This window comes from Sphaerisporangium sp. B11E5, assembly GCF_039871875.1.
Lineage (GTDB): Bacteria > Actinomycetota > Actinomycetes > Streptosporangiales > Streptosporangiaceae > Sphaerisporangium.
In genome coordinates this window covers 1-111,976 of the sequence record NZ_JBDPMD010000026.1, presented here as the reverse complement: position 1 = coordinate 111,976, position 111,976 = coordinate 1, and the positions used below count along the sequence as shown (strand labels likewise).

Annotated in this window: 100 protein-coding genes; 39 read left to right on the top strand and 61 right to left on the bottom strand. The window is 71.8% G+C overall.

Features of this window, described 5'->3' with window-relative positions:
- The 5 genes from ABGB17_RS22935 to ABGB17_RS22915 form a co-directional block, all read right to left on the bottom strand.
- Positions 1–241 (bottom strand): hypothetical protein (locus ABGB17_RS22935; protein ID WP_347632805.1); only part of this gene is annotated, 241 nt, incomplete at its 3' end.
- A gap of 56 nt (positions 242–297) precedes the next feature.
- Entirely contained in the window at positions 298–756 is a 459-nt protein-coding gene (locus ABGB17_RS22930; RefSeq protein ID WP_347632791.1) for a peroxiredoxin, read from the bottom strand.
- A 108-nt stretch (positions 757–864) separates the two neighbouring features.
- Complete coding sequence (locus tag ABGB17_RS22925) at positions 865–1,293, bottom strand: DUF3052 domain-containing protein (protein WP_347632788.1); 429 nt, start codon at positions 1,291–1,293, stop codon at positions 865–867.
- Positions 1,294–1,427: 134 nt separating this feature from the next.
- Positions 1,428–1,835 carry a secondary thiamine-phosphate synthase enzyme YjbQ gene (locus tag ABGB17_RS22920; RefSeq protein WP_347632786.1) on the bottom strand — a complete coding sequence of 136 codons (408 nt, stop codon included), beginning with the start codon at positions 1,833–1,835 and terminating at the stop codon, positions 1,428–1,430.
- Positions 1,836–1,845: 10 nt separating this feature from the next.
- Entirely contained in the window at positions 1,846–2,040 is a 195-nt protein-coding gene (locus ABGB17_RS22915; protein ID WP_347632785.1) for a DUF1918 domain-containing protein, read from the bottom strand.
- A gap of 111 nt (positions 2,041–2,151) precedes the next feature.
- Here ABGB17_RS22915 and ABGB17_RS22910 point away from each other — a divergent pair, with 111 nt between their 5' ends.
- Positions 2,152–3,696 carry a sensor histidine kinase gene (locus ABGB17_RS22910; RefSeq protein ID WP_347632783.1) on the top strand — a complete coding sequence of 515 codons (1,545 nt, stop codon included), beginning with the start codon at positions 2,152–2,154 and terminating at the stop codon, positions 3,694–3,696.
- Positions 3,693–4,346 carry a response regulator transcription factor gene (locus ABGB17_RS22905; RefSeq protein WP_347632781.1) on the top strand — a complete coding sequence of 218 codons (654 nt, stop codon included), beginning with the start codon at positions 3,693–3,695 and terminating at the stop codon, positions 4,344–4,346. The genes ABGB17_RS22910 and ABGB17_RS22905 overlap by 4 nt, the downstream gene beginning before the upstream one ends.
- 65 nt (positions 4,347–4,411) lie before the next feature.
- On the opposite strand, the gene ABGB17_RS22900 is transcribed toward ABGB17_RS22905, so the two are convergent.
- The 4 genes from ABGB17_RS22900 to ABGB17_RS22885 are packed head-to-tail and all read right to left on the bottom strand — an operon-like array spanning position 4,412 to position 7,890.
- Positions 4,412–5,605 carry an ABC transporter permease gene (locus ABGB17_RS22900; protein ID WP_347632779.1) on the bottom strand — a complete coding sequence of 398 codons (1,194 nt, stop codon included), beginning with the start codon at positions 5,603–5,605 and terminating at the stop codon, positions 4,412–4,414.
- Complete coding sequence (locus tag ABGB17_RS22895; protein WP_347632776.1) at positions 5,602–6,312, bottom strand: ABC transporter ATP-binding protein; 711 nt, start codon at positions 6,310–6,312, stop codon at positions 5,602–5,604. The genes ABGB17_RS22900 and ABGB17_RS22895 overlap by 4 nt, the downstream gene beginning before the upstream one ends.
- Positions 6,309–7,358: a peptidoglycan-binding protein gene (locus ABGB17_RS22890; RefSeq protein ID WP_347632774.1), complete on the bottom strand. Its 1,050-nt coding sequence runs from the start codon at positions 7,356–7,358 to the stop codon at positions 6,309–6,311. The genes ABGB17_RS22895 and ABGB17_RS22890 overlap by 4 nt, the downstream gene beginning before the upstream one ends.
- A gap of 7 nt (positions 7,359–7,365) precedes the next feature.
- A complete protein-coding gene (locus tag ABGB17_RS22885; RefSeq protein WP_347632772.1) occupies positions 7,366–7,890 on the bottom strand; it encodes a hypothetical protein in 525 nt (174 codons plus the stop codon).
- Positions 7,891–8,258: 368 nt separating this feature from the next.
- On the opposite strand from ABGB17_RS22885, the gene aceE reads away from it, so the two are divergent.
- Positions 8,259–11,015, top strand: coding sequence for a pyruvate dehydrogenase (acetyl-transferring), homodimeric type (aceE, locus tag ABGB17_RS22880; protein ID WP_347632770.1), 2,757 nt, complete (start codon positions 8,259–8,261; stop codon positions 11,013–11,015).
- Between the two features lie 294 nt (positions 11,016–11,309).
- Here the strand turns inward: aceE and ABGB17_RS22875 are convergent, their stop codons facing one another.
- The 27 genes from ABGB17_RS22875 to ABGB17_RS22745 all read right to left on the bottom strand — a co-directional run bounded on the left by ABGB17_RS22875 (position 11,310) and on the right by ABGB17_RS22745 (position 36,552).
- The gene (locus ABGB17_RS22875) at positions 11,310–11,993 is read right to left on the bottom strand and encodes a WYL domain-containing protein (protein WP_347632768.1); all 684 of its coding nucleotides are present in this window, start codon (positions 11,991–11,993) and stop codon (positions 11,310–11,312) included.
- A 100-nt stretch (positions 11,994–12,093) separates the two neighbouring features.
- The gene (locus tag ABGB17_RS22870) at positions 12,094–13,116 is read right to left on the bottom strand and encodes a PHP domain-containing protein (protein WP_347632766.1); all 1,023 of its coding nucleotides are present in this window, start codon (positions 13,114–13,116) and stop codon (positions 12,094–12,096) included.
- Between the two features lie 203 nt (positions 13,117–13,319).
- Positions 13,320–13,571 carry a hypothetical protein gene (locus ABGB17_RS22865; RefSeq protein ID WP_347632764.1) on the bottom strand — a complete coding sequence of 84 codons (252 nt, stop codon included), beginning with the start codon at positions 13,569–13,571 and terminating at the stop codon, positions 13,320–13,322.
- A 91-nt stretch (positions 13,572–13,662) separates the two neighbouring features.
- The gene (locus ABGB17_RS22860; protein ID WP_347632762.1) at positions 13,663–14,886 is read right to left on the bottom strand and encodes a beta-ketoacyl synthase N-terminal-like domain-containing protein; all 1,224 of its coding nucleotides are present in this window, start codon (positions 14,884–14,886) and stop codon (positions 13,663–13,665) included.
- Complete coding sequence (locus tag ABGB17_RS22855) at positions 14,883–16,142, bottom strand: beta-ketoacyl-[acyl-carrier-protein] synthase family protein (protein WP_347632760.1); 1,260 nt, start codon at positions 16,140–16,142, stop codon at positions 14,883–14,885. Before ABGB17_RS22855 ends, ABGB17_RS22860 begins: the two co-directional genes overlap by 4 nt.
- The gene (locus ABGB17_RS22850) at positions 16,139–16,960 is read right to left on the bottom strand and encodes a cupin domain-containing protein (protein WP_347632758.1); all 822 of its coding nucleotides are present in this window, start codon (positions 16,958–16,960) and stop codon (positions 16,139–16,141) included. Before ABGB17_RS22850 ends, ABGB17_RS22855 begins: the two co-directional genes overlap by 4 nt.
- Positions 16,957–17,199 carry an acyl carrier protein gene (locus ABGB17_RS22845; protein WP_347632756.1) on the bottom strand — a complete coding sequence of 81 codons (243 nt, stop codon included), beginning with the start codon at positions 17,197–17,199 and terminating at the stop codon, positions 16,957–16,959. Before ABGB17_RS22845 ends, ABGB17_RS22850 begins: the two co-directional genes overlap by 4 nt.
- Before the next feature lie 104 nt (positions 17,200–17,303).
- Positions 17,304–18,479, bottom strand: a complete 1,176-nt coding sequence (locus ABGB17_RS22840) for an ABC transporter permease (RefSeq protein ID WP_347632754.1) — start codon at positions 18,477–18,479, stop codon at positions 17,304–17,306.
- A complete protein-coding gene (locus tag ABGB17_RS22835; RefSeq protein WP_347632803.1) occupies positions 18,476–19,147 on the bottom strand; it encodes an ABC transporter ATP-binding protein in 672 nt (223 codons plus the stop codon). The genes ABGB17_RS22840 and ABGB17_RS22835 overlap by 4 nt, the downstream gene beginning before the upstream one ends.
- Positions 19,148–19,152: 5 nt before the next feature.
- Positions 19,153–20,205: a peptidoglycan-binding protein gene (locus ABGB17_RS22830; protein ID WP_347632752.1), complete on the bottom strand. Its 1,053-nt coding sequence runs from the start codon at positions 20,203–20,205 to the stop codon at positions 19,153–19,155.
- Positions 20,202–20,729 carry a hypothetical protein gene (locus ABGB17_RS22825; protein WP_347632750.1) on the bottom strand — a complete coding sequence of 176 codons (528 nt, stop codon included), beginning with the start codon at positions 20,727–20,729 and terminating at the stop codon, positions 20,202–20,204. Before ABGB17_RS22825 ends, ABGB17_RS22830 begins: the two co-directional genes overlap by 4 nt.
- A gap of 80 nt (positions 20,730–20,809) precedes the next feature.
- Positions 20,810–22,717 carry a multicopper oxidase domain-containing protein gene (locus ABGB17_RS22820; protein WP_347632748.1) on the bottom strand — a complete coding sequence of 636 codons (1,908 nt, stop codon included), beginning with the start codon at positions 22,715–22,717 and terminating at the stop codon, positions 20,810–20,812.
- Positions 22,718–22,985: 268 nt separating this feature from the next.
- On the bottom strand, positions 22,986–24,326 hold the full coding sequence (locus tag ABGB17_RS22815) for a HAMP domain-containing sensor histidine kinase (protein ID WP_347632745.1): 1,341 nt from the start codon (positions 24,324–24,326) through the stop codon (positions 22,986–22,988).
- Entirely contained in the window at positions 24,323–25,030 is a 708-nt protein-coding gene (locus ABGB17_RS22810; protein ID WP_347632743.1) for a response regulator transcription factor, read from the bottom strand. The genes ABGB17_RS22815 and ABGB17_RS22810 overlap by 4 nt, the downstream gene beginning before the upstream one ends.
- Before the next feature lie 82 nt (positions 25,031–25,112).
- A complete protein-coding gene (locus ABGB17_RS22805) occupies positions 25,113–26,480 on the bottom strand; it encodes an acetyl-CoA carboxylase biotin carboxylase subunit (protein ID WP_347632741.1) in 1,368 nt (455 codons plus the stop codon).
- A complete protein-coding gene (locus ABGB17_RS22800; RefSeq protein ID WP_347632739.1) occupies positions 26,477–26,947 on the bottom strand; it encodes a biotin/lipoyl-containing protein in 471 nt (156 codons plus the stop codon). Before ABGB17_RS22800 ends, ABGB17_RS22805 begins: the two co-directional genes overlap by 4 nt.
- Positions 26,940–28,592, bottom strand: coding sequence for an acetyl-CoA carboxylase carboxyltransferase subunit alpha (locus tag ABGB17_RS22795; protein WP_347632737.1), 1,653 nt, complete (start codon positions 28,590–28,592; stop codon positions 26,940–26,942). The genes ABGB17_RS22800 and ABGB17_RS22795 overlap by 8 nt, the downstream gene beginning before the upstream one ends.
- Positions 28,589–28,915: a TcmI family type II polyketide cyclase gene (locus ABGB17_RS22790; RefSeq protein ID WP_347632735.1), complete on the bottom strand. Its 327-nt coding sequence runs from the start codon at positions 28,913–28,915 to the stop codon at positions 28,589–28,591. The genes ABGB17_RS22795 and ABGB17_RS22790 overlap by 4 nt, the downstream gene beginning before the upstream one ends.
- Positions 28,916–29,010: 95 nt before the next feature.
- Positions 29,011–29,697 carry a response regulator transcription factor gene (locus ABGB17_RS22785; RefSeq protein WP_347632733.1) on the bottom strand — a complete coding sequence of 229 codons (687 nt, stop codon included), beginning with the start codon at positions 29,695–29,697 and terminating at the stop codon, positions 29,011–29,013.
- Between the two features lie 136 nt (positions 29,698–29,833).
- Positions 29,834–30,514 (bottom strand): sulfotransferase family protein, encoded by a 681-nt coding sequence (locus ABGB17_RS22780; RefSeq protein ID WP_347632731.1) that lies wholly within the window; start codon positions 30,512–30,514, stop codon positions 29,834–29,836.
- Positions 30,514–32,436: a multicopper oxidase domain-containing protein gene (locus ABGB17_RS22775; RefSeq protein ID WP_347632729.1), complete on the bottom strand. Its 1,923-nt coding sequence runs from the start codon at positions 32,434–32,436 to the stop codon at positions 30,514–30,516. Before ABGB17_RS22775 ends, ABGB17_RS22780 begins: the two co-directional genes overlap by 1 nt.
- 120 nt (positions 32,437–32,556) lie before the next feature.
- Positions 32,557–33,246, bottom strand: coding sequence for a response regulator transcription factor (locus ABGB17_RS22770; RefSeq protein WP_347632727.1), 690 nt, complete (start codon positions 33,244–33,246; stop codon positions 32,557–32,559).
- On the bottom strand, positions 33,233–34,051 hold the full coding sequence (locus ABGB17_RS22765; RefSeq protein ID WP_347632725.1) for a histidine kinase: 819 nt from the start codon (positions 34,049–34,051) through the stop codon (positions 33,233–33,235). Before ABGB17_RS22765 ends, ABGB17_RS22770 begins: the two co-directional genes overlap by 14 nt.
- Positions 34,052–34,225: 174 nt before the next feature.
- On the bottom strand, positions 34,226–34,516 hold the full coding sequence (locus ABGB17_RS22760; RefSeq protein WP_347632724.1) for an antibiotic biosynthesis monooxygenase family protein: 291 nt from the start codon (positions 34,514–34,516) through the stop codon (positions 34,226–34,228).
- Positions 34,513–35,433, bottom strand: coding sequence for an amidohydrolase family protein (locus tag ABGB17_RS22755; protein ID WP_347632722.1), 921 nt, complete (start codon positions 35,431–35,433; stop codon positions 34,513–34,515). Before ABGB17_RS22755 ends, ABGB17_RS22760 begins: the two co-directional genes overlap by 4 nt.
- A gap of 1 nt (position 35,434) precedes the next feature.
- Positions 35,435–36,187, bottom strand: coding sequence for an SDR family oxidoreductase (locus ABGB17_RS22750; RefSeq protein ID WP_347632720.1), 753 nt, complete (start codon positions 36,185–36,187; stop codon positions 35,435–35,437).
- Positions 36,184–36,552 carry a SchA/CurD-like domain-containing protein gene (locus ABGB17_RS22745; protein ID WP_347632718.1) on the bottom strand — a complete coding sequence of 123 codons (369 nt, stop codon included), beginning with the start codon at positions 36,550–36,552 and terminating at the stop codon, positions 36,184–36,186. The genes ABGB17_RS22750 and ABGB17_RS22745 overlap by 4 nt, the downstream gene beginning before the upstream one ends.
- Positions 36,553–36,699: 147 nt before the next feature.
- Between ABGB17_RS22745 and ABGB17_RS22740 the strand changes: the two genes are divergently transcribed.
- The 16 genes from ABGB17_RS22740 to ABGB17_RS22665 all read left to right on the top strand — a co-directional run bounded on the left by ABGB17_RS22740 (position 36,700) and on the right by ABGB17_RS22665 (position 49,508).
- On the top strand, positions 36,700–37,428 hold the full coding sequence (locus ABGB17_RS22740; RefSeq protein WP_347632716.1) for a 3-oxoacyl-ACP reductase family protein: 729 nt from the start codon (positions 36,700–36,702) through the stop codon (positions 37,426–37,428).
- On the top strand, positions 37,397–37,756 hold the full coding sequence (locus tag ABGB17_RS22735; RefSeq protein WP_347632714.1) for an antibiotic biosynthesis monooxygenase family protein: 360 nt from the start codon (positions 37,397–37,399) through the stop codon (positions 37,754–37,756). The genes ABGB17_RS22740 and ABGB17_RS22735 overlap by 32 nt, the downstream gene beginning before the upstream one ends.
- On the top strand, positions 37,753–38,058 hold the full coding sequence (locus tag ABGB17_RS22730) for an antibiotic biosynthesis monooxygenase family protein (RefSeq protein WP_347632712.1): 306 nt from the start codon (positions 37,753–37,755) through the stop codon (positions 38,056–38,058). The genes ABGB17_RS22735 and ABGB17_RS22730 overlap by 4 nt, the downstream gene beginning before the upstream one ends.
- Positions 38,055–38,969, top strand: a complete 915-nt coding sequence (gene cysD, locus ABGB17_RS22725; protein ID WP_347632710.1) for a sulfate adenylyltransferase subunit CysD — start codon at positions 38,055–38,057, stop codon at positions 38,967–38,969. The genes ABGB17_RS22730 and cysD overlap by 4 nt, the downstream gene beginning before the upstream one ends.
- 67 nt (positions 38,970–39,036) lie before the next feature.
- Entirely contained in the window at positions 39,037–40,311 is a 1,275-nt protein-coding gene (gene cysN, locus ABGB17_RS22720; RefSeq protein WP_347632708.1) for a sulfate adenylyltransferase subunit CysN, read from the top strand.
- Positions 40,308–40,847 (top strand): TetR family transcriptional regulator, encoded by a 540-nt coding sequence (locus ABGB17_RS22715; RefSeq protein WP_347632706.1) that lies wholly within the window; start codon positions 40,308–40,310, stop codon positions 40,845–40,847. Before cysN ends, ABGB17_RS22715 begins: the two co-directional genes overlap by 4 nt.
- Positions 40,831–41,115 (top strand): YciI family protein, encoded by a 285-nt coding sequence (locus ABGB17_RS22710; RefSeq protein ID WP_347632704.1) that lies wholly within the window; start codon positions 40,831–40,833, stop codon positions 41,113–41,115. Before ABGB17_RS22715 ends, ABGB17_RS22710 begins: the two co-directional genes overlap by 17 nt.
- 191 nt (positions 41,116–41,306) lie before the next feature.
- Positions 41,307–41,684 carry a DUF6596 domain-containing protein gene (locus tag ABGB17_RS22705; RefSeq protein WP_347632702.1) on the top strand — a complete coding sequence of 126 codons (378 nt, stop codon included), beginning with the start codon at positions 41,307–41,309 and terminating at the stop codon, positions 41,682–41,684.
- On the top strand, positions 41,645–42,211 hold the full coding sequence (locus ABGB17_RS22700) for a DUF6596 domain-containing protein (protein WP_347632700.1): 567 nt from the start codon (positions 41,645–41,647) through the stop codon (positions 42,209–42,211). The genes ABGB17_RS22705 and ABGB17_RS22700 overlap by 40 nt, the downstream gene beginning before the upstream one ends.
- Positions 42,212–42,224: 13 nt before the next feature.
- Entirely contained in the window at positions 42,225–42,413 is a 189-nt protein-coding gene (locus tag ABGB17_RS22695) for a hypothetical protein (RefSeq protein WP_347632698.1), read from the top strand.
- A 907-nt stretch (positions 42,414–43,320) separates the two neighbouring features.
- Entirely contained in the window at positions 43,321–44,430 is a 1,110-nt protein-coding gene (locus ABGB17_RS22690) for a helix-turn-helix domain-containing protein (protein WP_347632801.1), read from the top strand.
- Between the two features lie 117 nt (positions 44,431–44,547).
- Positions 44,548–45,471: an ACP S-malonyltransferase gene (locus ABGB17_RS22685; protein WP_347632799.1), complete on the top strand. Its 924-nt coding sequence runs from the start codon at positions 44,548–44,550 to the stop codon at positions 45,469–45,471.
- On the top strand, positions 45,468–46,424 hold the full coding sequence (locus ABGB17_RS22680; protein WP_347632696.1) for a beta-ketoacyl-ACP synthase III: 957 nt from the start codon (positions 45,468–45,470) through the stop codon (positions 46,422–46,424). Before ABGB17_RS22685 ends, ABGB17_RS22680 begins: the two co-directional genes overlap by 4 nt.
- A gap of 73 nt (positions 46,425–46,497) precedes the next feature.
- Positions 46,498–46,737, top strand: coding sequence for an acyl carrier protein (locus ABGB17_RS22675; protein ID WP_347632694.1), 240 nt, complete (start codon positions 46,498–46,500; stop codon positions 46,735–46,737).
- Positions 46,738–46,830: 93 nt separating this feature from the next.
- Positions 46,831–48,063 carry a beta-ketoacyl-ACP synthase II gene (gene fabF, locus ABGB17_RS22670; protein ID WP_347632692.1) on the top strand — a complete coding sequence of 411 codons (1,233 nt, stop codon included), beginning with the start codon at positions 46,831–46,833 and terminating at the stop codon, positions 48,061–48,063.
- Between the two features lie 14 nt (positions 48,064–48,077).
- Positions 48,078–49,508, top strand: coding sequence for a carboxyl transferase domain-containing protein (locus tag ABGB17_RS22665; RefSeq protein ID WP_347632690.1), 1,431 nt, complete (start codon positions 48,078–48,080; stop codon positions 49,506–49,508).
- A 226-nt stretch (positions 49,509–49,734) separates the two neighbouring features.
- On the opposite strand, the gene ABGB17_RS22660 is transcribed toward ABGB17_RS22665, so the two are convergent.
- The gene (locus ABGB17_RS22660; protein ID WP_347632688.1) at positions 49,735–50,229 is read right to left on the bottom strand and encodes a DUF3145 domain-containing protein; all 495 of its coding nucleotides are present in this window, start codon (positions 50,227–50,229) and stop codon (positions 49,735–49,737) included.
- A gap of 191 nt (positions 50,230–50,420) precedes the next feature.
- Here ABGB17_RS22660 and ABGB17_RS22655 point away from each other — a divergent pair, with 191 nt between their 5' ends.
- The 4 genes from ABGB17_RS22655 (at position 50,421) to ABGB17_RS22640 (ending at position 55,312) form a co-directional block, all read left to right on the top strand.
- Positions 50,421–51,455, top strand: a complete 1,035-nt coding sequence (locus tag ABGB17_RS22655) for a S8/S53 family peptidase (RefSeq protein WP_347632686.1) — start codon at positions 50,421–50,423, stop codon at positions 51,453–51,455.
- 52 nt (positions 51,456–51,507) lie between these two features.
- Positions 51,508–52,032, top strand: coding sequence for a sigma-70 family RNA polymerase sigma factor (locus ABGB17_RS22650; RefSeq protein ID WP_347632684.1), 525 nt, complete (start codon positions 51,508–51,510; stop codon positions 52,030–52,032).
- A gap of 107 nt (positions 52,033–52,139) precedes the next feature.
- Complete coding sequence (locus ABGB17_RS22645) at positions 52,140–52,625, top strand: hypothetical protein (protein ID WP_347632682.1); 486 nt, start codon at positions 52,140–52,142, stop codon at positions 52,623–52,625.
- Complete coding sequence (locus ABGB17_RS22640) at positions 52,622–55,312, top strand: CHAT domain-containing protein (protein ID WP_347632680.1); 2,691 nt, start codon at positions 52,622–52,624, stop codon at positions 55,310–55,312. The genes ABGB17_RS22645 and ABGB17_RS22640 overlap by 4 nt, the downstream gene beginning before the upstream one ends.
- A 57-nt stretch (positions 55,313–55,369) precedes the next feature.
- Here the strand turns inward: ABGB17_RS22640 and ABGB17_RS22635 are convergent, their stop codons facing one another.
- From ABGB17_RS22635 to ABGB17_RS22625, 3 genes are all read right to left on the bottom strand, one after another.
- On the bottom strand, positions 55,370–56,230 hold the full coding sequence (locus tag ABGB17_RS22635; protein ID WP_347632678.1) for a sulfurtransferase: 861 nt from the start codon (positions 56,228–56,230) through the stop codon (positions 55,370–55,372).
- Positions 56,217–56,807: a DUF5998 family protein gene (locus ABGB17_RS22630; RefSeq protein ID WP_347632676.1), complete on the bottom strand. Its 591-nt coding sequence runs from the start codon at positions 56,805–56,807 to the stop codon at positions 56,217–56,219. The genes ABGB17_RS22635 and ABGB17_RS22630 overlap by 14 nt, the downstream gene beginning before the upstream one ends.
- A 204-nt stretch (positions 56,808–57,011) precedes the next feature.
- On the bottom strand, positions 57,012–59,645 hold the full coding sequence (locus ABGB17_RS22625) for a GNAT family N-acetyltransferase (protein ID WP_347632674.1): 2,634 nt from the start codon (positions 59,643–59,645) through the stop codon (positions 57,012–57,014).
- A gap of 153 nt (positions 59,646–59,798) precedes the next feature.
- On the opposite strand from ABGB17_RS22625, the gene ABGB17_RS22620 reads away from it, so the two are divergent.
- Positions 59,799–60,692, top strand: a complete 894-nt coding sequence (locus ABGB17_RS22620; protein ID WP_347632672.1) for a sugar kinase — start codon at positions 59,799–59,801, stop codon at positions 60,690–60,692.
- 369 nt (positions 60,693–61,061) lie between these two features.
- On the top strand, positions 61,062–61,622 hold the full coding sequence (locus tag ABGB17_RS22615; protein ID WP_347632670.1) for an SgcJ/EcaC family oxidoreductase: 561 nt from the start codon (positions 61,062–61,064) through the stop codon (positions 61,620–61,622).
- Between the two features lie 97 nt (positions 61,623–61,719).
- Here the strand turns inward: ABGB17_RS22615 and ABGB17_RS22610 are convergent, their stop codons facing one another.
- Positions 61,720–63,948 (bottom strand): DEAD/DEAH box helicase, encoded by a 2,229-nt coding sequence (locus tag ABGB17_RS22610; protein WP_347632668.1) that lies wholly within the window; start codon positions 63,946–63,948, stop codon positions 61,720–61,722.
- A gap of 161 nt (positions 63,949–64,109) precedes the next feature.
- Between ABGB17_RS22610 and ABGB17_RS22605 the strand changes: the two genes are divergently transcribed.
- Positions 64,110–66,611, top strand: coding sequence for a DNA topoisomerase IV subunit A (locus tag ABGB17_RS22605; RefSeq protein WP_347632666.1), 2,502 nt, complete (start codon positions 64,110–64,112; stop codon positions 66,609–66,611).
- Between the two features lie 87 nt (positions 66,612–66,698).
- On the opposite strand, the gene ABGB17_RS22600 is transcribed toward ABGB17_RS22605, so the two are convergent.
- On the bottom strand, positions 66,699–67,067 hold the full coding sequence (locus tag ABGB17_RS22600; RefSeq protein WP_347632664.1) for a VOC family protein: 369 nt from the start codon (positions 67,065–67,067) through the stop codon (positions 66,699–66,701).
- Positions 67,068–67,178: 111 nt separating this feature from the next.
- Here ABGB17_RS22600 and ABGB17_RS22595 point away from each other — a divergent pair, with 111 nt between their 5' ends.
- Positions 67,179–67,760, top strand: a complete 582-nt coding sequence (locus ABGB17_RS22595) for a thioredoxin family protein (protein WP_347632662.1) — start codon at positions 67,179–67,181, stop codon at positions 67,758–67,760.
- Here the strand turns inward: ABGB17_RS22595 and ABGB17_RS22590 are convergent, their stop codons facing one another.
- Positions 67,761–68,108 (bottom strand): hypothetical protein, encoded by a 348-nt coding sequence (locus tag ABGB17_RS22590; RefSeq protein WP_347632660.1) that lies wholly within the window; start codon positions 68,106–68,108, stop codon positions 67,761–67,763.
- Positions 68,109–68,232: 124 nt separating this feature from the next.
- On the opposite strand from ABGB17_RS22590, the gene ABGB17_RS22585 reads away from it, so the two are divergent.
- Complete coding sequence (locus ABGB17_RS22585) at positions 68,233–68,733, top strand: carbonic anhydrase (RefSeq protein ID WP_347632658.1); 501 nt, start codon at positions 68,233–68,235, stop codon at positions 68,731–68,733.
- 33 nt (positions 68,734–68,766) lie between these two features.
- Here ABGB17_RS22585 and ABGB17_RS22580 read toward each other — a convergent pair whose 3' ends face one another.
- The gene (locus ABGB17_RS22580) at positions 68,767–70,839 is read right to left on the bottom strand and encodes a DNA topoisomerase IV subunit B (protein WP_347632656.1); all 2,073 of its coding nucleotides are present in this window, start codon (positions 70,837–70,839) and stop codon (positions 68,767–68,769) included.
- Positions 70,840–71,082: 243 nt separating this feature from the next.
- Here ABGB17_RS22580 and ABGB17_RS22575 point away from each other — a divergent pair, with 243 nt between their 5' ends.
- Positions 71,083–71,313: a hypothetical protein gene (locus ABGB17_RS22575; RefSeq protein WP_347632653.1), complete on the top strand. Its 231-nt coding sequence runs from the start codon at positions 71,083–71,085 to the stop codon at positions 71,311–71,313.
- Between the two features lie 185 nt (positions 71,314–71,498).
- A complete protein-coding gene (gene yaaA / locus ABGB17_RS22570; RefSeq protein ID WP_347632651.1) occupies positions 71,499–72,263 on the top strand; it encodes a peroxide stress protein YaaA in 765 nt (254 codons plus the stop codon).
- On the opposite strand, the gene ABGB17_RS22565 is transcribed toward yaaA, so the two are convergent.
- From ABGB17_RS22565 to ABGB17_RS22555, 3 genes are all read right to left on the bottom strand, one after another.
- Complete coding sequence (locus tag ABGB17_RS22565) at positions 72,253–73,146, bottom strand: hypothetical protein (protein ID WP_347632649.1); 894 nt, start codon at positions 73,144–73,146, stop codon at positions 72,253–72,255. The genes yaaA and ABGB17_RS22565 overlap by 11 nt on opposite strands.
- A 445-nt stretch (positions 73,147–73,591) precedes the next feature.
- Complete coding sequence (locus ABGB17_RS22560) at positions 73,592–75,346, bottom strand: RNA polymerase sigma factor (RefSeq protein WP_347632647.1); 1,755 nt, start codon at positions 75,344–75,346, stop codon at positions 73,592–73,594.
- 238 nt (positions 75,347–75,584) lie between these two features.
- Entirely contained in the window at positions 75,585–77,684 is a 2,100-nt protein-coding gene (locus ABGB17_RS22555) for a SpoIIE family protein phosphatase (RefSeq protein ID WP_347632645.1), read from the bottom strand.
- A 480-nt stretch (positions 77,685–78,164) separates the two neighbouring features.
- Between ABGB17_RS22555 and ABGB17_RS22550 the strand changes: the two genes are divergently transcribed.
- Positions 78,165–78,431: a hypothetical protein gene (locus tag ABGB17_RS22550; RefSeq protein WP_347632643.1), complete on the top strand. Its 267-nt coding sequence runs from the start codon at positions 78,165–78,167 to the stop codon at positions 78,429–78,431.
- Between the two features lie 283 nt (positions 78,432–78,714).
- Entirely contained in the window at positions 78,715–80,358 is a 1,644-nt protein-coding gene (locus ABGB17_RS22545; RefSeq protein ID WP_347632797.1) for a hypothetical protein, read from the top strand.
- A gap of 50 nt (positions 80,359–80,408) precedes the next feature.
- Here ABGB17_RS22545 and ABGB17_RS22540 read toward each other — a convergent pair whose 3' ends face one another.
- From ABGB17_RS22540 to ABGB17_RS22515, 6 genes are all read right to left on the bottom strand, one after another.
- Positions 80,409–82,151 carry an ABC transporter family substrate-binding protein gene (locus ABGB17_RS22540; RefSeq protein WP_347632641.1) on the bottom strand — a complete coding sequence of 581 codons (1,743 nt, stop codon included), beginning with the start codon at positions 82,149–82,151 and terminating at the stop codon, positions 80,409–80,411.
- Between the two features lie 13 nt (positions 82,152–82,164).
- Positions 82,165–84,318 carry an ABC transporter ATP-binding protein gene (locus ABGB17_RS22535; RefSeq protein ID WP_347632795.1) on the bottom strand — a complete coding sequence of 718 codons (2,154 nt, stop codon included), beginning with the start codon at positions 84,316–84,318 and terminating at the stop codon, positions 82,165–82,167.
- Positions 84,319–84,344: 26 nt separating this feature from the next.
- Complete coding sequence (locus ABGB17_RS22530; RefSeq protein WP_347632793.1) at positions 84,345–85,250, bottom strand: ABC transporter permease; 906 nt, start codon at positions 85,248–85,250, stop codon at positions 84,345–84,347.
- A 4-nt stretch (positions 85,251–85,254) separates the two neighbouring features.
- The gene (locus ABGB17_RS22525) at positions 85,255–86,238 is read right to left on the bottom strand and encodes an ABC transporter permease (protein WP_347632639.1); all 984 of its coding nucleotides are present in this window, start codon (positions 86,236–86,238) and stop codon (positions 85,255–85,257) included.
- A 574-nt stretch (positions 86,239–86,812) separates the two neighbouring features.
- Entirely contained in the window at positions 86,813–89,158 is a 2,346-nt protein-coding gene (locus ABGB17_RS22520; RefSeq protein ID WP_347632637.1) for an AAA family ATPase, read from the bottom strand.
- A gap of 229 nt (positions 89,159–89,387) precedes the next feature.
- Positions 89,388–91,241: a hypothetical protein gene (locus ABGB17_RS22515; protein WP_347632635.1), complete on the bottom strand. Its 1,854-nt coding sequence runs from the start codon at positions 91,239–91,241 to the stop codon at positions 89,388–89,390.
- 247 nt (positions 91,242–91,488) lie between these two features.
- Between ABGB17_RS22515 and ABGB17_RS22510 the strand changes: the two genes are divergently transcribed.
- Both ABGB17_RS22510 and ABGB17_RS22505 read left to right on the top strand, forming a co-directional pair.
- Positions 91,489–93,090 carry an MFS transporter gene (locus ABGB17_RS22510; protein WP_347632633.1) on the top strand — a complete coding sequence of 534 codons (1,602 nt, stop codon included), beginning with the start codon at positions 91,489–91,491 and terminating at the stop codon, positions 93,088–93,090.
- Complete coding sequence (locus ABGB17_RS22505; RefSeq protein WP_347632631.1) at positions 93,087–93,845, top strand: DoxX family membrane protein; 759 nt, start codon at positions 93,087–93,089, stop codon at positions 93,843–93,845. The genes ABGB17_RS22510 and ABGB17_RS22505 overlap by 4 nt, the downstream gene beginning before the upstream one ends.
- A gap of 67 nt (positions 93,846–93,912) precedes the next feature.
- Here ABGB17_RS22505 and ABGB17_RS22500 read toward each other — a convergent pair whose 3' ends face one another.
- The 7 genes from ABGB17_RS22500 to ABGB17_RS22470 form a co-directional block, all read right to left on the bottom strand.
- Positions 93,913–94,248: a hypothetical protein gene (locus ABGB17_RS22500; protein WP_347632629.1), complete on the bottom strand. Its 336-nt coding sequence runs from the start codon at positions 94,246–94,248 to the stop codon at positions 93,913–93,915.
- 87 nt (positions 94,249–94,335) lie between these two features.
- Positions 94,336–94,737: a hypothetical protein gene (locus ABGB17_RS22495; RefSeq protein ID WP_347632627.1), complete on the bottom strand. Its 402-nt coding sequence runs from the start codon at positions 94,735–94,737 to the stop codon at positions 94,336–94,338.
- Positions 94,738–95,203: 466 nt separating this feature from the next.
- Positions 95,204–96,553, bottom strand: a complete 1,350-nt coding sequence (locus ABGB17_RS22490; protein ID WP_347632625.1) for a PHB depolymerase family esterase — start codon at positions 96,551–96,553, stop codon at positions 95,204–95,206.
- A 193-nt stretch (positions 96,554–96,746) separates the two neighbouring features.
- Positions 96,747–97,763 carry a LacI family DNA-binding transcriptional regulator gene (locus ABGB17_RS22485; RefSeq protein ID WP_347632623.1) on the bottom strand — a complete coding sequence of 339 codons (1,017 nt, stop codon included), beginning with the start codon at positions 97,761–97,763 and terminating at the stop codon, positions 96,747–96,749.
- Positions 97,760–98,797, bottom strand: coding sequence for a LacI family DNA-binding transcriptional regulator (locus ABGB17_RS22480; protein WP_347632621.1), 1,038 nt, complete (start codon positions 98,795–98,797; stop codon positions 97,760–97,762). The genes ABGB17_RS22485 and ABGB17_RS22480 overlap by 4 nt, the downstream gene beginning before the upstream one ends.
- A complete protein-coding gene (locus ABGB17_RS22475; protein ID WP_347632619.1) occupies positions 98,794–101,769 on the bottom strand; it encodes a glycoside hydrolase family 3 C-terminal domain-containing protein in 2,976 nt (991 codons plus the stop codon). The genes ABGB17_RS22480 and ABGB17_RS22475 overlap by 4 nt, the downstream gene beginning before the upstream one ends.
- A gap of 224 nt (positions 101,770–101,993) precedes the next feature.
- Positions 101,994–103,205 (bottom strand): ROK family transcriptional regulator, encoded by a 1,212-nt coding sequence (locus tag ABGB17_RS22470; protein WP_347632617.1) that lies wholly within the window; start codon positions 103,203–103,205, stop codon positions 101,994–101,996.
- A gap of 243 nt (positions 103,206–103,448) precedes the next feature.
- Between ABGB17_RS22470 and ABGB17_RS22465 the strand changes: the two genes are divergently transcribed.
- The 3 genes from ABGB17_RS22465 (at position 103,449) to ABGB17_RS22455 (ending at position 107,164) form a co-directional block, all read left to right on the top strand.
- Entirely contained in the window at positions 103,449–105,155 is a 1,707-nt protein-coding gene (locus ABGB17_RS22465; protein ID WP_347632615.1) for an extracellular solute-binding protein, read from the top strand.
- Positions 105,156–105,314: 159 nt separating this feature from the next.
- The gene (locus ABGB17_RS22460) at positions 105,315–106,247 is read left to right on the top strand and encodes an ABC transporter permease subunit (RefSeq protein WP_347632613.1); all 933 of its coding nucleotides are present in this window, start codon (positions 105,315–105,317) and stop codon (positions 106,245–106,247) included.
- Positions 106,248–106,258: 11 nt separating this feature from the next.
- A complete protein-coding gene (locus tag ABGB17_RS22455; protein WP_347632611.1) occupies positions 106,259–107,164 on the top strand; it encodes a carbohydrate ABC transporter permease in 906 nt (301 codons plus the stop codon).
- Positions 107,165–107,167: 3 nt separating this feature from the next.
- Here ABGB17_RS22455 and ABGB17_RS22450 read toward each other — a convergent pair whose 3' ends face one another.
- On the bottom strand, positions 107,168–107,416 hold the full coding sequence (locus ABGB17_RS22450) for a hypothetical protein (protein ID WP_347632609.1): 249 nt from the start codon (positions 107,414–107,416) through the stop codon (positions 107,168–107,170).
- Positions 107,417–107,539: 123 nt separating this feature from the next.
- Here ABGB17_RS22450 and ABGB17_RS22445 point away from each other — a divergent pair, with 123 nt between their 5' ends.
- Together ABGB17_RS22445 and ABGB17_RS22440 are read left to right on the top strand one after the other, a co-directional pair.
- Entirely contained in the window at positions 107,540–109,642 is a 2,103-nt protein-coding gene (locus ABGB17_RS22445) for a serine/threonine-protein kinase (RefSeq protein WP_347632607.1), read from the top strand.
- Positions 109,643–109,649: 7 nt separating this feature from the next.
- On the top strand, positions 109,650–111,749 hold the full coding sequence (locus ABGB17_RS22440) for a protein kinase (RefSeq protein WP_347632604.1): 2,100 nt from the start codon (positions 109,650–109,652) through the stop codon (positions 111,747–111,749).
- Positions 111,750–111,976: the final 227 nt, after the last annotated feature.

The window sequence follows — 111,976 nt, the reverse complement described above, 5'->3', positions numbered from 1 at the left end:
GGGTGGGAGGGGGGGTGGTGCCGGTGGGGCGGGTGGTGCCGCAGGTGCGGCATTCTATTTCTCCTAGGCGGCAGAGCAGGGTGGTGGAGCCGCACTCGGTGCAGCGGTCCAGGTCGAGGTCGTGATCGCCTTGGCAGTCCGGGCAGATCAGGACCTGGGAGTCGTGGCGCACGGCGCGGCGCCAGGGGCTCGCGCCTCGGATCGGGTCCGTCTGGCGGATCCCGCATCGGTAGCAGGGCATCGTCGCCACCGCCTTCGTCCTCGCCTGGGCCGCCGGCTGTGAGTCGGCGGCCCGCACTACGAGATTTCGTCGAGCACCTGGAGGTACTCGGAGATGTCGCGCGGCGTGGCGACGGGGTTCACCGCTTTCCAGCGGACCACGCCCTCGCCGTCGATGACGAAGGTGCCCCGCACAGCGAAGCCCTTGTCCACATCGAAGACACCGTATGCCTGCGCCACCGCGCCGTGCGGCCAGAAGTCGGACAGCAGGGGGAAGGTGAACTTCTCCCGGTCCGCCCAGGCCCGGTGGCTGAACATGGAATCGACGGAGACCGTCAGCACCTGGACGTCGGGGGGCGCGGCGACCAGGAAGTCGTCGCGGATGGCGCACAGCTCTCCGTGACATCCCCCGCTGAAGGCCAGCGGGTAGAACATGAGCACGACACGCTTACCCCGGAAGTCGGCGAGCCTGACCGGCGCGCCGTGCTGGTCTCTCAGCGCGAAGTCCGGGGCCATGTCGCCCACGTCGACCGCCATGCCGGTACTCTCCCCACACACGATGAACATTGGACCACCCGGGCACATCCGTCTGCCGTACGGCCCAGGTCAGCCGTACGGCAGGGATGGCGGCGGAGGAGGAAGTCTCTAGCGGCGTCCCTTGGGCGCGACGAGACGCGTCCCCGACCAGTCCCGGGCCGCGCTGACACTGCTGGTCTGCGAGAGGCCCGCCGTGGCGGCGTCCTCCCCTATGTCGCTGGGCTCGACGTGGCCGTCCCGGCCCACCTTGGGCGTGAGAAGCCAGATCTGCCCTCCGTCCGCCAGCCCGGTCATGGCGTCGCTCAGGGCGTCGAACAGGTCCCCGTCGCCGTCACGCCACCACATGAGCACCACGTCGACGACGTCTTCGGCGTCCTCATCGACAAGCTCGTTGCCGGTGAGCTCCTCTATCGACTGCCGGAGCTCCTCGTCGGCGTCCTCGTCCCAGCCGATCTCCTGCACCACCTGACCCGGCTTCAGACCGAGTCGCTCGGCCAGGCCGCGCTCGCCCTGCGCCTGACCCGCGGTCGCGCTCACGTTTGTCCCTCCTGCTTGGATGGCCCGCACGTATGCGGCTCACCGGCCTCCGCGAGGCCGCTTCGGCACAGTCCACACGCTGTGACCCATCGTCGTCAACGGTCGCCACGGCCGGTGACCCGCACCGTTATCTGTTAGTTCGACAAAAACGACAAACGAACACGTCGTTCCGGGTTGTCGATATTAAGGTCCACGATCGCGACAGACTGCCACGTGCCGAGCGCCAGCCGCCCGTCGATGACCGGAACGGTGGCGTACGGCGGGATCAGCGCCGGCATGACGTGTGATCTGCCGTGGCCGCGCGAGCCGTGGGCGTGCCGCCACCGGTCGTCGGCCGGCAGCAGGTCCCGCAGCGCGGCGAGGAGGTCGTCGTCGCTGCCGGACCCGAGCTCCAGCACCGCCACGCCCGCCGTCGCGTGCGGGACGAAGATGTGCAGCAGCCCGTCTCCCCCGCAGGACCGGGCGAACTCCTCGCACCTCCGGGTGATGTCGTGCACCCTTTCCGTGCTTCCGGTATTCACCTCGAACGTCTGAGATCTCACCTGACGGATCTTATGATCCCCGCTGAGCTGGGACGACAATCGCGTCCGGCCCGGGGAACACCAATCCGACGTGCCCGTCGTCGAAACGTACGACGTAGGGCGGGCATCCGTCCGGCCCGCGAACCTCGATGATCAGTCCCGGCCGGTCCGGGTGCCCCACCGTCGTCCCATGCACGACGAGACGATCCCCTATGGTCGCGTACACCTTCTTCCTCCTCCCTCAAGACTCGTACGACCTCATGCCCGGCGGGAAGAGGAGGGGACCCTCCCCCGGCAGAGGGAGGGGAAATAAGTACTGAAACGTTACTCTGCGAGGATGTGGCGGTTCGGGCTCCGGGCGCGGACGGCGGCGTCCTACGTGCTGGTCACCGCGGCGGCGGTGCTGATCGTGGAGAGCGTCCTGCTCGGGCTGGTGATCACTTCGGAATCCGGGTCGGACCTGGTACGCCGGGTGCAGTACCAGGCCGGCAAGGACGCGAAAGTCATCGGCGCGACGCTCGGCAAGGTGAACGCTTTCTCGCCGGGCCTCGACCAGTGGAATGCGCTGCTCGTGGCGATGAAGACCTCGGCGGCGGAGACCGGCTTCGGCGCCGATGACCCGAAGGCGCGTGAGCTGCCCTTCAGCGGAACGTCCGGGGCGGTGGAGGTGCTGACCGACTCCACCGGGCGCGTCGTGGGCAGCACGGCGGCCGAGGTGTACGCGCCGGGGTCGGTGCTGGCCGCCACGCAGGGGCAGATGCCGGAAGGTTTGGGCGGGAAGGGCGAGACGCCGCTCGGCACCGCCGTGTGGTGGGTGAGCCCGGTCCTCGCCGCGTCCGGCTCCGTGCTGATCGACGCGAAGCCGGGCGCGGCGGAGCAGGCGCCGGCCGACGGCAAGACGAGCATCGGCCCGGACAAGCCGATCAAGAACCTCAAGACCGTCGGCTTCGTCTACGTCCAGGCGCCGGTGGATCTGCGGGTGCTCCCGATCATGGACGCGATCGCCCCTCTGCTCGCGCCGGGCGTTCTCGTGCTCGCGCTGGTGGTGCCGGTGGGCGTGGTGTTCGGCATGCTCAGCACCCGCGGCCTGATCTCCCGCATCACCCGGCTGGCCGCGGTCACGACGGCGGTGGCCGGGGGGGACTTCACCCCCAGGGTCGCCGTGCGGGGCGACGACGAGGTGAGCCGGCTCGAGGACGGCTTCAACCGGATGGCCGAACGCCTCGGCGCCGCCGTGGAGGCCGAGCGGCACACGGCGCGGGTGGACGCCCGCCAGGCCGAGCGGGCCCGGATCGCCCGCGAGCTGCACGACTCCATCTCGCAGGACCTGTTCTCGCTGAGCCTGCTCGCCGCGGGCATGCGCAGGGCCGCCCCGGCGGAGCTCGGCCGCGAGTCCGAGGCCATGGAGCGGACGGCGGCGCGCACCCTGCGCGAGATGCAGGCCCTGCTGCTGGAGCTGCGCCCGGTGGCCCTGGAGGACGCCGGGCTCATCCCCGCGCTTGAGGAACTGTGCCGGGCGTACGAGTCCCGGCTCGGCATCACCGTCCGCACCGCGCTTGAGGAGGTCGTCCTGCCGCCCGCCGCCGAGCACGCGCTGCTGCGCCTCACCCAGGAGGCCCTCGGCAACGCGGTCAAGCACGGGTCCCCCGGCGCCGTCGAGGTGCGGCTGAGCGGCGCGGACGACGAGGTGCGGCTGCGGATCGCCGACGACGGCCGGGGGTTCGACCCGGCTCCGCCGTCGCCGAGCCACGGGATGGGCCTGAAGCTCATGCGGGAGCGGGTGGAGGAACTCGGGGGGACGTTCACGGTGACCAGCGGGCCGGGTGCGGGCACCGTCGTGACGGCGTCGGTGCCGCTGCCGGTCCCGGTGGAGGTCCCGTGATCCGGGTGCTGATCGTGGACGACCACGAGGTGGTGCGTCAGGGGCTGCGTTTCGTGCTGGACCAGGAGGACGGCGTCGAGGTGGCCGGCGAGTGCGCCAACGGCGAGCAGGCCCTGGCGCTGACGCGTGCGCTGCGCCCGTCGGTGATGCTGCTCGACCTGGTGATGCCCGGCATGGACGGCCTGGACGTGCTGCGCCGTCTCGGGGACGACCGGCCCGCGGTGATCGTGCTGACCTCCTTCCACGAGGACGAGCGGATCCTGGAAGCCATCCGCCTCGGCGCGTTGTCGTACCTGCCGAAGACCACCGCGGTGGACCGGGTGGTGGAGGCCGTGCGGGCCGCCGCGCACGGCGGCAGCGTGCTCGAGCCCCGCATCGCGGGCCTGCTGGTGCGCCGCATGCGCGGCGAGCGGCCGGACCCGCTCTCCGTCCTCACCCCCCGCGAGCGCGAGGTGCTGACCGCCCTCGCGCGGGGCCGCTCCAACGTCGAGATCGCCCGTTCCCTGTCCCTGGGCCGGGAGACCGTGAAGACCCACGTGTCGAGCATCCTCGCCAAACTCGGCGTCACCGACCGCACCCAGGCCGCCATCGTGGGCCTCCAGCAGGGCCTCGTCCCCCTGGACGAGGCCCTGCTGGACCCCGACGGCTGACCGGGGGAAGCACACGGGACACCCACCGGCCTGGCCGGTGGGTGTCCCGTGGGTGCGCAGGCCGGCTACAGGGAGCGCAGGGCCTCGGTGGGCTGGAGGTGGGCGGCGCGGAGGGCCGGGTACAGGCCGGCCAGGGCGCCTGCCGCCAGGGCCACGCCCAGGCCGCCCCACAGGGCCTCGGGGGGGATGAGGACGGCCCAGCCTCGCTGACGGGCCACGCCGGCCGTCACCAGGGAACCCGCCAGGACCCCGGCGGCGCCGCCCAGGGCCGACAACAGGAAGGACTCGGCCAGGAACTGCGCGGCCACGTGCCGGCGGGCGGCGCCCAGCGCGCGGCGCAGGCCGATCTCGCCGCGGCGCTCCAGGACGGAGATCACCATGATGTTCCCGACCCCGATGCCGCCCACGAGCAGCGCGATGGCCCCGAGGCCGAGGAACAGCGCGGCGCCGGCCTCCGCGACCGACAGGCGGACGGTGAGCGCGTCCGAGGGGCGGCTCACGTCCACCCGTTCGGGGAACGCGGGGTTGGTCGTGGGGGCAAGCAACCCGGCCACGGCCTCCACGCGGTCCTGGGCGGTCCGCACGTACAGCCGGCTCGGGTAGCCGTCGTACCCGAGCAGCCGCTCGGCCACGGGGAACCCGACCAGCGCGGCCCGGTCGATCTCCGGCGCCAGCGTCAGCGGCTCCAGGACGCCGGTGACGGCGAACCAGTGGCCGCCGAGCCGCACCCGGGTCGTCGCGTCCACCCGGGTGATGCCGAGCACGCGGGCGGCCTCGTGGCCGAGCACCGCCACCGGGTACGCGGCGCTCGCGGCGTCCAGGAACCGCCCCTTCGCCACCCGCCCGTCCAGCGTGGGCAGGAGGGCCGCGTCGCAGGCCCGCACGTCCAGCCCGCCGGTCTGCCCCACGGGGATCATGTCGTTGCGGTAGACGCCGGGCCCGTTCAGCCGGGTGGTGGGGGCGACGTGGTCCACCCCGGGCAGCCGCCGGATCATCCTGCCGGCGTCCGCCGGCAGGGTGGCCTCGGCCCCGCCCATCTCCCTGCCGTTGGCCACGGTGAGCAGGTTGGTGCCGAGCCGGTCGATCTGCTCCAGCAGGGCCGCCTGGCTGGACCGCGTCACCCCGAGCACCGCGACGATCGACGCGACGCCGATCGCGATGCCGAGCGCGGACAGCACGGCCCGCAGCGGCCGCGACCGCAGCCCGAGCGTGCCGGCCGCCAGCAGGTCGGCCCCCCGCATCCTGCTGACCTCGCTCATGCGCCCACCTCCCCGGAGTCGCCGACGACGACGCCGTCGCGCAGTTCCACCCGGCGCGGGCAGGCGTCGGCGACCTTGGTGTCGTGCGTGACGACCACCAGGGTGGCGCCGTGACCGTTCAGCTCGCGCAGCAGCGCGATGATCCCGGCCCCGGAGGCGGAGTCGAGGTTGCCGGTGGGCTCGTCGGCCAGCACGACGGCCGGGCGGCCGACCAGGGCGCGGGCGATGGCGACCCGCTGCCGCTCCCCGCCGGACAGCTTGGACGCGCGGTGCCCGGCACGGTGGGCGAGCCCCACCCCGGTGAGCGCCCCCGCGGCGAGGCGCCGCCGCTCGGCCCGGGAGACGCCGCGGTACAGCAGCCCGGTCGCCACGTTCTCCAGCGCGGTGAGGCCTTCGAGCAGGAAGAACCGCTGGAAGACCACGCCCACGTGGTAGGCCCGCAGCCCGGCGAGCCGCCGGTCGCGGTACGCGCCGACGTCGTGCCCTGCGAGGCGCACCGACCCGGAGGTGGGGCGGTCCAGGGCGGCCATGAGGTGGAGCAGGGTGGACTTGCCCGAGCCGGACGGCCCGAGCAGCGCCAGCATCTCGCCGGGCCGCACGGTCAGCGACACGCCGCGCACCGACTCCACGGGCGGCTCACCGGGGTACACCTTCCAGACCTCCGACAGCCGCAGGACCGCGTGGTCTGTGACATCCGTCACGCTCATCCGGCCGGCACCTCCACCATGGTGCCCTCGGTGACCCCGGTGACCTCGACGGTCCCGGCGACCTCGTCGAACAGGCCCACCTCGACGGGCACGGCCGCCCGCCGCCCGCCGGTCACCGTCACGACGGCGTACTTGCCGCCCGGCTGGGCGAGCAGGGCGACCACGGGCACGGTGAGGACGTTCTCGCGTTCCTCGGTGGTGATGTCCACCTGGACCAGCGCCTGGTCCAGCATCCGGAACCGCTTGCCCGACAGCCGGACGGTGACCGGGATGGTGGACGACGCCTCCCCCACGTCCTGGTCCGGCTGCACCGTCTGCGCGACCCCGCTGATCCGCGTCACGCGCCCCGGGCGGGTGTCGCCGTCGGGCAGGGTGACGCGCACCCGGTCGCCCCGGCGCAGGGACGGCGACACGGCGGGGTCGAGGTCCATGGTCACCACGGGCGCCGCGCCGGTGCCGTGCAGGACCTGCCCGGACGCGGGCTGCCCCGTCTTCACGTCGTGGCCGGTGACCCGGACGGCCCCGGGGAGGAAGGCCACCTGCCCGAGGGGAACGGCCCCGGTGACCGGCAGGCGCGCGGCGCGCTGCCACCGGCGCACCGCCCAGTAGGTGCCGAGGTCGTAGTGGCGGTCCACGGTGAGACCGGTGTGGCCGAGGGCCCGCAGGTTGCGCTCCAGCTGCAGCACGTCCACCCCGTTGGTCATGCCGAGTCGCAGGGCCCGCCAGGCGGGGCGGGCGCCGTACAGCAGGGGCACCCGGCGGCCGTCCACCTCGTACAGGGCGCGGCCTCGCCTGACCGTGGCCCCGATCGCGGGCAGCCGGGTGACGGTGCCCCCGTGGCCGGTGACCGTGTACGCGCCGTCGTAGGTGAGGGTGCCGTTGACCTGCTGCCGCTGCACCACGTTGCCGACCGTGACGGGGACGGTGCCGCCCGCGGGCGGCGCGGCGGTGGCGGCGGGGGGCGGTTCACGCAGCAGGACCCAGCCGCCACCCGCGACGGCCAGGACCACGATGCCGGCCAGGGAGACGCCGACGACCTTGGGCATCGACGGCTCACCCTTCCGTCACGTGGAGGCCCTTGCCGGGCAGGATGCCCCGGCATTTCTTGAGCTGGTCGACGAACCCCCGCTTGCCGAGGTCGTACAGCCGTTTGGGCAGCGGGAAGGCGCCTTCGGTGGTGGGGTCGGGCCAGTCGCGCAGGCCGTTGTCCCGCATGCACTTGGAGAACTCGCGCATCTTCGCCAGCTCGGCGGGCGGCACCGTCTCGCCCTTCATCCCGGGGATCTTGCGCAGGATGGACTTGCATGCCTCCGTCGCCCTGTTGGACGGCAGCTTGCCGCGGCCTTCCGGGACCGGGAAGCTGATCCTGCCGTCGGCCTGGCGCACCGGGTCGGGGAAGCCGGGCATGCCGTTGGCGCGCACGCACTTGGCGAATTCCTTGAGGGTGGCGAACTCGTCGACCGACGCCGTCGGGGTCGGGCTCGCGCCGGCGTTCGCCCCGCCGGCGGGGGACGCGCAGCCGGCCGCGCCCGCCGCCAGCACGGCCGCCGCCGTTAAGATCAGGGTTGTACGTTTCATCAGTGGAGCCTCCGGTCTGGACGGCCCCCGGGGAGCCGTACCATCAAGGCTCGTGCCGACGACCCCGCAGCACATCGCGCGGCAGCGGGGTTGGGAGTCCCTCCGGCGGGGGAGGCAGAAGGGTGCGGGGCACCCGGAGGCGACCCCTGCGCCGGGTGGGCGAAGCCCCGTGCTTAGATGCGATTTGTCATTGTGTGGGGAAAACGTCCTACCATCGGTGGTCTAGGCCACACCTGGCCTGCTGCCAGCAGGGACATCTTGGTTACCGGACGGTAGAGATGCACTTTCCGGAGTAACCGGCCAGGATGGAAGGCGACCTAGACAACGATGCAGAGGCTTACCAGTCCATCCTCGGAAGGCGAGACCCAGTGGCTTCCGGACGCCAGCGTTTCTCGATCATCAGCGACGGTCTACCCAGCCAGCTCCCTGATGTCGACCCCAGCGAGACCCAGGAATGGCTTGAGTCGCTAGACACCGTCGTCAAGACGGAGGGTCGGAGCCGAGCCCGTTACCTGATGCTGCGCCTGCTCGAACGGGCGCGCGAGCATCAGGTCGGCGTGCCCGGACTGCGCAGCACCGACTACATCAACACCATCCCCCCGGAGCGTGAGCCATGGTTCCCCGGCGACGAGTACGTCGAGCGCCGGATCCGGGCCTACATCCGGTGGAACGCCGCGGTCATGGTGACCCGGGCCAACGCCCGCACCAACGTGGGAGGCCACATCGCCACCTACGCCTCGGCGGCGTCGCTGTACGAAGTGGGCTTCAACCACTTCTTCCGCGGCAAGGACCACGGTGAGTCGGGTGACCAGGTGTTCATCCAGGGCCACGCCGCGCCGGGCATCTACGCCCGGGCGTTCCTGGAGGGCCGCCTGAACGAGGCGCAGCTCGACGCCTTCCGTCAGGAGCTGTCGCAGGGCTTCAAGGGCCTGCCGTCCTATCCGCACCCGCGCCTGATGCCCGACTTCTGGGAGTTCCCCACGGTGTCGATGGGCCTCGGGGCGATCGGCGCGATCTACCAGGCGCGGTTCAACCGCTATCTGCTCAGCCGCAAGATCAAGGACACCAGCCGCAGCCACGTGTGGTGCTTCCTCGGCGACGGTGAGATGGACGAGCCGGAGTCGCTCGGCGCCATCGGCCTCGCCTCGCGCGAGGAGCTGGACAACCTCACGTTCGTGATCAACTGCAACCTGCAGCGCCTGGACGGCCCGGTCCGCGGCAACGGCAAGATCATCCAGGAGCTGGAGTCGTACTTCCGCGGCGCCGGCTGGAACGTCATCAAGGTCGTGTGGGGCCGCGACTGGGACCAGCTTCTCGCCGCCGACGTCGACGGCGTGCTGGTCAACAAGATGAACACCACGCCGGACGGCCAGTTCCAGACGTACTCGGTGGAGTCGGGCGAGTACATCCGCGAGCACTTCTTCGGCGACGACCCGCGGCTGCGCAAGATGGTCGAGCACCTGTCCGACGACGACATCCGCAAGCTGTCGCGCGGCGGCCACGACTACCGCAAGGTCTACGCGGCGTTCAAGTCGGCCCGCGAGCACGTCGGCCAGCCCACGGTCATCCTCGCCCAGACCATCAAGGGGTGGACCCTCGGCAAGGACTTCGAGGCCCGCAACGCCACCCACCAGATGAAGAAGATGACCAAGGCCGAGCTCAAGGAGTTCCGCGACCGGCTGTACCTCCCGATCCCCGACAAGGACCTCGAGGGCGACCTGCCGCCGTACTTCCACCCCGGCGAGAACGACGACGAGATCGCCTACATGCGCGAGCGCCGCGCCGCTCTCGGCGGGTACCTGCCGAAGCGCGTGGTACGGGCCAAGCCGCTCAAGCTGCCCGGCGACAAGCTCTACGCCGACCTGAAGAAGGGCTCGGGCAAGCAGAACGTCGCCACCACCATGGCGTTCGTCCGCCTGCTGAAGGACCTCATGCGGGACAAGGAGATCGGCGCCCGGTTCGTGCCGATCATCCCGGACGAGGCCCGCACCTTCGGCCTCGACGCGATGTTCCCGACCGCCAAGATCTACTCCCCGCACGGCCAGACCTACGACGCGGTGGACCGCAACCTGCTGCTGTCGTACAAGGAGTCGCTCGAGGGCCAGATCCTGCACGAGGGCATCAGCGAGGCCGGGTCCATGGGCTCGACCATCGCGGCGGGCACGTCGTACGCCACGCACGGCGAGCACATGATCCCAATCTACATCTTCTACTCGATGTTCGGGTTCCAGCGCACCGCCGACCAGATGTGGGCGTTCGGCGACCAGATGGGCCGGGGGTTCCTGCTCGGCGCCACCGCCGGCCGCACCACGCTGAACGGCGAGGGCCTGCAGCACGAGGACGGCCACTCGCTGCTGATCGCCTCCACCAACCCGGCGGCGGTCTCCTACGACCCGGCGTGGGCGTTCGAGATCGCGCACATCGTGCGGGACGGCCTGCGGCGCATGTACGGCGAGAAGCCCGAGGAGATCTTCTACTACCTCACGGTCTACAACGAGCCGTACCCGCAGCCGGCCGAGCCGGAGAACCTCGACGTCGAGGGCGTGCTGAAGGGCCTGTACCGCTTCGCCGCCGCCCCGCGGGTCGAGGGGCCGCGGGCCAACATCCTCGCCTCTGGTGTCGCGGGCCGCTGGGCCCTGGAGGCGCAGCGCCTGCTGGCCGAGGAGTGGGGCGTGGCGGCCGAGGTGTGGTCGGCGCCGTCGTGGTCGGAGCTGCGCCGCGACGCGCTCGACGCCGAGGAGCACAACCTGCTCAACCCCGAGGCCGAGCAGCGCGTGCCGTACGTCACGCGGGTGCTGACCGACGTGCCGGGGCCGTTCGTCGGCGTCAGCGACTACATGCGGGCGGTGCCCGACCAGATCTCCCGGTGGGTGCCCGGCGACTGGTCCTCGCTCGGCACCGACGGCTTCGGCCTGTCCGACACCCGCTCGGCGCTGCGCCGCCACTTCCACGTGGACGCCGCGTCGATCACCCTCGCGGTGCTGACGCAGCTCGCGCGGCGCGGCGAGGTCAAGCAGGAGGTGCTGCGGGAGGCCATCTCGCGCTACCACCTGAAGAACGGCGTCACCGAGGTCGCGGCGCACCCGACCCGCGAGAGCAACGAGACGCAGTCCATGGGGGTCTGACCACCCCCGCGCCCGGCCCCCGCGCACACCGCGCGGGGGCCGTCGCGTTTCTCGATCCCCCTCGCGCGCCTCTCACCTGGCGCGGGGCGAGCCGTCACCTCGCGGACGTCCCGAGGCACCACGGCACACGGCCGGCCACGCCGGCCGGGATCATCGGCCCGGTGCGCACCGCGCAGCCGCTGCTTGAGGCCATAAGCCGATCTTCCGCGCGTGACGAGCGCGCACTGTGGTGAGTCATACGCGCAGCGTGACGATCTCAGGATGCGGCGCGCCGCCGTGACGCCGCCGGAGCGGTCAGTCCAGGACGCGGTCCCTGGCGACGATGTCCGGGATGTCGGGGACGTACTCCTCCAACTGCTTGCGTGGCCAGGCCTGCTCGCCGGTGGTGGCCGCGCTGCCGATGCGGTCCAGGCGGAACACCCGGACGTCCTCGCGTAATCGGCACCAGGCGACGAGGTACCACAGGCCGCCGCGCCCGCCGATGAACACCCCGGGCTCGACCTCGCGCTCGGTGGAGTTGCCCGCGCGGTCGTCGTAGGTGATGCGCAGCACCTGGATGCGCAGCAGCGCGTCGGAGATGACCCGGGCGATGGCCGCCCGGCGTGTGGACAGGACCTCACCGGGCAGCGCGTCCGCGGGGGGCACGGGTGTGGCGGCCACCAGCTTGCGCAGCGCGCTGTGGGCGTGCGCCGCGAACGGCCGCTTGCCGGCGCGGCTCAGCGCGACGGCCACGGCCACCGCCTCGGCGGGGGTGAGGTCGATCGGGGGCGGCGCGGGGGCGTCCGCGATGGTGTAGCCGCCGCGGCGGCCGGGCTCGGCGCGGATGGGCACGCCGGCGCGCTGGAGGGCGGCGATGTCACGTTCGACGGTGCGGACGCTCACCCCGAAGCCCTCGCTGAGCTGTCGTGCGGACCGCCATCCGGGGGAGATCGCGCGCAGCTCCTCGACCAGAGCGTAGAGACGATCAGTACGGTTCACATCCCGAAACTACGCCGCGCGACCGACATTCGTCTCACATCCCGATATGACATTGCACGATCGGCGTGCCCGTCGTGGCCGCCGTGTGCGGCACGGCGCCCTACGAGGCGGTCCACTCCAGCAGGCGCTCCAGGGGCCAGGTGCCGACCACCCGGTCCGCCGGCACACCGCACAGGACGGCCCGCTCGCAGCCGAACACCTGCCAGTCGAGCTGCCCGGGGGCGTGCGCGTCGGAGTCGATCGAGAACAGGCAGCCCATCTCGTACGCCAGCCGCAGCAGGCGTTTCGGCGGGTCCAGGCGGTCGGGCCTGGAGTTGATCTCGACGGCCACGCCGAAGCGGCGGCAGGCCTCGAAGACGATCTCGGCGTCGAACTCCGACTCCGGCCGCAGGCCCCCGCGCCTGCCCCCGGCGCGGACGATCCGGCCGGTGCAGTGGCCGAGCACGTCCACCCGGGGGTTCGCGATCGCGGTGACCATGCGGCGGGTCATGTCCTCGGCGTCCATGCGCAGCTTGGAGTGCACGCTCGCCACCACGACGTCCAGGCGGTCCAGCAGCGCGGGGTCCTGGTCGAGCGAGCCGTCCGGCAGGATGTCCACCTCGATGCCGGTCAGCACGCGGAACGGCGCCAGCCGCTCGTTCAGCGCCTCGACGACGCCGAGCTGCTCGCGCAGCCGCTCCGGGGACAGGCCGTTCGCCACCGTCAGGCGGGGCGAGTGGTCGGTCATCGCCAGGTAGTCGTGCCCGAGCCCCCGGGCCGCGGCGGCCATCTCCTCGATGGGGGAGCCGCCGTCCGACCAGTCGGAATGGGCGTGCAGGTCGCCTCTGAGCGCCGCGCGCAGGGCGGCGGCGGTCTCGTCGAGGTCCCGGCCCGCGGTGTCCTCCAGGCGGCGCAGGTACGTGGGGACGGCGCCGTCCAGCGCCTCGGTGATGGCGAGCGCGGTCACCTTGCCGACACCCTTCAGGCCGGTCAGCTCCCCCGAGGCCGCCAGCCTGGCCAGCTCCGGGCGGGGCAGGGCCTCGACCACGGCGGCGGCGCCGCGGAAGGCGCGCACGCGGAAGGTGGGCTCGCCCGCGCGCTCCAGCAGGAACGCGATCCTCTTGAGCGCCTCGGCCGGTTCCACATCCCCCGGTCTACCGTACGGAGGGCCGGTTTGTCGCCCCGGCGTGAGGCCTCCACGGGGCACACAGAACAAGGGAAGCATCTTCGGACGCCGACCCTCCTTGCCTGGGACCGCTTCGCCCAGCCCAACCACAACTCCACGATCATCGCCGGCAGTGGCGCCGGAAAGTCGTACCTGGCCACGCTGGAGGCCCTGCGATCGCTCTACCGGGGTGTCGAGGTGACGGCGGGCTCCGGCCTGATCGCACTGCGCTCCCTTTCGAGCTGGCGGTCGAACAGCACGCCGCCGAACAGCCCGGTGACCACCACGCCCGTGACCAGCCCCACGACCACCCCGGCGAGCGGGCCGGGGCGGCGGGGCGCAGGCGGGTCCGGTCGCTGTACCTGCCAGGTGCCCTGGCCGGGGTAGTACGTGTAGACAATGCCGCCGTCGCGACCGTGCTCGTCAGTGGACATGATGCCTCCCTGGCATGGCTCGTACTGTCACCCTGGGACCGCTTCCTGCCGTTTCGCTGACGTCTGGCTGACCAGTTTCTGACACACGGCCTCACTCGTAGACAGGAGCGCGCAGAACCGCCGCGGCGTTGAATCCGCCCGAGCCGCGCGCCACGACGAGGACGGTACGCAGACCAGGCATTTCCCGCGGCTGGATGACCAGGTCCAGATCGTGGCCGGGCGCGTCCACGTTGACGGTGGGTGGCAGCAGGCCGTGGCGCAGCGCCAGAGCCGCCCAGGCGACGTCGAGTGCGCCGCCGCCGGAGTTGAGCCGCCCGGTCATGGTCTTGGGCACGGTCACGGGCACCTTCCTGCCGCAGAACACCTGCGTGATCGCCCCCGCCTCCGCGCCGTCACCCGCCGGGTCGCCGGCGCCGTCGGCGAAGACCGCGTCCACATCGTCGGCATCGCAGCCGGCCCTGGCCAGCGCCTCGCGCATGGCCCGGGCGAGTTGGGCGCCGTCGGCGGGCGACGCCGCATGATGGCGCGCGTCGTGCGTGGAGGCGGTGCCCGCGATCTCGGCGTACACGGTGGTGGACGGGCGCAGGTGCGCGCGGCGCCACTCCTCGACCACGAGCATGGCCCCGCCCTCGCCGGGCACGAAGCCCTCGGCGTCGGACGCGAACGGACGGTAGGCCCGATCGGGGTCCGCCTCGCGGCTAAGCGTCTCCTGCCCGGCCTGGCAGACCAGCGCGTACGGCGAGAGCGGCGCCTCGGTCCCGCCGACGAGCACCGCCTGACCGCCTCGCCGAATGAGCCGCCCTGCCTGGGCGAGCGCGTCTATGCCGCCGGCCCCGTCCGACACGAGCACCCCGCAGGCGCCCTTGATCCGGTGGCGGATGGAGATCTGGCCACTGCTGGCGGCGTAGAACCAGCCGATCGACTGGTAGGCGCTGACGGCACGTGGCCCGGACTTGTACAGCGCCTCGATCTCCCGCTGGCCGAACGCGTTGCCGCCCGAGGAACTGGCGGTGACCACGGACAGGTGGAACGGGAACTCGCCCATCGGGTCGAGCGCGGCGTCGGCCAGCGCCAACTGGGTCGCCGCCAGCGCCATCCACGTCCACCGGTCGGTCTGCACCAGCAGCCGGTGCTCGACGTGCTCGGTCTCGTCGAACCCCGGCACCTGACCGGCCACCTTCACCGGCAGCTTCGCGGAGTCGGCCAGTGGCCTGATCCCCGAGCGGCCCGCCAGACCGTTCGCCCAGTGCTCGGCCGCCCCGATCCCGGTGGGTGCCACCGTGCCGATCCCGGTGATGACAGCCCGGCGGTTCACGCCGCCTCCGGATGGGAGAAGACCATCGCGGACTGGAAGCCGCCGAACCCGCTCCCGGCCGACAGCGCGTGGCGCACGGTGGTCTCGCGGGCCGAGCCCGGCGTGTAGTCCAGGTCGCACTCGGGGTCGGGGGTGGTGAGGTTGGCCGTGGGCGGGACCACGCCGCGCTCGATGGCCAGCGCGCACGCGGCCATCTCGATGGAGCCGATGGCGCCGAGCGAGTGCCCGATGACCGACTTGATGGAGCTGATCGGGACGTCGTACGCGGCCGGGCCGAGCGCCCGCTTGTAGGCAGCGGTCTCGTGCCGGTCGTTCTGCTTGGTGCCGGAGCCGTGCGCGCTGATGTATCCGAGTTCGCCGGGCGACAGCCGGGCCTGGTCCATGGCATCCATGATCGCTTCGCCCAGCTCGAACCCGTCCGGCCGCAGACCGGTCATGTGGAAGGCGTTGGCGCGCGCCGCGAAACCGGTGATCTCGCAGTAGATCCTGGCCTCGCGCGCCAGGGCGTGCTCCAGCTCCTCCACGATGAGCACCGCGGCCCCCTCTCCGAGCACGAAGCCCTGCCTGTCGGCGTCGAAGGGGCGGGAAGCCTGCTCGGGGTCGGTGTTCCTGGGGGTGGTCGCCTTGATCGCGTCGAAGCAGGCCACCGTGATCGGGGAGACGGGCGCGTCGGACGCCCCGGCGATGACCACGTCGGCCTCGCCCTCCTGGATCAGGGTGTGCGCGTGGCCGATGGCGTCGATGCCCGAGGTGCAGCCGGTGGAGACGACCGCGGCGGGGCCCTGCGCGTGGAAGCGCACGGCCAGTTCGGTGGCCGCGCTCGACGGCACCAACGCCTGGTAGAGGAAGGGTCTGACGTGTGTCGGGTCGGTGACCCAGTGGCGGCCGCCGTCGCTGGCGACCACGTACTCTTCCTCCAGGCGGATGGTCGCGCCGACCGCCGAGCCGAGTGAGACACCCATCCGCTCGAGGTCCACCCCTTCCAGGCCGCTGTCGGCGTACGCCTCGTCGGCGCAGGCCATGGCCATGAGCACAAACCTGTCCAGCCGCCTGATCTCCTGCGGTGTCAGCCCGTAGGCGGACGGCTCGAAGTCGCATTCAGCCGCGATCTGCGAACGGAACGGCTCCGGGTCGAAGGTGCTGATCCGCCGGATCGCGGGCTTGCCACTGGTGATGCGCTGCCAGAACTCCTCGCGGTTGCCGCCGCCCGGCGCGATCACGCCGATGCCGGTGACCACGCTGCGCCGCGCGCTCACGGGGCCTCCTCGGTGTCCACGTGGCCCAGCTCGGGGCGGGGCGCGAGCGGGCTGAGCTGGAAGACCGCCAGCGCCTCCGTCTGTCCCACGTTGGTCAGCCGGTGCCGTACGTTCCTGGGAACCAGCAGAGAGTGCTCGGCCGAGAGTGAGACGGGCTCGCCGTCGAGGTCCACGCGGAGCTCGCCGGAGGCAAGGAAGATGAACTCCTCCGAGTAGGGGTGGTAGTGCTCGGCGACCTTCTCCCCGGGGGCGATCCGCACCGCGCCGAGGAACCCGGAGGAGGAGCCCACAGTGGCCGGTGAGACCAGCGTGCGCAGGTCGCCGCCGCGCCGGGTGTTGGACGGCACGTCGGTGAAGCCGATGACGGCGCGGCGGCGCTGCTCGATCTTCTCCTTGATGATGTCCATCTGGACGCGGGTGTTGCCGTTGATGCGGTCGGTCATGGCCGCGGTGTCGACGGGCGCGCCGGGCTTCATATGGAAGTCCTGCACCCACCGCATGCGGGTGCGGTCGGCCGACAGCTCCTCGTAGGTCCACGCGATGTTCATGAACTCGAAGGGGCCCGTCTCCACGCGGCGGGCGCGTACGGTCCAGGTGCCACGGTCCCAGCTCCGCTCGGACACCCACGACCACTCCGTGCCCTGCTCGTCGGGGTGCATGGTGAGCCGGAAGATCACGCGGTCGTCGGCCTCCTCCAGCACCTCTACCTTGGCGTACTCGGTGAACAGGTCCGGCCAGGTGCGTACGTCGTTGGTCTGGGCCCAGACGAAGCCGATGGGCGCGTCGATCTCGACGGTGTTGTCGGTGTGCCCGATCATGACGTGGCTCCGGACAGGTGGGCGTTGACGAGTTCGGCCACCTGCGCGGGGCTGTGCTCGGCGTCGATCTCCAGCTGGAGGCCGGTGCGGTCCTCGATCCTGGTGGAGATCTCGGTTCTGGCGAGCGAGTCGAGGCCGAGCTGTTCGAAGGTCTGCGAGTAGTCGTCCTGCGCGGGCGCCAGGCCCACGGCAAGCAGCAAGGCCTTCAGGTCTGCGTCAGTGAACGTGTTGGCTGGCATGCCGCTCACAGTAAGTTCCGGCGTTCCTGCCGGTCTTCCGCCACCGTGATGAGAAGTCGGGCGCGCCTCCGGGGGGAGGAGAACCCCCTCCCGGAGGAGGGGGTTCAGGCGGTGAGCGCGACCGTCGGGGAGAGCCGGGCCGCCCGTACGGCGGGATACAGGCCGGCGGCCGAACCGATGACGACGACCGCGCCCAGCCCGCCGCCGATCGCCCAGAGCGGCACCAGGGTGGGGAAGCCGTTCGACAGCGCGTACCCGACCGTCACCAGCACGCCGAGCGCCAGCCCGACCACACCGCCGAGCCCCGACAGCAGCAGCGACTCGGTGAGGAACTGGACGCGGATGTGCCCCCTGGTCGCGCCGAGTGCGCGCCGCAGCCCGATCTCCCTGCGCCGCTCCAGGACGGACACGACCATGGTGTTGGCCACGCCCACGCCTCCGACCAGGAGGGCGACGGCGCCCAGGCCGAGCAGCAGGTTGGTGAAGGCGCCCGCCGTGGCCGCGCGGGCGGCCAGCGCGTCGGAGGGGCGGCTGACCGTCACCTCCTCCGGGTACTCCGGGTTCACGGTGCGCGGCAGCACGGCCCGGACCGCCTCCACCTCTTCGGGCGTGGAGCGTTCGTAGATCGTGGTGGGATGGCCGTCGAAACCGAGCAGCTGCCGCGCCGCCGGCCAGCCGACCAGCGCGGCCCTGTCGATGCCCGGTGCCAGCGGCACCGGGTCCAGGACGCCGAGCACGGTGAACCAGCGCCCGCCCAGCCACACCTGCGCGCCGGGCGAGGTCACGCCCAGCCGGCGCGCGGCGATGCTGCCGAGGACGACCGTGGGGTAGCGTTCGGTCGCCGCCGTGAACCAGCCGCCGCCGCGCACGTTGCCCTGCACGGTCTGCAGCAGGCCGAGCGTGGCCGCCCTGACGGAGATGCCCCCGGTCTGGTCGGCGGGCATCCGGTCGGTACGGTAAACGCTCGCCTCCACGTCGCCGGTGGCGGCCACGGCGAAGACGGCGGGAATCCTGCTCACCATGACCACGGACTTCTCCGGCAGCTTGGCGTCCTCCCCCTGCAGGGTCTGCCCTGCCTTGACGGTCAGCATGTTGGTGCCGAGCTCGTCGAGCTGCCTGAGCAGGTCCGCTTGGCTGGAGGTGGAGATTCCGACGACCGCGACCATCGTGGCGATGCCGATGGCGATGCCCAGCGAGGCCAGCACCACCCGGCCCGGGCGGACGCGCAGGCCCGCCAGCCCGACCCTGATCAGGTCGCGGGCGCTCAGACGGGAGGTCACGTGCCCCTCCTGACGTCTGTGACCACGCGGCCGTCGCGGATCCCGACCTGGCGCTCGGCGGCGTCGGCCACCTCGTGGTCGTGTGTGATGATCGCGACGGTGGTGCCGTCGCGGTGGAGGGTTCTCAGCACGTCCAGCACCTCGGAGCCCGAGGCGCTGTCGAGATTGCCGGTGGGCTCGTCGGCATACAGGACCGTGGGCTCCTTGACGACCGCCCTGGCCACGGCGACACGCTGCTGCTCGCCGCCCGACAGCTCGTGCGGCCGGTGGGACAGCCGGTCACCCAGTCCCACCCGCTCCAGCGCCAACACCGCCCGCCGGCGCCGCTCGGACAGCGGCACCCCGGAATACAGCATCCCGTCGGCCACATTGTCCAGCGCGGACACGCCGGCCGCCAGGTGGAACTGCTGGAACACGAAGCCGATCAGCGAGGCCCGCAGCCGGGACAGCTCGCGATCCGGGAGCTGGGCGACGTCCTGCCCGGCGAGGGTCACCCGCCCGGAGGTGGGCCGGTCGAGCAGGCCGATGATGTGCAGGAGCGTGGACTTGCCGGACCCGGAGGGGCCGACGATGGCGAGCAGCTCCCCGGTGACGATCTTGAGGTCCACGCCGTGTAGCGCGGTCGTGCCGTTGCCGTAGGTCTTCACGACGTTCTCCAGGTGGATGATGGGGCTCACGTGGCCGGCACCCCCACCCGCATGCCCTCGGTCAACCCGCTGCCGGACACCTCGACCCGCCCGTTGGCGAAGATCCCGGCGGTCACGGGCACGACGCGGACGTTCGCCCCCTCCACGACCTCGACGCCGTAGCCGCCCTGCCGGAGCGCCAGCAGCGCTTCGACGGGCACGGACAGCACGTCGCGGCGGATCTCGCTCTGCAGTTCCACGCTGACCGGAACCTGGTCCAGCTTGCCGGCCTTGCCGGGGTCGTCCGGCCGGATCCGCACGTCTACGGTTGTGTCGCCGTCCTCGCCCGCCTGCTTCGCCACAGTGCCGACCTCGCTGATCTTCCCCTTCAGCTCCAGCTCGCCGGGGAGCTCCACCTGCACCGGGGCGCCCTTGCGGGCCAGGGACTGGCGGCCTGCGTCGAGCTGCACGGTCACCAGACGCTCCACTCCCGTGACGGTGAGCAGGGTCTGGCCTGCGCGCACCGACGTACCCACCGGGGCTCCCAGCGCCTGGACGCGTACCTCGCCGGGCAGGACCACCACCTCGGCCTTGCTCACCGAGCCGGTCACCGGCAGCCCTACCTTGGCCTGCCACTTCCTGACGGCCGCCCGGGTGCTCAGGCCGAAGTGGTTGTCGACCTCCACCTCGTAGCCGAGCTCGCTGAGGTTCCTCTCCAGATGCCGCACGTCGGCGCCGTCGGGCACGCCGAGTTCGAGCGTGCGGTGCATGGGCTTGGGCCCGTACATGAGGAGCACCGGGTCGCGGTTCACCTCGTACAGCTCCTCGCCGCGGCTGATCACCTCGCCCTCCTCCGGCAGCTCGGTGAGCGTGCCGCCGGCGGCGTTGACCACCGGCTGTTCGGGGCCGTAGCCGAGCGTGCCGCTGACGGTCAGCGTGTCGATCAGGTCGCCCCGCTCCACGGCGGCGGTGGCCGGAGGCAGCGTGGCCGTCTGCTCTCCCGCTGCAGCGCCGCCGGACCGCGCGATCAGCGCCGCGGCCGCCGCGGCCGCGAGCAGCAGCACCAGCGTGGCGGCCCCGACGATGCCTCGCCTGCTCACCGTGCCCCGCCGGGGCCGCCGCCGGGAAGCTTGCTCTGACAGGCTTTCTGCGCCTTCACGTACTGAGGCGAGTCGGTGGCGGTCTTGGACTCCATCACGATCTCACCGTTGGCGTCGGCCTTCGGATCGGGCATGTCGACGCCGTTCTCGCGCATGCAGGCGGCGTAGGCCAGGTATTTGTCCATCACGCTCGGGTCGTTGGCGTTGGGGCGGTCGCCCGCGGCGGACTGGACGTACTGACGGCAGGCTTCCTGGGCTTTCTCCAGCACCTCCTGGCTGACTCCGGTGTCGGCGGCGCTGAGCCGCCCGCTCTCTCTCGGGTCCTCCACCGGCACGCCGTTCTGCCGCATGCAGGTCATCCAGCGAGCGAGGCTGTCCTCGGTGCCGCTGGACGCGGACGCCGTGGCCTGGCCCTCCGGGCTGGACTGACCTGCGGGCGGCGCCGCCGTCTGACCGCCGCCCGCGCAGGACGCGAGCGAGAGGGCGGCGGCGCACATAAGGATCAGGGACCATCGTGGTCTCATCGTCGATCACCTCCAGCGCTCACCCTCGCGTCCGAAGCTGACCGAGCCCTGCCCGTCTGGCAGAAAAGACGCTGACTGTTTCAGTGGCCTCCGTGCCCGCCCGGAGGGTGAAGCTTGAGCACTTCGGGAGGCATGACGACGAAGGGCCGCATCATGTGCATCTCGTGTTCGAGGATGTGGCAGTGATAGACGTAGCGGCCGATCTGGTCGAACTGTCCCGCGACCGTGGCCAGCTCGATCCCCTGCACCCGCACGACGTCCTTCCAGCCCTGCTCGTGCCCTTCGAGCGGACCCTGGCGGAGGAACTTGATCGGCGTGGTGGTGCCGCGCACCTCCTCGCTCCAGCCGCTGCGGTCGTAGACGTCCCTGCTCAGCGTCTGGAAGCGGACCACGTGCAGGTGCATCGGGTGCGGCTGGCGGGTGAGGATCAGGAATTTCCACGTCTCCCATCCGCCGCGCGGGATGATGAAGTCGCTCTTGTCGACGTACTCGCCGGCCACGCGTTTGAGCGTCGTGACCTTGCCGTCGGGCCCCTGCACCTGGATGATCCCCGCGCTCGGGATCGTCACCGTGCTCGGATCGACTTCGATCATCTCCCACATGCCCAGTTCGTTGGGCTGGTCGGTGAACGTGGCCGCGGGCGGCACGACGATCCACCGGTGCCCGTGGTCCGCGGGCAGGTCGCCGTGGGTGAGGCGGTTGAAGGACGGTGCGAGCCTGGCCGGCAGGGTGAACCGGTCGCCGGTGCCCAGCGCCGCCACCCTGATCTGCATGATGTCCGGCTCCGGAATGCCGTTGCGCGGGTTCGGCTCTCCAGGCGTGATGCCAGGGTAGGTGTCCACCAGCGTCAGGGTCTGCCCGGCCAGCGCCGAGAAGTCCACCAGCACGTCGGCCCGCTCGGCGGGCGACAGCGTGAGCGCGCCCGTCACCGGAGCAGGGGCGCCCAGCAGGCCGCTGTCCGAGCCGATCACCTGCAGCGCGCCGGACACCGGCTTCCTGTCCGGGCCGAGCACCATGAGCCGGTAGGTACGCGCGTTCGACGCGTTCAGCAGCCGGAACCGGTACCAGCGCGGCTCCACCTCCAGGTACGGCCACACCTTCCCGTTGACCAGGTTGTACGGCCCCAGGAAGAACCCGGGAGACGGCGGCTCCGTCCGTTCCAGGATGACCTTGTGCAGGAGGCGTCCGTCCGGCTTGCCGTTAGCGTCCAGGTCGAAGTTGCGGTCGCAGAGCACGAGCGGGATCTCGTACGGGCCCTTGGGCAGGCCGAGCGTGGCCTCCTCCTTGTCCCGGACGAGGTACATGCCGACCAGCCCGGCGAAGACGGTGAACCGGGTCAGGTGCATGGCGTGGTCGTGGTACCAGAGCGTGGAGGCGGGCTGGTCGTTCGGGTACTCCGAGAGCTGGGCGTCGCCGGGGAGCACGGCGTTCTCCGCCCATCCGTCGTTGCCGCCGCCTGTACGCGCGCCGTGCAGGTGCACTGCGGCCCACGCGGGCAGTGCGGCGACCTCCGGGAGCGGGTCCACGCCGTCCTTGCCCGGGTAGTTCGCCGGGGGCTTGTCCGGCGGCAGTCCTTCGTCGGACACCTGCGCGGCGGCGACCGGGATGGGGGCGGCGAGCTGGTTGGCCCAGGTCACCCTGACCCGCTGCCCGCGCTGGACCTCGATGGTGGGTCCCGGGAAGCCTCCCTCGTAGGTCCACAGCCGGGTGGGCGGCATCTCGGCGTGTAACCGGCGCTCCGCCACCCGCAGCCGGATCGTCATCTCCCAGTGCGGGCCGCGCCACTGGGGCTTGACCACGGGTGGGATCGGCAGCTTGTCCACGAACTTGTTCAGCACCAATGCCGGGTCTCTGGGCGGCACCCCGGCGGCCGCCCTCGCCGGCTGCTTCCACGCGCCGATCAGCGCCACTCCGGCCGCCGCGCCCGTCAACGCCTGACGCCGCGTCGGCCCCTGCCGGTAAACACCCATCTCTTCCACGTCGGTCACGCTAGGCACCCCTGTCGAACAGGTCTTCCACCACGGGGATGAGAACGGATCTCATCCTTCGGACGAGACCTCATCGAAGCGGTCGCCCCTGACCGCCACCTGACCGCAAGCCGACCGCTTCACCTTCCCTCCGACCGACGCCGCCCAGGCCCCTCCCCTGCCAGGACCAAGCACACGCCCGCGCGACACCGGACGGGCGCATCATCGCAGCGCCCGGCACACGCCGCGCGGCAGCCGGCAGGCGTGTCGTGGCGGTGCCGGGGGTGCGTCAGTCGGCGGCGGGGAGGCGGACGCGGAAGGTGGCTCCGGCGCCGGGAGCGGTGTCGATCTCCGCGCTGCCGCCGTGGGCCTGTGCGAGCGCGGCGACGATGGCCAGGCCGAGCCCGGTGCCGCCTTCCTGGCGGGAACGGGACCTGTCGGCGCGGTAGAACCGCTCGAAAACCCGCTCCGCCTGCCGGGGCTCCAGGCCGGGTCCCTGGTCGGCGACCTCCAGCACGACGGCGGGGCCGCCGCCGTCGAGCCTGCCCTCCAGCAGCCGCACCTCGACGGCCGTGCCCGGGGGCGTGTGGCGTACGGCGTTGCTCAGCAGGTTGCCGATGACCTGGCGCAACCGCGACTCGTCTCCGATCACCAACGGGGCATTCTCACCCTCGACCGCCAACTCGATCTTCCTGTCCCCCTCCAGCAGCGCCGCCTCCTGCACGGCCTCGGCCGCCAGCGCCAGCAGGTCGATCCGGTCGTTGCGCAGCGGCCTGCGCTGATCCAGGTTGGCCAGCAGCAACAGGTCCTCCACCAGCAGGCTCATCCTGGCGGCCGCCGCGCTGATCCGCTCGACCAGCTCGTCCTCTCCCCGCTGGTGCCTGAACAGGTCGGCGAAGCCGCGAATGGCGGTCAGCGGCGTGCGCAACTCGTGTCCCGCGTCGGCGACGAAGCGCCGCATGTGCTGCTCGGAGAGGGCGCGAGCGCGGAATGCTCCTTCGATCTGCGCCAGCATGCCGTTCAGCGCGCCGGCCAGCCGCCCGACCTCGGTACGCGGGTCCTCACCCTCGACGCGCTGCGAGAGGTTTCCTGCGGCGATCACCTCGGCCGTGCGTTCGATCTTCTCCAGCGGGCGCAGGCTTCTCCTGACGACGATCACACCGGCGGTGGCGACGATGGCCACCACGGTCAGGGCCACGACGGCGTCGATCCACGCCATCTGCGCCACCGTCTCCTCGACGTGGGTGAGCGGCATGGCGACGACCAGGCTGCCGTCGAAGAGCACCCGCCAGCGGTCCACGGTGGACAGGCCGACGGGCAGGGGCTGGGGCAGGGCGGCCTCGATGTCCGGGTCGGCGTTCCTGGAACGCGCGACCACCTGGCCGCCGGCGACCTGGAGCACGGAGACGTCGCTGGGCACGTACACCAGCAGCTGCCCCCCGGGCGTGGGGCGTTCGTCGCGCATGTCCCTGTACAGGGTCTCTGTCACCTGCTTGATCTGGTTGTCGACGCGGCCGAGGAGCTGCTCTCTGAGCACGAGCACGCCGGCCGTGCTGATCACGCCCACGGCCACCGAGACCAGCAGCACCACGGCGACGGTGAGCTTGACCCTGAGCGGTACGCCGCTCACCACGGGGGCCTGAGCACGTATCCGACGCCGCGCAGCGTGTGGATCAACCGAGGCTCACGGTAGTCCACCTTCCTGCGCAGCGCCGAGACGTACTTCTCCACGATGCCGTCGTCGCCGCTGAAGTCGTAGTGCCACACGTGGTCGAGGATCTGCGCCTTCGACAGCACCCTCCCGACGTTGAGCATGAAGTACCGCAGCAGCTTGAACTCGGTCGGCGAGAGCTGGATGGGCTCGCCGTCCCTCCAGGTCTGGTGGCTCTCCTCGTCGAGCTCGATGTCGGCGAAGGTCAGCCGGGGCGGCGGCGTGTCGGCGGCGTCGCGAGAGCGCCGCAGCACCGCCCTGATCCTGGCGATCACCTCGTCGATGCTGAACGGCTTGGTGACGTAGTCGTCGCCGCCCAGGGTCAGCCCTTTGATCCGATCTTCGACCGACTCCCTGGCGGTCAGAAACAGGACCGGCGTCCGGTCGCCGCCCGAGCGCAGCCGCCTGACGACCTCGAATCCGTCCAGGTCGGGAAGCATCACGTCGAGAATGATCAGTTCAGGCCGGTGCCGTATCGCCGTCTCGACCGCGCTCATCCCCCTCGCCAGGCTGAGCACCTCGAATCCCGAGAAACGCAGGCTGGCGGAGAGCAGTTCGAGGATGTCCGGCTCATCCTCGATGACGAGCAGTCGCGCCTCCGGCCGCCTGGCGGTGTCGGCCACGCCCCACCTCCCCTTTCGTGTCGTCTGCCGTCATCATCGTCGGTAAGGCTGACCGAAAGCTGAAGCGCCACCGACAGACGCATCAGGATCGCCCGTCGAGCAGCTCCTCCACGAAACGCGTGGTGTGCTCGCCCGCGGCGAAGACGGGATGCGTGACCAGCCTGCGCAGCAGGGGGATCGTGGTGGCAACGCCTGGTCCCGACACGGTGAACTCCCCCAGCGCCCGCTCGGCCCTGGCGATGGCCTCCGCCCTGGTGGGAGCCCAGACGATCAGTTTGGCCAGCAGGGAGTCGTAGTACGGGGGCACCGTGTCGCCGGGAGCGAACCCGGAGTCCACCCGCGTCCACGGCCCGCCCGGCACGTTGAAGACGTCCAGGCGGCCCGGCGTGGGCAGGAATCCCCTGTCGGGGTCCTCCGCGTTGACCCGGCACTCGATCGCGGCGCCGGTCAGGCGCACGTCCTCCTGTTTGACGGCCAGTGGCAGCCCGGCCGCGATCCTGATCTGCTCGCGGATCAGGTCGATGCCGGTGAGCGCTTCGGTGACGGGGTGCTCGACCTGGATTCTGGCGTTCAGTTCCATGAAGGTCACCCGCCCCCGGTCGTCCACGAGGAACTCCATGGTGCCCGCCCCGGTGTAGCCGACGGCCTTGGCGCCTGCCACGGCGTACATGCCCAGCTCCGCGCGGATCCTGTCGCTCAGCCCCGGCGAAGGGGCCTCCTCGACCAGCTTCTGGTTGCGCCGCTGCAGGGAGCAGTCCCGTTCGCCCAGGTGTACGACGTTGCCGGCCTCGTCGCCGAGCACCTGGACCTCCACGTGGCGGGCACGTTCCAAGTACCGTTCGAGGTAGACCTCGCCGTTGCCGAAGACCGAACGGGCGAGCGCCACGGTCTCCCGGTAGACCCGCGGCAGGTCCTTCGCGCTTCTGGCGACGCCGATGCCCCGGCCGCCGCCGCCCGCGGCGGCCTTGACCACCACCGGATAGCCGATCTCGGCCGCCAGCCGTTCGGCGTCCGCCGCCGTGGGGACGGCGCCGTCGCTGCCGGGCAGGACCGGCAGCCCGGCGTCCCGCATCAGCTCGCGCACCTTGGCCTTGTCTCCGACGCTCGCCATCACCTCGGGGCGTGGGCCGATGAACGTCAGGCCGTTGCCGGCGCAGACGACGGCGAAGTCGGGGTCCTCGGACAGGAACCCGTAGCCCGGGTGGACCGCGTCGGCGCCGCAGCGCAGCGCCGCCTCGATGGGGCCGGGCATGGACAGGTAGCTGCGGCGGGGCGCGGCGGGCCCGATGTGCACGGCCTCGTCGGCGAAGGCCACGAAGGCGGCGTCCCGGTCGGCGGTGGAGTAGACCGCGACCGTGGCGATGCCCATCTCCCTGCAGGTCCTGGCGATGCGCAGGGCGATCTCACCGCGGTTGGCGATGAGCACCTTGCGGAACGGCGGCGCGGTCATGGGCCGTCCACCCGGACGCGGACCAGCTCCTGGCCGTACTCCACCGGCTGGCCGTCGGTGACGAGCACCTCGACGACCTCTCCCGGCCATTCGGAGGGCACCTGGTTCATCAGCTTCATCGCCTCGACGATGCCGACCGTCTGCCCGGGCTCGACCCTGGTGCCGGGAGGGGCGAAGGGGTCCGCGCCGGGCTCGGGCGCCACGTAGAACGTGCCGACCAGCGGCGCGACGACCGACCTGATCGACGGGTCCGTCACGTCCGCCGGGGCCGCGGGGCTCTCCTGCGGCAGCTCCGGCTCCACGCGTGGGGCGGTCGCCGCCGTCCCGTGCGGGGCCCAGCTGATCTCCACGGCGCGGTCGCCCACCCGCAGCGCCACGGTCGACACCGCCCCGGGGATGGTCTTGATCAGGCTGGCGACCTCGGCGCGCAGCAATCGGAACTCCTCGCTCCACCTCTCCTCAGACATCGCCGATCGCTCCCAGCGCCGCGAACCTGTCGTGCCTTCGCTGGAGCAGTTCCTCGGCGGTGTGGCTGGACAGCCGGGCGAGCGCGCCGACGACAGCGCTCTTGAGCGCGGCGGCGGCCTGGACGTGGTCGGCCTGGGTGCCGTGCTCGGGTTCGGGCACGATGCCGTCGATCACGCCCAGCCGCAGCAGCTCGGGGGCGGTGAGGCGGAGCGACTCGGCCATGGCGGCCGCCTTGGACGGCTCGCCGCACAGGATCGTGGAGCAGCTCTCCGGGCTGATGACGGAGTAGCAGGCGTTGCTCATCATGAGCACCTCATCGGCCACGCCGAGCGCCAGGGCTCCGCCGCTGCCGCCCTCGCCGGTGACGGTGGCCACGATCGGGCTCCTCAGCTCGCCCATGCCGGCGATGGCGGAGGCGATGGCCCACGCCTGGCCGCGCTCCTCCGCGCCGATGCCCGGGGCCGCCCCCTGCGTGTCGATGAGGGTGATGACGGGCAGTCCGTACGACTCGGCGAGCTGCATCAGCCGCAGTGCCTTCCGATAGCCCTCGGGGTGCGCCATGCCGAAGTTGCGGGCCACCAGCTCCTGGGTGTCGTGTCCCTTCTGGTGGCCGACGATCATGGCGCGAACGCCGCCGATGGAGCACAGCCCGCCGACGATGGCCGGGTCGTCGCCGTGCACCCGATCGCCGTGGAGCTCCACGAACTCCTCACACATGAGGTTGATGTAGTCGAGGGTGGTGGGCCGCTGGATGTCCCTGGCGAGCCGGACGGTCTCCCAGGCGCCGCGCGCCGTCTGCGTGCCGCCAGTTCGTAGGGACCCCTGGTCGGGGTGCGCGGGCTCCCCCGCGACCAGCAGATTGAGCAGTCGCGCGAGCAGGGGGCGGACCGACTCACGCGACTCGACCCGGTCCAGCATGCCCCGCGAGAACAGGTATTCGGCGGTCTGGAAGCCGTCGGGCAGGCGCTCCCGGGTGGCCGTGGCGATGACCCTGGGCCCGGCGAAGCCGATCAGACTGCCCCGCTCGGCCACCAGCACGTCGGCCAGCGTGGCGAACGAGGCGGTGACCCCGCCGAAGGTGGGATCGGTCAGCAGGCAGATCGACGGAACGCCCGCCCTGCGCAGCCGCCGCACCGCCTGGGCGGTCTTGGCCATCTGCATGAGCGACAGGCTGCCCTCCTGCATGCGGGCCCCGCCGGAGGCGGCGACGAGCAGCAGCGGGCTCCTGGTTGCCAGAGCCTCCTCGGCGGCCCTGGCCACCGTCTCGCCCACCGCCGTGCCCATGCTGCCGCCCATGAAGGAGAAGTCCATGGCCAGCGCTATGAGCGGATGCCCGCCCAGCGTGCCCTTGCCGTAGAGCACGGCGTCGGAGAGCCCGGTGACGCGCCGGGCGGAGGCGAGCCGTTCCCGGTAAGGGCGGGAGCCGACGAAGCCGAGGGGATCGCCGCCCATCACCGCGGGGGCGGCCTCGAACGATCCCTCGTCGAGCAGCATCCGCAGCCGCTCGTGCGCGCCCAGCCGGTGGTGGTGCCCGCAGTCGCCGCAGACGTACCAGCTGCGGGCCAGTTTGGGCAGGTAGAGCAGGGTGTTGCAGCGGGCGCACGTGGTCCAGGCGGCGGAGGTGTCGTTGAGCGTGAGTGTCATGCGCGCTCCCACCGGTAGAACTCGCCGGCCATGGCGTCGGCCGGGCCGCGCCAGGTCTCCGGGTCGTACGGCTTGACGTAGCGGCTGAGCTGGTCGCTGAGCCGCTGGAAGTCGTCACGGCCGCGCGCCTTCTCGATGCCGGCCCGGGCGTCCCGGTCGAACTCCACGTAGTGGAAGTAGAGGTCGTGGTACTGGAACAGCTGGCGCCGCACCACGCCCAGTTCGTGCGGGAGCGAGGTGGCATCCGATGTGCCGAAAAGGCGGGCGACGTCGGCGGCCGCCCCCGGCTCCAAACGGGCGACTATCAGAGTCCTGTCAGTCACGAGGGTCCCCTCGTCGTCGGAATCTGGACAGCGCCACGCTAGGAAGCGTTACGTCTGGTGTCTCCCGCCGCCGACATGAAGTCCCATCTCCCCTCCTAGGAGGACAAGGTCGTCCCCTCGATGGAGTCCCAGCTGCGGCCGGGCTGGATCAGCCCGTTCTCGTAGGCATAGATCACGACCTGCACCCGGTCCCGCACCCCCAGCTTCTGGTACAGATGCTGCACATGCGACTTCACCGTCGACTCACCCAACACCAACATCCGCGCAATGTCCTCATTGCGATAACCCCGCACCAGCAACCGGAACATATCCAGCTCCCGACCCGTCAACCCACCCAGATCAGGCACCACCCCAGACACCACAGGCCGACGCGCGAACTCCTCGATCAACCGCCGCGTCACCGACGGCGACAACAACCCCTCCCCCGCCGCCACCATCCGCACCCCCTCCAAAAACACCTCCGACCCCGAATCCTTCAACACAAAACCCGACGCACCCGCCCGCAACGCCTCGAACACCAACTCATCCTGGTCATACATCGTCACAATGATCACCCGCGGCCCCTCACCCGCACAGATCCGCCGCGTCGCCTCCAAACCCCCCATCCGCGGCATATTGATATCCATCAACACCACATCCACAGCCCCCTCCCGAGACAACCGCACCGCCTCCACCCCGTTAGCCGCCTCCCCCACCACCACAATGTCCGCCACGTCCTCGAACGTCGCCCGCAGACCCCGCCGCACCAACGGCTGATCGTCGACTATCAGGACCCGAATCATGCGTTCCTCCCCGTTTGGACTGCCAGGCCACCATGACTCTTATAACTGACGGATCGCCGAATGTCGGCTGACCCTTGACAGAAGAAGCCGCCGACGGCCCGGGGGCTGGCCGTCGGCGGCGTGGGGGATGGTTTTTTCAGGCTCGTCTGGCCATGAGGCGGCGTACGCGCTTCTTCTCCTCGCGTTCGAAGGTCGCGGCGTCGTTGCCGCGCGGGAACGGCTGGGCCGGCACCGCGGCGTCGAGGAAGTCACACAGGGGCTCCCAGCCGTCGGAGACGTCATAGACCAGGAGCCGCTCCTTCGGCACCTCGTGGATGACCTGCGCGACGTGCCGATGGTAGACATCGATCGCGTGGTCGCGGTCGGCCACCCTGCCGTCGAAGACCCTGCGCATGATGGCAACGTCGGTCATCTTCACGAAGGCGCCGAGGTCCGGAGCGATCAGGGAGACGGCCTTGAGCCCGATCCTGGCCGGAAGGCTGCGGGCACGCCGTGCCTTCTTGAAGATGGTTCTGGTGGCGCTGTCGTACCAGGCACCCGCGTCGCGCACGGTGAGGATCACCCTGGTGTCCGGGTAGTGGGCGGTCAGCTCACGCCAGAACGCGGCCACGGGGAAGTCGACGGCGCTGGCGAAGCCCTGGAAGGCCCGGTCCCAGTCGACCCCGCGCCCTTCGGCCGCGTCGATCCAGGTCGTGATCCTGCTCGGCTCCTCCACGATGTCGAACATGTGGTAGCAGGGTCCGTATCCGAGCAGTTCCAGGGCCGCTTTCAGCGAGGTCGTCCCCGTACGGCCGAAGCCGACGCCGATGACCTTCATCAGTGCCCACCGTGCCCACCGTGCCCGCTGCCGTGCCCGCCGAACTTCATCATCTCGGTGGGCATGACCACGAACGGCCGCATCATGTGCACTTCGTGCTCCAGGGTGTGACAGTGGTAGACGAAACGGCCGACGGCATTGAACTGGACCGCTATGGTGATCAGCTCGCCGGTGAAGCCCTCGCCGCCGGCGATCCTGATGACGTCCTTGCGGCCCAGCTCGTGCGGTTCGAGCGTGCCCTGGCGGACGTACTTGACCGGTTTGGTGGTCCCGCGCACGGACCTGGACCAGCCGCTGACGTCGTAGATGTCCCGGCTGAGCACGTGGAAGTCCACGGCGTGCAGGTGCATGGGGTGCGGCGGCCCGCCGAGGTCGATGAAGCGCCAGATCTCCCACTTGCCGCGCTCGATGAGGAAGTTGGCGGTGTCCTGAAAGTTCTTGGAGATCCGCTTCAGCGTCTTGACCTGGCCGTCGGCCGTCTGGAGCTGGATGATGCCGTCCCCGGGGATCTGCACGGTGGCGGGATCCACCTCCGCCATCTCCCATTGCTCGGCGTCGGCGGGGGCGCCGGGCCTGGTGAGGACGATCCACCGATGGGTGTGGTCGGCCGGGACGTCGTCGTGGGTGATGCGCTTGAACGTCGGCGAGACCGTGGCGGGCAGTGTGAAACGATCGCCGACAGGCCCGCGGGCGACGCGGATCTGCATGACGTCCGGCTCGTTGATGTTGTTGGACAGGTCGGGTTGTCCTGGGGTGATGCCCGGCCGCGTGTCCACCAGCCGGAGCGTCTTGCCCGCCAGCTCCTTGAAGTCGACCAGCACGTCCACCCGCTCCGCCGGGGAGAGGACCAGCGGTCCGGTGAGCGGCGCGGGCGCGCCGAGGAGCCCCTGGTCGGTGCCGATCACTTTGAGCGCGCCCGGCACCACCTGGTTCTGCTCGTCCAGTACGACCAGCCGGTAGACCCGGGAGTTCGACATGTTGAGCAGCCGGAACCTGTACCACTTCGGCGATACGTCGAGGTACGGCCACACGACACCGTTGACCAGCGTGTACGGCCCCGCGAACGGCACCACGATCTTCATCGGGCTGGCGATCTCCACCTTGTGGAGGAGCTGCCCGGTCGGCCGCTTGTTGGCGTCGAGGTCGAAGTTGCGGTCGCACAGAATGAGCGGGATCTCGTACTTGCCCTTGGGCAGGCCGAGGCTCTCCTCCTCGTCGTCCCGCAGGATGTACATCCCGGCCAGTCCGGCCATCTGCGTCCAGCGGGTCAGGTGCATCGCGTGGTCGTGGTACCAGAGCGTCATGCCGGCCTGGTCGTTGGGATACTCCGAGAGCTGGGCATCGCCCGGGAGCACGACGTTCTCGCCCCATCCGTCGTTGCCCGCGCCCACGTGCGCGCCGTGCAGGTGCACCGCGGCCCACGGAGGGATCTGCTCCACGCCCTCGACGGGCTCGGTCTTCTCCCTGCCGGGCCAGTTGGTCGGTGGCTCACCGGGGCGGCCGATGGCGTCCTCCGCGGCGCGTACCGCGATGATCGGCATCGTGCCCTCAAGCTGGTTGACCCACGTCATCCTGAGCCTCTGCCCGCGTCGCACCTCGATGGTGGGCCCGGGGAAGGCCCCCTCGTAGGTCCACAGCGTCGAGGGCGGCAGCTCCGAATGCAGCCGCTTCTGCACGGCACGCATGCGCACCGTCAGCTCCCACACCGATCCGTGCCGCTGCGGCTTGAGCACCGGCGGGATCGGCAGTCTGTCGACGAACTTGTTGATGACCAAGGACGGGTCGCGTGGCGGCGTCCCACCACGTGACGCGGCCGCCGCCGCGCTCCCGCCGATTCCGAGGCCCAGCGCCGCGATTCCCGCGGCGGAGCCGAGCAGCATCTGGCGCCGCGTCGCCCCTTCGAAAACACCAGTTTCATCCACGGCGGTCACGGTAAGAGCGTTCGCGTCCGCGGTCTTCCACCAGCGTGATGAGAAACGGCCTCGTCCTTTGGACGATCTCAGGTGCCGCCGCAGGAGGCCCGGCCCTGCTGCCCTACGAGGTCAGGCCCTGCCGCCGTACGAGCCGACCATCTCGCCGACCGGGTCTCCGCCGCGGCCGGGCTGGATCAGCCCGTTCTCGTAGGCATAGATCACGACCTGCACCCGGTCCCGCACCCCCAGCTTCTGATACAGATGCTGCACATGCGACTTCACCGTCGACTCACCCAACACCAACATCCGCGCAATGTCCTCATTGCGATAACCCCGCACCAGCAACCGGAACATATCCAGCTCCCGACCCGTCAACCCACCCAGATCAGGCACCACCCCAGACACCACAGGCCGACGCGCGAACTCCTCGATCAACCGCCGCGTCACCGACGGCGACAACAACCCCTCCCCCGCCGCCACCATCCGCACCCCCTCCAAAAACACCTCCGACCCCGAATCCTTCAACACAAAACCCGACGCACCCGCCCGCAACGCCTCGAACACCAACTCATCCTGGTCATACATCGTCACAATGATCACCCGCGGCCCCTCACCCGCACAGATCCGCCGCGTCGCCTCCAAACCCCCCATCCGCGGCATATTGATATCCATCAACACCACATCCACAGCCCCCTCCCGAGACAACCGCACCGCCTCCACCCCGTTAGCCGCCTCCCCCACCACCACAATGTCCGCCACGTCCTCGAACGTCGCCCGCAGACCCCGCCGCACCAACGGCTGATCGTCAACGATCGCCACACGTACACGCTTCACGAATCCGTCCCTTTGCTGGTAGCCAAGCTCTGACCAGAAATCCCCCGTCGGACAAGGGACCGCACTCGAACCGACCTCCTTCGCTGATCACCCCCTCTCGCATGCCGAGCAGGCCAAATCCGGCCAGAGCCGGAGTGTGTTCGACCAGCGCGCCGTCGCCCGTGGACACGCTCACCTCCAACTCCGCTCCGAAGTCGAGGGCGACGCGCACGGGCAGCCCGCCGCCGCCGTACTTGACGGCGTTGGTCAGCCCTTCCTGCACGAGCCTGAGCGCCACATGACTGACGCGCTCGTCCAGCCGGTGCTCCGCGCCTCTGAGGGCGAGCCGCACGGTGGGCGCGTCGCTGGGCAGGTTGGAGATCAGCGCGGCGACGTGCGCGGACAGCGGCGCCGACGGACCTGGCGCGTGCCCGGGACCGCTTCTCCTCAGCACGCCGATGGCCGTGCGCACCTGCCCAAGAATGTCGCTCGCGGTCTCCTCGATGGTTTTGGCCACCACCTTGGTCTCGGGCGCGAGCTTGGGCAGCCGCCGGGCGTGCATGGTGATCAGAAGCAGCCCGTGCCCGAGGCCGTCATGGAGCTCCCTGGCGATGCGCCGGCGTTCTTCGAAGGCGTCGGCGGATTCCGTGACCCGGCCGTTGATACGCCGCTTGACCAGGAAGACCCCGATGACGATAAGTGCTCCGATAACGGCGCCGACCAGGAACTCGGTGTAGTGCCAGGCGATCTGCGGAGAACGCGTCAGCGTTGCCGCCAGTCCTCGTGACACGTCATATAAGCTGATCTTCATACAACATTGCAGTAATGTGCACATGCGTCAAACCCCCGTGATCTACAAACAGTATGAGATCATGGAGGGCTTTACAAGGACATTTCCCTTTAATGTTGTGTTTCAGACAAGTCTATTTCGGATAGCATAAACTACCGCCTCCACCAAGGAAGGCGGCAATGCCCAGCACATTTCTCAGAATTGCCCGACGATCGACTGCATCTCCATTCGAGCCGAAATCCGCAGCCTGCGCAGGTCCGCCGTTCTCTCCTCCTGCTCCGGGCTGCGCTCGAAGTCGCGGAACGCCTGCTCCTCCGCCCAGTCCGAGGTGATCACGTAGGCGTCCTCGGCACGGCAGAGCGTCTGCCTCAGGCAGGCCGGCCAGTCCCGGGCCCACGTGGCGACCTTCTGCCAGGCCAGCTCGAACTCCTCGGCGTGCTCGGGGCGTACCGACATGGTGAGCACCGCGCGCACGGGGCCGCTCACGCCGGCACCCCCAGCCCGAAGACGCGCGCCGCGTTGCGTGCGAGGACGTCGTCGTCCACCTCGGAGACCAGGTCCTTCATCCGCTTCAACTCTCCCATCAGCGGTGGCGCGTCGGTGCCGAACAACACCCGGTCGGCGCCGAAGAACTCCAGGTTCGCCCGGAACTGTGCAGGGTTCGGGCAGGAGCTGTCGACCAGCATCCTGCGCAGCGACCGGCTCGGCAGCCACCCCGGGGGCTCCGCCTGGCCGCGACCCGGCCGCGGCGCCATGGCCAGGTCCAGTTTCTCCGGCAGCAGGCTGAGCGCGCCGCCGCCGCCCGGGGCGATGAGCCGGAGCCCGGGGTGGTGTTCGAGGCGGCCCGCGCACACCAGCGCCGCCACGCCCATGGTCACGTCGTTCATCCGGGCCAGGTGTTCGACCACGCCGGGCCCCAGGTCCAGGACCGCCTCGGTGCCCACCGGCTCCGCCGGCGGATGCAGCAGCACCGGCACATCCGCCTCCGCGGCGAAGGCGAAGAAGTCGTCCGCGCGGGGCGAGCTGAGGAAGCGGCCCTCGACACTGGTGCTGACGATCAGGCCGACGAACTCGGGCTCGCCGAGCAGCTCGGCCGCCTGGCCCAGCATCGCCTCGTCCCCGAACGGGTCGAGGTAGGCGTAGCAGCGGAGGTGGTCCGGGTACCGGCGGGCCAGCTCGGCCAGCGCCTCGTTGTGCGCTCGCACCTTGCCCGCGCTCTGACGGTAGTTGGCGGCGCCGGTGCCCGGCAGCATGGAGCCCGCCCCGACCGGACTGCCGATGATGGTCATCTCGATGCCCAGCTCCAGCTTGGCCTCGATCATGGCCTCCGGATCGTGCAGCCCCGGGGGGCCACCCCCGCGCTCGCCACGCGGCGCGAGGTGGCCGTGCACGTCGATGAGCATGTCAGCGCGCCTTCCCCGGCCGGCCCGGCGGCGGCCCGGCCAGCGAGCTACTGAAGCCGAACGTGCCCATCACCGGCACCAGCCCGCCGTACAGGCCGTCGGACGCTTCGCTGGTCAGGAACGCCACCGCCCGCGCCACCAGCTCCGGCGAAATGGCCTGGGAGAAGTCCACGTTCGGCCGCTCCTGCCTGGCCTGCGGCGTGTCCGCCATCGTCATGATCAAGGCGTTGGCGTGCACGCCCTGGTGCTTGACCTCGTGCGAGAGCGAACGCATCCAGGTGAGCAGCGCCGCCTTGCTCGCAGCGTATCCACCGAGCGCCGCCAGCGGCTCGTTCGCCAGCGGAGAGCCGAAGAACACCAGGCGGCCACCGCCTTTGAGGTGGGGCAGCACGGCCTGCGTGGCGCGGACGGCCGACAGGAAGTTCACCAGCAGCAGCCGCTCGTAGTCCTCGATCGCCGTCACGAAGACGGGCCCGGCGTGGAAGCCGCCCACCATGTGGATCAGCCCGTCCAGGCGGCCGAGACGGGACACGGCGGCCTCTGCCGCCGCTGCCGCGCCGCCCTCGGCGGTGACGTCGACGGCGAACGTCTCGATCCGTCCCGGGACGCCGTAGTCGCGGTCGAGCTCGGCCAGTCGCTCCTTGTTGCGTCCCGTGAGGAGCAAAGCGTCGCCGCGTTTGGCGAGCAGCGCGATCGTGGCCTCGGCCACCGGGCCGGTGGCGCCCGTGATGAGGAAGGACCCGCCCTCGCTCATGCCTGGACTTCCTCGCGCGGGGAGATCCTGGTGGTGATGTGCTCCATCGCCATACGGCGGAAGAACTCGCGGGCGCCGTCCGGCGTGCTCGCGTCGCGTTTGTCCTCCTCCACGACGTACTTGTCGAGCTCGCTCTCCACGTACTGGATGCTGGGGTCCTGCGAGATGTGGGCCAGGAGCGCGGGCACGTTCCCGTCGATCTCGATCATCCTGACGACGATGCCGTCCTTCATGAAGACGGACGTGCTGAGCATCCTGGTGCCGTCGGCCGCCACCCGCACGGGCGGCGCGTAGTTGGCCAGCAGGTCACGCACCTTGTCCTCGGTGCCGGGCTTGATCCTGAACATGATGGCCAGTCGCTGCATGGCGATCCTCCACGGTCGCTCGGATTCGGCCATCAGCCTTGCCCGCCGCGCGTGCCGCGTCTTCCCGCCCGAGTACCGATCCCGGCCTCCCCTGCGCGGAGGAGGCACCGTCCCGAAGGAGGTAGACAGCGCTGATAGGCAGGAGTCATGGACATCCGACTGGACGGCAAGACCGCCCTCGTGACGGGCGGCGCACGCGGCATCGGCAGGGCGGTGACACTGGGTCTGGCGAAGGCCGGCGCCAACGTCCTGGCCTGTTATCGCAGTGAATCGGCCGCTGCGGAGGAACTGGCGCACGAGCTCAAGGGCATCCCCGGCGAGCACCGCCTGATCAGGGCAGACGTGTCCGACGCCGACGCGGTCGGCAGGCTCGTCGAGGAGTGCCGCACCGCCTTCGGCCACCTTGACGTCATCGTGAACAACGCCGGGGCGATCTCCCACATCCCCTTCGCCGAGCTGGGCCGCGATGAGTGGCAGCGGATCCTGGACACCAACCTGACCGGCGCCTTCGATGTCACCCAGCAGGCGCTGCCGCTGCTGCGGTCCGGCTCGTCGCTGGTCTTCGTCGGCTCGAAGGTCGCCATGGTCGGCCTGCCGCTGCGCGCTCACTACACCGCCTCCAAGGCGGCGCTCGTCGGTTTCGCCCGTACGCTCTGCAAGGAGCTCGGCCCTCGCGGCATCCGGGTCAACGTGGTGGCGCCGGGCATCATCGACACCACCGACCTGCCTCCCGACCGGGCCGCACAGTACGAGCGGATCATCAGCCTCGGCCGCCTGGGACGACCCGAGGAGATCGCGGCCGTGGTCGCGTTCCTGGCCAGCGACCTGGCGAGCTACATCACCGGTGAGACCATCAACGTCGACGGAGGTACCTGACGTGTCCGTTCCCGGATTCCGCGTGATTCTCAAGATGCATATCCACCCGGGTATGGAGGAGGAGTTCGAGAAGGTCTGGCACTCGGTCGGAGCCGCCGTCACCGACCACCCGGCCAACCTCGGCCACTGGCTGATGCGCAGCACCAACGAGGACGGTGTGTACTACATCAGCAGCGACTGGGTGAACGAGCAGCTCTTCCGCGAGTTCGAGGAGAGCTGGGAGCACGGCGAGCACCGCGCCCTGCTGCACCCCTACCGGGAATCGGCCACGATTTGGACCATGCACGTCGTGGGGCATCTACCCAAGACCGCCGAGGAGGTCGCATGAGCGTGCGTGTTCTGCTCTGGTACCGCGCGCCCGACGGCGGGGACGCCGAGCTCGTCGAGGCCTTCCATCGCATCAGCAGCAAGCTGCGGGGGACGCCGGGACTGATCAGCAGCGAGCTGTGGCGGGCGTCCCACGAGCCGGCCGACTTCGTCGTGGTCAGCGAGTGGGAGAGCAGGCAGGTGTTCGAGACGTGGGAGCGGGACGCCGCCCACAAGGAGGACACCGCACCGCTGCGGCCCTACCGTGACACCCGGCGGGAACGGCCCTTCATGCTCCTCGACGTGGTCGCAGCGTACTCGTGATCGCGCGCGACTACACGACGTCGCAGCTTGACGTGCTCGAAGCCGAAGCCATCCACATCATGCGCGAGGTGGCCGCGGAGTTCGAACGCCCGTGTCTGCTCTTCTCCGGGGGCAAGGACTCGATCGTCATGCTCCGCATCGCGGAGAAGGCGTTCTGGCCCGCGGCCATCCCGTTCCCCCTCATGCACGTGGACACCAGCCACAACTTCGAGGAGGTCATCGAGTTCCGCGACCGCCGATCCGCGGAGCTGGGCGCGCGCCTGATCGTGGCCAGCGTGCAGGACTCCATCGATGCAGGCTGGGTCGTGGAGGAGACCGGGCGGCGCGCCTCGCGTAACCGGCTGCAGACCACCACGCTGCTGGACGCGATCGAGGAGCACGAGTTCGACGCCGTCTTCGGCGGCGCGCGCCGCGACGAGGAGAAGGCCCGCGCCAAGGAGCGGGTGTTCTCCTTCCGCGACGACTTCGGCCAGTGGGACCCGAAGAACCAGCGCCCCGAGCTGTGGAACCTGTACAACGCGCGCATCCGCAAGGGCGAGCACATCCGCGTCTTCCCGTTGTCCAACTGGACCGAGCTCGACGTCTGGGACTACATCAGGCGCGAGGGCATCGAGATCCCCTCCATCTACTTCGCCCACACCCGCAAGGTGTTCGAGCGTGACGGCATGCTGCTGCCCGACGCCGACGTGGTGCAGCGCGGCGACGACGAGCCGCTGTTCGAGGCCGTCGTCCGTTACCGGACCGTGGGTGACATGACCTGCACCGGCGCCGTGCAGTCCACGGCCGCCACGGTCGAGGAGATCATCGAGGAGATCGCGGCCACGCGGATCACCGAGCGCGGGGCCACCAGGGCCGACGACCGCTCCTCCGAGGCCGCCATGGAGGACCGGAAAAGGGAGGGCTACTTCTGATGCTGAGCGTCCGCACCGGTTGCGGTCTCTGGAGGACCGGCTGTGTCTATGTCAAGGGCTACTTCTGATGGACATTCTGCGCTTTGCCACCGCGGGAAGCGTCGACGACGGCAAGTCCACCCTCATCGGACGGATGCTCTACGACTCCAAGGCGATCTTCGAGGACCAGCTCGAGGCCGTCGAGCGCACCTCGCGTGACCGCGGCACCGAATACACCGACCTGTCGCTGCTGACCGACGGGCTGCGGGCCGAGCGCGAGCAGGGCATCACGATCGACGTGGCCTACCGCTATTTCGCCACGCCGCGCCGCAAGTTCATCATCGCCGACACGCCGGGACACATTCAGTACACCCGCAACATGGTCACCGGCGCATCCACGGCGGATCTGGCGATCATCCTCATCGACGCCCGCAAGGGCGTGCTGGAGCAGTCGCGTCGGCACGCGTTCCTGACCGCGCTGCTACGGGTCCCGCACCTGGTGCTCGCGGTCAACAAGATGGACCTGGTGGACTACTCCCATGAGCGGTTCGAGGAGATCAGGGAGGAGTTCACCGCGTTCGCCTCCAAACTCAACGTCTCCGACCTGACCTTCATCCCGATCTCCGCGCTCAACGGCGACAACGTGGTCTCCCACTCGGAGAACATGCCCTGGTATCTCGGCACGTCGCTGCTGCACCACCTGGAGAACGTGCACATCGCCTCCGACCGCAACCTGACCGACGTGCGCTTCCCGGTGCAATACGTCATCCGCCCGCAGCGCGCCACCGAGCACGCCTTCCACGACTACCGCGGCTACGCCGGGCAGGTGGCGGGCGGCGTGCTGAAGCCGGGTGACGAGGTGGTGCACCTGCCCTCCGGGCTGACCACGCGGATCGCCTCGATCGACACCTTCGACGGCCCCGTCGAGGAGGCGTTCCCGCCCATGTCGGTGACGCTGCGTTTCGAGGACGACCTGGACATCTCGCGCGGCGACATGATCGCCCGGCCCAACAACCAGCCGCATGCGGCGCAGGAGCTGGAGGCGATGGTCTGCTGGATGGCCGACGGGCTGAAGCTGACCCCGCGCTCCAAGCTGACCATCAAGCACACCACCCGCACGGCCCGCGCGCTGGTCCGGGACCTGCACTACCGGCTGGATGTCAACACGCTGCACCGGGACGAGCAGGCCACCTCGCTCGGCCTCAACGAGATCGGGCGGGTGTCGTTGCGGGTGACGCAGCCGCTGTTCGTGGACGACTACGGGCGTAACCCGCTCACCGGCGGCTTCATCCTGGTGGACGAGGCCACGAACGGCACGGTCGGCGCGGGCATGATCATCGACATTCTTGGGAGGCGGACATGACCGGCCGGCCACGCGATCCTGACATCGACGGCGCCGTTATCAGCGCCGCCCTGGATCTGCTCACCTACCTGGAGCTCGGCGCGTTACCGATCGACGCGGTCGCGGCACGAGCAGGGGTCGCCAAGACAACGGTCTACCGGCGCTGGCCGTCCGGGGACGCCCTCCTGTCCGACGCCGTCGCCGCCCTCGACGACACGGTGCCCGGACCGCTGGGCACGAGCCTCGGCGAGGACCTGACTCGCCTGGCCGAGTCCCTCCGCCCCGTCGCCCGCCTGCTGCCTTCCCTCCAGATGCTCGCCCGGCGCAACGAGAACACCGCCGCCCGGCTCGCGGCTATCCTCGAGAAACGGCAGCGTCTGCTGGACAACACCCTCGCCCGAGCGGCCGCGCGGGAGGAGCTTCACAGCACGCCCGACGGCGCGATCCTTTTCCGGCTGCTCATCGCCGCCGCGGCCCAGGACGACCTCGAACCGGCCGTCCTGCTGCTCGTCCACGGCCTCACGCGCACGCAGGAGACGTTTGTTCGCCGATCCTGAGTTCCTGCCCGACTGCAAGGCCTGGGCCGCGGCCAGGGGCGACAAGCTGATCGAGAGCGGTGGCCTGGAACCGCCGGCGGACGCCACGACGGTCCGGGTGCGCGACGGCGAGATCCTTTTCTCAGACGGCCCCTTCGTCGAGTCCAAGGAGGTCGTGGCCGGGTTCAGCCTGATCGAGTGCGCCTCCCGCGAGGAGGCGGCCGAGGCTGCCCGTACCCATCCCGTGGCCCGCTACGGGACGATCGAGCTGCGCGCCGCGCAGCCTTGAACGTCCAGGCGACGATAGCGAGCCTGTTCCGGGAGGAATGGGGCCAGATCGTCGCGACGCTCATCCGGATGACCGGCGACTAGGACCTGGCAGAGGAATGCGCGCAGGACGCCTTCACGCAGGCGCTCCAGCGGTGGCCGGAGGACGGGATCCCGCCGACGAACGACCTCGGGGACGATCGGCTGCGGCTGATGTTCACCTGTTGTCATCCCGCGCTCCCGTTCGAGGCCCGGGTCGCGCTGACCCTCCGGGCCCTGGCAGGGCTGACCACGGCCGAGATCGCCCGGGCGTTCCTGGTCTCCGAGGACACGATGTCCAAGCGGCTCACCCGGGCCAAGAACAAGATCCGTAAGTCGGGGATCCCCTTCCGGGTGCCGCCTCCCGAGTTGCTACCGGACCGGCGCAATGCCGTACTGGGCGTCCTCTACCTGCTGTTCAACGAGGGGTACGCGGCCAGCGGTGGCGAGGAGCTGATCCGGCGAGGGCTCTCGGACGAGGCGATCCGGCTGGGGCGGCTGATCGTGCGGTTATGCCCGGCGAGCCTGAGGCCGCCGGCCTGCTGGCTCTGATGGTGCTCCATGACGCCCGGCGAGCTGCCCGGCTCGACACGGGAGAGCTGGTGCCGCTCGAAGAGCAGGACCGTTCCCTGTGGCGGAACGACCAGATCGATGAGGGCGTGGCCGTGCTCGACGGGGCGCTGCGGCAGGGGCGCGCGGGTCCGTACCAGATCCAGGCCGCGATCGCGGCCTGCCACGCGACCGCGCCGTCCTTCGAGACGCCCTGGATCGAGATCGCGGCACTCTATGGCCGTCTCGAAGGGCTCATGCCCTCACCGATCGTCCGTCTGAACCGGGCGGTCGCCGTGGGGATGCGCGATCCGGAGCGGGGGCTGACCTTCCTCGAGGCGCTCTCGTCCGACCTTCGCGGCTATCACCTGCTGCCCGCCGCTCGGGCCGATCTCCTGCGCCGTCAGGGACGCCTTCCAGAGGCCGCCGTTGCCTACCAGGAAGCCTTGGCCCTCGCCCCGACCGAGCCCGAGCGCCGCCATCTGACCCGGCGCCTCTCCCAGTTTTCTCCGGATGGGGTGTCCGGCTGACGGATCGTCGTTCGTGGGTGGGACGAGAACCGGAGCACTGAGAAGGGCTGAAACCACACGTTCCGCCGACGGCACCAAGATCGCTTTCGGCCGGCTGGGCTCGGGCAGTGCGTTCGTCCTGGTGAGCGGCGCGTCCTGCGCCCGAGGGATCCACACGCCGCTGGCCGAGCTGCTGGCGGCCCGCCACACGGTCGTCAACTAAGACCGGCGGGGGCGCGGCGACAGCGGCGACACCCTGCCCTACGCGGTGGAGCGCGAGATCGAGGATCTGGCCGCAGTGGTCGAGGAGGCCGACGGCACCGCAGCGGTGTTCGGCAACTCCTCCGGCGCGGTGCTGGCGCTGCGCGCGGCGGTCGCCGGCGTGCCCGATCACCCGGCTGACCCTGTGGGAGCCGCCGTTCCAGCTCGACGCCGACGCACCCCAGCGCGCCCACGTGTACGCCACGGAGCTGACGACCTGCCTGGCCGAAGATCGTCGTGGGGACGCCATGGCGCTCTTCCTGCGCTTCGTCGGCCTGCCGCCCGCCGTGATCGACCACTGAAGCGGCGCCATCTGGTCGCCAGACTCGACACCAGTCGCTGAGAGGGAAGGTCGATGTTCGCGAGTTTCGACTCCACTCTCGGTGGAGCGTCGTCGACGGTGTGGGCCGGGGGCGGGGTCTGGCGTTCGGTGCGAGTACGCCGCGTCGCCCGGTACTGCTCGCCGGCTTGCCGGACCCGCTTACCGGGCCAGCAGGTTGACATGACGGCGACAGACCCGTTGCTTTCCACGTCATGGTCGACCGTCATGACGGACGCGTGATTGCCTTGGCGCATCGGCGTGCCCCTGTTGGCGCTAGCTAGGTCACCTCCCCACCCTGGATCGGGACGACCTCGGCCGCCGCCGCGGCAACCGACCGACGGCCTCGACCTTCGCCCGCCGACTCCCCACCTGCCTGTGACCAGGAAAAACCGCCTGGTCAGGGGATGCCGTGGTTTCTTCCCTTCTTCTGGGTCCCTCGCACGGGGCCCGCAGGGGCCGTGCGGCTGTCGCACGCGCGCTGACCTGGCACCCTATGGGTGTGAACGACCGGGTACGCAAGGACACCGCGCGGCGGCTCGAACGCGCCATGGGCAGCCTCGGCACCGCCGCCATGGCGCGCATGGACGACCGGCTGGCGTGGTACCGCCAGTTGTCGGCCGAGGACCGCTCCTGGGTGGGGTTGGTGGCGCAGGCGGGCATCGCGGCGTTCGTCGACTGGTTCCAGAGCGCCGACGGCAGCACGCCCACGCCCAGCGTCGAGATCTTCGGCACCGCGCCGCGCGAGCTGAAGCGCTCGGTGTCGCTGCAGCAGACGGTGGACCTGGTGCGCATCGTGGTCGAGGTGGTGGAGGCCGAGGTGCAGGACCTCGCCGCCCCGGGCGGTGAGGACGAGCTGCGCCAGGCCATCCTGCGCTACACCCGCGACGTCGCGTTCGCCGCGGCGCACGTGTACGCCCGCGAGGCCGAGGTGCGCGGCGCGTGGGACGCACGGCTCGAGGCCCTGATCGTGGACGCGCTGGTGCGCGGCGAGGTGGGCGACGGGCTGCACTCCTGGGCGGCGGCGCTCGGCTGGACCTCCTCCCCCGTGGTGGTGCTGGCCGGGCACGCCCCGGACGTCGACCCGCAGACCCTCATCGGCGGCATGCGCGACAAGGGCAGGCGCCTCGGCCAGGACCTGCTGGCCGGGGTGCAGGGCGAGCGCCTGATCGTCATCGTCGGCGGCGCGGACAGCATCAAGGACGCCGCGCGGCACGTCGTGCCGAGGTTCGGGCCGGGGCCGATCGTGATCGGGCCCGAGGTGCCCGACCTGCACGCCGCGGCGAGCTCCGCGCGGGCCGCCATGGCGGGGCTGCGCGCGGCGGCGGGCTGGCCGGACGCGCCGCGTCCGGTGCTGGCCGAGGACCTGCTCGCCGAGCGGGCCATCGACGGGGACGAGGACGCGCGGGCACAGCTCGTCGAGAGCGTCTACCTGCCGCTTGAGGGCACGCCTCTGCTCGACACGCTGGCCACTTACCTGGAGCAGGGCACCTCTTTGGAAGCCACGGCGCGTCTGCTTTTCGTCCATCCGAACACGGTGCGTTACCGTCTGAAAAAGATCACAGAGCTGACGGGGTACCAGCCGACCGAAGGCCGTTCCGCCTTCACGTTGCAGGTGGGCCTGATCCTTGGCAGGCTGTCGCGCACAGCCGTAACCTGACCGGACTTTGGTAACGGGCCGGAAATCTCCCATGGAGGTTTCCTACAAAAACACAGTGACAAAGTTCGTACGGATCATTAGCACTGTGGTGAACTCCTACAGGGCATGGTGGTTTTTGTGCTCGTCATCGTCGCTCCCGGCCAAGGCGCCCAGACTCCAGGCTTCCTGACCCCATGGCTTGAGACCCCCGGTCTGCGTGACCGGCTGTCCGCGTGGTCGGAGGTCGCCGGCCTTGATCTGATCTCCTACGGGACCACCGCCGGGGCCGACGAGATCCGCGACACCGCCGTCGCGCAGCCACTGTTGGTAGCCGCCGGGCTCGCCGCGGCCGAGGCCCTCCTCGGCGGCTCGCCCGTCCCGGCCGGCGTGGTCGCCGGGCACAGCGTCGGCGAGTTCACCGCCGCGGCGCTGGCGGGCGTGCTGACCCCCGAGCAGGCGCTGGCGCTGGTACGCGAGCGCGGCCGGGCCATGGCCAAGGCCGCCGCGGTCACCGAGACCGGCATGACGGCCGTGCTCGGCGGCGACGAGCAGGAGGTCCTCGCCGCCATCGACAAGCACGGCCTGACCCCGGCGAACGTCAACGGCGCCGGGCAGATCGTCGCCGCGGGCGCGCTCGGTGAGCTGGCCGCCTTCGCGGAGGCCCCACCGGCCCGCGCGCGGCTGCGCCCGCTGGCGGTGGCCGGGGCGTTCCACACCGTCCACATGGCCCCGGCGGTCGAGCAGTTGCGCGAGGCCGCCGCCGGGCTCACCCCCGGTGACCCCGGCCCGGTCCTGCTGTCGAACGCCGACGGCGCGGCCGTGCCGGGCGGCGAGGAGTTCCTGCGGCGGCTGGCCGACCAGGTGGCCCGGCCGGTCCGCTGGGACCGCTGCATGGCCACGATGGCGGGCCTCGGCGTGACCGCCATGATCGAGCTGGCGCCCGGCGGCACCCTGACGGGTCTCGCCAAGCGCGCGCTGCCCGGCGTCGCGACGGTCGCCCTCAAGACCCCCGACGACCTCGCGGCCGCCCGCGACCTGATCAGCAAGGAGACCACCGCGTGAGGATCCTGCGGGGCGCTCCCGGCGCCAGGGTGCTGGCGTTCGGCGCCTACCAGCCGGCGGGGGTCGTCACCAACGACGACCTCGCCAAGACCATCGACACCACCGACGAGTGGATCCAGAGCCGCGTCGGCATCAAGGAGCGCCGCGTCGCCGGGCCCGAGGAGTCGGAGGTCGACCTCGCGGTGCAGGCCGGCGGCAAGGCCCTGGCGGGGAGCGGGCTGTCGGCGAGCGACGTCGACCTGGTGATCGTCGCCACCTGCACCCCGGAGGCGCCGATCCCCAACGTCGCGGGGCGCGTCGCGCACCGCCTCGGCATCACGGCGCCCGGCGCGTTCGACGTGAACGCCGCGTGCGCCGGCTTCTGCTACGCGCTGTCGGCCGCCGCGGACGCCATCAGGTGCGGCTCGGCCACCCACGTGCTGGTCATCGGCACCGAGAAGCTCTCCCAGTGGATCGACTGGACCGACCGCGCCACCTGCGTGATCTTCGCGGACGGCGCGGGCGCGGCCATCGTCGGCCCGTCGGACACCCCCGGCATCGGCCCCGTCGCCTGGGGCAGCGCCGGGGACAAGCACGACGCGATCGTCATCAAGGACCGCGCGTCCTTCCTGCACCAGGAAGGACAGACGGTGTTCCGCTGGGCCACCACCGAACTTCACCCGGTGGCGAAGGAAGCGTGCGACCGTGCGGGCGTGGACCCGGCGGAGCTCGCGGCCTTCGTCCCGCACCAGGCGAACCTTCGCATCATCGAGTCGATCGCCCGCAAGCTCGGCGCGGACAACGCCGTCATCGCCAAGGACATCGTGCTCGCCGGCAACACCTCCGCGGCCTCGATCCCCCTGGCGCTCAGCCGCATGATCGAGCGTGGCGAGGTCCAGTCCGGCGGGCTGGCCCTGCTCCTCGGTTTCGGCGCCGGCCTCACGTACGCCGGCCAAGTGATCGAGATCCCTTGAGTTCGCCCGGCGGCCCCCGGGCTGCCGGGCACCCACCAAAGAGAATCCATCCGATAAAGGGAGAAATCGCGACATGGCTTTGACCGAGCAGGAGATCCTCGCGGGCCTCGGCAAGATCATCAACGAGATCACCGGGATCCCGGCCACCGAGGTCACCCCCGAGAAGAACTTCGTGGACGACCTCGACATCGACTCGCTCTCCATGGTCGAGATCGCCGTCGCCGCGCAGGACGAGTTCGGCGTCGAGATCCCCGACGACCAGCTCAAGCACCTGAAGACCGTCAAAGACGTCATCAACTTCATTCAGAACTAACGGCACCAACCCGCGCCGGCCTCCGGCCCGCCCGGACACCACCGGGCCGGGCCCGCGCCGGTAGATGCATGACCTCGATGGGAGCGCGTTGAAGTGAGTTCAGACCGGATTCGAGTCGTGGTCACCGGCCTCGGCGCGACCACCCCGCTCGGCGGCGACGTCGCCTCGACCTGGTCGGGGCTTCTGGCCGGCCGGTCGGGTGTGGCGCCGCTGACCGACGAGTGGGTCGACAGCGTTCCGGTGCGGTTCGCCGCCCGGGCCGCGGTCGAGCCGGGTGAGGTGCTGCCGAGGCCCGAGGTGCGGCGGCTCGACCGGGCCGAGCAGTTCGCGCTGATCGCGGCGCGCGAGGCGTGGGCGGACGCCGGTTCCCCCAAGGTCGCCTCCGACCGCCTCGGCGTGGTGGTGGGCAGCGGCATCGGCGGCATCACCACCATCCTCGACGCCTACGACGCCTTCCGCGAGAAGGGCTGGAAGCGCCTCTCGCCGTACATCGTGCCGATGCTGATGCCCAACGGCTCCGCCGGGTGGATCGGCATCGAGTTCGGCGCCACGGCGGGCGTGCACGCCACCGTGAGCGCGTGCGCCACCGGCGCGGAGTCCATCGGCTACGCCATCCAGATGATCCGCTCCGGGCGCGCCGACGTCGTCGTGGCCGGCGGCACCGAGGCGGCCATCCACCCCCTCAACGTGGCCTCCTTCGCCGCGATGCGCGCCATGTCGACGCGCAACGACGAGCCGGAGCGCGCCTCGCGTCCCTGGGACCGCGGCCGCGACGGGTTCGTCCTCGGTGAGGGGTCGGGCATCATCGTGCTGGAGTCCGAGGAGCACGCGCGGGCCCGCGGCGCCCGCGTCTACGCGGTGGCCGCCGGGGTCGGGTACTCCGCCGACGCCCACCACATCGCACAGCCGGACCCGACGGGCGCGGGCATCATCAGCGCCACCCGCCAGGTCCTGGAGGACTCCGGCCTCACCGGGCAGGACATCAAGCACGTCAACGCGCACGCCACCTCCACCCCCGCGGGGGACGTCGTGGAGGCCGTCGCGATCCAGGAGATCATCGGGGACCATCCGCTCGTCACCGCTACGAAGTCGATGACCGGCCACCTGCTCGGCGGGGCCGGCGGCATCGAGTCCGTCTTCACGATCAAGGCACTGTACGACCGCGTCGTACCGGCCACCGTCAACCTGGAGGACCTCGACGACGGCGTCGAGGTGGACATCGTGCGCGGCGAGCCGCGCGCCCTGCCGGGCGGCGAGATCGCCGCCATCAACAACTCCTTCGGGTTCGGCGGCCACAACGTCGCCGTGGCCTTCGCCAGCATCTGACCTTGGAGCCGACCGTGACTGTGCTCGACAACGGGGTGGTGAGTGCCGTCTCCTCTCAGGAGGCGGCGGAACCGGACCCCCGAGATCCCCGAACGCGTCTCACCGCCCTGTTCGACGAGGGCTCGATGCATGCGATCTCCCCGGAGGACCGCAGCGGCGTGCTGGCCGCGATGGGCCGTGTGGAGGGGGTGCCCGCCGTCGCCTTCGCCAGCGACGCGCGGGTGCAGGGCGGCGCCATGAGCGGCGAGGGCTGTGAGCACATCGTGCAGGCCTACGACGTCGCGGTGCGCGAGCGGGTGCCGATCATCGGCCTGTGGCACTCCGGCGGCGCGCGGCTGGCCGAGGGCGTGGAGTCCCTGCACGCGGTGGGGCGGGTGTTCACCGCGATGACCAGGGCGTCCGGCCTCGTGCCGCAGATCTCCGTGGTGCTCGGCCCGGCGGCGGGCGGCGCGGCGTACGGGCCCGCCCTCACCGACCTCGTGATCCTTTCCGGCCAGGGCCGCATCTTCGTGACCGGGCCCGACGTCGTGCGCAGCGTCACCGGCGAGCAGATCGACATGGCCGCCCTCGGCGGGCCCGAGCCGCACAGCAAGCGCAGCGGCGTGGTCCACATCGTCACCAAGACCGACACCGAGGCGCTGGTGCAGGCGCGGCGCCTCGCGGTGCTGCTCGGCCACCAGGGACGGGTGCGGCCCGACTCGGTGCAGGACGTCGACTTCTCCGGGCTGCTGCCCGCCGAGGCCCGCCGGGCGTACGACGTGCACCCGCTGGTGAACGGCCTGCTGGACGAGCCCGGCGTGGAGCTCCACCCGAAGTGGGCACCCAACATCGTGACCACGCTCGGCCGGCTCGGCGGGCGCACGATCGGCGTCATCGCGAACAACCCGATGCGGCTGGCCGGGTGCCTGGACGCGTCCTCCGCCGAGAAGGCCGCCCGATTCGTTCGCATGTGTGATTCTTTCGGGGTGCCGCTGGTCGTCCTGGTGGACGTGCCCGGGTACCTGCCCGGCGTCGGTCAGGAGCACGACGGCGTGGTGCGCCGCGGCGCCAAGCTCCTGCACGCCTTCGCCGAGGCGTCCGTGCCGAGGGTCACGCTGGTGACCCGCAAGGCGTACGGCGGGGCGTACATCGCGATGAACTCCCGGTCCCTCGGCGCCACCAAGGTGTTCGCCTGGCCGACCGCCGAGGTCGCCGTGATGGGCGCGCTGGCCGCGGTCCGCGTCCTGAAGCGCCGCGAGATCGCCGCCGCGTCCGAGGAGGAGCGCCCCGCCCTGGAGGCCCGCCTCGCCGCCGAGCACGAGAAGGTCGCGGGCGGCCTGGACCGCGCGATGGCCATCGGGGTCATCGACGAGGTCATCAAGCCGGACGAGACCCGCGTCGCCGTCGCCAAGGTCATCGCCCAGGCCACCCCGGGCCGGGGCGCCCACGGCAACATCCCGCTCTGATCATCCACATGGCCGGGGCCCCGCACAGTGTGCGGGGCCTCGCCCTTTTCCCGGGCCGTTTCCGGGCTCCAGGTCAGGTACGGGGCCGTCCGCGAGCCCCGGGGGGACCGGCCAGTCGCCCGCGTCGGCGAGATCCACGCGCCATGGCGCGACGACACCTGCCCGGGGCACCCGGACCGGCCGCTGTCGCGGGGCGAGTGGCGGGAGCCGGGGTTCTGGCCGCGTGTCAGACGGCGGCGTGCAGCCAGCGGACGGGTGCGCCGTCGCCGGCGTAGCGGAACGGCTCGAGTTCCTCGTCCCACTGCTTGCCGAGGAGCTTGTCGAGCTCCTCCTCCAGGTCCACCCGGCCCTGTTTGGCCATGAGCATGACGTTGCGTATGCGGTCCTCGGGGACGTGGATGTCGCCCGAGACGCCGATCACCGCGGTGAAGGCGCCGAGAGTGGGGGTGTAGGCGTGGCGGGCGCCGTCCACGCCCGGGGAGGCGTCCTCGGTGATCTCGAAGCGGATGCGCTGCCAGCCCATGAGCGAGGAGGTGATGGCCGCGGCCGTGCCGGGTCGCCCCTCCCACTCGGCCTGGGTGCGCACGGTGCCAGGCTGGGCTGGCTGGGGCGTCCACGACAGGTCGACGGGTACGCCAAGGACACCCGCGACCGCCCATTCAATATGCGGGCACAGCGCGGGCTGAGCCGAGTGGACGTACAGCACGCCACGAGCAGACACCGGACCTCCCGTTTCGTACGAGGTGCGCCTTCCCCAACGTCCTCATACTGGGATGATCACGAGTGACTGAGGGAGAGACTACCGTCCGTCGTGGCACGGCACCAGAGTCGGGTCATACCTAATCGAGCTTGGCAACCCTCCGCATGGGGAATGACACACTCCGTGTTTACCCTACCGTCGAGGAGGCCCAGATGTCGGTGCAGGTCGTGGAGCCGGGTCCCGGCCGGGGCGCCCTGATCCGGCCAGGTGAGCTGCTGGCCGGCTCCCCGGTGGCCGCCGAGCGGTGGACGCAGTCGGCCGAACGTGAGGACGGCTTCTACGTCCTGCGGCTGTCGCCCGGCACCGACCCGTGCGCGCTCGCCGCCGAGCTGACCGAGCGGGGCCACGAGGTGTCGCCCAACCACGTGGTGATCGGCCAGCCGCTGTTCTTCGGGGGCCCCACGGGGGCGCCGCGCCCGGCCGCCGCGCCGCCGCCGTACCGGCCCGGCGAGCCGTCCCGGGTGACCGCCGCGGTGCTGGACACGGGGGTGGCGCCGCACCCCTGGTTCACCGGGTGCGACTGGTTCGAGGACCAGCCCCGCGAGGTGCCGGACGCCGACGGCGACGGGGTCCTGGACGGCCAGGCCGGGCACGGCACGTTCATCGCGGGCCTGCTGCTGCGGCAGTCGCCCGGCCTGCGGCTGCGGGTCTGCAAGGTCCTGGACGGCCACGGCGTCGGCGACGAGGCCGGGGTGCTGCGGGCGCTCGCGCGGCTGCGCGGCCGGCGGATCGACGTGCTCCTCATGTCGTTCGGCTGCCACACCTACGACGACCGCCCCTCCCCGCTGATCGAGCGGGCCCTGGCGGCCCTGCCCGGCACGGTCCTGGTGGCCTGCGCCGGCAACCACGCCTCACCCCGCCCGTTCTGGCCCGCCGCCCTGCCCCGGGTGATCGCCGTAGCCGCCCTCGACGCGGCCGAGGAGGGCCGGGCGGCCTTCTCCGCGTTCGGCCCCTGGGTGGACGCCTGCAGCCGCGGTGAGGCCTTGGCCAGCAGTTTCGTGAACTTTGACCGTTTCGAGGGCTACGCCGTCTGGAGCGGCACGTCGTTCGCCGCCGCCGTGGTGGCCGGCGCCATCGCCCACGCCGCCCGCCACATGTCCCCCGCCGAAGCCGCCGCCCATGTCCTGGACGCCGGCCGTAACCCCCGATTCCCCGATCTCGGTGTCCTCGTCCCCGCCCCCCGCTAAGGTGCTCTATCACGCAAAGCACCCACTCGACCACGTGAAGTAATCACCTCTCATGTCTCACGACTTCATGAACGGCCTGGACGAGCGAACCTGGCGAGACCTGGTCGACCGCTACGGCTACCGCATGTGGGCCGTGGCCCGCGCCTTCGGCCTGAACACCACCGACGCCTCCGACGCCGTCCAAGCCGCCTGGCTCCGCCTGATCGAGAACCTCCACACCATCCGCGACCCCACCCGGATAGGCGCCTGGCTGGTGACCGTCACCCACAACGAGGCCTGCCGCCTGACCCGCCACTCCTCCCGCACCCATCCCCACGTCCCGGAAGACCTCCCGGCACCCCCCTCCCCCGACCCCATGACCACCGTCCTGGACACCGACGAAGCCCACCGCCTCTGGACCACCGTGAACCGCCTCCGCCCCCCGTGCCCCACCCTCCTGCGCCTGCTGACCACCGCCCCAGAAGCCCGCTACACCCAGATCTCGGCCCACCTGAACATGCCCATAGGCAGCATCGGCCCCACAAGAGCCAGATGCCTGAAACAACTGAGAACCCTCTGGGAACAAGAGAACCAATGACTCCACCACAAGCCCGTCTTCGGGGGCTCCGCCGTACGGCGGGTGGTGAGCGTGGATTCACCGGCCACGAACAGGAAGGCACTGTCATCAACGGCGATGAGTATCTCTTGGCGGCCCTGCGGATCGCGGCCGGTGCGGACCCCGTGCCGGCGCGGGTGGGGGCGGACGCGCGGGCCGTGCACGCGTTGCGGTTGCCGGGGGCGGTGATGGCGCTGCCGGTGGCGATCGAAGGGAACGGGGATCACCGCGGGGTGGGGGTGCTGGACGCGCCGAGCCGTTTCGGGCGGGCGGGGGCGGTGGCTCCGCATCCGGAGGACGCGGGGGCGCGGTTCCTGCGGTTCGCGGGGGACGGGGTCACCTTCGACCTGGAGATCACGGTGTACGCGGACCACTTCGACCTCGCGGGGCAGATCCACCCCGCGCCGGGAACCGGCGCCCGGGTGGAGATCCGCACCCCTTACGTGAGCAAGATCCGCTTCCCGGCCGCGTCCGGGGACTTCGCGACGACGGGGCTGCCCCACGGGTGGCTCAGCGTCGTCTGCCACCGGCCGGACCGGCCGCCGATCGCGACCCGCTGGCACCGCGTGCGATGACGCCCGACATCACGCTCAGGGACGGTGAGGCCCTCACTCCTCCTGGTCCGTTCCCGGACGAGACCACCGGCAACGGGATCACCGCCACCTCCTGGGGAGAGCTGGTGGCGGCCGCCGAGGAGGCGGTGCGGATGTGCGGGGCCGATCCGGCGGCCGCGCGGCGGCGGGCAGGGGCCGTGCTGGCGCGGGCCGTGACGGCGGGCTGCGCGGAGGCCGTGTCGGTGGCGCATCGGGCACTGGCGCTGGCGGCACGTGAGTTCGGGCGGCTCGCGCTCGCCGCCGAGCATCTCGACAAGGCGGTCGCCGCGGCGGAGCACCTCCCGGCCAGGGCCGCGCAGGCCCGGTTGTCGCTCGTCCCGATCCGCGCGGACCTCGGCGACCCCGTGGGCGCCCTCGAGGTCGCCGACGCCGCCGAAGCTCATCTGGCCGGCCTTGACCAGGCGAGGCTCGGCGTGCAGCGTGCCGTGGCGCTGGTGCGGCTCGGCAGGCACGCGGAGGCGGTCGCCCGGTGCGACACCGCCGTCACCGCTCTCACCGGCGACCCGAAGTTCCTCGCGGGGGCGCTGCTGAACCGGGGGATCGCCCTCACGTACCTGGAGCGATACGACGCGGCGTCCCGCGACCTCGCGGCCTGCGCGACGGTCGCCGGCGCGGCGGGGCTCGGCCACATCTCCGCTCTCGCCCAGGCCAACCTCCCTTTCGTCGCGGCCAAGCGCGGCGACATCCCGTCCGCGTTCGCCGCCTACCGGCGTGCCGTGACGGCTCTCGCGCCCTACCCCGAGCGTCTCGCCGCCATGCGCGCCGACTTCGCGGACGCCCTCCTCGCCGCCCACCTCCCCGGCGAGGCCCGCGCCGTGCTCGCCCAGGCCGTTCCCGACCTGGCGGCGGCCGGGGCCCTGGTCGCCCTGGCCGAGTCCCGTCTGATCCTGGCCCAGATCGAGCTCCTTCTCGGCGACCCCCGCCAGGCCCGGGCCACCGCCGCCCACGCGTCCGCCGAACTGTCCGCCCAGGGGCGCCACACCTGGGTGTCGCTGGCCATGGAGACCACGTTCCGCGCCCGCCTGGCCGAGGAGCTGCCGCCACCCGGGTCCCCCCTCGGCACCACCCGCCCGGGCGAGGTCCCGGCGTGCGCCCCGGCCCTGCTCGCCGAGGCCAGGACCCTGGCGGCGAGGCTGGCGGCGGACGGCTGGGCCGGCCCCGCGGCCGGAGTACGGCTGACGGCGGCCGAACTGGCGCTCGGCCTCGGGAACACCGGGGCCGCGCGGGCCGAGCTGGCGCACGTCCTGTCCGGACGCCCCGCCGCGCGGGCGCACCGGGCGGTGCGGCACCACGCCGCCGCCCTGGAACGCAGCCTGCGCGGCGACACCCGCGGCGCCCAGGCCGAGCTGCGGGCGGGGCTGCGGGCCGCCACGGCGGGCAGCGACCGCCTGACCGACCCGGCCGTCCGGGCCCACGCGGTCCGTGCCGGCGAGCGCCTGGCGGACCTCGGCCTCTCCCTGGCACTGGCCGACGGCAGACCGGAACCGGTCCTCGCCTGGGCCGAGCACTGGCGTGCCCTGGCACGCGGCCGCCCCATGGACCCGCTGACCCCCGACCGCCTGCGCACCGCACTCAACGGCGCCGCCCTCGTGGAACTGATCCGCCACGGCGACACCCTCAGCGCCGTCGTCATCACCGAAACCCACTGCGCCCTACGCCCCTTGGGCTCCCTGACCTCCGCCACCGAGGCCACCCTCCGCCTCCGCCACACCCTGCGCCGCCCCGACCTCGCGACCGGCCACTCCCCAGCCGCTCATGGACACCTGGCGTCCGGACCGCACCAGGGTGCTCAGGGACACCCCACTGCTCAAGAGCGCCGCGCTCCAGGCGGCCGCGCCCCGGTGCGCCGTGCGCAGGACGACCGTGCCGTGAGCACCGCCGCCGCGGCGCTGGCCGAGCAGCTCCTCGCCCCACTCGCCGGGGAGATCGGCGACCGCCCGCTGGTGATCGTCCCCACCGGCCCCCTCCACACGCTGCCGTGGTCGTCGCTCCCCCCGCTGCGCGGCCGCCCCCTGTGCGTCGCCTCCAGCGCCGCCTCCTGGCTCTCCGTGGCCCTCCGCCCGCCGCCGACCGGCTCAGCGGGCCGCCACGCCTCACCCCGCCGGCCCCTCGTCGCCGCCGTCCCCGGCCCCGGCCTGGCCCACGCCACCGCGGAAGCCGCCACGGTCAGCCGCATCCACGGCGCCCTGGAGCCACCTCTCGAAGAGGCCACCGTCCCGCGGGTGCTGGACATCCTGGGCGAGGCCGACATCGCCCACATCGCCGCCCACGGCCGGTTCTGCGCTCGTTCGCCCCTCCTGTCGAGCCTCGCCCTGCACGACGGCCCCCTCATGGCGTACGACATCCTGGCCCTCCCCCGCGTGCCGTGGCTGGTCGTGCTGTCGGCCTGCGACGCGGGAATGGCCTACGCCCCGGTGGACGGCACCGCGCTCGGCCTCCCCGGCGCCTTCCTGGACCGCGGCTCGGCCTGCGTGGTCGCCGGCCTGCTCCCGGTACGGGACCAGGACGCCCAAGCCCTCATGACCACGTTCCACACCCACCTCGCCGACGGCGGCACCCCCGCCGAAGCCCTGGCCGCCGCCACCGAACGGACCGCCGTCCCCGGCTTCACCTGCTTCGGCTCCCTGGGCCACCCACTGACCGGCTGACCACCGGACGTACCGCAGCCGGTCATGACCGGTCACGTGGGGGACGCGCGAGGCGGGTCAGCCGGTGGCGATCGGGCGGGTCGGGTCGGTGATCCAGTGGGACCAGGAGCCGGGGTACAGGGCGGCGGGGAGGCCGGCGAGGGTCAGGGCCAGGACCTGGTGGGAGGCGGTCACGCCGGAGCCGCAGTAGGTGCCTACGGGGAGCCCCGGGACGGCGCCCAGGGTGTTGAAGCGTTCCTTGAGGAACTCCTTGGGGTGGAAGCGGCCGGACGGGTCCACGTTCTCGGTGGTGGGGGCGCTGATGGCGCCGGGGATGTGGCCGGCGACCGGGTCCACGGGTTCGGTCTCGCCTCGGTAGCGTTCGGGAGCCCGGGCGTCCAGCAGGACGCCGTCCTCGGCCAGGGTGGCGGCTTGTTCGGGGGTCAGGATGGGCATGCCGCCGGGGTGGGCGGTGAAGTCGCCTCGGGCGGGAGGCGGAGGGACGTCCTTGGTCACGGGGAGTGACTCGTCGAGCCAGGCGCGGTAGCCGCCGTCCAGGACGCGGACGTCGGGGTGGCCGAAGTAGCGGAGGGTCCACCAGGCGCGGGCGGCCGAGGTGGAGTCGGCCTCGTCGTAGACGACCACGGGGCGGGAGGCGGAGACACCCAGGCGCCGCATGGCGGTCTGGAAGGCCTCGGGGGACGGGAGCGGGTGGCGGCCGCCGGGGCCCGGTGGGGCGGCCAGGTCGTGGTCCAGGTCGCAGAAGAGAGCGCCGGGCAGGTGGCCCTCACGGTAGGACTCGATGCCCGGCGGGCCGACGAGACGCCAGCGGACGTCCAGCAGGGTGACCTCGCCCAGCCGCCGGCGGAGGTCGCCGGCGGCCGAGCCGCCCGCCAGTTCGGCGGGGGTGATGAGCGGGGACACGTCAGCCGGAGGCACGGGCGGTGGCCTCGGAGAGGGCCTTGGCGAAGGCGAGGACGTTGTTGACGGCCTCGGGGCCGTCGGCGGCCTCGCTGACGCGGAGGGAGAGGTCGTCGGCGGTGATGGCGCCGGTGTAGCCGTGGTCGGCCTCGCAGTTCTCGTCGCCGCAGGTGGCGGGTTCGAGGTCGACGTGGGAGATCGCGCCCCAGCCGATGGTGAGGGTCACCTCCGAGGGCGGGACGCCGGGCACGTAGGAGGCGGGGTCGGGCACGACCCGGGTGACCGCCACGGACTGGACCCGGCTGAGGCGTACGGCTTCGGTGGTGGTGGACGCGTGTGAGGTCGGCATGCCGTCCGCGGGCGGGTGCTCGTCGGTGTGGCAGACCAGGAGCCGGGTGGGCGACAGGACCACCACGGTGACGTGCCTGCGCACCTCCATCGCGGGGTCGAAGGTGGCCTCGTGGTGCACCACGAACGCCGTCACCGGCTCCTTGCCCAGCGCGGACTCCGCCGCGTCGGCAACGAGGTCGGGGTAGTAACCGCTGCGTTCGATGGCCTCGCGCAAACCGGCGGCCGAGACTCGGGTTTCCCTCATAGGTCCATCCTGCCCTGTCCGGGCACGGTGTTTCACCTCGCGAGCGCCCACTGTGACCGGCATGTCCGAATTAGGAAGTACATAGGGACAACGAAGGGTACGCCGCTTCTTCCCGGACGCATCAGTAAACGCACCTCGTCACGCCTGTCACACGGCCCCCGCCCGGCCGCCCCGGCTCCCGGTTCCCGGGCCATTTCCTGCAACTCAGCGCAGGCGCCGCGGTCCATGATCGGGCCGCGGCGTCGTGGGCGGCCGGACGGCCGCCCGGGCGCCGAGCACGTGCACGCCGTCCGCCGACACCAGCACCGGCTCCAGGTCCAGGCGGGTCACGCCGGGCAGTTCGTCGGCCAGGCGCCCCACCCGCAGCAGCAGGTCCGCGAGCGCCGGCACCGCGACGGGCGGGTACCCGTGCCCGCCGAACAGCAGCGGGGCGGCCCGCACCGAGCGCACCAGGTCCGCGGCGTCCTGCGCGGTGAGCGGCGCCAGCCGGTACGCCTCGTCGCCGAGCAGCCGCGCGGTGACGCCGCCGAGCCCGAACGACACCACGGAGCCGAAGTCCCGGTCGTCCACGGCCCGCACCACCACCGTGACCGCCGGCTGGGGTGCCATCCGCTGCACCGCCAGCGTGACGTCCGGCCCGAGCACGGCCGCGAGCTCCTCGTACGCCCGCCGCACGTCGTCGGCGTCGGACAACCCCAGCCGCACCGCGCCCGTCCGGTGCACGACCTCCGGGCCGGCGGACCGAACCACGACCGGCCACCCGAGCTTCTCGGCCGCCGCCACCCCCTCGTCCGGGGACGCCACGGCCACGGCCGGCCAGACGTCCACGCCGTACCGGGCCAGCAGCTCGGTGGCGTCCATCTCCCCGGCGTCCCCGGACTCGATGGCCTCGGCCACCAGGGCCCGGGCGCCCGCGGTGTCGATGCCCTCCAGCACCGGCGGAGCGGCCGGGGGGCGGTCGCGGCCGCAGGCGTAGCGGACCACGTGGGCGAGGGCGCGCACGGCCTCCTCCGGGGCGGGGTAGGACGGGACGGACCCCTTCGCCGGGTCGCCGCCCCGGGTCTCCTGGGGGACGCGCAGCTCCGGGGGCACGCCGAGGCGTCCCTCGAAGGTCGCGAGGAGCGGCTTGCCGGACTCGGTGGCCGTGCGGACCAGCTCCGCGGCGACCTCGGCGGCGTTGCCCGGCACCGGCGGCATGTAGATCGCGACGAGGGCGTCCACCTCGCCGCACAGCTCGCCGAGCGCCCGCCGGTAGTCCGCCGCCCCGGCCCGGGCGCCGAGGTTGGCCGCCGGGCACGGTTCGAGCCCGGCCGCCAGGCACGCGTCCACGGCGAGCAGCGCCAGCGCGTCGGAGTTGCTGACCACGCCGACCCGGCGCCCGGCGGGCAGCGGCTGGTACGCGAGGAGCTGGGCCACGTCGAAGAGCTGGGTGAGGTCGTCGACGCGGATCACCCCGGCCTGCTCGAACAACGCGGTGAGGGCGCTGTCGGGCAGCCGCAGCTTGGGGGCGGCGTGCCCGACCGGCACCCCCTGTGTCATGCCGCCGCTCTTGACCACCACGATCGGCTTGGTGCGGGACGTGCGGCGGGCCAGCCGGGCGAACTTGCGGGGGTTCCCGAGCGACTCCAGGTACAAAAGGATCACGTCGGTGGCCGGGTCCTCCTCCCAGTACTGCAGGAGGTCGTTGCCCGAGACGTCGGCCCGGTTGCCTGCGGACACGAACGTCGAGATGCCCATGCCGCGCTGGGCGACCCGCTGCAGCAGCGCGGTGCCGAGCGCGCCGGACTGACTGAAGAAGCCCACCCGCCCCCGGCCGGGCAGCCGCGCGGCGAGGGTGGCGTTGAGCCGTACGGCGGGGTCGGTGTTGGCGATGCCGAGGCAGTTGGGGCCGACGACCCGCAGCCCGTACGCGCGGGCGATCCGCACCAGTTCGTCCTGCCGTTCCCGGCCCTCCGGCCCGGTCTCGCCGAACCCGGAGGAGACCACGACCAGGCCCTTGACCCCCTTGCGGGCGCAGTCCTCCACGACGTCGAGCACACCGTCGGCGGGCACCGCGACCACGGCGAGGTCGACGTCCCCGTCGATGGCCGACACGCTCTTGTACGCCCGCACGCCGGCCACCGCGCGGACCTCGCGGTGCACCGGGTACACCGGGCCGTTGAAGTCGGCGCCGAGCAGGTTGCGCAGCACGGTCTGCCCGATGCCGCCCGCCTCGCGCCCCGCGCCGATGACCACGACCGACGACGGGGTGAGCAGCCGTTCGATGGAGCGGGCCTCGGCCCGGTGCTCGCGGGCCATGGTGACCTCGCGGGAGGTCTCGGTGCTCGCCAGGTCGAGCGTCATGCGCACGACGCCGTCGGCGAACCGGCTCTGCGCGGTGTACCCCGCCTGCCGGAAGAAGGCCGTCATCCGGCTGTTGGACGGCAGCACGTCCGCCACGAAGGTCGTGATGCCCCGTTCCCTGGCCGCGGCGCGCAGGTGTTCCATCAGCACCGACGCCACTCCCCTGCCCTGGTGGGCGTCCTCGACCAGGAACGCGACCTCGGCCTCGTGGTCGCCGACGCGGTCGTAACGGACGACCGCCACCATCTCGGTACCCAGCGTGGCGATCAGCGCGACGCGGTTCACGTAGTCGACGGTGGTGAACCAGGTGACCTCGCGGTCCGACAGACGGGGGCGGGGCCCGAAGAAGCGGAAGTAGATGGATTGATCGGACAAGCGCGAGTAGAACGCACGCAGAAGATCGGCGTCCTCGGGCCGGATGGGCCGCAGGTGTGCGGTTCCTCCGTCGCCCAGGACGACGTCGGCCTCCCAATGTGCGGGGTACTGAGGTTCCACATTCATGAGGGTAAGGCGCACTCTGTCGGGATTGTTCAGCAACGCTTGTGCATCGACTGTGCCCGGGTGTCCGCTCTATGCCCCACGCCCCGGCTTGAAGCTGTTAGGTTTTCTGTCAGCAGCCTCCTGTAGTGCCAACAAGGTGGTGACATCATGACGCGGGTTGTCGTGGTGGGCGATCTGATGACCGACGCGGTCGCACGCGCCCGCTACCCCCTCGCCCGGGCGAGCGACACTCCGGCCGTCGTCACCATGCACGGTGGCGGCTCCGGGGCCAACATCGCCTCCTGGCTGGCCGTCGAAGGCGCGGAAGTGGCCTTCGTGGGCCGCCGCGGCGCCGACATCACGGGGCGCAACCGGGACATGGAGCTGATGGGGTACGGCGTCGACGCCCGCTTGGTGATGGACCCCGAGCGTCCCACCGGCACCTGTGTGGTGCTGGTCACCCACAAGGGCGAGCGCACCCTGCTCTCCGACCCCGGCGCCAACGCCGCCCTCTCCCCCGAGGACCTCCCGCGCGACCTGTTCATGCAGGGCGGCCATCTGCACGTCTCGGGGTACACCTTGCTCAACGACGGATCACGCGACGCCGGGCTCGCCGCGCTCGACCTCGCGCGCCGGGCCGGCATGTCGATCTCGGTCGACTGCGCCTCGGCCGCGCCGCTGGAGCGCACCGGCGCCGAGCCGTTCCTCGAGTGGACCCACAGCGCCAAGCTGCTGCTGCTCAACGAGGCGCAGGCCAAGGTGCTGACCGGGCGCGACGACCCCGCGTCCGCCGCCAAGGTGCTCACCGCGTGGTTCCCGCAGGTCGTGATCAAGCTGGGCGCCGAGGGCTCCCTCTGGTACACCAACAACCGGCCCGAGCCGGTGCGGGTGCCCGCCGACCACATCGAGCGCATGGTGGACGGCACGGGCGCCGGCGACGCCTTCGCGGCGGGCTTCCTGCAGCCGTGGCTGGAGGGCAAGCAGCCGGCCGACGCGCTCGCCGCGGGCAACGCCCTCGCGGCCAAGGCGATCGGCAACCTCGGGGCGCGGCCCCGGCTCTGAGGCGCCTGACCTCGACATCAGCACCAAATCCGACATTCTCCGCGCATGTGGTTAATGCCGCAATCGGGGTAAGACTGGTATCGAGGTTTCTCGCAAAGGGGGATGTATCAGGCGTGCCCTTCTGAATTGGCATGCCTTTCCCAGGAAAACCACTTTCACGACACCAGATGCCGGGACCGCCGGCCGTCCCAACCCCACTCCGTCTCACGGATTCAGCGGTCCAGCAACCCTCCGGTGATCTTCATGTGTTCGCACCGCCCGTGATCGTTCGCGCCGGGCGGGCGCACCCGCACGTGTTGGTTTTCAAGTGCCGGCCGATCGGCGTACACGCATGCCTTGACGCGGCCGGCTTCGGATGGGAGGAACACGATGGGCATTCGTCGACACGGACGTAAAGCGATCTTCCTGATGATCGCCGGGGGCCTCGGCCTCGCGGTGCACAGCACCGCCGCCGTCCCCGCCGTCGCGGCGGCGATCACCGCGAAGGCGTCCACGCCGGACGACGACATCCGCTTCGCACCGCTGTGGTACACACCCGCCGACCTCGCGGCCTTCGCCAGGATCCGCCAGCAGCAGGAGAGCGCCTGGGCCCGGGGCGACGCCAAGGGCTACGCCGCGATCTACACGCCCGACGCCGACCTGGTCAACATCATGGGCGAACACCTCCACAGCAGGCAGACCATCGCCACCAAGCTCCAGCAGTACTTCAACACCCAGTTGAAGAACACCCGCCTGCTGGAGATGGACGAGAAGGTGCGCTTCGTCTCCCCCACGATGGCCATCATCGTGCGCAAGAGCTGCGTGCTCTACAACAAGGAGAAGGCCTGCCGCCCCGACACCCTCTCCATCAACACGAACGTCGCCGTCAAGTCCTCGGGCCAGTGGCAGATCGCCTCCTTCCAGAACACCCTCATCCGCCCCCGCCCGTAGCCCTCCGGCTCCACGGCACGGCCATCGGCATCTGTCGTCCCGGTACGGCGGGCTCCATCCGCCGTACCGGGCCCGGCGCACTCCGGGGGCCCCAGGGTCACGTGGTGGTGGCGAGCGTCAGGGGCAGGACGGAGGGGGCACCCGCCTGCCGGAGCAGGGTGGTGGCGTAGGCGAGGGTCCAGCCGGTGTCGGTGTGGTCGTCGACCAGCAGGACGGGGCCGGTGGTCAGGTCGCCGGGAGGCGGGCCGAGGGTGTGGTGGAGGGCTTTCACGCGCTGGGCGCTGTTGTGCTGGTGGCCTGGAGGTCCGTGGCGGTACGTCAGGGAGCCGAGGTGGTGGAGGCGGCCGATGGCGGCCAGGCGGTGGCCGAGGTCGGCGATCAAGGCGGGGCGGGTGGCGGAGGGCATGGTGACGACACCGGTGGGGCGTTCGGCCCAGCGCCATGAGGCGAGGACCTGGACGACGGCGTCGAACATGTCGTCGGGCACGGGGCCGTCCGCAGTGGCGTCGGACAGGAGCCGGCGCAGGGAGTGGCCCCAGCCGATGTCGGTGAGCCTGCCGAGCGCGCGGCCGGGCTCGGCCGTCAGCCCGGGAGGGATGCGCCCGGAGAGGCCGAGATCACGCAGGCCCGTGGGCCACATCTTCCTCGGGTCGATCTCCACACCCGGGCGGTGCAGCCGGTCGTGGGCGGCGCGGACGGCGGTGGGCTCGGCGTCGGGTGAGCGCCGGGTGCCGGTGCAGTTGTCGCACCGGCCGCAGGGGCGCGCGGTGTCGTCGTCCAGGTGAAGGCGCAGGAAACGCTCGCGGCACTCGCCGGTGGTGATGTAGTCGAGCATGGCGCGCTGCTCGTCCGCACGCGCCGCGGCGACCCTGGCGTACCGCTCGGCGTCGTACGACCACGGCAGGCCGGTCGCCTGCCAGCCGCCCCGCACCCGGCGGACCGCGCCGTCCACGTCGAGGACCTTGAGCATGGTCTCCAGGCGGGTGCGGCTGAGGTCGACCCTGGTCTCCAGGACCGCGGTGGACATGGTGCCGCCGTGCTCGGCGAGCACCGCCAGGGTGGCGCGCACCGTCGCCTCGGGCGGGAAGGCCAGCGAGGTGAAGTACGCCCAGATGTCGCGGTCCTCCGGCCCGGGGAGAAGGACCACCTCGGCGCGCTCCACCCCGCGCCCGGCCCGCCCCACCTGCTGGTAGTACGCCACCGGCGACGGCGGGGCCCCCACGTGCACGACGAACCCGAGGTCCGGCTTGTCGAACCCCATGCCGAGAGCGGAGGTGGCCACCAGCGCCTTCACCTCGTTGGCCAGCAGCGCCCGCTCGGCCTCCACCCGCTCCGCCGGATCGGTCTGCCCCGAGTACGCCACGACCCTGTGGCCCTGCTCCCGCAGGTACGCCGCGATCTCCTGCGCCCCCGCCACCGTGAGGCTGTAGACGATGCCCGACCCCGGCAACTCCCGCAACGCCCCCGCCAGCCACGCCAGCCGCTGCTCCGCCGAGACCGCCCGCACGACACTCAGCCGCAGGCTCTCCCTCTCCAACGGGCCCCGCAACACCAGCGTCCCTCCATCGACACCACCGGCGGCGTCCCCCGGGACGGCCGGCCCTGAGCCGCCGGGCGGGGTGGGGTCGAGTTGCTCGGCGACGTCGCGGGTGACGCGGGCGTTGGCGGTGGCCGTCGTGGCGAGGACCGGGATGCCGGGGGGCAGGGAGGACAGCAGGGTGCGCAGGCGGCGGAAGTCGGGGCGGAAGTCGTGGCCCCAGTCGGAGATGCAGTGGGCCTCGTCCACGACGATCAGGCCGGCGCTCGCGGCGAGCTTGGGCAGCACCAGGTCGCGGAAGTCGGGGTTGTTGAGCCGCTCGGGGCTGACCATCAGGACGTCGACCACGCCGCGTGCCACGTCGTCGTGCACCTGGTCCCACTCCTCGACGTTGGCCGAGTTGATGGTGGCGGCGCGCACACCGGCCCGCTCCGCGGCGGCGATCTGGTTGCGCATCAGGGCCAGCAGCGGCGACACGATGACCGTCGGCCCGGCGCCCCGGGCACGCAGCAGCGCGGTCGCCACGAAGTACACCGCCGACTTGCCCCACCCGGTCCGCTGCACCACCAGCGCCCTGCGGCGCTCCACGACCAGGGCGCGGATCGCCGTCCACTGGTCGTCGCGCAGCACGGCATGCTCCCCCGCCAGGGCGCGCAGCCTCGACTCGGCCTCGGCCCGCAGACCGGGCTCGTCGTCGGCCGGAGGGCCGGGATCGGCTCCGGCGGGCGGGACCGGGCCCGGCTCGGTGAGCGGGGCGCCCGGGGTGGTGGGGTCGGGTGAGGAGGCCATGGGTCCTTGTTAGCAGGTCCGGGGGACGGTTTCCGTCCGGGTGGCCACGACTGTGGACAACTTCGCGGCAGCGGACGGCCTGGTGGGGGTGGCGGGGGGTGTATCGGGGCGAAACGGCGCCGAGTCGCGGAGGGGTTCGGTTCTTCGGCACAATGTTCGATATGGCCCGACGGACTACCACACCCCCGCTGGACGAGGACTTCGAGGAACGGATCGTCGACATCGACGTGTCGACCGAGATGCGTACCAGCTTCCTTGAGTACGCCTACTCGGTGATCTACCAGCGCGCGCTGCCCGACGCGCGCGACGGCCTCAAGCCGGTCCAGCGCCGCATCCTGTACTCGATGAGCGAGATGGGCCTGCGGCCCGACCGGGGACATGTGAAGTCCTCGCGTGTGGTCGGCGACGTGATGGGCAAGCTCCACCCGCACGGCGACTCGGCGATCTACGACGCGCTGGTCCGCATGGCCCAGCCGTTCTCCATGCGTCTCCCGCTGGTCGACGGGCACGGCAACTTCGGCTCCCCGGACGATCTGCCGGCCGCCATGCGGTACACCGAGGCGCGGCTGGCCCCGGCGGCCATGCTCATGGTGCAGTCGATCGACGAGGACACGGTCGACTTCAAGCCCAACTACGACGGCCAGGAGACCGAGCCGACGGTCCTGCCGAGCGCCTTCCCCAACCTGCTGGTGAACGGCGCGGCGGGCATCGCGGTCGGCATGGCCACCAACATGGCGCCGCACAACCTCAACGAGGTGATCGCCGCCGCCCGCCACCTGATCGCCCACCCCCAGGCCACGCTGGACGATCTGATGCGGTTCGTCCCCGGCCCCGACCTGCCGACCGGCGGCATGATCATGGGTCTCGCGGGTGTGCGGGACGCGTACGAGTCCGGGCGTGGCACGTTCCGCATGCGGGCCAGGACCACGATCGAGCAGGTCACGCCGCGCCGCAAGGGCATCGTGGTCACCGAGCTGCCGTTCAACGTCGGCCCCGAGCGCGTCGTCACCAAGATCAAGGAGCTGGTGACGTCCAAGCGGCTGCTCGGCATCTCCGACCTCAAGGACCTCACCGACCGGCACAAGGGCCTGCGCCTGGTCATCGAGATCAAGAACGGCTTCCACCCCGAGGCGGTGCTCGCCGAGCTCTACCGGCTCACGCCGATGGAGGAGACGTTCGGCATCAACAACGTCGCCCTGGTCGACGGGCAGCCGCGCACGCTCGGGCTGCGCGAGCTCCTGCAGGTGTACGTCGACCACCGCATCGACGTGGTGCGGCGGCGGTCGTCCCACCGGCGGCGCAAGCGGGAGGACCGGCTCCACCTGGTGGACGGCCTCATCGTCGCGCTGCTCGACATCGACGAGGTCATCCAGGTCATCCGCTCCTCCGAGGACACCGCGGACGCCCGCGCGCGGCTGATGCAGGTGTTCGAGCTGTCGGAGATCCAGGCCGCGTACATCCTCGACACGCCGCTGCGCCGTCTCACCAAGTACGACAGGCTGGAGCTGGAGCAGGAGCGGGAGACCCTGCGGAGCGAGATCGCCGAGCTGAGCGCGATCCTGGCCTCGGAGGACCGTCTGCGCAAGGTGGTCTCCGGTGAGCTGCAGGAGGTCGCCAAGACGTACGGCACGCCGCGGCGCACCGTGCTGCTGGAGGCGGACGCCGTGCCCGCCGCGGACGGCATCCCGCTGGAGGTCGCGGACGACCCCTGCCTGGTGCTGCTCTCCTCCACCGGCCTGCTGGCCCGCACCACCGACGCGTCGCCGCTCGGCGGAGGGGAGGAGCGGTCCTCACACGACGTCCTGGTGTCGGTGGTGCGGTCGACGGTCCGGGGGGAGGTCGGGGTGCTCACCTCGGCCGGGCGGTTGATCCGGGTGTCGGTGCTCGACCTGCCCGCCCTGCCGCCGTCCAGCTCGCCACCGTCGTTGTCCGGGGGGCATCCGGTGAGCGAGTACGTCACGCTGTCGGCGGGTGAGACCGTGGTCGGCCTCGGGTCACTGGACCCGTCCGGCCCCGGGCTGGCGCTCGGCACGGCGCAGGGCAACGTGAAGCGCGTGGTGCCCGAGTACCCCGTCAACCGCGACGAGTTCGAGGTGATCGGCCTCAAGCCCGGCGACACGGTCGTCGGGGCCGTGGAGCTGACCTCCGAGGACCACGACCTGGTGTTCGTCACCTCCGACGCGCAGCTCCTGCGCTTCCCGGCCTCGTCGGTACGCCCCCAGGGCCGGCCCGCCGGAGGGATGGCCGGCATCCGCCTCGCGGACGGCGCCCGGGTGATCTGGTTCGGTGTGGTCGACCCCGCGCAGGAGTCCCGGGTCATCACCATCGCCGGATCCGCCGACGCCCTCCCCGGAACGGGCGCCGGAGGCGTCAAGGTCGCCGACTACGCCGAGTTCCCCCCCAAGGGCCGCGCCACCGGCGGTGTCCGCGCCCAGCGCTTCCTCAAGGGCGAGGACGCCCTGATCCTCGCCTGGGCCGGCCCCGCGCCCGCCAAGGCCGTCTCCTCCACCGGCAAGCCCGTGCCCCTCCCCGCCGAACTCGGCCGCCGCGACGGCTCCGGCACGCCCCTCCCCCACCCGGTAGCCGCCCTGGGCGGCGCACTGGGCACCACCCTCATCCCGGCCCCCGGGCTCGACATCCCTCCCATGGAGGAGGCCGACTAGGCAGCCGGCCTGTTCGCCCGGAAGGGCGGACAGGCCCCGCCGGCCGGCCGGGACCGCACGGGGCGGAGCGTGCCGTTCGATCGGGAGTCAGTCGGCTTCCACCAGGCAGAACGGATGGCCGGCGGGGTCGGTGTAGACGGTGAAGTCCTTGCCGGGCTGGTGGGGGTGTTTCCTGGCACCCAGGGCTTCGACTTGCCGGCCGGCTTCGGTGCGGTTCCGCACGGTCACGTCCAGGTGGAACTGCTGGGGGTGGGTCGAGCTGGGCCAGACGGGGGGCTGGTAGTCGTCGGCGCGCTGGAATGAGATGCGGTAGCCGCCGGCGTCTTCGGCGAGAGTGACCCATTCGGCGTCCTCATACGTTATGGGCCAGCCGATCAGGGCCGAGTAGAAGCGGGCCAGGGCCTTGGGGTCGGGGCAGTCCAGCACTACGGCGCGCATCGTCGCGATGGCTGACATGAGAAGGGCTCCCCTCCTGCGAGAGTGACGGTTGTGACGGCTGGACAGAGCCGGTGCTGCCGGGACTCTGCTTGCCCGGACCACCTTGCCCAGGGGGCGCGGGTGAAACGGATGGCGGACAATGGGCGTATGGCTGTGTCTTCGTTCATGGTTCCGTTGGGGTCCGGTGCGCCGGAGTTCGATCTGCCCTCCATCGATGGGAAGCGGGTGACGCTGGGCGATCTCAAAGGGGCACCGGCGACGCTGGTGGTGTTCTTGTCCAATCACTGTCCGTATGTACGGCGGATCGAGCAGGGGATCGGGGCGCTCGCCGCGGACTACGAGGGGCGGGTCGCCACCGTCGCGATCTGCAGTAACGACGTGGAGAGGTATCCGGACGACGGCGCGGCGCACCTGGCGGAGCAGGCGGCGCGGGCGGGGTTCGGGTTCCCCTATCTCGTGGACGGGTCGCAGGAGGTCGCGCACGCTTACCGGGCGGCCTGCACGCCGGACTTCTTCCTGTACGACGCCGATCTTCGGCTGGCGTACCGGGGGGAGTTCGACGACGCGCGGCCGTCCAACCAGGTGCCGGTGACGGGGGCGTCGCTGCGGCGGGCGATCGACGCGGTGCTGGCGGGGCAGGAGGTGCCGGGCGACCAGGCGCCGAGCCTCGGGTGCGGCATCAAGTGGAAGCCGGGGAACGAACCCGCGTAGTCAGCGGTCCGAGCGCACGGAATCCCCCCGGGCGACCGGGGGGATGGCCGTGAGAAGCTCCCAGGGCTCGCCCTCGGACCAGAAGTCGATGAGCTTCGCGACCGGCTCCACGGGCTCGAAGTCGCCGAGGCCGTAGGGGCCGAAGCAGCCGGCGTCCTCCAGGGCGAGGATCAGCGGGTCGTCCTCGGGCAGCGACTGGACGTAGGCGGCGGCGTCCAGGAGGGCCAGGGCGCAGCGGGCGTTCCAGCCGCCGTCCTTGCGCTGCACGCGGTCCAGACGCCACCTGGCGCGGCCGCGCAGGTAGCCGGCCAGCGAATCGGTCATGCCCACGATGAAGAAGCCTCCCACGACCTCGCACTCCCTGTGATCTCATCATCACGTGAAGTGACACCCGGTCGCGGCGTCTTTGCAATCATCATTCCGGACCCACCCGCTGCTATTACGGATTCTGGCATCCGGGAACATTGATGGCATGACCGGAGCCTTTGACGACCTGCTGGCCGCCAATGAGAAGTACGCCCAGAGCTTCTCGAACTCCTCTCTGACCGGCCGTGCCGCACGTACCCTCGCCGTGGTGACCTGCATGGATTCACGCATCGACCCGCTCGGCCTGCTCGGCCTCACCGCGGGCGACGCCAAGATCCTCCGCAACGCCGGGGCCCGGGTCACCGACGACGTGCTGCGCACCCTGGTGCTCGCCGTCTACCTGCTCAACGTGGACCGCGTGCTGGTGATGCCGCACACCGACTGCCGCATGGCGAAGTCCACCGACGAGGACGTGCACCGCCTCATCAGCGACGAGTACGGGATGGACACCCGCAGCCTGGAGTTCCACACCGTGCCCGACCAGGACGCGGCCCTGCGCCGCGACCTGGTGCGCATCCGCACCTACCCCTACCTGCCCGAACGGCTGGCCGTCGGCGGCGCGATCTACGACGTGCACACCGGCAAGCTCATGCCTGTCGACGTCTGACGGCGGCGCGGAGCCGGGGCCCCGGGCCCCGGCTCAGGCGTCGATGCTCTCGCGGTCGACCTCGGCGGCGCTGCTCACGATGAACTCGCGGCGCGGCGCGACGTCGCTGCCCATCAGCAGGCTGAAGATCTGCTCGGCCGCCTCGGCGTCCTCGATGCGCACCCGCCGCAGCGTGCGGTGCCGCGGCTCCATGGTGGTCTCGGCCAGTTGGTCGGCGTCCATCTCGCCGAGGCCCTTGTACCGCTGGATGGGGTCCTTCCAGCGGCGCCCCCGGCGCTCCAGCTCGCGCAGCGTGCGCTGCAGCTCGGCGTCGGAGTAGGTGTAGACGTACTTGTCCTTGCCCTTGCCGGGGTTGGTGATCTCGATGCGGTGCAGCGGCGGCACCGCGGCGAACACCCGGCCGGCCTCGATCATGGGCCGCATGTAGCGGTGGAACAGGGTGAGCAGCAGGCACCGGATGTGCGCGCCGTCCACGTCGGCGTCGGCCATCAGGATGACCTTGCCGTACCGCGCGGCCTCGATGTCGAAGCCCCGGCCCGAGCCCGCGCCGATCACCTGGATGATCGCGGCGCACTCGGCGTTCTTCAGCATGTCGGCGACCGACGCCTTCTGGACGTTCAGGATCTTGCCGCGGATGGGAAGCAGCGCCTGGAACTCCGAGTCGCGGGCGGCGCGGGCGGTGCCGAGCGCCGAGTCGCCCTCGACGATGAACAGCTCGCTGCGGTCCACCGCGTCGCTGCGGCAGTCGACCAGCTTGGCGGGCAGCGCGGAGTTCTCCAGGGCGCTCTTGCGGCGCTGGTTGTCGCGGTGCTCGCGGGCCGCGATGCGGGCCTTGGCCGCCGAGACGATCTTCTCGAGCACGGCGCGGAGCTGGAGCTTGTGGGCCCGCTTGGTGCTGGCGAACAGCTCCTTGAGCTCCTTGGACACCACGTGGGACACGATGCGGCTGGCCGCCGAGGTGCCGAGGACCTCCTTGGTCTGCCCCTCGAACTGCGGCTCGGGCACCCGGACGGTCACCACGGCGGTGAGCCCCTCCAGGATGTCCTCCTTGGTGACCGGGTCGTCGCCGTTCTTGAGCAGCCGCGTCTCGCGGAGCTGCTCGTTGATCGTGCGGACCAGGGCGCGCTCGAAGCCGCTGACGTGGGTGCCGCCCTTGGGGGTGGCGATCACGTTGACGAACGACCGGACGGCCGTCTCGTAGCCCTTGCCCCAGCGGATCGCGACGTCCACGGTGAGCTCGCGCTCCACCTCGGTGGAGGTCATGTGGCCCTGGTCGTCGAGCACGGGGACGGTCTCGTGGAAGTGGCCGGAGCCCTGCAGGCGCATGACGTCGCACACGGCCTCGTCGCGGGCCAGGAACTCGGTGAACTCGGAGATGCCGCCGTCGAAGCGGAACTCCTCCTCCAGCACCTCCTCGCCCCGGACGTCGCGCACCGCGATGGTGAGGCCGGGCACGAGGAAGGCGGTCTGCCGGGCGCGGACGTGGATCTCGTCCAGCGAGACCTCGGCCTCGCGCAGGAAGATCTGCCGGTCGGCCCACCACCGCACCCGCGTGCCGGTGCGCTTCCTGCGCAGCGGCCCGCCGTCGCGAAGGCCCGACTTCTTCTTGAACCGGGCCGTGGGCCCGTCGCCGTCGAACACGCCGGGCACGCCGCGCCGGAAGCTGATCTCGTGGATCCGCCCGTCGCGGTCGACCTCGACGTCCAGCCGCGAGGACAGCGCGTTGACCACCGAGGCGCCGACGCCGTGCAGGCCGCCGGACGCGGTGTAGGAGCCGCCGCCGAACTTGCCGCCCGCGTGGAGCTTGGTGTAGACGAGCTCGACACCGGCGAGGCCGCTCTTGGGCTCGACGTCGACGGGGATGCCCCGGCCGTCGTCGCGGACCTCGATGGACCCGTCGGCGAACAGCTCCACCTCGATGCGCGTGCAGAACCCGGCCAGGGCCTCGTCCACGGCGTTGTCGACGATCTCCCAGAGGCAGTGCATGAGACCGCGGCTGTCAGTGGAACCGATGTACATTCCGGGGCGCTTACGGACGGCCTCAAGGCCCTCCAGCACCGACAGGTGACGGGCGGTGTAGCCCGTCTCCGCGCTGACTGCGGTCACTCCCACTCCCACTGAACATCGAACATGTGTGCGTAGCCTACCGTTTCCGCTGCCACGCCGCCCCTAAGCGTCCCACCACTACGGGGTACTGCGTCATCCCGCGACGGAATCACCTCACTTAACGACACATTCTGCTCTCGGCGTATCCCGGGCACGATTGGGAACGTCCGTATCGGGTTAGATGTTGTGCCAAGTGACTGACGCCAAATCCCCACGTCAGTGGGGTGACCCGAAAGGCGATACGTGACTGGAGCACTCGCCCCCACCAAGCCGCTGACCGCCCTGGACCGCTGCGACCGGTGCGGCGCCCAGGCGTACATCCGCGCGTCTCTCCCCATGGGCGGGGAGCTGCTGTTCTGCGCCCACCACGGGCGACGGCACGTCGCCGCCCTGCGCGACAAGGGTGCCGAAATCCAGGACGAGTCGGCGCGCTTGAGCGAAACCCCCGCAACATCTGCCAGCAACGAGCGGTGAGCACCGGCTCCCCGCTCCTGACCCCATAGATCACAACCACACACGAAACGCGGTGACATCAGGCCCTCCTGGACGTCACCGCGTGCCATGCGGGACGCCGACCCCCCGGCGCCCCGCGGAGGATCGCCGGGACGCTTAGGGCTCGCCGGGTCCCCTGACCTGGGCGGGCGCTAGGATCGTGCGCCGTGCTGATCCTGTTGCCGCCGTCCGAGGGAAAGGCCGCCGATGGCGACGGCCGGCCCCTGGACCTGGACGCCCTGAGCTTCCCCGCGCTGACCTCCGCCCGGGAGAAGGTCCTCGACGCGCTCACCGCCGTGGCCCATGGGCCGCGGGAGGAGGCGCTGGCCGTGCTCGGGCTCACCACCGGCCAGGCCGGTGAGCTCGCCGTGGACCGCGAGCTGCGCACCGCGGCCACGCTGCCCGCCGCGAGGCTGTACACCGGGGTCCTGTACGACAATCTGGGCCTCGCCACCCTGGACACCGCCGCCCGCCGGCGCGCCAACCGTTCCGTGATCGTGTTCTCGGGCCTGTGGGGCGCGCTGCGCCTGCGGGACCGGGTTCCCCCGTACCGGCTCTCCATGGGCGTGCGCCTGCCGCGCCTGGGCGGTCTGGCGGCCCACTGGCGGCCCTTCCTCACCGACGCACTCGGCTCGGAACGCGGGCTCATCGTGGATCTGCGCTCCTCCACCTACGCCGCGGCCTGGCGCCCGCCGTCACCCACGGTCACGATCAGGGTGCTTCGCGAGGTGGACGGCACACGTTCCGTGGTCAGCCACATGGCCAAGGCGACGCGCGGCGCGGTCGCGCGCTCACTTCTCGAACAGGGGACGAGTCCCCGCAGCCCGAGAGCGCTCGCCGGGCTGCTGAGGGACCTCGGTCACACGGCCGAGCTCGGCGCGCCGCCGCGGGCGGGCGAGCCCTGGACCGTGGACATCGTGATCAATACGTGACGTTCAGCCGGGAGCAGGCCTTGCTGTACTCCTTCGCCGGGTCGCCGAGATGCGACCACGGCAGGGTGCTGAACCGGCCGGCCGTGCGGGCCAGGTGGCCGCGGGCGGGCCTGCGCATGTCGGCCAGGTAGAACGCCGCGCCGAACGCGTTGTGCGCCTCCACGGTGCGGGGGTGCGGCCGTCCGCCGCGCACGTCGTGCCAGCGGCCGGAGGCGGCGGTCAGTTCACGCTGCACCTCGAACGAATCCCATAATCGCGACCGGCTCACCCGCTCACCGGACATGTGCTCGAAGTAGGCCAGCGGCAGCAGGGCGGACATCGGGTCGCCGCTGCCCGCGCGGGCGGCGGCGGCGCGGGCGAACACCAGCATCTCCTGGCTCGTGCCGCCCCAGCCGGGCGACAGGCTGATCAGGCGGGCGACGGCCGTGGCGTACAGGCGCGGGGCGCGGGCGAGCGCCTCCTCGTAGATCTCGTCCCGTTCCCGCCTCGGCCATTCCAGGCCCACGGCCAGCCACAACAGGGAGATCCACGGCACCGGGTCGTCCGGGACGAGCCGCGCGGCGGTGTGCAGCGGCGTCCGGGCGGACTCCAAGGCACGCTGGTACATCTGCAGGCGGTCCGCCTGGACGGCTCGCGCCCGGACGTCCGGTTTGATGTGCCACGCCTCTTCGATGCGGACGCGGGCGAGCCACAACCACAGATCGGGATTGGCGCGGTCTCGTGACACCAGGGCCTCGATGCCCCCGGTGAGACCCACGGCGGCCCTTCCCAGCGCCTCGACACGCAGCGCGCGTACCTCGTGGTCCCCCCGGGAACCGACGAGAGCGGGAAGAGCGGATTCGAGGTGCCCACGCCCGAGGGCGTGCACCGCCTCGTCGAGCACGGCATCCGTCCACGGACGGCTTGCGATCAGTCGTGGCCCCCGAGCACGAGCCCGATCCACTTCGATCACACCCATGGCGCGGAGCCTAGGAAACGTCAAGACTCCCGGCGCTACCGGGACGTTACGGCCGCGTTAAGACCCCCCGGCGCGACCGCCCGGTCGTGGCCTCCGGGCACCACCCCGGCCGCGCGACCCGTGCGGCGATGCCCGCGAATGCCGTATCGCCCCACCGGGCATCCCTCCCCGCCCCGGCGGACCCCTGACCGCACACCTTCACCCCAGAACACCGGATCGCGACCCCGCCGAGCCGCCGCCCGGGCCGCGGAGACGGCCGGGAGCAGAGACGCCCAGGGGCGGAGACGGCCGGGACGGCCCGAGGGCAGCCGGGGGCTAAGACGACCGGGCTCCCGCCCTGAACGGACGGGAGCCACGCGGCTGATCGTGATCAGTCCAGGTAGTCGCGCAGGACCTGGGACCGGGAGGGGTGGCGCAGCTTCGACATGGTCTTGGACTCGATCTGCCGGATGCGCTCACGCGTCACGCCGTAGACCTTGCCGATCTCGTCGAGGGTCTTCGGCTGGCCGTCGGTGAGGCCGAACCGCATGGAGACCACGCCCGCCTCGCGCTCGGACAGCGTGTCGAGCACCGAGTGCAACTGCTCCTGGAGCAGGGTGAAGCTGACGGCGTCGGCGGGCACGATGGCCTCGGAGTCCTCGATGAGGTCGCCGAACTCGCTGTCGCCCTCCTCGCCGAGCGGGGTGTGCAGGGAGATCGGCTCGCGGCCGTACTTCTGCACCTCGACGACCTTCTCGGGGGTCATGTCGAGCTCGCGGGCCAGCTCCTCCGGGGTGGGCTCGCGCCCGAGGTCCTGGAGCATCTGGCGCTGGACCCTGGCCAGCTTGTTGATGACCTCGACCATGTGGACCGGGATGCGGATGGTGCGCGCCTGGTCGGCCATGGCCCGGGTGATCGCCTGCCGGATCCACCAGGTGGCGTACGTGGAGAACTTGTAGCCCTTGGTGTAGTCGAACTTCTCCACCGCGCGGATCAGGCCGAGGTTGCCCTCCTGGATGAGGTCCAGGAACAGCATGCCGCGGCCGGTGTAGCGCTTGGCCAGCGAGACGACCAGCCGGAGGTTGGCCTCCAGCAGGTGGTTCTTGGCCCGGCGGCCGTCCTCGGCGATCCACTCCAGCTCGGCGCGCACGTCGACGGGCAGCCGCTCGCCGTCGTTGGCCAGCTGCTCCTCGGCGAACAGGCCGGCCTCGATGCGCTTGGCCAGCTCGACCTCCTGCTCGGCGTTCAGCAGGGGGACCTTGCCGATCTGCTTGAGGTAGTCCTTCACCGGGTCGGCGGTGGCGCCGGCGGCGGCGACCTGCGCGACCGGGGCGTCGTCGTCGTCATCGGAGATGATGAGGACCTCGTCGTCGGACTGCGTCTCGGGGCCGGCCTTCGACTCCTCGACCTCGGCTTCGGCCTCCGCCTCGATCTCGACGTCGGGCTCGCCCTCGACCTCGGCCTCCGCGTCGGGATCGGCCTCGGTCTCGGCGTCGGACTCGGCGTCCACCTCGACGTCGAGGTCGAAGTCCTCGAGTTCGAGGTCGCCCTCGATCTCGAGATCCTCGTCGTCCTCAGAGGCGACCTTCGGCTTGGTTTCGATCTTGGGCGATGGCGACGCGGGCACGGCGACCTCCGGCTTGGCCTTCTTGGCGAGGGCGGCAGGGGTGGGGACCTTGGCAGGCGCGTCGGTGGCGGGCGCGGCGGCGCTGCTCGCCGGGACGGCCTTCTTGGCCGCGGGCTTCTTCGCCGCCGGCTTCTTGGCGGCCGGCTTGTCGCCGGCTGCCGCTGCCTCGCCTCCGGCACCGCTCACCACGGCAGTGACGGTATCGGGCTGCTCCTTGGCCGCCGCAGTGGCGGACTTGGTCTTCTTGACGGGGGCGGCGGTGCGACGCTTGGCCGGGCCACGAGACCTCTTGGGCGCCGCCGAGTCCGCGGCGGTCACCACGACGGTCACACCCTCTTTGCTGAGGTTCCGCAGGAACCCAGCGGCGTGCGACATCGGGATGTCCGCCTCCTCGAAGGCCTTACGGACATCCTCGGACTCGAGGAAACCCTGCGAGCGCCCACGCTCGATCAGCCGCTGAATGACGGGCTCGTTCAGCTCAGACGACGGCTTCGAGCGAGTCGAACTTGCAGGCGACACGAACACCTCTCGAACGAACGCATGGTGAGAATGGACCCAGGTACCCGCTAGGGGCGTTTGCTTCTTTTCGGTGGTGGGCCGTGCGAACCGCGACGTACCTGCCCAGCATTGTGGCATGACCCCGCAGTCCTTACGGCCGCCTCACGGCGGTTGCCCCTCCACCCTAGGCCGACCGGAACAGTAGTGCGTACGGAAGCGGGTCACCGATACCCGAAAGCAACCCTTATGACTGATTCATTCAGTCACTCTTTGTGGCGGCCGGCACGTGGACGGCGAGCACCGTGACGTCATCGTCCTGCTCATACCCCGCCAGCATGCGATCCACCAGGAAGTCAAGCAACATGTGCGGATTTCCTAGGACTTCAGGGGGCGCCTCCCCCACGACAGAACAAAGTTCTGCCAGTCCGGCGTCCAGGCCGCGCTTGCGGTTCTCGACCAAGCCGTCGGAGTAGAGCACCGCGGTGTGACCCGGCGGCACGGAGAACTTGAACTGCTTGCGGGTGGTCGGCCAGCCGAGCGGCGTGCCGGGCTCGCCCTCCGACAACACCGCCGTGCCCTGGGGCGACACCAGCAGGGGCGGCGGGTGCCCGGCGAGGGCCAGCATGCCGTCCCCGCTGCCGGGCTCCACCACCATGTAGGCCAGGGTGGTGACCTGCTCTTCCTCCTCGGTGGCGCCGAACACCCGGTCCAGGCCGGTCAGCACGGCCGCGGGCGGCGGGTTGGTCAGCGCGAGGGCCCGCATCGCGTTGCGGATGCGGCCCATGCCCGCGGCGGCCTTGACGCCCTTGCCCATGACGTCGCCGACCACCGCGGCCACCCGGGAGTCCTCCAGCACGAACGCGTCGTACCAGTCGCCGCCGACCTGGACGTGCCTGCTGCCGGACCGGAACCGCTGCGCGAGGATCACCCCCGGGATCACCGGGAGCCGCTCGGGCAGCAGGCTGCGCTGGAGCGTCTCGGCGGTGCGGTGCTCGCGCTCGAACAACGTGGCCCGCTCCACGGCGAGCGCGCACTGCCCCGCGAGCGCCTCCAGGAAGACGCCGTCCTCCTGCGAGATCTTCTGCGGGCGGGTGTGGGCGAACCTGAGCGCGCCGAGCGCCCGGCCCGCCGCCAGCAGCGGCAGCCCCACCCAGGACCGCTCGTCGCTGTGCTCCAGGAACCCCGCGATCGTGGCCTCGTCCGCGCCCGCCTCCACGAGCTGGGCGCGCAGGCTCTCCGGGGACTCGGCGAACACCGGCCGCCTGCTGTTCACGGCCATGGTCATGACGCTGGCCTGCGTGAGCGGGATCTCCTCGCCCGGCGCGCCGGGAATGTCGGGCAGGCCGCCGCTGTTGGTGAGCTTGAGCACGGCGCGCTCGGTGTCCAGCAGCGCCACGGCGGACCGGTCGGCGGCGAGCGCCGTGCGGCCCACGTCGATGATCACCTGGACGACCTGCTCGACGGTGAGCGCCTCGGCCAGCATGGCCGTGGCGCCCTGGAGCCGTGCCGTGCGCAGCGCGGCGGCGCCGAGCTGGTCGGTGAGGCGGCCGCGCATCTCCTCGGCCTCGCGCTGCGGCGTGACGTCGCTGTTGGCGCCGACCCACTCGACGACGCGGCCGTGCCGGATGATCGGCACGGCCCGCACCTCGAAGTGGCGGTACCCGCTGGCCCGGGTGCGCACCCGGTAGCTCCACTCGAACATCGTGCGGCCGCGCAGGGCCTCGCGCCACGCCTCCTCGGCGGCCGGGCGGTCGTCGGGGTGCACGGCCTCCAGCCAGCCGTACGCGAGGTACTCCTCCAGGCTCTGGCCGGTGATCGCCCGCCACTGCGGGGCGTCCTCGATCACGGCGCCGGACGGCGCGGTGATCCACACGAGCTGCTGCTGGGACTCGACCAGCGAGCGGTAGCGCTCCTCGCTGCGGCGCAGCTCCTCCTCGGTGAGCTGGCGCTCGGTGACGTCCACGCCGAACAGCGCGACGCCGGCGAGGGAGCCCTTGTCGCCGTGGATGGGGTAGAACGACAGGACCCAGTGGCGGATGCCGCCGGTGGCGGACGCGGTGCGCAGGCGCTGGTCGCCGTTGGCGACGGCGCGGTGCTCCTCGAGGACGCGGTGGAGCGCGGTGTCGATGAGAGAGGCGATGTCGCCGGAGAGGACCTCGGCCGCGGCGCGGCCCACCAGATCGCCGGCGGGCAACCCGCCGATGTCGGCGAAGCTCTGGTTGACCCGGGTGAACCTTCCGCCGGTGTCGAAGAACGCGAAGGCGAACGGGGCCTCGGCCAGCAAGCCCTCGAACAGGGCGGGGTCTGAGATGTCCACACCCGACTCCCGGGGACGGGGCACGGAGGTTTCGGCGCTCATGGTCGGCACCTCCGTCGCGTGCCAGGGTCTCCCACGAGGCACATCTCCATAACTGTGATTGGTAGCGCGGAACTGCACTACATCATCGGCGATGCGCACGCGCGGACGGAAGCCCCGGCCGCGATGCGGTCAACGCATCCTGTCAAAAAGCCGCCGCCGTGTGCAGCAAGATCGGCCGACTTTCTCGTCATCGGCCCCGAGCTCCGCACGGTCTTCGGCGGATCGGCGAAACCCCTCCCTCCGCGCTCCGCCGCCGCGGGATCCGCCCCCGCGGCACGGCGCCGCCGGACCGCAGCCGGACGCGCCCGGACCCAGCTTCCCACAGGTTCGGCCGCGAGGTGCCTGAGTACCCCTAACCCTTACGGGACAAGGGGTTGACACCTCGGCGAGACAGGATGGAATTGGATACGCACGTCCCCTCAGAGCACTGGCCAGGGGGTGAGCACGCCCCCGCCCAACGGGAGATTGCGAACGCCTATCATGCCTGCTCTCGCACTGCGTCCGTCCAGGGGAACCATCGATCCGCGCCCCGCCGCGCCCCCCGAGCCCGTCGTCGCCCGGCTCTCGGGCGAGTTCCTCGGCGTGCCCGTGGAGACCATCGGCAGGTGCGTGCGCGACGTGTCGGCCTGCGCCGCCCATCTCGGCGTGGACGCCACCACCGCCGTCGTGGAGCGCCTCGCCCGGGAGCGGCTGCTCGCGCTGGCCTGGTCCGCCCCGCTGCTCGACGCTCCGGGCATGCGGCGCTGATCCGGCACGCCTCGCCCGATCCATAACACATGACCCAGATCACGCACATGGGTCATAACCGGATCATCTACCTGGGTCATGACCGAATAGCCCCACAGGGCCATGACCGGCGGAGATGACCGGCCCGCTGGGAGGAAGGTCAAAATTTCCTGGTAACAGCGGGGTCACCGGGCGGCGTTCCGCGCGACGTCCGGCCGGAGAATGCGAGAAGGTAAGGAGCGTGAGCCGCCGACGACGACGCGCCCCCAGGGGGACCCGCCCGCCGGACGACGTGTTCGCCGAGATGCTCCTGGCGGCACGCGAGCTTCTCGCCGTGCGCACTCCGCTGGACGCCGAGCTGATGGTCTCCGACATGCTCGGCGCGTGGTGGGGGCGCCGGCTGCGCCGCGGGGACGTCGAGGAGTTCCTCGGCGAGGGCCTGGTCGAGTACGCCGCCAAGGCCGGCACCCCCGCCGCGCTCACCCTGCTGATCGCCATCGCCTACCTCGGCACCTCCCGCCAGGCCGCCAAGGCCGAGGGCGCCGCGCTGGCCCTGATGGAGTCGGACGTCGCGCGTCCCCGCTGGGCCGAGCGGGTCGGCGCCGTCAAGCCCCGCGGCTGCTACGTCTCCCGCGACGCCTACGGCGACCAGGACACCGTGGTGTGCACCTTCGCCTACCGCACGGGCGTCCCCGGCACCGCGGCCTCCGCGCACGCCCGGGTCGCCGCCGAGGCGGCGACCGGCCGGGCCGGCGCCGGGAGCACCGAGCAGCAGCCGGACGTCCCTGCCGCCCGGCCCGAGCCCGACACCCCCGCGCAGGCCCCGCCGGAGGAGCCGCACGCGCTGGTGGTGGTCGTCGACTACAACATGCGCGGCATGGCCCGCGACGCGTGGGTCTCCTCCCAGGTGGACGAGCTGCTGGTGCGGGCGGACGCCGAGGCCGCGGGCAACCCCATGCTGCGCTTCGAGGAGCTGGAGCCCCAGCAGGCCAGGGCGCTGCTGGAGTTCGCCATGAAGGCCACCGCGGAGTCCCTCGGCCGCAAGTCGCCGAAGCTCGTCAGCGAGGGCTACAGCGCCTTCCACGCGTTCGCGCGTGCCCGCATCAAGGCGCTGCCGCCGGGACGCAAGCGGCCGGCCCCGCTGTTCAGCGAGGCGCCCTACAGCAGGGACCGGCGGGCCATGCTCGCGGCCGAGTTCCTGGCCTCGGACGCCGCCGAGCACCTGTCGGACCCCTCGGCGGCGTCGCGGTGCGCCGACCACATCATCGACTACGGCTGCGACCAGGACTTCAACCGCCCACTGCGGGTCAGCCCCACCAAGTGCGAGACGTTCCTGCTGGACTGGCTGCCGCGCAAGGTGCTGCTCGACCCGGCCGAGCAGGAGGCCATGCCGCACGTCCTGCTGTCGTGGGTGCGCTTCGCGGCGCCGCGCACCGGCCTGCCCGACGAGGGCCTCAAGGCCACGCTGGACGCCGTCTGGGAGGCCGCGGGGCGCTTCACCGAGGCCTACCGCGACCCGACGACGTTCGGCCTGGACCGCTCCCTGGTGCGCCGCCTGCTGCCGGACGGCGACCTGTCGGCCCTGCCGCGCCGCGCCTTCGCGTTCCCGTTCCTCGAAGGCACGCACGGCGACATCGACCTGGAGACGCTGCACCCGTCCGAGGACGCCGACCGGCGGGTGCTGCTGGAGATCGACCACATCGCCGACCGCGACCGGCCCGACTTCGCCGAGCACCTGGCCTGGCACGAGGAGATCGCGACCCGGCTGTGGGACGGCGACCCCGAACAGATGTGGGAGGCCGCCCAGCGCCTGCTCGACCTCGGCCACGACCGCCACGACGTCCTCCACGTGCTCATGGAGATCGCCGAGCGCATCGGCGACCACCCCGACGAGCTCGCCGCCGCCCTGGACGACATCGCCGACATCCCGGACGAACCGCCGGACTGAGCCCCTCCTTCCACACCCGTGCGGCGAATCCGGCGCCGCCCGTGCGGCGGTCAGGCGGTGAAGCCGATGTCGGCGTAGCGGAGGGTGTAGAAGCCGGGGGCGCCGATGTTGGCGAGGGACGCCTTGACACCCCAGTTCTGCGGGCGCTGGTACAGCGGCAGGACGTTGACCTCGCGCCAGACCATGCGGTCCGCCTCGTTGGCCTCGGCGCGGGCGCGCTCGGGGTCCAGGAAGGACGACGCCCGGCGCATCGCCGCGTCGATCTCGGCGCTGCCCGAGCGGCCGAAGTTGGCGTTCCAGCGGGGCTTGCCGTCGGAGCCCTTCACGGCGCCCGCGTACGTGGCGTAGCTGCTGGAGATCGGGAACGGCGTGCCGATGTAGGAGAACGGCGCGATGTCGAAGTTGCCGGGGATGATGTACTTGCCGAAGAAGTCGTCCCCCGGCACCGCCTGGATCGTGACCTTCACCCCGATGCGTTCGAGCATGGCCCGCGTCAGCTCCCCTTCGGCCTTGCTGAGCTGGAGCCCGGCCGGCACCACGAACCGCACGGTCAGCTCCTGCCCGCCCCGCCGCCGCGTGGGGCTCGCCCGCCGCCAGCCCGCCTCGTCCAGCAAGCGCTCCGCCCGCGCCGGGTCGTACGCCCCGAGACCGCCGGAGTTGTCCTGGTAGCCCTCCTGGGTGTTCATGAAGAAGTGGTTGCCGAGCAGCGCCCCCTTCCACCCGAGGCCCTGCAGATCGGACCGGGTGATGGCGTCGCGGTCCAGGCCGAGCGCGATGGCCTGGCGGACCCGGACGTCCGACAGGGCCGGGCTCTCGCCGTTGAAGGTGAAGTGCCGGAAGTCGGGGCCGGCGGCCTGCCGGATCACCGCCCCCTTGGCGCCCCTGGCCCGCGCGTAGTCGGGCGCGGAGGGGCCGATGTCGAAGACGTCCAGCTCGCCGTTGGTGAACGCCCCCACCAGCGCGTCGCCGTCCAGCGCCCGGAAAATGATCTTGTCGAGCTTGGCGCGGTCGCCCCACCACCGCTCGTCGCGGACGATCGTGATGGTCTTGGCCGTCTGGTCGAACGCCGCGAAGCGGAACGGCCCCGCGGTGACGGGGATCTGGTTCAGCCAGCCCGTGTTGAACGCCTGGGGGGTGGCGTTGGCCGACCGGGGGTACAGCGGCCAGAACAGCGACTGCCACTCGGAGAACGGCGTCTGGAACGTCACCTCCACCTCGTGCCGGCCCTCACCCCGGGCCACCGAGGCGATGTCCTGGTAGCCGGTGGTCGAGGCCACGTGGAAGTCGGGGTTCGCGCCGCTCATGGCCTTCCACTGGGCGTGGTAGTCCTGCCAGGTGATGGGCGTGCCGTCCGACCACCGGGCCTTGGGGTTGAGCGTGTACGTCACCACCTGGCGGGGGCTGGTGGCGGTCACCCGCGCGTCGGTGACGTAGGCGGTGTTGGGCGACGGCGCGGCCTTCTCGTCGGCGCGGAACGCGGCGGGCATCAGCGCGTCGACGACCTTCTTGACCTCGGCGAGGTTGCCGTCCACGTGGTTGAGGTTCCACTGGGTCGGGAACTCGGTGAGCCCCCACTGCAGGGTGCCGCCGTCGCGCACGCGGGCCCGCGGCACCGGGTTGATGTCGTACGCCTTGATCGCCTGCCGCGCGGCCCCCGCCGGCCGCCCCTCCCCCCGCTCGCCGTCGCCGCAGGCGGCCGGGCCGAGCGGCAGGGCGGCGGCGAGCGCGAGCGCCGCCGCGGCCCGGCGTGCCCACCGGGGGACGCCGGGCGCCGACCTCCGGGTTGTTGTCACGATTCCTCCACGTTCATCGGCCCGGGCCAGTGGTGCCCGGGGGGTCCGGGGTGATCGGCCCGGGGCGGGAGTTCGCGGGCGATCCGGGGTAATGGCAGGCCGCCCCGTGCTCGTCGTCCACCCCGACGGGGCGGATCTCGGGCCGCTCCTCGGCGCAGCGCGCGCGCAGGGACTCCGGGAGGATCTTGTAGGTCGGGCAGCGGCCGCGGAACCGGCAGCCGGAGGGGGGCCGCGCCGGGCTCGGCACCTCGCCCTCCAGCAGGATCCTGCGCCGCTCCCGCTCCTTGCGGGGGTCGGGGATCGGCACGGCCGACAGCAGGGCCTCGGTGTACGGGTGCGCAGGGGCGCCGTACACGTGCTCGACCGGGCCGATCTCGGCGATGCGGCCCATGTACATGACGGCCACCCGGTCGGCGATGTGCCGCACCACGGCGAGGTCGTGCGCGACGAACAGGTAGGACAACCCGAGCCGGTCGCGCAGCGACTCCAGCAGGTTGATCACCCCGGCCCGCACGGAGACGTCCAGCGCCGACACCGGCTCGTCCAGCACCACCAGCCGCGGCTCCAGGGCGAGGGCCCGCGCGATGGCGACGCGCTGGCGCTGGCCGCCGGAGAAGTGGCGGGGGTACCGGGCGGCGTCCGCGGGGTCCAGCCCGACCAGCCGCAACAACCGCCGCACCCGCCCCGCGACGTCGCCGCGGCCGTGGGTGACCAAGGGCTCGGCCACGATGTCGTGCACGGTCATGCGGGGGTCCAGGGACGCCAGCGGGTCCTGGAAGACCACCTGCATGCGGGCCCGCACGGACATGCGCTCACGGGGGGTCAGCGTGGCCGCGTCCCTGCCGAACACAGTGACCCGTCCCTCCTGCGGCGCGGTGAGCTCAAGGATCTGCATGAGGGTCGTGGTCTTGCCGCACCCCGACTCCCCCACCAGACCGAGCGTCTCCCCCTCACGGATGTCGAACCCGACCCCGTCCACCGCGTGCACCGTGCCCGTCCGGCGCCGCAACACCGTCCCCCGCACCAGCGGATGGTGCTTCACCAGCCCCTCGACCTTCAGCACCACCGGCCGGACCGCCCGCGGCGCCCGGCTCCCGGCGTCCGGGACGGACGAGGAGGACGACGGCTCGCCGGCCCCCGCGCACGCCGCACCGCGGCCGGGCGTGAGCTCGGCCGGCGAGAGGTCGCCGGCGCGTACGCACGCCGCGCGGTGGCGCGGCGCGAGTTCGCGCAGCGGCGGCTCGGCGTCGCGGCAGCCGGGGACGCGGGCGGGGCAGCGGGGCTCGAAGGGGCAGCCCGGGGGAAGGGCGGCGGGGGACGGCGGGCCGCCCTCGATCGGGGTCAGGGGAAGTTCGCGGCCGGCGTCCACCCGGGGGACGGAGCCGAGGAGGCCGATGGTGTAGGGCATGCGGGGGCGTTCGTACACCTCGCGGGCCGGGCCGACCTCCACGGCGCGGCCGGCGTACATGACGAGGACGCGGTCGGCCAGGCCCGCGACCACGCCCAGGTCGTGGGAGATGAGCACGATGGCGGCGCCGGTCTCGGCTCTGGCGCGCTTGAGCAGCTCGATGACCTGTGCCTGGATGGTGACGTCGAGGGCGGTGGTCGGCTCGTCGCAGATGATGACGTCCGGGTCGTTGGCGATGGCCATGGCGATCACGGCGCGCTGCCGCATGCCGCCGGAGAACTCGTGGGGGAACGCCCTGGCGCGGCGGCGGGGGTCGGGAATGCCCACGAGGTCGAGCAGCTCGACGGCCCGCTCGGCCGCCGCGCGCCTGCTCACCGGCTGGTGCACGCGCACGGCCTCGGCGATCTGGTCGCCGACGCGGTAGACGGGGGTGAGCGCGGACAGGGGGTCCTGGAAGACCATGGAGATGGCCCGGCCGCGGAACGCCGCGAGGTGCTTGTCCGGCACGCCGACCAGCTCGGTGCCGTGCAGCCGCACCGACCCGCTCACCCGCGCCTGCCGGGGCAGGAGGCCCATCACGGCGAGCGCGGCGGCCGACTTGCCGGCCCCCGACTCCCCCACCACGCCGAGCACCTCGCCGGCCTGCAGGGTGAAGCCGAGGCCGCGCACCACGGTGACGCCGCCGAACCGCACCGACAGATCGCTGACCTCCAGCACCGGCGCGGCGCCCTCGGCGCACGGCTCGGGGTGGCCCGCCATGGCGGCCCGGGTGCCGCTGACGCCGGTCACCTGGCACACCCGGCGGGGTCGAGCGCGTCGCGCAGCGCGTCGCCGATGAGGTTGACCGCGAGCACGGTGACCACCAGCACCCCGGCGGCGAACCAGAACGTCCACGGGGCGTACATGGCCGTCTTGGCGCCGTCGGCGATGAGGCCACCGAGGGAGACGTCGGGCGGCTGGATGCCGAACCCGAAGTACGACAGGCTCGTCTCGGTGAGGATGGCCGCGCTGACGTTGAGCGTGGCGTCCACCACCAGCAGCGAGCCGAGGTTCGGTATGACGTGCCTGAAGATGATCGCCGGCGGGCTGACCCCCATGTAACGAGCCGCTCTGATGTACTCGCGCTCCTTGATCGATTTGGTCATGCCGCGGACGATCTTGGACGTGACCATCCACAGGAAAAGCGCCAGCATGATGGCGAAGAGCATCCAGCGCCCCCCGGTGAACAGCGGGGACATGATGGCGAGGATCAGGAACGCCGGCAGCACCAGCAGCAGGTCGGTCGCCCACATCACCGTGCGGTCGGTCCAGCCGAGGAAGTAACCCGCGAACGACCCCGCCACCGCGGCGAAGCCGGTGGACAACACCGCGACCAGCAGGCCGACGGTCAGCGACTTCTGCGCCCCCCGCATGGTGAGCACGTAGACGTCCGCCCCGGTCTGCGTGGTGCCGAACCAGTGGCGGGTGGACGGCGGCTGCAGGAACGCCTGGAAGTCCAGCTCCGCCGGCCCCCACGGGGACACCAGCGGACCCGCGAACGCCAGCAGGAACATCGACAGCAGCAGCCCCGCGCCGACGCGCCCGCGCCGCGCCCTCAGGAACTGACGGGCCACCACCCGCAGCCGGGTGGGGGTGCGGGTGCGCGCGGCGTCCGCCCCGGCCTCGGCGAACTCCTCCTCAGCAAGCGTGATCATGTCAGGACACCCGCACCCTCGGGTCCAGGACGGCGTGCAGCACGTCGGAGGCCAGCGACGCGACCAGGACGGCGAACGCCGCGAAGCAACTGATGGCCGCGACGGTGTTGACGTCGTTGCCGCGCACCGACGCGACCAGCTCCTCGCCGAGGCCGTGCCAGCCGAACACCGACTCGGTGATCGTGGCACCCACCAGCAGGGAGCCGAACGTGAACGCGAAGTAGGTGACGGCGGGGATGAGCGCGGTGCGCAGGGCGTGGCGCAGCAGCGCGGTGCGCCTGCGCAGGCCCTTGGCCATCGCGGTGCGGACGAAGTCGGCGTCCAGCACGTCGAGCATCATGTTGCGCTGGTAGCGGCTGTAGACGGCGATCTGGCCCACCGCGAGCGAGACGGTGGGCAGGATCAGATGCTTGACGCGGTCGGCCAGCCAGGTCCACGTGCCGCCGGAGAGGCCGGGGGTGGCCTCGCCGCTGACCATGAAGAGCTGGGCGCCGATGTGGTCGTTGACCCAGATGGCGCCGAGGATCAGCGTGTTGGCCAGCACGACGGTCGGCACGGCGAGCACGGCGAACGCCCCGACCGACGACAGGCGGTCGAACCAGCCGTACTGCCGGACGGCGGCGGCGGCCCCGGCGAGCACCCCGGCCACGCCGCCGAGGACCACCCCGGCCAGCACCAGCCGCAACGTGACCCCGGCCCGGCGGGCGATCTCGGCGCCGACCTGGTCGCCGTTCCAGGTGCGGCCGAAGTCGCCGCGCAGCACGCCGGCGGCCCAGCGCACGTAGCGCTCGTGCAGGGGGGTGCGGTCGTTGAGGTTGTACATGGAGAGCCGGGCGTCCACCACGGCGGGGGGCGGGGGCGGGTTGCGCCCCTCGTAGTTGGAGCGGGGGTCGAGCGCCGTGGCCGCCAGCAGGTAGGCGAGGCTGGTGGCGACCGCGATCAGCACGAGGTAGCCGACCGTCCGGCGGAGCAGGAACCCTGCCATCGCCCCCCTTCCGCCGCCTGTCTTCTCACCTGTCGTTCGCCCTGTCCCGGGCTGGATCGCGCACCGCGAGGGCCTTCCCGCGTCCCTCCGTGCACATACTGCTACATGCTGTAACCGTCTGGTGACAAGATAGTCGTCAACGGCCCCGGTGTCGGCGCCGATCCCGGGATTACGCCCGTCCACGCGGCTCAGCCGCGAGCCGCCCCGGCCCGAGGGCCGGAGGTCGACCGCCCGTCACCCCGCCCGCGGCGGCACGGGTCAACGTCGGCCGGCTCCGCCACAGCGGCATGGATCAGCGTCCGCCGGCTCCGCCACGGCGGCGCGGATCAGCGTCCACCGGCCCCGGCCACGGCGGCGTGAATCAGGGTCCGCCGGGCCCGGCCACGGCGTGGGTCAGGGTCCGCCGGCCGCCGGCCACGGCGGCGCGGGTCAGCGTCCGCCGGCCCCCGGCTACGGCGGCGCGGGTCAGCGTCCGCCGGCCCCCGGCCACGGCGGCGCGGGTCAGCGTCCGCCGGCCCCCGGCCACGGCGGCGCGGGTCAGCGTCCGCCGGCCCCGGCCACGGCGGTGTGTGGGTCAGCGTTCGGCCAGTTCGTCCACGGCGACGCGGACGTCCTCCCTGGTGATGGTGGTGAGTTCGGCGGTGCTCGCGGTGCCGCCGCGGCCGGCGAGGCGGACGTCGCGGCCCAGGGCGGCGCGCTCGAACAGGGAGCGGGCGAACCGGCCGTTGCCGAGGTCGTCGATCAGGCCCTCGGCGCACACCCACGTGAACACCTCGCCGAGGTCGCGCAGCGCCGCGTCGTCGAACCGGTCCCCGGCGCGGCTCGCCAGCAGCGCGGCGATCTCGGTGAGCTCGGCGGGGCGGTAGGACGGGAACACGATGCGCTGGTCGAACCTGCTGGCCAGACCCGGGTTGCTGCCGAGGAACCGCTCCATCTCGGTGGCGTAGCCCGCGAGGATGATGACCAGCCGTTCGCGGTCGTCCTCGGCCCGCTTGAGCAGGGTCTGCACGGCCTCGGTGCCGAACGCGTCGCCGCCCTGGTACCCGCTGTTGACCAGGCTGTAGGCCTCGTCGACGAACAGCACGCCGCCGAGCGCGCGGTCCACCAGCTCGTTGGTCTTGATGGCCGTGGCGCCGAGGTGCTGGCCCACGAGGTCCGCGCGGGACGCCTCCACCACGTCCGGCCGGGACAGCAGGCCGAGGGCCGCGAAGACGCGGCCGAGCACCCGGGCCACCGTGGTCTTGCCGGTGCCCGGCGGCCCGACGAACACGAAGTGGCGCATCTGGGGCGGCGCGGGCAGGCCCTGCTCCTCGCGCATGCGGGCGATGCGCAACTGGGCGGCGATGGCCCGCACCTGCCGCTTGACCGGCTCGAGGCCCGCCATGCGGTCGAGGTCGGCCAGTGCCTCCTCAAGGCTCGGCCGGGCCTGGAAACCGCGGAACCGCGCCGTCAGCTCGTTGAACGCCTTGACGAGGTCGGCGGTGGTGGTCGTGACGAGGTCCTCGCGCTCGGGCGCGCCGCCCGCGCCGACGACGCGCACGTCGCGGGCCTGGGCCGCCGTCTCGACGAGGCTGCGCGCGAAGCGGGCGTTGCCGAGCTCGTCGATCAGGCCGCGCCGGTGGACGTCCTCGAACAGGCCGAGCAGCACCCCCGGGGCGTCCGGGGACAGCCGCTCGCCGCGCCGGGCGCGCAGCAGCTCGGTGACGCGCACCAGCTCGGCCGGGGAGTACGAGGGGAACCTGACGCGGGTGGAGAAGCGCGACGACAGGCCGGGGTTGGACGCCAGGAAGCCCGCCATCTCCTTCTCGTAGCCGGCCAGGATGACGATCAGGCGGTCGCGGTCGTCCTCGGCGCGTTTGAGCAGGGTCTGCACGGCCTCGGCGCCGAAGCGGTCCGGCTGGCCCTCGGCCGAGTTGATCAGGCTGTAGGCCTCGTCGATGAACAGCACGCCGCCGAGCGCGCTGTCGACCAGCTCGTTGGTCTTGATGGCCGTGGCGCCGAGGAACTCGCCGACCAGGTCGGCGCGGGAGGCCTCGACGACGTACGGCGTCTCCAGCAGGCCGAACGCGTAGAAGATCTTGGCGAGGGTGCGGGCCACGGAGGTCTTGCCGGTGCCGGGCGGGCCCACGAACACGAAGTGGCGCATCGGCGCATCGGTGGAGTAGCCGGCCTCGGCGCGCAGCCGCGACGCCTCGATGGACGCCGCGATCGAGCGCACCTGCTCCTTGACCGGCTCCAGGCCGATCATGCTCTCCAGCTCGCCGAGCGCCTCGTCCACCGAGATGGGCGGCGGCGTGGAACGCTCGTGCTGCTCCCGGTCGGCGGCGCCCTCCCTGGCCCGCTGCCCCACCTGGGGGGACGCGGGCGCCGGGGCGGTGAGCCTGCCCCGTACCTGCCCGGCCTGGACCAGCCGGTAGGCGAGCACGGCGACCGCGACGCCGTACGCCGCCCACACCGCGATGCCGGGCGAGAACGTGGCGACGGCGAGGGCGACCATGGCGGCGGCGCCAAGGGACGCCACGGTGGTCACCCACGGCGTGACCCACCGGACGAGGTGGGCGGCCACACCCACGAGCAGGCCGAGCAGGAGGTAGAAGGTGGGCAGCGCGGAGTGCGGCTGGAGGTAGCTGCCGGCCACCACCACCGCGCAGGACCACGCCACCACGACGAGGACGGTCGCGGCGGCGCGGGGGTAACGCAGGGTCAGCTCGGCGAAGCCCAGGAGTAAGAAAGTAGTGACGAGCGTGGTGAACAGCGAGCCGCCGGTCAGAACACCCACGACGACGGCGCCGATCAGCACCACGAAGAAGATCACCCGGCGCATGGCGGGCGAAAGCGCGAAGTAACGTCGTCGGACGTGCTCGAACGCATCACGGGCCGCGGCGCGCCCCGCCGGCCGGGCCCTGTCGGAGTCCCGCATTTCGCCTCCCCGGTCGCCTCCCGGTTATACCGCAACCGGCCCTGCCGCGCGCGTCCCCGCCACGCGCGCCACGGGCACGATTTGCCCTGGCGAGTCCGGGTGACACCTCACGGGAGGCGAATGGGGGACGCGGGACCGTGGTGACGGCCGGGATCGCCACGCGCGCCGCAGGACGCCCGGACCCGGTCACGGGACGGCGGGAGGCCCCGCACGGGGAGGTCAGGCGCGGTCAGCGGCGGCGGGGGGACGTCCTGGCCTCGTGGCGGCCGGGGAACTCGGCGATCTGCACGTGTTTCGGGGTGACGCGCAGGACGTCCTGGGCGGGGTCAGGCAGGGCGACGCCGCGGACCTCGGCCCAGAAGCGGCGTTCGACGGGGTCGGCGACGAAGACGGCGACACGCGGGTCGCGGGCCGCGGCCGCCCAGGCCTCCTCGGTGGCGATGAGGCGCAGCTCGCCCGACGAGCTGACCGAGGTGACGGCGCCGACGGCGAGGGTGCGCGGGCCGTCGGTGTCGCTGTAGGAGAGCACGACGCTCCGGGAGTAGGTGAACGCGCGCCGCACCTCCTCGCTGAGGCCGACCGGCGGCACGACGTCGCCGGGCAGCCGCGGCCCGCAGCCCTCGCACGGGATCAGGGACGCCCGCCACGGACCCGCCGAACGCCGCCACCAGGCGCGGGCCCCCCGCACCAGGAAGCACAGCACGGCGATCGAGAGCGTGGCCGCCACCGTCCACCACGCCCCGGTCCCGGCGGGCGCCCCGAGCAGCGCCACCATGCCCACCGTGAACAGCGCAGCGGACGCCGGCAGGAGCGTCAGCAGCACGAGCGCCAGCGCCCAGTCGTGCCGCAGCACCGTCCCGGCGCGGAACCGCAGCCCGCCCCGCCACCGCACGTACAGCAGCGCGAGAGGGACGCACGCCGCGGCCAGCGCCGCCCTCCCCTCCCCCGCCGCGGGCGGGACGACGGCGAGCAGCACGACGAGCGACCACAGCCGCGCCGCGACGATCCACAACGTGACCCCGGTGTCGCGCAGCCCGACACGCTCGGGCGCCACGGCGGTGAACTCGGCGAGCGCCCGCACCGGCCGTCCCTGCCAGGTCTCGGCGAAGACGCGCAGGCACAACACGGCGGGCCCGTTGAACAGCACCAGGCCGAACAGCCCCGCCCAGAAGCCCCCGAGAAGGTCCTCCCACTCGACGACCACCGTGGCGGGCGCGGACACCAGCGGCACGACCAGCGAGCCGGGCGACCAGTCCGGCAGGGTGGCGAGCGCCGTCACATACGCCGCGACCACGAGCACGGCCACCGAGACCGACACGCACAACCACAGGTCCCTGGCCAGCATGCCCGGCACGTACCGCCACACCCCGACCCGCCGGGCCTGCCGCACGGTGGCGGCGAGCATGAGCGCCAGCACGGCCGCGCCGCCCGCCCGCGCCGGGTCGCGCAGGTCGTACCAGAACGCGAGCACGGCGACGGCGGTCAGCGCGACGGCCGCGAGCAGCCGCACCTGCCGGGACCACACCTCCAGCGCCCTGCGGGCCCGGCCGGTCTCGCGGGGGTCGACCGTCCAGGTGGGGTCGTGGTGGTCGCGGGGGCGTTCCCAGCGCAGGTGGGTGAGGCCGAGGTTGACGCGGGCGGCGGGGTGATCCTCGTCGCGGCGCAGCGCGGTGCGGTAGGCGGCCGCGGCCTGGCGGAAGTCGCCGCGGGCCAGTGCGAGGTCGCCGATCAGCACGTGGGGGTCGGGTTGCTCGGGGGCGAAGCGGACGGCCTGCTGGGCCTGCGCCCAGGCGTCGCGCCAGCGGCCGGGGGTCCGGCGCAGCACCGAGCCGAACCGGAGCCGCGCGGCCCAGGAGCCGGGTGCGAGCCGGACGGCGTCCTGAGCCGCGACGGTCGCCTCGGAGTCGCGGCCGAGGCGTTCCAGGGCGAGACTCATCAGCCGATGCCCCCATTCGCCGCCGGGGTCGCGCTCGACCGCCTCTCCGGCGGCCTCCAGCGCTCCCTCCGGCTGATCGCGGCCCAGTCTCGCGACGGCGACCACGCACCAGGCCCGGGGATCGGAGCGGTCTCGCGGGGATGGCACCGGAGAGGGATCTGGCTCGCTGGCGTTCCCCACGCCGTCATGGTCCGTTGCCGAAGGAAACTTGCCTAGATGTCGGACATATACCTATAGCTCTCTAGAGAGGTCGGGACCGCCCCAGCTCCCATCACGCTTCCCAGCAGTCCCGGGAGACCGCGAGCCGAACCGTTCCGGCAAGCCGCTGATCGATCAAGGGGATTGGCCCTAAGCTGCCACCCAGATTCAGCAGTCACATCCCTTTAGGTAGCTAATGACGGTTTTGGGGACCCGGCCGGACGCCCGGCGCACCACGGACTCGCGGCCGGACCGGTGGGCGATCCTCGCCCTGCTCTGCTCCAGCCTGCTGCTGATCGCCGTGGACGCCACCGTCCTGCACATCGCCGTGCCCGCCCTGACGGCGGACCTGGAGCCCACGGCCGTGGAGCTGCTGTGGATCATCGACGTGTATTCGCTGGTCGTCGCGCCGCTGCTCGTCGTGTTCGGTACGCTCGGCGACCGCTACGGCCGGCGGCGGCTGGTCCTGCTCGGCTATCTGGTGTTCGGCGCCGCCTCGCTCTCGGCGGCGTTCGCGGCCACCCCGGCGGCGCTCATCGTGTCCCGGGCGCTGCTCGGCGTGGGCGGGGCCATGATCATGCCGGCCACACTGTCGATCATCCGGCAGGTGTTCACCGACCGGCGGGAGCGGGCCGTGGCTCTCGGCGTGTGGAGTGCCGTCGCGGCCGGGGGCGCGGCGGTGGGGCCGCTGATCGGCGGGGCGCTGGTGGAGCACTTCCGCTGGGGCACGGTGTTCCTGATCAACGTGCCGCTGCTGGTGGTGGCGCTGCCGATCGCCGCCCGCCTGCTGCCTGAGACGCCCCGGCGGGCCGGGCACCGCTGGGACGCGCCGAGCGCGGCCCTGGCCACCCTCGGCGTGCTGTGCCTCGCGTTCGGGCTGAAGGAGGCCGGGCACGGCGCCGTGGTGGGCACCGCCGGCGCGGTGCCGATCCTGCTCGCCGGTGCCGGGCTGCTCGCGTGGTTCACCGCCCGGCAGCGCCGCCTCCCCCACCCGCTGCTGGACGTCGGGCTGTTCGCGCGCCGCGGCTTCTCCGTGGGCGTGGTCTGCGTGCTGCTCGCGGTGTTCGCCCTGGTCGGCCTGGAGCTGATGCTCGCCCAGTACCTCCAGCTCGTGCTCGGGGACGGCCCGCTGCGCGCCGCCGTACGCATGCTGCCGCTGATGGTCGCGGCCGTCGCGGGGGGCCTCAGCGCGGCGTTCCTGCTGCGGCGGCTCGGGCTGCGGGCCACCATGGCGGGCGGGCTCGGGCTCGCCGGGCTGTCCCTCACGCCGACGCTCGCGTGGGGCACCGAGCACCACCCGTGGCTGCTGTCGCTGTGCTTCGCCGGCATCGGGTTCGGCGTGCAGGCGGCGCTGCTCGCCGCGTCCGACACGATCATGGCGTGCGCGCCGGAGTCGCGTGCCGGGGGCGCGGCGGCGATCGAGGAGACGGCGTACGAACTCGGCGCGGGCCTCGGCGTCGCGGTGCTCGGCACCGTCACCACCGTCGTGTACGCCCCCGCCGTGGCCACGGTCCCCGGGGTGCCGCCCGCCGCGCTGGCCCAGGCGCGCGAGTCCCTGGCCGCCGCCGCGCACGCCGCCGCCGGGCTGCCCGGGCCGTCCGGGGCCGCGCTCCTCGCGACCGCCCGGCAGGCGTTCGTCACCGCGCTGCACTCCACGGTGCTGGTGAGCGTCGTGCTGCTCGCCCTCACCACCGCCGCGGCCCTGGCGCTGACACCCCGGGGCCGCGGGCATGACGAAGGAGATACAGGGCAATTGTCTGGGCAAGGCGGATCTACCCCAGGAGAATGGGCACCGTGAGACGAACCTTGACCGACATCGCCGCGCTGGCCGCCCGGCTCGGTGTCGGCGGCATCTTCTTCGCCAACGGCTGGCACAAACTGGAGTCCGGCCTGAACGCCACCCAGGAGCAGTTCGCCCGCATGGACGCCCCCGCGGCGCCCCTGTGGGCGGCGGGCACCATGCTCATCGAGCTCATCGGCGGCGCCCTCATGGTCGCCGGCCTGTTCGTCCCCGCCTGCGGCATCATCCTGTTCCTCGAGGCCCTGGCCGTGTTCATCCTGGTCAGCGGTGACGTGGGCCTGCCGCTCACCGGCGGCGACATCAACCTGATCGTCGCACTCGGCGCCGCGTCCGTCCTGCTGGCCGTCGTCGGCGCCGGCCGCCTCTCGGTGGACCATCTGGTCGTCATCCGCAGACGCGAAGCCGAAGTCGACGCCGAGATGGCCGCCGACACCGAGGCCGACAGCGTGATCGCCTCCTGGCGCGACTCCTCACGCCCCGCCACTCCCCCCACCGAGGACACCCCCACGGCCCCCCATCCCACCGTGAGCCACACCGATCCTCCCAAGGACAAGGACGTCAAGGGCCCGGTGACCTTCCCCGAGGGCACCACCCCCGAGCCCGACGCCACGGCCCCCCGCAAGACCCGCCCCCGCCGCACCACCAAGCCCGCCGACGGCACCACGGCGGAAAGCCCCGCCCCACCCCCGTCCACCGGCACGGACCGCCTGGTCGCCGGTCCCCGTAAGACCACCACTCCCCCGTCCGACTGAACAACGCACCGTGTCCCGGTGCGACCGGGTTCGGGTAATCAGTCGCGGTTGTGGTGGATAGGGCCGATCATTGGCGCGTGCGTCTTCCTGGATGGTTCGCCGAGAAGGTGGAGCCGACTTCTCCTGAGCAGGAGTTGCGGGTCTCCACGCTCGAGCTGTTCTTCGATCTCGTGTTCGTGTTCACGGTCACGCAGTTGACCACGTTGCTGGTGGCCGGCTTCACGGAGCCGGAGGCGGGGGCGCAGCCCGTGTCGCCGGTGGCCGGCGGGTTGCGGGTCTTGCTGGTGTTCGGGGTCATCTGGTGGATGTACTCCGGGTACGCGTGGCTGACCAACACCGTGCCGCCGGTGCGTCCGGCGCGGCGGGTGCTGGTGCTGCTGGGGATGGGGGGCTTCCTGGTCATGGCGCTGGCCATACCCCGGGCGTTCGACGGGGGCGGGTGGGCGTTCGCGCTGGGGTACCTGGTGATCGTGCTGGTGCACGCGGGGCTCTATCTGCAGGCTTCGGCGTCGTTCGTGCGGGTGGTGCCGTTCAACCTCGGGGCCACGGGGCTGCTGTTCGCGGCGGGGTTCACCGAAGGGGCGCTCGCGCATCTGCTGTGGGGGGCGGCGGTGGTGCTGGTGTGGGTGAGCCCATACTTCATCGGGCAGAAGGGGTTCCCGCTGCATCCGGCGCACATCGTGGAACGGCACGGGCTGCTGGTCATCGTGGCGCTCGGGGAGTCGGTGGTGGCGATCGGCATCGGGGCGCACGGGGCGGTGAGCCCGGCGCTGCTGGTCGCGGCGACGCTGGGGCTGGCGCTCGCGGCGTGCCTGTGGTGGGTGTACTTCGGGGGCGACGGCCCCGAGTCGGCGGAGCACGTGCTCGCCGGGGCCGGCGTGGTGCGGCGCACCCAACTGATCCTCGGCGCGTACTTCTACGCGCACATCCCCATGCTGCTCGGCATCGTCGCGGTGGCGGCGGGCGTCAAGAAGGCCCTCGGCCACCCGCTGGACCACATGCACGTCGGGCCGGCGGTCGCCCTGTCGGCCGGCGTCACGCTCTACCTGCTGGGCGACCTGCTGTACCGGCGGGTGCTCGGCCTGCCGCGGCGACAGCTCCGCGCCGCGGCCGCCGTGCTCGCGCTCGCCGCGATCCCCGTGGGCGTGGCACTGTCCGCGCTCGCCCAGCTCGCCCTGCTCACCGCGCTGCTGATCGCCGTACTCGCCACACGGGCGGAGCGAGGGAGCCGGAACACGGCAGCGGCCGGACGGCGTGGCACGCGCGCCGTCAGGCCGCCGGGCCGCCCGGCACCCGTGATCACGGGCCGGCGGGCGGGCTCCGGCGGCGTGGCTGGGCCCACACCGCCGGAGGACGGGTCAGGCCACGGAGCAGGCGTTGTCGTTCAGGATGAACGACGGCGGCCTGCCGGTCGAGCCGTTGTGCGTGGCCTGGAAGCCGAACGACGCGGTGCCGTTCGGGGCGATGGTCCCGTTGTAGCCCACGTTGCGTGCGGTGATCGCCCCGCTGGTGCCGGTGATCTGTGCGTTCCAGGAGCCCGTGATCGTCTGGCCGGACGGCAGGGTGAACGCGAGGGCCCAGCCGTTGACGGTCGAGCCGCCGGTGTTGGTGACGGTGACCTGGGCCGTGAAGCCGTTGTTCCAGGTGTTCATCACGTAGGCGACCCGGCAGGCGCCGTTGACCGTCGGGGTGACCGTGGGCGTCACCGTCGGCGTGACGGTGGGCGTGACCGTGGGGGTGACGGTGGGGGTGACCGTCGGCGTGACGGTCGGGGTGGCCGTCGGGCCGGTGGTGTCCAGGCCGAAGAACTGGATGGCCCGCATGGCCATGCCGCTGGTGGGCACGTTGTGCCCGACGCCCTGCAGGCTGATCGCCTCGACGGGCGGCTGGAGGCCGGTGCCGCCGTAACGGGTGCGGGTCCAGCCGGACTGCGGGGTGTCGGTCTGGGTCGGGGTCTGGCTCAGGCCGTGGACGTTGGTCCACTGCTTGATCTGCTCCTGGAAGTTCGGGTAGCGCAACGTGTCGTCATTGGTGCCGTGCCAGATCTGCATGCGCGGCCGGGCGCCGGAGTAGCCGGGGTAGGCGCCACGGACCAGGTCGCCCCACTGCTGCGCGGTGCGGACGAGCTGGCCGTTGGCGCACTGGCTGTTCCAGCTCGACCCGTCGGTGGTGGCGAAGCAGGCGAACGGCACGCCCGCGAACGCCGCCCCGGCCTTGAACACGTCGGGGTAGCCGCCGAGCAGGACGTTCGTCATCATGGCCCCCGAGGAGGCACCGGTGACGTACACGCGGCCGGCGTCGCCGTTGTAGCGCTGAAGCGTGTACCGGACCATCGACACGATGCCCACCGGGTCGCTGCCGCCGTCGTGCCGCAGCGCCTGGGGCGAGGACACGTCGAAGCAGGCGCCGCTGCGGGTCGCGGTCGGGTAGATGACGATGAAGCCGTACCGGTCGGCCAGCGAGGCGAACTCGGTGCCCTGGTAGAACGCCTGGCCCGAGCCGGTGCAGTAGTGCACGGCCACCAGGACCGGCGGGCGGGACTGCACGCGGTCCGGCACGTAGATGTGCATCCGCAGGTTACTGGGGTTGGTCCCGAAGCCGGTGACCTCGGTCAGCGTCGCGGCGGGCGCGGGCGACGCCACCGCGACGCCGGCGACCACGAGCGTCACCGAGGCGGCGATGCCCAGCAACACGTGTCTGATTCTCATGCGCTCGTCCTGCTCTCGGCCCGGCCGTCTCGGCGACGACCCATGACTGAAACATTCCGCAGTGTCGTCAGAAATGTTTCAGGAGGCAACGCGGCATGTCGGCGCATGACATCCAGGGAGCCGTGACCAGCGCAAGCCCCGGCAACGAGGCACGGGACAGCTGAAACTTTCGCCCCCGGGAGGGGGCGTCGGCTCAGGCGCGTGAGGGGGGCGCGGTGCTGTCGCGCAGCACGAGGTCGGTCGCCAGCTCCACCCGGTGCTGGCTCAGGGTGCCGCCCTCGGCGAGGTCGAGCACCATGCGGGCGGCGGTGGCGCCCATCTGCACCAAGGGCTGGCGCACGGTCGTCATGGGCGGCCCGGCCCAGCGGGTGAACGGCAGGTCGTCGAACCCCACCACGCTGAGGTCCTCGGGGATGCGCACGCCGGCCCGCCGCGCCGCCTCGTACACGCCGAACGCCTGCAGGTCGTTGGAGGTGAAGACGGCCGTCGGCGGGTCGGGCAGGGCCAGCAGCTCGGCGCCGTCGCGCACGCCGCCCTCGACGTACAGGGTGCTGACGCGCACCAGGTCGGGATCCACGGGCACGCCCGCGGCGTCCATGGCGGCGCGGTAGCCGTCCAGCCTGGCCCGGCAGCACGGCCACTCCACCGGACCGCAGAGCATCGCGATGCGCCGGTGCCCGAGGCCGAGCAGGTGGCGGGTGGCGGTCAGGCCGCCGCTCCAGTTGGTGGCGCCCACCGACGGCGTCTCGTGCAGCGGCTCCCCGGTGGGGTCGAGCACCACCAGGGGGATGGAGCGGGTGGCGAGCTGCGCCTGCTGCTGGGCGGTCAGCTCGGAGAACACCGCGATGACGCCGGTGGGCCGCCGGGCGAGTACCTGCTCGGTCCAGGCGCGGCCGGGCGTCAGCCTGCCCTGCATCTCGGTGAGGACGACGGCCTGCCCGCGTTCGCGCGCGACCTCCTCGACCCCGCGGATGATCTCCAGCGCCCACAGGCTCTCCAGCGCGTGGAAGACCAGCTCCAGGATGGGGAACGACACGGCGTTGTCCCTGCGCCGGTAACCGACCTCGCGGAGCACGGCCTCCACCCGTTGCCGGGTCGCGACGGCCACGCCGGTCTGCCCGTTGATGACCCGTGACACCGTGGGCGGGGAGACCCCGGCGAGAGCGGCGATGCGCGCGACCGTCAGCTCGGCGCCCTCGTCGGCCCTCACCGCTCGCCCGTGCTCTGACCGCCCGTGATCTGGCCGCCGGTGCTCTGGCGGACGGTCAGGCGGGGCGCCAGCAGGGTCGCGTCGGGCACGAAGCTTCCGTCCAGTTTGGCCATGAGCAGGCGCACGGCCTGGTGGCCCACGTCGGCGGCCGGGATGGCGACCGAGGTGAGCGGCGGGCTGGCCCGCTCGGCGACGTCGTCGGGGCAGATCGCGATCACCGAGACGTCCTCGGGCACTCGCCTGCCGAGCATGCGCAGGGTGCCGAGCACATGGTCGACGGCCGCCTCGTTGTGCACGACCAGGCCGGACAGCTCGGGATGATCGGCCAGCAGAGTGGTCACCGTCGCGGACACCTCGTCGAAGCCCTCCTCGCAGGGCAGCGCGATGGTGGTGGCGCCGTGGCCGCGTGCCGCCTCAAGAAAGCCCTCCATCGTGCGCTCGGCGTATCCGGTACCACGTTCGTACACCACACGGGGCGCGCCGAGCAACGCGATGTGACGGTGACCGAGCGTCGCGAGGTGCTCGGCGCACTCGGCCCCGGCCCGGGCGAAGTCGAGGTCGACGCACGTGAGGCCGGTGGGGTCGGCGGGGAACCCGATGAGCACGCTCGGCTCCCCGAGCTCGCGCAGCAGCGGCACGCGGGGGTCGTGGATCTCGACGTCCATGAGCACCAGGCCGTCCACCAGCGCGCTCGCGGCGACCCGCCGCAGCCCGTCGGGGCCCTCGTCGGCGGTCATCAGCAGCACGTCGTGGTCGAACTGCCGGGCCGTGGTGACCACGGAGGTGGCGAATTGCATGAGCACGGGCAGGTGCATGCCGGCCCGCAGCGGCAGCACCAGCGCGATCACGTTGGAACGTTTGCTGGCCAGGGCGCGGGCCCCGGCGTTCGGGTGGTAGCCGAGCGCGCGTACGCTGCGCATCACCCGCTGGCTGGTGGTGGCGGAGATGGCCCGCTTGCCGCTGAGCACGTAGGACACGGTGCTGACCGCGACCCCGGCGTGCTTGGCCACGTCCGCGATGGTGACCGTCCTCAACGAGCGCCCTCCGCCGCCCCGCGCGGGACGACCCGCGCCGCCTTCCGCACGGGTCCCTGCTCGGCCCGCGTCCCCGGCGCCGTCCGCGCGCCCTCGGTGCCCCGCATCCGCTGCGCTCCTTGGCTCACGGGCACCGTGCCCCCCACCGGGACGATCGTCTCGGTGAAGGCGATCTCGCTCACCGTGACCCCCTCGTTCTCGAACACCACATATAGATCGTGCACTCCGGCCGCCCCGTCGAGCGGGCAGGCCACCGACACAAGGTCGTAACGGTCGCGCGCCGGCGCCACCGACAGCGCCCCGGCCACGGGCCCGAACAGGGGGTCGTCCAGGCGCAGGGTGACCACGCCGCCCTCGGTGCTGGTGACGGTCAGGGCGCACGCGGCGGCGCCGCCGGCGAAGTCCACCTCGCGGAAGGCGATCCACGCCCCCGGCACGGCGCCCCGCACCGCGTCGCCGGCCACCCGGGCGGCGTCGCACAGCACGACTCCGTCGTACTCGTCGTTGGCGGCCGCGTCCAGGGGACGGGTGTAGGGATCGCGGGCGGGGACGCGCTCGCCGGCCACGGTGAACCGGCCGCTCAGCCGGATGTCGCGGGACGAGCGCCCCACCAGCACCGTGTGGGGGGCGTCCTCCACCACGAACCGGTCCCGCGTGACGTCCCAGAACGCGAGGTCCGCCACCTTCAGCGCCAGCGTGACGACGCGGCTCTCCCCCGGCTCCAGGCGCACCCGGGCGAAGCCGCGCAGCCGCCGCAGCGGCTGCTTCACCCGGGACCGGCGCTGGCGGGTGTAGAGCTGCACGACCTCCTCACCGGCCCGGGGCCCGGCGTTGGCGACGGTGAGCCGGACGGTCAGCACGTCGTCGGGGCCCACGGTGCCTGCGGACAGCTCCAGGCCGGAGTACTCGAACGTGGCGTAGCTCTCGCCGTGCCCGAACGGGTACAGCGGGGTGCCGCGGTAATACATGTAGGTGAAGTCCGTGGCGATGATGTCGTAGTCGAACAGGTCGGGCAGCTCGCGGGCCGAGCGGTACCAGGTCTGGGTGAGGCGACCGGCGGGGTCGGCGTCGCCGAACAGCACGTCAGCGAGCGCGTGGCCGTACTCCTGCCCGCCGTGCGCGGACCACAGGATCGCGGGCAGCTCGTCGTCGAGGGCGGTCACCGCGAACGGGTAGCCGCTGCTGATCACCAGCACGGTGGCGGGGTTGGCGGCGTGCACGGCCCGCACCAGCGCCTCCTGGGCGGGCGGCAGCGCGAGGTCGGCGCGGTCCTCGGTCTCCCTGCCGTTGACCAGCGGGTGGTCCCCCGCGATCACGACGGCGACGTCGGCGCGTGCGGCGAGCTCGGCGGCGGCCTGTGCGCCGCTCGCCACGGGCTCCAGGGTGAGCACGACGGCGGCGTCGGGGTCGTCGGCGAGGCGCAGCGTGCCGTCCGGCGCCAGCTCCACGTGCCGGCCGGTGGAGATGTGCCGCAGCGCGAGCGCGCCGCGGCGGCGCTCGTCCAGGCGGAAGGTCTGGCGCACCTCCCAGCCGTTCGGCCCCGGCTGGTCGTTGACCAGCACGCCGTCGTCGCCCGCCGAGACGTACCTGCCGTTGGCCGCGGCCCGCAGCGCGTAGGCGCCGCCGCCCCAGTCGAACAGGTCGAACCACGTGGTCCGCGGCTCGGCGCCCTGCCGCACCTTCAGGGGGCCGCCGCCGAGGTCCTCCGCGGCGGTCACCGGGCCGCCGGGGGCGTGCAGGGCGACGCGGTCCACGCCTTCGCAGAACTCGGTCTCGCACCGCGCCGCGAGGCCCGCGCGGGCGGTGACCGCGTACGGCAGGGTGCCGCTGTACCAGTCCTCCATCAGCGTGTCGGCGAGCTGCCCGATGACCGCGACCTTCGCGGGGCGGCGGAACGGCAGCAGGCCGTCGTTCTTGAGCAGCACGAACGACCGGGTGGCGGCCCGGCGGGCCAGTGCCTGGTGCTCGGGGCTGTTGACGACCTCCTCGGTGATGTCGTCGTACGGTGTCGCCTGGTCGAACTCGCCGAGCCGGAAGCGGATCGAGAGCGTGTGGCGCACGGCGGTGTCGATGTCGTCCTCGCCGAGCAGGCCCCGCGCGAGCGCGGTCCGCAGGTGGCCGAGCGTGGCCTCGGGCCGGTCGTCGTCCTGGGTGAAGCTGTCGGTGCCCGCCCGCACGGCCGCCGCGTACGCCTCGGCCGGGTCGCCGTAGTAGTCCTGCTGGCCGGTGAGGTTGGCGGGGGCGTAGGCGTCGCTGACCACCAGCAGGTCGCCGGTGGTCCAGCCGCGCACGACGTCGTTGATCAGCGGGCTGAGCATCGCGGGGCGGCCGTTGACCAGGTTGTAGGACGGCATCAGCGACACCGCGGCGCCCGCCTGGACGGCCGGGCGGAACGCCTCCAGCTCGTACTCGTGCAGCACGCGGGGCGGCAGGTTGCTGGAGGTGACGCAGCGGTCGGTCTCGTTGTTGTAGGCCAGGAAGTGCTTGAGCGTCGGGGCGGTGCGCAGCACCCGGTGCTCGCCGCGCAGGCCCCGGGCGAACGCGGTGCCCATGACGCCGGTCAGCCAGGGGTCCTCGGAGTAGCCCTCCTCGTTGCGGCCCCAGCGCGGGTCGCGCAGCGGGTTGACGACCGGCGCCCAGACGTTGAGCCCGGCACCCGCGGGGTCCTTGCGGTGGAAGGCCACCACCTCGTCGCCCGTTGCGGCACCGACCTCCCGCACGAGGTCGGGGTCCCAGGTGCTGGCCAGGCCGACGGCCTGCGGGAAGACCGTCGCGGGCCCGAGCCAGGCGAGGCCGTGCAGCGCCTCGGTCCCGGTGCGGAAGGGGCCGAGGCCGAGGCGCGGGACGGCCGCCTGGTACTGGTGCAGCAGGCCGAGCTTCTCGTCCAGGGTGAGCCGGGAGAGGAGGTCGGCGACCCGGGCCGGCAGGGGCAGGCCGGGGTCGCGGAAGGTGCCTGGCACCGGTTCGTTCATCGGGACCGTCCTTCGTTTCACCGAGTTGGCACGTGGAGGCGCTTCACGCGAACGGCGGCAGCGGAATCGAAGCGGTTCGAGCAGATACGTCCGTCGAAGCGCTTCGATGAGGCTGGGCAAAGGTTTCCGCGGTGTTACATGTGGGGTTTTCCTGAAGACTGCCGTTTCGCGGGGCTCCGGTCAAGAGTCGTTTTCCCGGCTCCACAGGTCCCGGTCAGCCCGCGCTACCCCGTGGCCGGCAGTCGCCCCGAGTCGATGGAGTCGAGCAGCCGCGCCGCCGCGCCGAGGGCCGACGCGCCGTACCCGAGGGTGGAGGCGACCAGCTCGGTGCCCCCCGCCTCGGGGGCGAAGCTGAGCCGGGCGAGCTCCTCGCGCGCGGCGGGCAGCACCCACGGGGTGAGCGCGGCGTAGTAGCCGCCGAGCACCACGACCTGCGGGTTCAGCACGTTGGCGAGGACGGCGACGCCCTTGCCGAGCGCGCGGCCCGCCTCGTCGAGGGTGGCGAGCACCACCGGGTCGCCCGCCCGGGCGCGGCGCACGATCTCGTCGACCTCCGGCTCCAGCTCGGCGGGCGTGGCGTCCGGCGCGGTGTGCCGCAACACGGCGCCGAGCCCCGCGACGGCCTCCAGGCAGCCGCGGCGCCCGCAGCGGCACTCGGGGCCCGCGGAGTCGATCGGGATGTGGCCCACCTCGCCGGCGAACCCCCGGCCGCCGCGGCGCAGCCGGCCGTCCATGATCACGCCGGCGCCGACGCCGATCTCGCCCGTCAGGTACACGAGGTCCCCGGCGGCGCCGTGCGGGCCGAAGCGGTGCTCGGCGAGCGCGGCGAGGTTGGCGTCGTTGTCGACCAGGACAGGGAAGCCGGGGTCGCGCAGCGCCTTGGTGAGGTCGCCCGCGAGGTCGACGTCCCGCCAGCCGAGGTTGGGCGCGATGCGGACCGAGCCGCTCACGTCCACGAGGCCCGGCACCGCGACGGTGAGGCCGAGCACCTGGCGGGCCTCCTTGTCCATGCGGTTCAGCACCCTGCGGGCCAGCGCGGCGATGGCCGCGACGGCCTGGCCGGGGGTGGCGGTGGCGCCGGGGAAGGTGCGGCGCCACGACAGCAGCTCGGTGCCCGCGAGGTCCACGGCGACCGCCGTCAGGTAGTCGACGTTCGCCTCAAGGCCGATGGCGGCGTACGGCGAGCCGTCGAGCACCAGCATGGTGGCCGGCCGGCCGACGCGGTTCTCGGACAGGCCGGTCTCCCGCAGCAGGCGGCGGTCGATGAGGTCGGCGACGAGGCTCGACACGGTGGCCTTGTTCAGGCCGGTGGACGCGGCGATGTCGGCGCGGGAGCAGGGGGCGTTCTGCCGGACGAAGCGCAGCACGACCGCGAGGTTGGTGGCCCGGACGTCGGCGAAGTCCGCCGGTTGAGGGCCCGTGTGCGTGTTGATCAAAATCAGCCCCGTTCCCGCTGTGCCCCGGTGGGCTCATCATGCCTCATCATCGAGCGGTGGGTCATGCCTCAACCCGGCGCGCTCCCCGGCGCCGCTTTCGGCCGGCCGGGCCGCCGTCCCTTGTGGCGCACGTCACGCTGGTCTAATTTGTTTGGTCATAAGACGAACTAACTCTACCTCGTAGCCCGCCCGGGCCGACACCCCTGACGAGACACCTGACCTGAAACCGAAAGGGGAAGTGTCGTGGAACACCCCCCGCATAGCGGCCCCGCGCACCTCCGTACCACCCGCCGGGGCTTCCTCGGCCTCGCCGGCCTCGGTGCCGCCGCCATCGCAGGCGGCGGCCTCACGGCCTGCTCGACTCCCGCCACCCGCCGCCCCGGCGGTGGCAGCGGCGCCACCGCGGCCGCCGCCGACAAGCTCAGGAGCCTGACCCCGGCGTACGTGCCCTACCCCGGCGTCGCCCCCGACGTGCCCGGCACCGTCTCCACGCTGCCCGGCGTGCCCGGCATCGGCGGCGGCTACCTGAAGTACCCCGCCAGTGCCACCGACGCGGTGACCGCCGCGGGCACGGGCGGCCGGTACACCGCCATGACGCCGCTGTGGGGGCCGCCGCCCCCCGGGCTGGCGGACAACTCCTACTTCCAGGCGTGCAACGCCGACATCGGCGCCACCATCCAGTTCCAGATCGCCGACGGCATCACCTACGGCGACAAGGCCACCGCGCGGCTCGCGGCCGGGGACATCCCGGAGCTGATGGTGGTCCCGCAGTGGGAGATCGAGAAGATGGCCGACTTCAACCTGGCCGTCGACAAGGCGTTCGAGGATCTCACGCCGTACCTGCAGGGCGACAAGGTCAAGGCGTACCCGATGCTCGCCAACCTGCCGACGCCGTCGTGGGAGTTCGCGGTGTTCAACGGCAAGCTGATGGCGGTGCCGTTCCCCACCGAGCCCTATCCCTTCGCCCTGCTGTACCGCAAGGACCTGTTCGCGAAGAACCCCGGCTGGGCCCTGCCGAAGAGCGCCGACGAACTGTTCGAACTGGGCAAGGCGATCACCGACCCGAAGGCGCGGCGCTGGGCGTTCGGCGACATCCACGAGATGTTGTGGCCGGTCTTCCGGGTGCCCCAGGAGTGGCGCTACCAGAACGGGAAGCTGGAGTTCAAGTACGAGACGCCCGAGTGGGAGCAGTGCATCGCGTTCATGCGGCGGCTGTTCGAAGCCAAACTGATCCACCCGAACGTCACCAGCAGCAAGGGCACCAGCGAGAAGGACCTGTTCGCCTCCGGCCAGTTACTCGTGTACCGCGACGGCCTCGGGGCGTGGAAGGAACTGCTCCAGCAGCACCGCGGCAAGAACCCCGACTTCGCGATCGGCGCCCTGCCGCTGTTCGCGCACGACGGCGGCACGCCGATCATGTACCACAACAACCCGGCGGGCATCTTCACCTTCGTCAAGAAGGGCCTCGGCGCGGAGAAGATGAAGGAGATCCTCGGCATCCTGAACTGGTGCGCCGCGCCGTTCGGCACCAAGGAGTACGAGCTCGCCACCTACGGCGTGGAGGGCAAGCACTTCGAGCGCGACCAGTCGGGGGTGCCGCAGCCCACCGACCTCGGGCGCAAGGAGATCGCCCCGTCGTACGTCTTCCTCGGCGGGCGGCCGATCGTGGCCGAGTTCGTCGCCTACCCCGACGCGGTGCGCGACAGCGTCACCTGGCAGAACGAGAACTTCAAGTACATCGAGAAGACGCCACTGGACGGCATACGCCACCAGCGGCCGTCCAAGATGTCGGGGCTGCAGATCCCCACCGAGGACAAGTTCACCGACGTCATGCGCGGACGCCGGCCGCTGAGCGACATCAAGAAGATCGTCGAGGAGTGGCGGCGGGACGGCGGCGACGAGGCGAGGGACTTCTACATGAAGGTCCTGCGGGACAACGGCCGTGCGTAGAGGCGGCCGTGGGGCGCGGCGGCACGGGCGGCCCGTGTGACCCAGGAGACGACGAAGACCGGCCCGGCGGGTGACCTGACCTCACCCGCCGGAACCGGCACCCTTAACTCTGTCCGGAACAGGGGTGCCAAGGCAAGCCGCTACGGCGGAAAATCCCGGATGACCGGCAAAGAGTCGGCCCCGCACCCGCTGCGGGCCCGGCTGCGGCGCGACTGGCCGCTGCTGCTGATGACCGCCCCGGCCGTCGGGTTGCTGCTGCTCTTCCACTACGTGCCCCTGCTCGGCAACGTCATCGCGTTCCAGGACTACTCGCCGTACGTCGGGTTCGCCGACAGCCCGTGGGTCGGGTTCGCCAACTTCCAGTGGCTGCTGCTGGACCAGAGCTTCTGGGACGCGACGCTCAACACGCTCGGCATCACGACGTTCCAACTGGTCTTCTACTTCCCGGTGCCGATCGCCCTCGCGATCCTGCTGGACAGCGTGGTGCGGCCCAAGGTGCGGCTGCTGGTGCAGAGCGTCGTGTACATGCCGCACTTCTTCTCGTGGGTGCTGGTGGTCACGCTGTTCCAGCAGATGCTGGGCGGCGCCGGTCTGGTCTCGCAGATCCTGCGCGAGCACGGCCACGAGGGCATCGACCTGATGACGAACCCCGACACCTTCCTGCTGCTCGTCACCGGCGAGACGGTCTGGAAGGACGCCGGGTGGGGCACCATCATCTTCCTCGCCGCGCTGGCCGCCATCGACCGCAACCTGTACGAGGCGGCGGCGGTGGACGGCGCGGGGCGGTGGCGGCGCATGTGGCACATCACGCTGCCCGGCCTGCGCCCGGTGGTGATCCTGCTGCTGATCCTGCGGCTCGGCGACGCGCTCAACGTCGGCTTCGAGCAGTTCTTCATCCAGCGGGACGCCGTAGGACGCGACGCCGCCGAGGTGCTGGACACCTTCGTGTACTGGCGCACGCTCACCACCGGCGAGTGGAGTTACGGCGCGGCGGCGGGCATGGTCAAGGGCCTGGTCGGGCTGGCGCTGATCCTGGTCGCCAACAAGGTGGCCCACCGGTTCGGCGAGCAGGGCATCTACAAGCGGACATGAGAGCGGACGGCATGGCGATTTCGACGGCCCGGCCCCTGTGGGACGAGCGGCCGAGCGTGGCGGGACGGCTGGTCAAGGGCGTGATCCTCACGCTGATCGTGGCGAGCGTGCTGTTCCCGATCTACATGGTGGTGCTGACCAGCCTGTCCCCGCAGGAGGCGGTGACCCGGGCGGGCGGCCTCGTCACCGTGCCGGGGGAGCTGACGCTCGGCGCCTACCGGGAGCTGTTCTCCGGCGGTGTGGTGACCCGCGCGGTGGTGGTCAGCCTCGCCGTCACGGGCGCGGGCACGGCCATCAGCCTGTCGGTGACGGTGCTCGCGGCGTACGGCCTGTCGCGGCCGGGGTCGCTGCTGCACCGGCCACTGCTGTTCACCATCCTCGCGACCTACCTGTTCGGGCCCGGCATGATCCCGAACTACCTGCTGGTCAGCTCGCTCGGGCTGATCGACAGCTACTGGGCGCTGATCCTGCCGTCGGCGGTGGCGGCGTTCAACCTCGTGGTGATGCGGGCGTTCTTCATGAACATCCCCGGCGAGATCATCGACAGCGCCCGCATCGACGGCGCCGGGGAGTTCCGCATCCTCGGGCGGATCGTGCTGCCCATCTCCAAGGGCGTCGTCGCGGTGATCGGCATGTTCTACGCCGTCGGGTACTGGAACTCGTTCTTCAACGCGGTCCTGTACCTCAACGACAACGCCAAGTGGCCGCTGCAGGTGGTGCTGCGGCAGTACGTGCTGCAGGGCCAGTCGCTGGTGGTCGGCCAGACCAGTGACACCATCGCCGGCGAGCCGCTGCCGCCCAGCCTGGCCATCCAGATGGCGATCGTGGTGCTGGCGCTGATCCCGGTGCTGTTCGTCTACCCGTTCGTGCAGCGCCACTTCACCAAGGGCGTCATCATCGGCGCCGTGAAGGGGTGACGCTCAGCGCACGCCGGCGCCGACCCGGTCCACGATCTCGGTGATCCCCTGCGACCGGGCACAGTGCGCGCAGCAGTACCAGTGGCCGTTCGCCTCCACGCCGTGCCCGATGATCCGGCAGCCGCAGTGCTCGCAGGCCGGCGCCATGCGCTGGATCGCGCACTCGAAGCTGTCGAACGTGTGCACACCGCCCCTCGCATGGACTTCGAAGCTCATATCATAATCATTTCCACATACTTCGCATCTTGCCATGTTCGCCCCCTTAGTCCTCTAACCACTCAGCTACCCACGAAAAGCGGTAAGAGGCTGCCGGGCATGTGCTTCGGTACGCATAATTGATGATCTAGGGACCTACTTTTTAAGGAGAATCCCGATATGCCGCAGGTCTTGCCCCTGCAATCGGACGATCCCTCCGAGCTGGGTGCATATCACATCGTCGGCAGGATCGGTGAAGGTGCGAGAAGCATCGTCTACCTGGCGAAAGGCCCGTCGTCGAGCGACCACGTCGCGATCAAGCTCCTGCACGAGGACACCCACGGCGCCGAAGGCTTCCTCGCCAAGATCGAGGAACTCCGGCAGGTCTCGGCGTTCTGCACCGCGCAGGTCCTGGAGACCGGGCAGTCAGGCGGGCGGCCGTACGTGGTCAGCGAGTACATCGACGGACCCACGCTTCAGGCGGCCGTCGAGACGGACGGGCCGCTGCGCGGGCCCGCGCTGCACCGCCTCGCCATCGGCACCATGACCGCGCTCGTCGCCATCCACCAAGCCGGCGTCGTGCACCGCGAGTTCAGCCCCACCAGCGTGCTGCTCGGACCGGACGGCCCCCGCGTCATCGACTTCGGCATCGCGCAGGCGCTCGACGCGGGGATGGAGAGCACCACACGCTCGGTGGGCACCCCCGCGTACCTCACACCCGAGCAGCTCGAAGGCGCGCCGATCGGGCCCGCGGCGGACATGTTCGCCTGGGGCGCCACCATGCTGTTCGCCGCGTCCGGGCGGGCGCCGTTCGACGCGGGCTCGATGTCGGCGACCATCAACCGGGTGCTGCGCGACGAGCCCGACCTCAGCGTGCTGGACGACGACCTGCTCAACCTCGTCGCCGGCTGCCTGGCCAAGGACCCCACCCGGCGTCCCAGCGCCAGCGAGGCCCTGCTGCGGCTGGTCGGCCACTCCCAGATCCTCGCCACGCTGGAGGCACCCGCCGCCGAACCCGCCCGTCCCCCGGCGGACCCCTCGGCGGCTCCCCCGCCGCCCGCCGCCCTCGGCGCCCCGCAGGCACCCGCCGCCCTCGGGACCCCGCCGCCGCCCGACCCCGCGAGCCGGGTCGACTTCCTGCCCCCGCCGTCCCGGCCGGCCGCGGGACGCCGCCGCGGCCTGATGCTCACCGCCGCCGCCGTCGCCATCGCGGTGGTGTCCGGCGGCACGGTCTACGCCCTCACCGGCCGGCCGGCCCCGGCGCCCCGGCCCACCACGCAGGCCGCGCCGCCGCCCACGCCGCTGCCCGCGCCGTCGGCATCGGTCATCGAGGCGTCGCCCAGCCCGCCCCCCAAGGCGACCAAGAAGATCACCACACCGGACGTGCCGATCACCGTGCACGAGCACCCGTCCGACCCGGTGCGGCTTGTGTCCTACTTCGTCCAGGACAACGACAAGAAGCAGTACGCGTCGTACGTGCGCGACCTCGGCAAGGACACCTTCACCGTCGTGGGCAGGAACGCCGACTTCGGCGACCCGACCGTCTCACCCGACGGCAACTGGGTGGCGGTCAACCCGTGGCTGAAGTTCGCCGCGTCCAATTACGACTCGGCCGGCTTCATCAACCGCACGACCGGCGAGAAGTTCTCCGTGGACACCCTCAAGGAGCCGCTGCGCGGCCTGTCGGGCACCTGGTCGCGCGACAGCAGGCACTACCTGCTCACCGTCTACAACTTCGACGTGGACAAGGAGACCCAGTACCCGGCCGGGTTCGTCGTGGTGGACGTGCAGACGCGCAAGGCGACCGCCGTGATGACCGACGACGAGCGGGACGGCTACGGCAACTTCGACTTCAGCCCCGACGGCACCACGGTCGCCGGCGCCTACGAGGGCAAGGGGAAGGTACGGTTCGGCCTGCGGTTCCGCACCCTGGACGGCAAGGTCGGGCGGACCATGCCATGGGTGGGGCTGATCCCCGGGCCCGGCCTCTTCTCGCCCTCGGGCACCTCGTTCTACACCTACTGCCCGGACAAGAACTCCGACTCCGGCATCTGCGTGTGGAACCTGGCGTCCGGCAACCGCACGGCCACCATCCCCTCGTTCAGCGACGAGGCGTCGGTGCAGGGCTGGTGGGACGAGGGCCATCTGATCGTCTACGACCCGCGCAAGGAGACCAAGAAGTACGTGGTGATCGACTTCCACGGGAAGATCCAGCGCACCCTCGTCGAGGTCGACAAGAAGGCGAAGGACATCACCCACCAGCTCCGGTTCGCGGCGAAGTAGCGGGACCGTGACGAGAATCGCTCCCCTGCGGCCCGGCGACCCCGGCGACATCGGCGGCTACGAGCTGGTGGGACGGGTCGGTGAGGGAGGCCAGGGGTCGGTCTACCTCGGCACCGCGCCCACCGGCGAGCAGTTCGCGATCAAGGTGCTGCGGCGCGGGCTGGTCCCCGGCGCCGAGGACCCCGAGGCCCCCGGGCGGTTCCAGCGGGAGACCGAGATCCTGCGGCGGGTGGCACCGTTCTGCACGGCCCAGGTCGTGGAGAGCGGGACCGCCGAGGGAAGGCCGTACATCGTCAGCGAGTACATCGAGGGCCCCACGCTGCAGCAGAGCGTCGAGCAGGACGGGCCGCTGCGCGGGGCCCGGCTGCGGCGCCTCGCGGTGGGCACCATGACCGCGCTCACCGCGATCCACCGGGCCGATGTGGTGCACCGCGACTTCAAGCCGAGCAACGTGCTGCTCAGCCGGGACGGCCCCCGGGTGATCGACTTCGGCATCGCCCGCGCCATGGACACCTCCGCCACCGGGTCCGGGGCCATCGGCACCCCGCCGTACATGGCGCCCGAGCAACTCGACGGGGCGCCGGTGGAACCGCCCGCCGACCTGTTCTCCTGGGGCTCCACCATGGTGTTCGCGGCGACGGGCCGCCCGCCGTTCGGCATGGACTCCCTGCCCGCCGTGATCAACCGCATCCTGCACCGGGAGCCCGACCTCGGCGACCTGGAGGGGGACCTGCGCGACCTGATCGCCGACTGCCTCTCCAAGAACCCCGCCGCCCGCCCCACGGCCCGCGACGCCCTGCTGCGCCTGCTCGGCGCCCAGGGCCGCCCGGCCGGCGCCGACCTGCTCTCCGCCGGCACCGCCGCCGCCTCCGACACCCCCCAGCGCACCACCGCCCTCGCCGGGCCCCCGGCGCACGGGGCACCCTTGGGACAGGCGGCGTCCCCGTGGCAGCGTCCCGGCGGGCCGGTGTCCACCGACCCCGGCACCGCCACGTTCACCACCGAGCCCGAGGGCCTGGCCCGGACCCGCAGGCCCCTGTGGATCGCGGCCGCCGTCGCGTTCGCCCTGGTCTGCGCCGCCCTGGCTTATGTGCTGATCCCCCGCGACACCAGCGGCCCCGTCGCCAGGCCCACCACCCCCGTCACCTCGCCACCTGCGCCCATCCCCGAGGTGACGGCCGCACCCCCGGCCTCCACCGAGGAGATCCGGCTGCCCGGCACCAAGACCACCCTGCACGAGAACCCCGATGACCGGACGCGGATGACCTCGTTCATGTACCTGGGCGAGAGTGAGTCCAAGTCCTTCGCCCGCGACGCCCAGCGCGAGTTCGAGTCCACCGGCCCCTACCAGGAGCCCCTGGTGTCCCCCGACGGCACCTGGCTGGCCGTCCTGCCGTGGCTGAAGGGCTCGCTGCCGCAGACGTACGACCAGGTCCGCCTGGTGGAGCGCTCGACCGGGCGGGAGTTCGTGGTCCGCCTGACCGACAAACCCCTGCAGAACTTCAGCCCCTACTGGTCCTCCGACAGCCGGCGCCTGCTGCTGACGACCTACGAGGTCTCCCCCACCAACCAGCGAACCTCGGTGGGCTTCGTCGTCGTCGACCGCGACACCGCCACCGCGAGACCGGTCTCCCTCCGCACCCCCGGCGCCGCCGCCTACTCCTTCATGTGGGCCCCCGGCGAGACGAGCGTCGCCCAGCGCTACAGAGAAGGCCGGACCTCCGGCATGCGCTTCTACGACCTGACCGGCAAGGTCCTGCGCAGCATCCCCGACACCGGCGACCCGATAGACCGCGAGAGCACGTTCTCCCCCGCCGGAAAGCTCTTCGCCACCTTCTGCCCCGACGTCTTCGCCACCGCCTGCATCTGGGACACCACCACCGGCCGCCGCGTCACCACCGTCCCCCTCCCCACCCGCCGCACCATAATCGGCTGGTACAACGACGCCCACCTGATCATCACCGACCTGACCAAGTCCCCCGCCCGCGTGACCGCCACCAACTTCAAGGGCACCCCGGTCCGCCTACTGGCCGAGATCCCCCAGACAGAACTGACAGGCGACCCCAACCGCCTGATCCCCCGCTACGGCCCCAACCCCAACAACTGACCCCCTGGTCACTGGCCGGCCCGAACACGAACGACCGGCCCCCCACAACCGGACCCCGAGACCGGACCCGGAGACCAGACCGGACGGGGTCACGTCCAGCGGAGTGGTGTATGAGTTGATCTCTGCGTGATCCTGTTTCTGCAGGTTAAGCGGTGAGTGTGTGCGGGTGTGGGTTCTTGTGGGGTGTGTCGCCTGGGATGAGGCGGAGCCGGGTTCTGGCCAGGATT

Excerpts from the sequence above, each read along its gene's own strand:
- ABGB17_RS22900 (WP_347632779.1), bottom strand. The coding sequence starts at position 5,605 with ATGAGCGAGGTCAGCAGGATGCGGGGGGCCGACCTGCTGGCGGCCGGC.
- ABGB17_RS22895 (WP_347632776.1), bottom strand. The coding sequence starts at position 6,312 with ATGAGCGTGACGGATGTCACAGACCACGCGGTCCTGCGGCTGTCGGAG.
- ABGB17_RS22755 (WP_347632722.1), bottom strand. The coding sequence starts at position 35,433 with ATGCTCATCGACGTGCACGGCCACCTCGCGCCGCGTGGCGAGCGCGGG.
- ABGB17_RS22910 (WP_347632783.1), top strand. The coding sequence starts at position 2,152 with ATGTGGCGGTTCGGGCTCCGGGCGCGGACGGCGGCGTCCTACGTGCTG.
- ABGB17_RS22550 (WP_347632643.1), top strand. The coding sequence starts at position 78,165 with ATGCCTGCTCTCGCACTGCGTCCGTCCAGGGGAACCATCGATCCGCGC.
- ABGB17_RS22845 (WP_347632756.1), bottom strand. The coding sequence starts at position 17,199 with ATGCCAGCCAACACGTTCACTGACGCAGACCTGAAGGCCTTGCTGCTT.
- ABGB17_RS22620 (WP_347632672.1), top strand. The coding sequence starts at position 59,799 with ATGACGCGGGTTGTCGTGGTGGGCGATCTGATGACCGACGCGGTCGCA.
- ABGB17_RS22475 (WP_347632619.1), bottom strand. The coding sequence starts at position 101,769 with ATGAACGAACCGGTGCCAGGCACCTTCCGCGACCCCGGCCTGCCCCTG.
- ABGB17_RS22525 (WP_347632639.1), bottom strand. The coding sequence starts at position 86,238 with ATGGCAGGGTTCCTGCTCCGCCGGACGGTCGGCTACCTCGTGCTGATC.
- ABGB17_RS22600 (WP_347632664.1), bottom strand. The coding sequence starts at position 67,067 with ATGTCAGCCATCGCGACGATGCGCGCCGTAGTGCTGGACTGCCCCGAC.
- ABGB17_RS22890 (WP_347632774.1), bottom strand. The coding sequence starts at position 7,358 with ATGCCCAAGGTCGTCGGCGTCTCCCTGGCCGGCATCGTGGTCCTGGCC.
- ABGB17_RS22460 (WP_347632613.1), top strand. The coding sequence starts at position 105,315 with ATGACCGGCAAAGAGTCGGCCCCGCACCCGCTGCGGGCCCGGCTGCGG.
- ABGB17_RS22630 (WP_347632676.1), bottom strand. The coding sequence starts at position 56,807 with ATGAGGGAAACCCGAGTCTCGGCCGCCGGTTTGCGCGAGGCCATCGAA.
- ABGB17_RS22675 (WP_347632694.1), top strand. The coding sequence starts at position 46,498 with ATGGCTTTGACCGAGCAGGAGATCCTCGCGGGCCTCGGCAAGATCATC.
- ABGB17_RS22700 (WP_347632700.1), top strand. The coding sequence starts at position 41,645 with ATGCCCGGCGAGCCTGAGGCCGCCGGCCTGCTGGCTCTGATGGTGCTC.
- ABGB17_RS22610 (WP_347632668.1), bottom strand. The coding sequence starts at position 63,948 with ATGGCCTCCTCACCCGACCCCACCACCCCGGGCGCCCCGCTCACCGAG.
- ABGB17_RS22730 (WP_347632712.1), top strand. The coding sequence starts at position 37,753 with ATGAGCGTGCGTGTTCTGCTCTGGTACCGCGCGCCCGACGGCGGGGAC.
- ABGB17_RS22450 (WP_347632609.1), bottom strand. The coding sequence starts at position 107,416 with ATGGCAAGATGCGAAGTATGTGGAAATGATTATGATATGAGCTTCGAA.
- ABGB17_RS22740 (WP_347632716.1), top strand. The coding sequence starts at position 36,700 with ATGGACATCCGACTGGACGGCAAGACCGCCCTCGTGACGGGCGGCGCA.
- ABGB17_RS22825 (WP_347632750.1), bottom strand. The coding sequence starts at position 20,729 with ATGAGACCACGATGGTCCCTGATCCTTATGTGCGCCGCCGCCCTCTCG.
- ABGB17_RS22780 (WP_347632731.1), bottom strand. The coding sequence starts at position 30,514 with ATGAAGGTCATCGGCGTCGGCTTCGGCCGTACGGGGACGACCTCGCTG.
- ABGB17_RS22585 (WP_347632658.1), top strand. The coding sequence starts at position 68,233 with ATGACCGGAGCCTTTGACGACCTGCTGGCCGCCAATGAGAAGTACGCC.
- ABGB17_RS22650 (WP_347632684.1), top strand. The coding sequence starts at position 51,508 with ATGTCTCACGACTTCATGAACGGCCTGGACGAGCGAACCTGGCGAGAC.
- ABGB17_RS22455 (WP_347632611.1), top strand. The coding sequence starts at position 106,259 with ATGGCGATTTCGACGGCCCGGCCCCTGTGGGACGAGCGGCCGAGCGTG.
- ABGB17_RS22490 (WP_347632625.1), bottom strand. The coding sequence starts at position 96,553 with ATGAGAATCAGACACGTGTTGCTGGGCATCGCCGCCTCGGTGACGCTC.
- ABGB17_RS22520 (WP_347632637.1), bottom strand. The coding sequence starts at position 89,158 with ATGCGGGACTCCGACAGGGCCCGGCCGGCGGGGCGCGCCGCGGCCCGT.
- ABGB17_RS22500 (WP_347632629.1), bottom strand. The coding sequence starts at position 94,248 with ATGACCAGGAAGCCCCCCATCCCCAGCAGCACCAGCACCCGCCGCGCC.
- ABGB17_RS22750 (WP_347632720.1), bottom strand. The coding sequence starts at position 36,187 with ATGAGCGAGGGCGGGTCCTTCCTCATCACGGGCGCCACCGGCCCGGTG.
- ABGB17_RS22615 (WP_347632670.1), top strand. The coding sequence starts at position 61,062 with ATGGGCATTCGTCGACACGGACGTAAAGCGATCTTCCTGATGATCGCC.
- ABGB17_RS22655 (WP_347632686.1), top strand. The coding sequence starts at position 50,421 with ATGTCGGTGCAGGTCGTGGAGCCGGGTCCCGGCCGGGGCGCCCTGATC.
- ABGB17_RS22510 (WP_347632633.1), top strand. The coding sequence starts at position 91,489 with ATGACGGTTTTGGGGACCCGGCCGGACGCCCGGCGCACCACGGACTCG.
- ABGB17_RS22800 (WP_347632739.1), bottom strand. The coding sequence starts at position 26,947 with ATGTCTGAGGAGAGGTGGAGCGAGGAGTTCCGATTGCTGCGCGCCGAG.
- ABGB17_RS22705 (WP_347632702.1), top strand. The coding sequence starts at position 41,307 with ATGTTCACCTGTTGTCATCCCGCGCTCCCGTTCGAGGCCCGGGTCGCG.
- ABGB17_RS22605 (WP_347632666.1), top strand. The coding sequence starts at position 64,110 with ATGGCCCGACGGACTACCACACCCCCGCTGGACGAGGACTTCGAGGAA.
- ABGB17_RS22555 (WP_347632645.1), bottom strand. The coding sequence starts at position 77,684 with ATGAGCGCCGAAACCTCCGTGCCCCGTCCCCGGGAGTCGGGTGTGGAC.
- cysN (WP_347632708.1), top strand. The coding sequence starts at position 39,037 with ATGGACATTCTGCGCTTTGCCACCGCGGGAAGCGTCGACGACGGCAAG.
- ABGB17_RS22885 (WP_347632772.1), bottom strand. The coding sequence starts at position 7,890 with ATGAAACGTACAACCCTGATCTTAACGGCGGCGGCCGTGCTGGCGGCG.
- ABGB17_RS22785 (WP_347632733.1), bottom strand. The coding sequence starts at position 29,697 with ATGATTCGGGTCCTGATAGTCGACGATCAGCCGTTGGTGCGGCGGGGT.
- ABGB17_RS22640 (WP_347632680.1), top strand. The coding sequence starts at position 52,622 with ATGACGCCCGACATCACGCTCAGGGACGGTGAGGCCCTCACTCCTCCT.
- ABGB17_RS22805 (WP_347632741.1), bottom strand. The coding sequence starts at position 26,480 with ATGACCGCGCCGCCGTTCCGCAAGGTGCTCATCGCCAACCGCGGTGAG.
- ABGB17_RS22715 (WP_347632706.1), top strand. The coding sequence starts at position 40,308 with ATGACCGGCCGGCCACGCGATCCTGACATCGACGGCGCCGTTATCAGC.
- ABGB17_RS22595 (WP_347632662.1), top strand. The coding sequence starts at position 67,179 with ATGGCGGACAATGGGCGTATGGCTGTGTCTTCGTTCATGGTTCCGTTG.
- ABGB17_RS22545 (WP_347632797.1), top strand. The coding sequence starts at position 78,715 with ATGCTCCTGGCGGCACGCGAGCTTCTCGCCGTGCGCACTCCGCTGGAC.
- ABGB17_RS22795 (WP_347632737.1), bottom strand. The coding sequence starts at position 28,592 with ATGACACTCACGCTCAACGACACCTCCGCCGCCTGGACCACGTGCGCC.
- ABGB17_RS22930 (WP_347632791.1), bottom strand. The coding sequence starts at position 756 with ATGGCGGTCGACGTGGGCGACATGGCCCCGGACTTCGCGCTGAGAGAC.
- ABGB17_RS22535 (WP_347632795.1), bottom strand. The coding sequence starts at position 84,318 with ATGGCGGGCCACCCCGAGCCGTGCGCCGAGGGCGCCGCGCCGGTGCTG.
- ABGB17_RS22765 (WP_347632725.1), bottom strand. The coding sequence starts at position 34,051 with ATGAAGATCAGCTTATATGACGTGTCACGAGGACTGGCGGCAACGCTG.
- ABGB17_RS22445 (WP_347632607.1), top strand. The coding sequence starts at position 107,540 with ATGCCGCAGGTCTTGCCCCTGCAATCGGACGATCCCTCCGAGCTGGGT.
- ABGB17_RS22745 (WP_347632718.1), bottom strand. The coding sequence starts at position 36,552 with ATGCAGCGACTGGCCATCATGTTCAGGATCAAGCCCGGCACCGAGGAC.
- ABGB17_RS22865 (WP_347632764.1), bottom strand. The coding sequence starts at position 13,571 with ATGTCCACTGACGAGCACGGTCGCGACGGCGGCATTGTCTACACGTAC.
- ABGB17_RS22850 (WP_347632758.1), bottom strand. The coding sequence starts at position 16,960 with ATGATCGGGCACACCGACAACACCGTCGAGATCGACGCGCCCATCGGC.
- ABGB17_RS22690 (WP_347632801.1), top strand. The coding sequence starts at position 43,321 with ATGGGCAGCCTCGGCACCGCCGCCATGGCGCGCATGGACGACCGGCTG.